The sequence below is a fragment of the Actinomycetospora sp. ABD4_176 genome (genome assembly GCF_056311855.1).
The window spans coordinates 3665155-3777973 of record NZ_CM149974.1 but is presented as its reverse complement, the minus strand read 5'-3'; the positions used below and the strand labels follow the sequence as shown (position 1 = coordinate 3777973).

General features: G+C 75.5%; 108 protein-coding genes, 5 tRNA genes, 1 other RNA gene and 1 riboswitch (1 of these 115 cut by a window edge). Of the genes, 54 read left to right on the top strand and 60 right to left on the bottom strand.

From position 1 onward, the window contains the following. A protein-coding gene (locus ACYX4T_RS18380; protein ID WP_476010729.1) for a hypothetical protein crosses the window boundary here: on the top strand, positions 1 to 455 show its 3' portion. It extends 256 nt beyond the left edge of the window; only the last 455 of its 711 coding nucleotides appear in the window; its start codon lies off the left edge, out of view; its stop codon occupies positions 453 to 455. 4 nt (positions 456 to 459) lie between these two features. Here ACYX4T_RS18380 and ACYX4T_RS18375 read toward each other — a convergent pair whose 3' ends face one another. Next, positions 460 to 1881 (bottom strand): MFS transporter, encoded by a 1422-nt coding sequence (locus ACYX4T_RS18375; protein ID WP_476010728.1) that lies wholly within the window; start codon positions 1879 to 1881, stop codon positions 460 to 462. A 346-nt stretch (positions 1882 to 2227) separates the two neighbouring features. Here ACYX4T_RS18375 and ACYX4T_RS18370 point away from each other — a divergent pair, with 346 nt between their 5' ends. From ACYX4T_RS18370 to mscL, 3 genes are all read left to right on the top strand, one after another. After that, positions 2228 to 2536 carry a hypothetical protein gene (locus tag ACYX4T_RS18370; protein WP_476010727.1) on the top strand — a complete coding sequence of 103 codons (309 nt, stop codon included), beginning with the start codon at positions 2228 to 2230 and terminating at the stop codon, positions 2534 to 2536. Positions 2537 to 2651: 115 nt separating this feature from the next. Then, the gene (locus ACYX4T_RS18365; RefSeq protein WP_476010726.1) at positions 2652 to 2972 is read left to right on the top strand and encodes a hypothetical protein; all 321 of its coding nucleotides are present in this window, start codon (positions 2652 to 2654) and stop codon (positions 2970 to 2972) included. A gap of 352 nt (positions 2973 to 3324) precedes the next feature. Continuing rightward, complete coding sequence (mscL, locus tag ACYX4T_RS18360; protein WP_476010725.1) at positions 3325 to 3756, top strand: large conductance mechanosensitive channel protein MscL; 432 nt, start codon at positions 3325 to 3327, stop codon at positions 3754 to 3756. A 26-nt stretch (positions 3757 to 3782) separates the two neighbouring features. Here the strand turns inward: mscL and ACYX4T_RS18355 are convergent, their stop codons facing one another. Continuing rightward, positions 3783 to 4337, bottom strand: coding sequence for a GNAT family N-acetyltransferase (locus ACYX4T_RS18355; protein WP_476010724.1), 555 nt, complete (start codon positions 4335 to 4337; stop codon positions 3783 to 3785). A 346-nt stretch (positions 4338 to 4683) separates the two neighbouring features. On the opposite strand from ACYX4T_RS18355, the gene ACYX4T_RS18350 reads away from it, so the two are divergent. Then, positions 4684 to 6258, top strand: coding sequence for an acyltransferase family protein (locus ACYX4T_RS18350; protein WP_476010723.1), 1575 nt, complete (start codon positions 4684 to 4686; stop codon positions 6256 to 6258). A gap of 19 nt (positions 6259 to 6277) precedes the next feature. Here ACYX4T_RS18350 and ACYX4T_RS18345 read toward each other — a convergent pair whose 3' ends face one another. The 6 genes from ACYX4T_RS18345 to ACYX4T_RS18320 all read right to left on the bottom strand — a co-directional run bounded on the left by ACYX4T_RS18345 (position 6278) and on the right by ACYX4T_RS18320 (position 16247). Then, positions 6278 to 7486: an RNA polymerase sigma factor gene (locus ACYX4T_RS18345; protein ID WP_476010722.1), complete on the bottom strand. Its 1209-nt coding sequence runs from the start codon at positions 7484 to 7486 to the stop codon at positions 6278 to 6280. Further along, positions 7486 to 7842, bottom strand: a complete 357-nt coding sequence (locus tag ACYX4T_RS18340; protein ID WP_476010721.1) for a YciI family protein — start codon at positions 7840 to 7842, stop codon at positions 7486 to 7488. The genes ACYX4T_RS18345 and ACYX4T_RS18340 overlap by 1 nt, the downstream gene beginning before the upstream one ends. Before the next feature lie 84 nt (positions 7843 to 7926). Beyond that, complete coding sequence (locus tag ACYX4T_RS18335; protein WP_476010720.1) at positions 7927 to 8682, bottom strand: decaprenylphospho-beta-D-erythro-pentofuranosid-2-ulose 2-reductase; 756 nt, start codon at positions 8680 to 8682, stop codon at positions 7927 to 7929. Between the two features lie 8 nt (positions 8683 to 8690). Continuing rightward, positions 8691 to 10061, bottom strand: coding sequence for an FAD-binding protein (locus ACYX4T_RS18330; RefSeq protein ID WP_476010719.1), 1371 nt, complete (start codon positions 10059 to 10061; stop codon positions 8691 to 8693). Between the two features lie 11 nt (positions 10062 to 10072). Then, positions 10073 to 13105, bottom strand: coding sequence for an arabinosyltransferase domain-containing protein (locus tag ACYX4T_RS18325; protein WP_476010718.1), 3033 nt, complete (start codon positions 13103 to 13105; stop codon positions 10073 to 10075). Further along, positions 13089 to 16247, bottom strand: coding sequence for an arabinosyltransferase domain-containing protein (locus ACYX4T_RS18320; RefSeq protein WP_476010717.1), 3159 nt, complete (start codon positions 16245 to 16247; stop codon positions 13089 to 13091). Before ACYX4T_RS18320 ends, ACYX4T_RS18325 begins: the two co-directional genes overlap by 17 nt. A 74-nt stretch (positions 16248 to 16321) precedes the next feature. Between ACYX4T_RS18320 and ACYX4T_RS18315 the strand changes: the two genes are divergently transcribed. Then, a complete protein-coding gene (locus tag ACYX4T_RS18315; protein WP_476010716.1) occupies positions 16322 to 16762 on the top strand; it encodes a GtrA family protein in 441 nt (146 codons plus the stop codon). A 158-nt stretch (positions 16763 to 16920) separates the two neighbouring features. On the opposite strand, the gene ACYX4T_RS18310 is transcribed toward ACYX4T_RS18315, so the two are convergent. The 5 genes from ACYX4T_RS18310 to ACYX4T_RS18290 form a co-directional block, all read right to left on the bottom strand. Further along, a complete protein-coding gene (locus tag ACYX4T_RS18310) occupies positions 16921 to 20490 on the bottom strand; it encodes an arabinosyltransferase domain-containing protein (protein ID WP_476010715.1) in 3570 nt (1189 codons plus the stop codon). Positions 20491 to 20579: 89 nt separating this feature from the next. Beyond that, positions 20580 to 21485: a galactofuranosyltransferase GlfT1 gene (glfT1, locus tag ACYX4T_RS18305; RefSeq protein ID WP_476010714.1), complete on the bottom strand. Its 906-nt coding sequence runs from the start codon at positions 21483 to 21485 to the stop codon at positions 20580 to 20582. After that, complete coding sequence (wzt, locus tag ACYX4T_RS18300) at positions 21482 to 22279, bottom strand: galactan export ABC transporter ATP-binding subunit Wzt/RfbE (RefSeq protein ID WP_476010713.1); 798 nt, start codon at positions 22277 to 22279, stop codon at positions 21482 to 21484. Before wzt ends, glfT1 begins: the two co-directional genes overlap by 4 nt. 5 nt (positions 22280 to 22284) lie before the next feature. Continuing rightward, positions 22285 to 23238: a galactan export ABC transporter permease subunit Wzm/RfbD gene (gene wzm / locus ACYX4T_RS18295; RefSeq protein ID WP_476010712.1), complete on the bottom strand. Its 954-nt coding sequence runs from the start codon at positions 23236 to 23238 to the stop codon at positions 22285 to 22287. A 104-nt stretch (positions 23239 to 23342) separates the two neighbouring features. Further along, on the bottom strand, positions 23343 to 23945 hold the full coding sequence (locus tag ACYX4T_RS18290; protein ID WP_476010711.1) for a bacterial proteasome activator family protein: 603 nt from the start codon (positions 23943 to 23945) through the stop codon (positions 23343 to 23345). 163 nt (positions 23946 to 24108) lie between these two features. Between ACYX4T_RS18290 and ACYX4T_RS18285 the strand changes: the two genes are divergently transcribed. Further along, positions 24109 to 25326 carry a cysteine desulfurase-like protein gene (locus ACYX4T_RS18285; RefSeq protein ID WP_476010710.1) on the top strand — a complete coding sequence of 406 codons (1218 nt, stop codon included), beginning with the start codon at positions 24109 to 24111 and terminating at the stop codon, positions 25324 to 25326. 23 nt (positions 25327 to 25349) lie between these two features. Here the strand turns inward: ACYX4T_RS18285 and ACYX4T_RS18280 are convergent, their stop codons facing one another. Next, positions 25350 to 26360: an NAD(P)H-quinone oxidoreductase gene (locus ACYX4T_RS18280; protein ID WP_476010709.1), complete on the bottom strand. Its 1011-nt coding sequence runs from the start codon at positions 26358 to 26360 to the stop codon at positions 25350 to 25352. An 88-nt stretch (positions 26361 to 26448) separates the two neighbouring features. Here ACYX4T_RS18280 and ACYX4T_RS18275 point away from each other — a divergent pair, with 88 nt between their 5' ends. Together ACYX4T_RS18275 and ACYX4T_RS18270 are read left to right on the top strand one after the other, a co-directional pair. Further along, complete coding sequence (locus tag ACYX4T_RS18275; RefSeq protein ID WP_476010708.1) at positions 26449 to 26916, top strand: MarR family winged helix-turn-helix transcriptional regulator; 468 nt, start codon at positions 26449 to 26451, stop codon at positions 26914 to 26916. 21 nt (positions 26917 to 26937) lie between these two features. Then, a tRNA-Ser gene (locus ACYX4T_RS18270) sits at positions 26938 to 27025 on the top strand. A gap of 94 nt (positions 27026 to 27119) precedes the next feature. On the opposite strand, the gene ACYX4T_RS18265 is transcribed toward ACYX4T_RS18270, so the two are convergent. From ACYX4T_RS18265 to ACYX4T_RS18255, 3 genes are all read right to left on the bottom strand, one after another. After that, a complete protein-coding gene (locus tag ACYX4T_RS18265) occupies positions 27120 to 28241 on the bottom strand; it encodes an epoxide hydrolase family protein (RefSeq protein WP_476010707.1) in 1122 nt (373 codons plus the stop codon). A gap of 346 nt (positions 28242 to 28587) precedes the next feature. Beyond that, positions 28588 to 28809, bottom strand: a complete 222-nt coding sequence (locus tag ACYX4T_RS18260; protein WP_476010706.1) for a hypothetical protein — start codon at positions 28807 to 28809, stop codon at positions 28588 to 28590. A 93-nt stretch (positions 28810 to 28902) separates the two neighbouring features. Further along, positions 28903 to 29580: a DUF1990 family protein gene (locus tag ACYX4T_RS18255; RefSeq protein WP_476010705.1), complete on the bottom strand. Its 678-nt coding sequence runs from the start codon at positions 29578 to 29580 to the stop codon at positions 28903 to 28905. A gap of 97 nt (positions 29581 to 29677) precedes the next feature. Between ACYX4T_RS18255 and ACYX4T_RS18250 the strand changes: the two genes are divergently transcribed. Next, positions 29678 to 30394, top strand: a complete 717-nt coding sequence (locus ACYX4T_RS18250) for a DUF1990 family protein (RefSeq protein ID WP_476010704.1) — start codon at positions 29678 to 29680, stop codon at positions 30392 to 30394. A 2-nt stretch (positions 30395 to 30396) separates the two neighbouring features. Here ACYX4T_RS18250 and hisC read toward each other — a convergent pair whose 3' ends face one another. Then, complete coding sequence (gene hisC / locus ACYX4T_RS18245; protein ID WP_476010703.1) at positions 30397 to 31449, bottom strand: histidinol-phosphate transaminase; 1053 nt, start codon at positions 31447 to 31449, stop codon at positions 30397 to 30399. 98 nt (positions 31450 to 31547) lie between these two features. Between hisC and ACYX4T_RS18240 the strand changes: the two genes are divergently transcribed. Next, positions 31548 to 32300, top strand: coding sequence for a dienelactone hydrolase family protein (locus ACYX4T_RS18240; protein WP_476010702.1), 753 nt, complete (start codon positions 31548 to 31550; stop codon positions 32298 to 32300). A gap of 43 nt (positions 32301 to 32343) precedes the next feature. Next, entirely contained in the window at positions 32344 to 34095 is a 1752-nt protein-coding gene (locus ACYX4T_RS18235; RefSeq protein WP_476010701.1) for a phosphatidylglycerol lysyltransferase domain-containing protein, read from the top strand. A gap of 172 nt (positions 34096 to 34267) precedes the next feature. Here ACYX4T_RS18235 and ACYX4T_RS18230 read toward each other — a convergent pair whose 3' ends face one another. After that, the gene (locus tag ACYX4T_RS18230) at positions 34268 to 35299 is read right to left on the bottom strand and encodes a zinc-dependent alcohol dehydrogenase family protein (protein ID WP_476010700.1); all 1032 of its coding nucleotides are present in this window, start codon (positions 35297 to 35299) and stop codon (positions 34268 to 34270) included. Positions 35300 to 35455: 156 nt separating this feature from the next. Between ACYX4T_RS18230 and ACYX4T_RS18225 the strand changes: the two genes are divergently transcribed. Together ACYX4T_RS18225 and ACYX4T_RS18220 are read left to right on the top strand one after the other, a co-directional pair. Then, positions 35456 to 35545 (top strand) — tRNA-Ser (locus ACYX4T_RS18225). A 44-nt stretch (positions 35546 to 35589) separates the two neighbouring features. Beyond that, a tRNA-Arg gene (locus ACYX4T_RS18220) sits at positions 35590 to 35662 on the top strand. 192 nt (positions 35663 to 35854) lie between these two features. Here the strand turns inward: ACYX4T_RS18220 and ACYX4T_RS18215 are convergent. Then, on the bottom strand, positions 35855 to 36217 hold the full coding sequence (locus ACYX4T_RS18215; protein ID WP_476010699.1) for a nuclear transport factor 2 family protein: 363 nt from the start codon (positions 36215 to 36217) through the stop codon (positions 35855 to 35857). 77 nt (positions 36218 to 36294) lie between these two features. Between ACYX4T_RS18215 and ACYX4T_RS18210 the strand changes: the two genes are divergently transcribed. Together ACYX4T_RS18210 and ACYX4T_RS18205 are read left to right on the top strand one after the other, a co-directional pair. Beyond that, entirely contained in the window at positions 36295 to 37089 is a 795-nt protein-coding gene (locus tag ACYX4T_RS18210; RefSeq protein WP_476010698.1) for a MerR family transcriptional regulator, read from the top strand. A gap of 164 nt (positions 37090 to 37253) precedes the next feature. Continuing rightward, a complete protein-coding gene (locus tag ACYX4T_RS18205) occupies positions 37254 to 37598 on the top strand; it encodes a VOC family protein (protein ID WP_476010697.1) in 345 nt (114 codons plus the stop codon). Positions 37599 to 37606: 8 nt separating this feature from the next. On the opposite strand, the gene ACYX4T_RS18200 is transcribed toward ACYX4T_RS18205, so the two are convergent. Both ACYX4T_RS18200 and ACYX4T_RS18195 read right to left on the bottom strand, forming a co-directional pair. Then, on the bottom strand, positions 37607 to 38398 hold the full coding sequence (locus tag ACYX4T_RS18200) for a thermonuclease family protein (RefSeq protein WP_476010696.1): 792 nt from the start codon (positions 38396 to 38398) through the stop codon (positions 37607 to 37609). A 67-nt stretch (positions 38399 to 38465) separates the two neighbouring features. Continuing rightward, a complete protein-coding gene (locus ACYX4T_RS18195; protein WP_476010695.1) occupies positions 38466 to 38801 on the bottom strand; it encodes a hypothetical protein in 336 nt (111 codons plus the stop codon). A gap of 294 nt (positions 38802 to 39095) precedes the next feature. Between ACYX4T_RS18195 and ACYX4T_RS18190 the strand changes: the two genes are divergently transcribed. After that, a complete protein-coding gene (locus ACYX4T_RS18190) occupies positions 39096 to 39341 on the top strand; it encodes a hypothetical protein (RefSeq protein ID WP_476010694.1) in 246 nt (81 codons plus the stop codon). Between the two features lie 90 nt (positions 39342 to 39431). Here the strand turns inward: ACYX4T_RS18190 and ACYX4T_RS18185 are convergent, their stop codons facing one another. After that, positions 39432 to 39605 carry a CsbD family protein gene (locus ACYX4T_RS18185; protein ID WP_476010693.1) on the bottom strand — a complete coding sequence of 58 codons (174 nt, stop codon included), beginning with the start codon at positions 39603 to 39605 and terminating at the stop codon, positions 39432 to 39434. A 30-nt stretch (positions 39606 to 39635) separates the two neighbouring features. Then, the gene (locus ACYX4T_RS18180) at positions 39636 to 40586 is read right to left on the bottom strand and encodes a DUF3048 domain-containing protein (protein WP_476010692.1); all 951 of its coding nucleotides are present in this window, start codon (positions 40584 to 40586) and stop codon (positions 39636 to 39638) included. A gap of 63 nt (positions 40587 to 40649) precedes the next feature. Here ACYX4T_RS18180 and ACYX4T_RS18175 point away from each other — a divergent pair, with 63 nt between their 5' ends. The 5 genes from ACYX4T_RS18175 (at position 40650) to ACYX4T_RS18155 (ending at position 45506) form a co-directional block, all read left to right on the top strand. Then, positions 40650 to 41300, top strand: a complete 651-nt coding sequence (locus ACYX4T_RS18175; RefSeq protein ID WP_476010691.1) for a DUF1707 SHOCT-like domain-containing protein — start codon at positions 40650 to 40652, stop codon at positions 41298 to 41300. A gap of 83 nt (positions 41301 to 41383) precedes the next feature. After that, complete coding sequence (locus tag ACYX4T_RS18170; RefSeq protein ID WP_476010690.1) at positions 41384 to 43171, top strand: serine/threonine-protein kinase; 1788 nt, start codon at positions 41384 to 41386, stop codon at positions 43169 to 43171. Between the two features lie 122 nt (positions 43172 to 43293). Continuing rightward, positions 43294 to 43683, top strand: coding sequence for a hypothetical protein (locus ACYX4T_RS18165; protein WP_476010689.1), 390 nt, complete (start codon positions 43294 to 43296; stop codon positions 43681 to 43683). Between the two features lie 10 nt (positions 43684 to 43693). Further along, positions 43694 to 44704, top strand: coding sequence for an acetamidase/formamidase family protein (locus ACYX4T_RS18160; protein ID WP_476010688.1), 1011 nt, complete (start codon positions 43694 to 43696; stop codon positions 44702 to 44704). 43 nt (positions 44705 to 44747) lie between these two features. Further along, positions 44748 to 45506, top strand: a complete 759-nt coding sequence (locus ACYX4T_RS18155) for an SDR family NAD(P)-dependent oxidoreductase (protein WP_476010687.1) — start codon at positions 44748 to 44750, stop codon at positions 45504 to 45506. Between the two features lie 9 nt (positions 45507 to 45515). Here the strand turns inward: ACYX4T_RS18155 and ACYX4T_RS18150 are convergent, their stop codons facing one another. Beyond that, positions 45516 to 45833, bottom strand: coding sequence for a hypothetical protein (locus ACYX4T_RS18150; RefSeq protein WP_476010686.1), 318 nt, complete (start codon positions 45831 to 45833; stop codon positions 45516 to 45518). Positions 45834 to 46189: 356 nt separating this feature from the next. On the opposite strand from ACYX4T_RS18150, the gene ACYX4T_RS18145 reads away from it, so the two are divergent. After that, the gene (locus ACYX4T_RS18145; protein WP_476010685.1) at positions 46190 to 50086 is read left to right on the top strand and encodes a transglycosylase domain-containing protein; all 3897 of its coding nucleotides are present in this window, start codon (positions 46190 to 46192) and stop codon (positions 50084 to 50086) included. Here the strand turns inward: ACYX4T_RS18145 and ACYX4T_RS18140 are convergent. Genes ACYX4T_RS18140 through mobA form a run of 3 tightly spaced genes read right to left on the bottom strand, consistent with a single transcriptional unit; the run spans position 50083 to position 51606 of the window. Further along, positions 50083 to 50526, bottom strand: coding sequence for a cupin domain-containing protein (locus ACYX4T_RS18140; RefSeq protein WP_476010684.1), 444 nt, complete (start codon positions 50524 to 50526; stop codon positions 50083 to 50085). The two genes, ACYX4T_RS18145 and ACYX4T_RS18140, sit on opposite strands and share 4 nt — an antisense overlap. Beyond that, positions 50523 to 50948 carry a PPOX class F420-dependent oxidoreductase gene (locus tag ACYX4T_RS18135; protein ID WP_476010683.1) on the bottom strand — a complete coding sequence of 142 codons (426 nt, stop codon included), beginning with the start codon at positions 50946 to 50948 and terminating at the stop codon, positions 50523 to 50525. Before ACYX4T_RS18135 ends, ACYX4T_RS18140 begins: the two co-directional genes overlap by 4 nt. Positions 50949 to 50967: 19 nt before the next feature. After that, positions 50968 to 51606, bottom strand: coding sequence for a molybdenum cofactor guanylyltransferase (gene mobA, locus ACYX4T_RS18130; protein WP_476010682.1), 639 nt, complete (start codon positions 51604 to 51606; stop codon positions 50968 to 50970). A gap of 95 nt (positions 51607 to 51701) precedes the next feature. Between mobA and ACYX4T_RS18125 the strand changes: the two genes are divergently transcribed. Next, entirely contained in the window at positions 51702 to 51935 is a 234-nt protein-coding gene (locus tag ACYX4T_RS18125) for a hypothetical protein (RefSeq protein WP_476010681.1), read from the top strand. A gap of 5 nt (positions 51936 to 51940) precedes the next feature. Here ACYX4T_RS18125 and ACYX4T_RS18120 read toward each other — a convergent pair whose 3' ends face one another. Together ACYX4T_RS18120 and ACYX4T_RS18115 are read right to left on the bottom strand one after the other, a co-directional pair. Beyond that, entirely contained in the window at positions 51941 to 52888 is a 948-nt protein-coding gene (locus ACYX4T_RS18120) for an AEC family transporter (protein ID WP_476010680.1), read from the bottom strand. 26 nt (positions 52889 to 52914) lie between these two features. Then, the gene (locus ACYX4T_RS18115) at positions 52915 to 53718 is read right to left on the bottom strand and encodes a cutinase family protein (protein WP_476010679.1); all 804 of its coding nucleotides are present in this window, start codon (positions 53716 to 53718) and stop codon (positions 52915 to 52917) included. A gap of 226 nt (positions 53719 to 53944) precedes the next feature. Here ACYX4T_RS18115 and ACYX4T_RS18110 point away from each other — a divergent pair, with 226 nt between their 5' ends. The 8 genes from ACYX4T_RS18110 to cobA all read left to right on the top strand — a co-directional run bounded on the left by ACYX4T_RS18110 (position 53945) and on the right by cobA (position 62508). Next, positions 53945 to 55642: a formate--tetrahydrofolate ligase gene (locus tag ACYX4T_RS18110; protein WP_476010678.1), complete on the top strand. Its 1698-nt coding sequence runs from the start codon at positions 53945 to 53947 to the stop codon at positions 55640 to 55642. A gap of 15 nt (positions 55643 to 55657) precedes the next feature. After that, the gene (locus ACYX4T_RS18105; protein ID WP_476010677.1) at positions 55658 to 56212 is read left to right on the top strand and encodes a cyclodeaminase/cyclohydrolase family protein; all 555 of its coding nucleotides are present in this window, start codon (positions 55658 to 55660) and stop codon (positions 56210 to 56212) included. Between the two features lie 13 nt (positions 56213 to 56225). Continuing rightward, on the top strand, positions 56226 to 57170 hold the full coding sequence (locus tag ACYX4T_RS18100; protein ID WP_476010676.1) for an asparaginase: 945 nt from the start codon (positions 56226 to 56228) through the stop codon (positions 57168 to 57170). A 30-nt stretch (positions 57171 to 57200) separates the two neighbouring features. Next, the gene (locus ACYX4T_RS18095) at positions 57201 to 57872 is read left to right on the top strand and encodes a helix-turn-helix transcriptional regulator (protein ID WP_476010675.1); all 672 of its coding nucleotides are present in this window, start codon (positions 57201 to 57203) and stop codon (positions 57870 to 57872) included. Positions 57873 to 58008: 136 nt separating this feature from the next. After that, positions 58009 to 58133, top strand: a riboswitch (cobalamin riboswitch). A 109-nt stretch (positions 58134 to 58242) separates the two neighbouring features. Further along, entirely contained in the window at positions 58243 to 58524 is a 282-nt protein-coding gene (locus ACYX4T_RS18090) for a hypothetical protein (RefSeq protein ID WP_476010674.1), read from the top strand. Then, positions 58521 to 59567, top strand: coding sequence for an Rv2231c family pyridoxal phosphate-dependent protein CobC (gene cobC, locus ACYX4T_RS18085; RefSeq protein ID WP_476010673.1), 1047 nt, complete (start codon positions 58521 to 58523; stop codon positions 59565 to 59567). The genes ACYX4T_RS18090 and cobC overlap by 4 nt, the downstream gene beginning before the upstream one ends. Then, positions 59564 to 61294, top strand: a complete 1731-nt coding sequence (gene cobT, locus ACYX4T_RS18080) for a nicotinate-nucleotide--dimethylbenzimidazole phosphoribosyltransferase (RefSeq protein ID WP_476010672.1) — start codon at positions 59564 to 59566, stop codon at positions 61292 to 61294. The genes cobC and cobT overlap by 4 nt, the downstream gene beginning before the upstream one ends. Beyond that, positions 61291 to 62508, top strand: coding sequence for a uroporphyrinogen-III C-methyltransferase (cobA, locus tag ACYX4T_RS18075; protein ID WP_476010671.1), 1218 nt, complete (start codon positions 61291 to 61293; stop codon positions 62506 to 62508). The genes cobT and cobA overlap by 4 nt, the downstream gene beginning before the upstream one ends. On the opposite strand, the gene ACYX4T_RS18070 is transcribed toward cobA, so the two are convergent. The 7 genes from ACYX4T_RS18070 to ACYX4T_RS18040 all read right to left on the bottom strand — a co-directional run bounded on the left by ACYX4T_RS18070 (position 62505) and on the right by ACYX4T_RS18040 (position 69605). Further along, positions 62505 to 63278: an endonuclease/exonuclease/phosphatase family protein gene (locus tag ACYX4T_RS18070; protein WP_476010670.1), complete on the bottom strand. Its 774-nt coding sequence runs from the start codon at positions 63276 to 63278 to the stop codon at positions 62505 to 62507. The genes cobA and ACYX4T_RS18070 overlap by 4 nt on opposite strands. A 7-nt stretch (positions 63279 to 63285) precedes the next feature. Beyond that, on the bottom strand, positions 63286 to 63732 hold the full coding sequence (locus tag ACYX4T_RS18065; protein WP_476010669.1) for a nitroreductase family deazaflavin-dependent oxidoreductase: 447 nt from the start codon (positions 63730 to 63732) through the stop codon (positions 63286 to 63288). Positions 63733 to 63792: 60 nt separating this feature from the next. Then, a complete protein-coding gene (locus ACYX4T_RS18060; protein ID WP_476010668.1) occupies positions 63793 to 64629 on the bottom strand; it encodes a DNA-formamidopyrimidine glycosylase family protein in 837 nt (278 codons plus the stop codon). A 24-nt stretch (positions 64630 to 64653) separates the two neighbouring features. Continuing rightward, on the bottom strand, positions 64654 to 65799 hold the full coding sequence (locus ACYX4T_RS18055; protein WP_476010667.1) for an Hsp70 family protein: 1146 nt from the start codon (positions 65797 to 65799) through the stop codon (positions 64654 to 64656). Between the two features lie 31 nt (positions 65800 to 65830). After that, positions 65831 to 67039 (bottom strand): cytochrome P450 family protein, encoded by a 1209-nt coding sequence (locus ACYX4T_RS18050; protein WP_476010666.1) that lies wholly within the window; start codon positions 67037 to 67039, stop codon positions 65831 to 65833. 74 nt (positions 67040 to 67113) lie between these two features. Further along, on the bottom strand, positions 67114 to 68019 hold the full coding sequence (locus ACYX4T_RS18045) for an SDR family oxidoreductase (protein WP_476010665.1): 906 nt from the start codon (positions 68017 to 68019) through the stop codon (positions 67114 to 67116). Positions 68020 to 68045: 26 nt separating this feature from the next. Continuing rightward, positions 68046 to 69605 carry a flavin-containing monooxygenase gene (locus ACYX4T_RS18040; protein ID WP_476010664.1) on the bottom strand — a complete coding sequence of 520 codons (1560 nt, stop codon included), beginning with the start codon at positions 69603 to 69605 and terminating at the stop codon, positions 68046 to 68048. A gap of 171 nt (positions 69606 to 69776) precedes the next feature. Here ACYX4T_RS18040 and ACYX4T_RS18035 point away from each other — a divergent pair, with 171 nt between their 5' ends. Together ACYX4T_RS18035 and ACYX4T_RS18030 are read left to right on the top strand one after the other, a co-directional pair. Then, on the top strand, positions 69777 to 70403 hold the full coding sequence (locus ACYX4T_RS18035; protein ID WP_476015305.1) for a TetR/AcrR family transcriptional regulator: 627 nt from the start codon (positions 69777 to 69779) through the stop codon (positions 70401 to 70403). A 450-nt stretch (positions 70404 to 70853) separates the two neighbouring features. Further along, entirely contained in the window at positions 70854 to 72059 is a 1206-nt protein-coding gene (locus ACYX4T_RS18030) for an LCP family protein (RefSeq protein WP_476010663.1), read from the top strand. A 76-nt stretch (positions 72060 to 72135) separates the two neighbouring features. Here the strand turns inward: ACYX4T_RS18030 and ACYX4T_RS18025 are convergent, their stop codons facing one another. After that, a complete protein-coding gene (locus ACYX4T_RS18025; RefSeq protein WP_476010662.1) occupies positions 72136 to 72726 on the bottom strand; it encodes a type 1 glutamine amidotransferase domain-containing protein in 591 nt (196 codons plus the stop codon). Positions 72727 to 72850: 124 nt separating this feature from the next. On the opposite strand from ACYX4T_RS18025, the gene ACYX4T_RS18020 reads away from it, so the two are divergent. Then, positions 72851 to 73075, top strand: a complete 225-nt coding sequence (locus tag ACYX4T_RS18020; protein WP_476010661.1) for a copper ion binding protein — start codon at positions 72851 to 72853, stop codon at positions 73073 to 73075. A gap of 64 nt (positions 73076 to 73139) precedes the next feature. Here ACYX4T_RS18020 and ku read toward each other — a convergent pair whose 3' ends face one another. Continuing rightward, the gene (ku, locus tag ACYX4T_RS18015; RefSeq protein WP_476010660.1) at positions 73140 to 74201 is read right to left on the bottom strand and encodes a non-homologous end joining protein Ku; all 1062 of its coding nucleotides are present in this window, start codon (positions 74199 to 74201) and stop codon (positions 73140 to 73142) included. Positions 74202 to 74380: 179 nt separating this feature from the next. On the opposite strand from ku, the gene ACYX4T_RS18010 reads away from it, so the two are divergent. Further along, complete coding sequence (locus tag ACYX4T_RS18010; RefSeq protein WP_476010659.1) at positions 74381 to 75088, top strand: ATP-dependent DNA ligase; 708 nt, start codon at positions 74381 to 74383, stop codon at positions 75086 to 75088. 22 nt (positions 75089 to 75110) lie between these two features. On the opposite strand, the gene ACYX4T_RS18005 is transcribed toward ACYX4T_RS18010, so the two are convergent. The 3 genes from ACYX4T_RS18005 to ACYX4T_RS17995 all read right to left on the bottom strand — a co-directional run bounded on the left by ACYX4T_RS18005 (position 75111) and on the right by ACYX4T_RS17995 (position 79370). Continuing rightward, positions 75111 to 76910 (bottom strand): HNH endonuclease signature motif containing protein, encoded by a 1800-nt coding sequence (locus ACYX4T_RS18005; protein WP_476010658.1) that lies wholly within the window; start codon positions 76908 to 76910, stop codon positions 75111 to 75113. Between the two features lie 69 nt (positions 76911 to 76979). Continuing rightward, the gene (locus tag ACYX4T_RS18000) at positions 76980 to 77960 is read right to left on the bottom strand and encodes a prephenate dehydrogenase (protein WP_476015304.1); all 981 of its coding nucleotides are present in this window, start codon (positions 77958 to 77960) and stop codon (positions 76980 to 76982) included. A gap of 156 nt (positions 77961 to 78116) precedes the next feature. After that, on the bottom strand, positions 78117 to 79370 hold the full coding sequence (locus tag ACYX4T_RS17995; protein WP_476010657.1) for a M20 metallopeptidase family protein: 1254 nt from the start codon (positions 79368 to 79370) through the stop codon (positions 78117 to 78119). Between the two features lie 165 nt (positions 79371 to 79535). Here ACYX4T_RS17995 and ACYX4T_RS17990 point away from each other — a divergent pair, with 165 nt between their 5' ends. The 5 genes from ACYX4T_RS17990 (at position 79536) to ACYX4T_RS17970 (ending at position 82798) form a co-directional block, all read left to right on the top strand. After that, on the top strand, positions 79536 to 80075 hold the full coding sequence (locus tag ACYX4T_RS17990) for a tRNA adenosine deaminase-associated protein (RefSeq protein ID WP_274233103.1): 540 nt from the start codon (positions 79536 to 79538) through the stop codon (positions 80073 to 80075). A 7-nt stretch (positions 80076 to 80082) separates the two neighbouring features. Then, complete coding sequence (locus ACYX4T_RS17985; RefSeq protein WP_476010656.1) at positions 80083 to 80529, top strand: nucleoside deaminase; 447 nt, start codon at positions 80083 to 80085, stop codon at positions 80527 to 80529. Between the two features lie 10 nt (positions 80530 to 80539). Then, positions 80540 to 80628, top strand: a tRNA-Ser gene (locus ACYX4T_RS17980). A 63-nt stretch (positions 80629 to 80691) separates the two neighbouring features. Next, a complete protein-coding gene (locus tag ACYX4T_RS17975) occupies positions 80692 to 82095 on the top strand; it encodes a TrkH family potassium uptake protein (protein WP_476010655.1) in 1404 nt (467 codons plus the stop codon). A gap of 10 nt (positions 82096 to 82105) precedes the next feature. Then, on the top strand, positions 82106 to 82798 hold the full coding sequence (locus tag ACYX4T_RS17970; protein WP_476010654.1) for a potassium channel family protein: 693 nt from the start codon (positions 82106 to 82108) through the stop codon (positions 82796 to 82798). On the opposite strand, the gene mftD is transcribed toward ACYX4T_RS17970, so the two are convergent. Together mftD and ACYX4T_RS17960 are read right to left on the bottom strand one after the other, a co-directional pair. After that, entirely contained in the window at positions 82795 to 83973 is a 1179-nt protein-coding gene (gene mftD / locus ACYX4T_RS17965) for a pre-mycofactocin synthase MftD (protein WP_476010653.1), read from the bottom strand. The genes ACYX4T_RS17970 and mftD overlap by 4 nt on opposite strands. Before the next feature lie 127 nt (positions 83974 to 84100). Then, the gene (locus tag ACYX4T_RS17960; protein WP_476010652.1) at positions 84101 to 85171 is read right to left on the bottom strand and encodes a LacI family DNA-binding transcriptional regulator; all 1071 of its coding nucleotides are present in this window, start codon (positions 85169 to 85171) and stop codon (positions 84101 to 84103) included. A gap of 146 nt (positions 85172 to 85317) precedes the next feature. Here ACYX4T_RS17960 and ACYX4T_RS17955 point away from each other — a divergent pair, with 146 nt between their 5' ends. Continuing rightward, positions 85318 to 85560 carry a hypothetical protein gene (locus ACYX4T_RS17955; protein ID WP_476010651.1) on the top strand — a complete coding sequence of 81 codons (243 nt, stop codon included), beginning with the start codon at positions 85318 to 85320 and terminating at the stop codon, positions 85558 to 85560. Positions 85561 to 85564: 4 nt separating this feature from the next. Here ACYX4T_RS17955 and ACYX4T_RS17950 read toward each other — a convergent pair whose 3' ends face one another. Then, positions 85565 to 86182, bottom strand: a complete 618-nt coding sequence (locus ACYX4T_RS17950; protein WP_476010650.1) for a hypothetical protein — start codon at positions 86180 to 86182, stop codon at positions 85565 to 85567. Between the two features lie 107 nt (positions 86183 to 86289). On the opposite strand from ACYX4T_RS17950, the gene ACYX4T_RS17945 reads away from it, so the two are divergent. The 3 genes from ACYX4T_RS17945 (at position 86290) to ACYX4T_RS17935 (ending at position 89826) form a co-directional block, all read left to right on the top strand. Then, positions 86290 to 87051: an RNA polymerase sigma factor gene (locus ACYX4T_RS17945; RefSeq protein ID WP_476010649.1), complete on the top strand. Its 762-nt coding sequence runs from the start codon at positions 86290 to 86292 to the stop codon at positions 87049 to 87051. Next, complete coding sequence (locus tag ACYX4T_RS17940) at positions 87048 to 87893, top strand: hypothetical protein (RefSeq protein ID WP_476010648.1); 846 nt, start codon at positions 87048 to 87050, stop codon at positions 87891 to 87893. Before ACYX4T_RS17945 ends, ACYX4T_RS17940 begins: the two co-directional genes overlap by 4 nt. A 196-nt stretch (positions 87894 to 88089) precedes the next feature. Then, entirely contained in the window at positions 88090 to 89826 is a 1737-nt protein-coding gene (locus ACYX4T_RS17935) for an ATP-dependent DNA ligase (protein WP_476010647.1), read from the top strand. Between the two features lie 97 nt (positions 89827 to 89923). Here the strand turns inward: ACYX4T_RS17935 and ACYX4T_RS17930 are convergent, their stop codons facing one another. After that, entirely contained in the window at positions 89924 to 90190 is a 267-nt protein-coding gene (locus ACYX4T_RS17930) for a hypothetical protein (protein WP_476010646.1), read from the bottom strand. A 229-nt stretch (positions 90191 to 90419) separates the two neighbouring features. On the opposite strand from ACYX4T_RS17930, the gene ACYX4T_RS17925 reads away from it, so the two are divergent. Continuing rightward, positions 90420 to 91199: a hypothetical protein gene (locus ACYX4T_RS17925; RefSeq protein ID WP_476010645.1), complete on the top strand. Its 780-nt coding sequence runs from the start codon at positions 90420 to 90422 to the stop codon at positions 91197 to 91199. Positions 91200 to 91201: 2 nt separating this feature from the next. On the opposite strand, the gene tatB is transcribed toward ACYX4T_RS17925, so the two are convergent. The 5 genes from tatB to ACYX4T_RS17900 form a co-directional block, all read right to left on the bottom strand. Further along, entirely contained in the window at positions 91202 to 91510 is a 309-nt protein-coding gene (tatB, locus tag ACYX4T_RS17920) for a Sec-independent protein translocase protein TatB (protein ID WP_476010644.1), read from the bottom strand. Further along, positions 91507 to 92409, bottom strand: coding sequence for a twin-arginine translocase subunit TatC (tatC, locus tag ACYX4T_RS17915; RefSeq protein ID WP_476010643.1), 903 nt, complete (start codon positions 92407 to 92409; stop codon positions 91507 to 91509). The genes tatB and tatC overlap by 4 nt, the downstream gene beginning before the upstream one ends. 4 nt (positions 92410 to 92413) lie before the next feature. After that, positions 92414 to 92689 (bottom strand): Sec-independent protein translocase subunit TatA, encoded by a 276-nt coding sequence (tatA, locus tag ACYX4T_RS17910; protein ID WP_476010642.1) that lies wholly within the window; start codon positions 92687 to 92689, stop codon positions 92414 to 92416. Positions 92690 to 92759: 70 nt separating this feature from the next. Next, positions 92760 to 93236, bottom strand: coding sequence for a (2Fe-2S)-binding protein (locus ACYX4T_RS17905; RefSeq protein ID WP_476010641.1), 477 nt, complete (start codon positions 93234 to 93236; stop codon positions 92760 to 92762). 10 nt (positions 93237 to 93246) lie between these two features. Then, positions 93247 to 95682, bottom strand: coding sequence for a molybdopterin cofactor-binding domain-containing protein (locus ACYX4T_RS17900; RefSeq protein ID WP_476010640.1), 2436 nt, complete (start codon positions 95680 to 95682; stop codon positions 93247 to 93249). Positions 95683 to 96006: 324 nt separating this feature from the next. On the opposite strand from ACYX4T_RS17900, the gene ACYX4T_RS17895 reads away from it, so the two are divergent. Then, complete coding sequence (locus tag ACYX4T_RS17895) at positions 96007 to 97347, top strand: Gfo/Idh/MocA family protein (protein WP_476010639.1); 1341 nt, start codon at positions 96007 to 96009, stop codon at positions 97345 to 97347. Then, positions 97344 to 98240: a TIGR03619 family F420-dependent LLM class oxidoreductase gene (locus ACYX4T_RS17890; RefSeq protein ID WP_476010638.1), complete on the top strand. Its 897-nt coding sequence runs from the start codon at positions 97344 to 97346 to the stop codon at positions 98238 to 98240. The genes ACYX4T_RS17895 and ACYX4T_RS17890 overlap by 4 nt, the downstream gene beginning before the upstream one ends. A 28-nt stretch (positions 98241 to 98268) precedes the next feature. On the opposite strand, the gene ACYX4T_RS17885 is transcribed toward ACYX4T_RS17890, so the two are convergent. From ACYX4T_RS17885 to ACYX4T_RS17870, 4 genes are all read right to left on the bottom strand, one after another. Next, the gene (locus ACYX4T_RS17885; protein ID WP_476010637.1) at positions 98269 to 99468 is read right to left on the bottom strand and encodes an ROK family transcriptional regulator; all 1200 of its coding nucleotides are present in this window, start codon (positions 99466 to 99468) and stop codon (positions 98269 to 98271) included. Positions 99469 to 99511: 43 nt separating this feature from the next. Beyond that, positions 99512 to 100525, bottom strand: coding sequence for a Gfo/Idh/MocA family protein (locus ACYX4T_RS17880; RefSeq protein WP_476010636.1), 1014 nt, complete (start codon positions 100523 to 100525; stop codon positions 99512 to 99514). A gap of 26 nt (positions 100526 to 100551) precedes the next feature. Then, entirely contained in the window at positions 100552 to 101364 is an 813-nt protein-coding gene (locus tag ACYX4T_RS17875; RefSeq protein ID WP_476010635.1) for an LmeA family phospholipid-binding protein, read from the bottom strand. Positions 101365 to 101475: 111 nt separating this feature from the next. Continuing rightward, positions 101476 to 101564: transfer RNA gene (locus tag ACYX4T_RS17870), tRNA-Ser, on the bottom strand. An 86-nt stretch (positions 101565 to 101650) separates the two neighbouring features. On the opposite strand from ACYX4T_RS17870, the gene ffs reads away from it, so the two are divergent. Both ffs and ACYX4T_RS17860 read left to right on the top strand, forming a co-directional pair. Continuing rightward, an RNA gene (ffs, locus tag ACYX4T_RS17865) (signal recognition particle sRNA small type) lies at positions 101651 to 101745 on the top strand. Between the two features lie 50 nt (positions 101746 to 101795). Further along, entirely contained in the window at positions 101796 to 104051 is a 2256-nt protein-coding gene (locus tag ACYX4T_RS17860; protein WP_476010634.1) for a DNA polymerase III subunit gamma and tau, read from the top strand. A gap of 7 nt (positions 104052 to 104058) precedes the next feature. Here the strand turns inward: ACYX4T_RS17860 and ACYX4T_RS17855 are convergent, their stop codons facing one another. The 3 genes from ACYX4T_RS17855 to ACYX4T_RS17845 all read right to left on the bottom strand — a co-directional run bounded on the left by ACYX4T_RS17855 (position 104059) and on the right by ACYX4T_RS17845 (position 107970). Continuing rightward, positions 104059 to 104925: a DMT family protein gene (locus tag ACYX4T_RS17855; protein ID WP_476010633.1), complete on the bottom strand. Its 867-nt coding sequence runs from the start codon at positions 104923 to 104925 to the stop codon at positions 104059 to 104061. Between the two features lie 4 nt (positions 104926 to 104929). Then, positions 104930 to 106036: a glycosyltransferase gene (locus ACYX4T_RS17850; protein WP_476010632.1), complete on the bottom strand. Its 1107-nt coding sequence runs from the start codon at positions 106034 to 106036 to the stop codon at positions 104930 to 104932. 95 nt (positions 106037 to 106131) lie between these two features. Further along, a complete protein-coding gene (locus ACYX4T_RS17845) occupies positions 106132 to 107970 on the bottom strand; it encodes a S9 family peptidase (protein ID WP_476010631.1) in 1839 nt (612 codons plus the stop codon). 51 nt (positions 107971 to 108021) lie between these two features. On the opposite strand from ACYX4T_RS17845, the gene ACYX4T_RS17840 reads away from it, so the two are divergent. Then, the gene (locus ACYX4T_RS17840) at positions 108022 to 108375 is read left to right on the top strand and encodes a YbaB/EbfC family nucleoid-associated protein (RefSeq protein WP_476010630.1); all 354 of its coding nucleotides are present in this window, start codon (positions 108022 to 108024) and stop codon (positions 108373 to 108375) included. Positions 108376 to 108379: 4 nt separating this feature from the next. Next, positions 108380 to 108988, top strand: coding sequence for a recombination mediator RecR (gene recR, locus ACYX4T_RS17835; RefSeq protein WP_476010629.1), 609 nt, complete (start codon positions 108380 to 108382; stop codon positions 108986 to 108988). A 20-nt stretch (positions 108989 to 109008) separates the two neighbouring features. Here the strand turns inward: recR and ACYX4T_RS17830 are convergent, their stop codons facing one another. Further along, a complete protein-coding gene (locus ACYX4T_RS17830) occupies positions 109009 to 109197 on the bottom strand; it encodes a hypothetical protein (protein WP_476010628.1) in 189 nt (62 codons plus the stop codon). A gap of 270 nt (positions 109198 to 109467) precedes the next feature. Between ACYX4T_RS17830 and ACYX4T_RS17825 the strand changes: the two genes are divergently transcribed. Further along, positions 109468 to 110337: a helix-turn-helix domain-containing protein gene (locus ACYX4T_RS17825; RefSeq protein WP_476010627.1), complete on the top strand. Its 870-nt coding sequence runs from the start codon at positions 109468 to 109470 to the stop codon at positions 110335 to 110337. A gap of 85 nt (positions 110338 to 110422) precedes the next feature. Next, a complete protein-coding gene (locus tag ACYX4T_RS17820) occupies positions 110423 to 110587 on the top strand; it encodes a DUF397 domain-containing protein (protein WP_476010626.1) in 165 nt (54 codons plus the stop codon). Between the two features lie 125 nt (positions 110588 to 110712). On the opposite strand, the gene leuA is transcribed toward ACYX4T_RS17820, so the two are convergent. Continuing rightward, positions 110713 to 112524 (bottom strand): 2-isopropylmalate synthase, encoded by a 1812-nt coding sequence (leuA, locus tag ACYX4T_RS17815; RefSeq protein ID WP_476010625.1) that lies wholly within the window; start codon positions 112522 to 112524, stop codon positions 110713 to 110715. Positions 112525 to 112819: the final 295 nt, after the last annotated feature.

Sequence of the window (112819 nt, the reverse complement as noted above, 5' to 3'; positions counted from 1 at the left end):
ACGATGCCTCGCACGAGGCCTCGCACGAGGCCTCGCACCAGGCCTCGGACGGTCCCGCCCCGTCGGAGGCGCCGACGACGCAGACCCGGACGCCGGTGCGGGAGGACGACGAACCACGGGGGCGTTCCCAGCGCACGCCGGTCAACGTCGGCGAGGTCGCGTGGAAGGTCACGAACGTCCTGGCGACCGTGGTCCGCATCGTCGGGTTCGCCCTCGCCGCGGCGCTCGTCGTCTTCCTCGTCCTGACGTTCGTGGGCGTGAACCCGGCCAACGGCTTCGCCCAGTTCGTCGCGACCGTCGCGGACCGCGCGGTGCTGGCGTTCCGGGACCTGTTCCTGCTCGCGGACCCGACCTACGCGGTGGTCATCAACTTCGGGATGGCCGCGATCTTCTGGGTGCTGGTCGCGGAGTTCGGGTCGCGCATCATCCGGTGGCTGGGCGCGCGGCTGTCCTGACTCCTCAGGTGCGGACCGCGGCCTGCCCGGCCGCGGCCGCGCCGGGCACGGCGCGGATGGGGACGAGCGTCGCGAGCCCGATCAGCAGCACGATCCCGATGCCGAGGATGCCCCAGCGCTGGGCGCCGAACAGGGCGATGGACAGCGCGAACAGGGCGGGCGCGAGGAAGCTGACCGCGCGGCCGGTCGTCGCGTAGAGGCCGAAGAGCTCGCCCTCGCGCCCCGGCGGCACGATGCGCGCGAGGTAGCTGCGCGAGCAGGCCTGCGCCGGGCCGACGAACAGTGCGAGGAACGTGCCGCCGATCCAGAACGCGGTGGCGCCGGTCGCGAACAGCATCCCCGCCGCCACGAGCACCAGCGCGGCGAGGCAGACGATGATGACGATCTTCGGGCCGACCCGGTCGTCGAGCCACCCGCCGAGCAGGGCGCCGAGCGCGGACACGACGTTGGCGACGATCGCAAAGATGATCACGTCGCCGGGGGAGAGCCCGAACGTGCCCGACGCCAGCACGCCGCCGAAGGTGAACACCGCGGTGAGGCCGTCGCGGTAGATCGCGCTGGAGACGAGGAAACCGAGCAGGTGGCGGTCGTCGCGCCAGAGCCCGGCCAGGCGTCGGAACAGCAGGCGGTACGACCCGAGCACGCCGACGCGCGCGGCGTCCGCGTCGCCGGGTGGCGGCGGGTAGGGGAAGCCCGTGAACAGCACGGGCAGTGCGAAGACCAGGAGCCAGCCCGCGCAGATCAGCGCGATCACCCGGACCGACATGCCGGGCTCGGCGAACGAGAAGACCGGGCTGTCGGCGAGGAAGAGCACGAAGCACGCGAGCAGCAGCACGATCCCGCCGACGTAGCCCGCGGCCCAGCCGAACCCGGAGACCCAGCCGGTGCGCCCGGAGGGCGCGAGGCGATAGATCAGCGCGTTGTACTCGACCTGGGCGAGCTCGTAGGCGATGGTGCCGACGGCCAGCAGCACCAGGCCGAGCAGGAGCGAGGACGGCTCGGGGGTCACGAGAGCCATGAGGGTCGTCGCGACGACGGTGACCGCGGTGAGCGCACCGAGGCGGCGCTGGCGCCCGTGCTCGCGGCCGGCGGCGTCGCTGCGCTGGCCCCAGACGGGGGCCACGAGCGCGACGAGCAGCCCGGCGACGGCGATGGTGGTCGCGAGGGCCGACGAGCCGCCGGCCTCGTCCGCGGCCACGGTGCCGGTCAGGTAGACGGTGAAGACGAAGGTCGTGATGACCGCCTGGAACGACGCGACCCCCCAGTCCCACGAGGCCCAGGCGAGCAGGGGACCGCGCACGGAGACCGTCGGCGGGGTGGACGGCGCGGTCGAGGACGACACGCGCGAACGGTAGCGAGCCCGGCGTCCCGGTGCGCGCCCCCGGACGGGCGGGTGGCCGGTCCGGCCGGGTGGTGCGGGCGCCACGGCGCGCCACCCGGCGCCGCGATCGGACCGTTCAGCGTTCGCCCACTTGGAGCAGTGGACCGCGGGGGATCACGGTCCGTCGCCCCGCGTGCCACTCGGTCGTCGGTGACCGGACGGTCGGTTGCCACGGGGCGTCGAGATCTTCCGCCGAGCCCGCTCCATGATCACCTACTCGAGGGCATCGTGGATTTACCCGAGGGGGTGATCATGGCTCTGACGTGCGGCTTCGTGGCCGTCCGAACGCTGAGCAACCAGTCGCTACTGTCCGTCGCGCGGCATCTCGGTGCCGCTGGGAAGGCTCCCCGCTGCGCCCGGCACGGGGAGAACCGTGCGAAAGGACAGCACTGTGGGATTCCTCCGTAAGTCGATCATGGCGACGACGCTCATCGGCGCGGGCCTGGCCAGCACGACCGGCGCGGCCTTCGCTCACGAGGGCGACAGCCAGGTCGGGCTCGGCAACGTGGACGACACCCAGACGATCGTCCCCGTCAACGCCTGCAACAACAACGTCCCGGTGAACGTGCTCGGCGTGCAGGTCCCGATCCAGGACGTCGCCGGCACCATCCCGGTCCTCAGCCCGGCCGAGCACGGCAGCGAGCAGGCCGCGGGCATCTCGAAGAACTGCGGCAACGAGGTCGCCGCCGACAACGACTGATTTCTCCGGTCCGGTGACGGGTGGGCAGTTCGGACGCTGCTCGCCGCGACCGGTCCGCTCCCCACGATCGCGTCGAGCCGTCGGGTCGACCATCTCTCACACGAGGAGAACTGCTGTGAACCTACTGCGACGGTCCCTGACCGCGACCGCACTGATCGGCACCGGCCTGGCCTGCACCACGGGTGCGGCCTTCGCCGGTGAGGGCCACCACGGTGAGCGCACCGAGCAGACCGGTCTGGTCAACGTCAGCGACACCCAGACGATCATCCCCGTCAACGCCTGCGGCAACAACGTGCCGGTGAACGTGCTCGGCGTGCAGGTGCCGGTGCAGGACGTCGCTGGCACCGTGCCGATCCTCAGCTCGGTCGAGAAGGGCAGCGAGCAGGGCGCGGGCATCAGCGAGAGCTGCGCCAACGCTGTCGAGGCCGACAACTAGACCCCGGCCGGACCGGGCTCGTCGACCCCGAATCGACGAGCCCTCCGTCCTGTCGCGCGAGCCGGCCTCGCCGGTGGCGGTACGCACCGAGCTGCCGTCGCCGGGGCGAGGCGCTCGTACCCGCGACGGGTGGACGCCGGACCCCGGTGCGAGGCCCGCCGTCGGGGAGGGACTCGCACCGGGACGGGCCGCCCGCGTCGATGCCGACCGGCGGGCCATCGCCGGTCGGCATCGGCACACGGGCCCCGGTCCTCCCCGAGAGGGCCGGGGCCCGCGTGTGTGCCCGGGCGATCCTCGTCGGTGCCCCTATCCTCGGCGCCGCACCGAGACGGAGAGCCGGAGGACAACGAACGTGCTCAAGGGCTTCAAGGACTTCCTGCTGCGCGGGAACGTCGTCGACCTCGCGGTCGCGGTCGTCATCGGCGCCGCGTTCACCGCGGTCGTCACGGCGTTCACGAACGCGTTCCTGAAGCCGCTGATCCAGCTCTTCTCGGGCGGCGGCGAGTTCGCCGGCTCCTTCGTCGTGCGCGGCGTCGTGTTCGACTACGCGAGCTTCGTCAACGCGGTCATCACGTTCCTCATCACCGCCGCGGTGATCTACTTCCTCGTCGTCACGCCGCTCAAGGTCGTCGAGGAGCGCCGACGGCGTGGCGAGGAGGAGGGCCCGGCCGAGCCCACCGACGTCGAGCTCCTCACCGAGATCCGCGACCTCCTGCGCGAGCAGTCCTCCGGCTCCGGCGGCCCGACCGGCCCCACCGGCCGCATCCCCCAGCAGGACCGCTAGCGAGCAGCACGCTCGCGGCGACGACCTCAGCCGGGCAGGCCCGCGGGGTCGAGCTCGAAGTGCACGGTCGACCAGGGGTCGGGGCGCGCGTCGTGCACGAGCACCGCGCCGGGGAAGTCCGTCCAGAACGCCAGCGCGCCGGGCACCGACGCGTTGGTGTGCAGGCAGACCGTCTCGTACCCCGCGCCGAACGCCCAGCGCCCGGCCTCGGCCGCGAGCCGGCGCCCGACGCCGAGGCGCCGCTGCGCCGGGTCGACCCACACCCGGCACACCTGGCCGACGCGCCGCCCGTCGTAGCGCTCGGTGAGCCAGGCCGGCACGAAGCGCGGCTTCGGCCCGCCCGCGCGCACCGAGGCGGTGCCGGCGAGCACCGGGCCGTCGGGTCCCTCGACGGTGGCCACGAACAGCCGCGTCCCCGCCGGACCGAGGTAGGTGCCGGCGAGGTCGTCGATGTCGGCGTGCAGCCGCGGGTCGTAGCCCCCGAGCTCGCGCTCGAGCATCCCGCGCATGTGCACCGCGACGGCCGGCAGGTCCTCGCGACGCGCGGCACGGACGACGGGCGGCGCGATCGCGAGGGTCATGGCCGGCACTGTTGCACAACACTGGCAACGGAGAAACACCTGGTACCGCCAGACTGTCCGATCGGGCAGGTCCTGGCGGCAGCACGACCCGAGCCCGCCGGAGAGGACGGGTGCCCGCGGCCCCCGCCGCGCCGACCCTCGACCCGGTGTCACCGCCACTCGCCGGTGACTGCTCCGATCGGGCAGTCGTGACGCAGAGCGACCGCACGGGGCGTGGCCACCCCCGCATCGAAGTGCCCGCCACCCCAATCCACCGATCGGAGTATCAGGGAACGGCCACTCGGCGCCGTTGACCGGATCGAGGGTTGGCACCGGCCATCCCGGTCTCGGACGTCGGGGAGGCGCGGTGCGGACGGTGGTGGGGCAGGGCCACGGCGGGTGGGGCGAGCACGACGACCGCGGCGAGGCCGCCACGTCGGACACCCGCATCCCGGCCCCGCGCTTCACCGTCCTCACGCCCCGCACGGACGCCCGCGACGCCGCGGTCGTCGGCCCCCTGGCGTACGCGGTCCCGGCCCCGGTGGCGAGCCCGCTGTCCGCCCCGACGCCGCGGCAGGTCCCGGCCGAGCAGGCCCCGGAGCCCGCTCCGGAGCCCGCCCCTACGGCGGTCGCCCCCTCGACCCCGGCCCGCCCCGCCCCGCGCCCGGCGACCGTGGAGATCTCCGCGCTCACCGGCCTGCGGGCCGTGGCGGCGGTGTGGGTGCTGCTGCACCACCTGAGCTTCCTGCCCGTGAGCGGCTACGCCGGGTGGTTCGAGCCGATCGCCCCGCTCATCGCGGCGGGGCCCCTGGGCGTCGACCTGTTCTTCGTCCTGTCCGGTTTCCTGCTGGCCCGCTCCTACCTCGACCGGTGGCGGGGAGCCCCCGGTCCGCGGCAGGCGCTGGGCTTCGTGTGGGCCCGCGTGGCCCGCGTCTGGCCGCTCTACGCGGTCGTCGTGGTCCTGGCCGGGCTGTGGTGCGCCGCGCGCGCCGTCCTGGGGAGCGACGGCGTGATCACGTGGCAGGGCGCCCAGCCCGGCCTGGACCCCGTGAGCTGGCTCCGGCAGCTCACGATGACGCAGATGTGGGACACGGGCGGCATCGACGGCGTCTCGTTCGTCCTGCCGGCGTGGTCGATCAGCGCCGAGTGGGCCGCCTACCTCGCGTTCCCGCTGCTCGCCGGCGGGGCCTGGTTCCTGCGGGGCCGCCCCCGTCCGGTGCTGGCGGTCCTCGCGGTGCTGGCGGCCAGCCCGACCGCCGGGGTCGCGGTGCTCAACGCCGTCGAGGGCTCGTGGGGCGGCTTCTGGGCCGTGCGCCTGGCCGCCGGCTTCACCGCCGGGGTGCTGACGTGGCTGGTGGTGCGCCGGGTGCCGCGGACCCGCGCCGTCTCGCGCCGGGCCCACCACCTGCTGCTGCTCGCGCTCGCCGAGGTCGGCGTCGTCGTCTACTGGGCCGCCACCGCCCCGGCGACCGCCACGCTGAGCGCCGACGCCCGGGTGTTCCTCGCCGCGCCCCTGATGCCGGTGGTGATCGGGGCGCTGGCGCTGACCGACGGGCCGGTGGCCCGCGTCCTCGGGACGCGCCCCCTGCGCCACGGCGGGCGCATCTCCTTCGCGCTCTACCTCGTGCACTTCCTGCTCATCGAGATGGCGCTCGTCGCCATGACCCGCATCCCGGCCCTCGCACCGGACACGGCGGCGGCCGCGCTCCTCGTGCCGCAGCTCGTCGTCGCCTCGATCGCGCTCGCGCACCTGGCGTACCGCTTCGTCGAGGAGCCCGCGCAGGCCTGGATGCGGGACAAGGACCCGTCGCGGCGCCGGGGTAGCGCGCGCCGCGACGTCGTGGTGACCCGGCGAGCGGAGGCCACCCCGCCCTCCGGTCGCCGGGCGGTCGGGCGGCGTGGGGGCAGCCACGCCGCCCGACCGGCAGCCGCCGCGGCCTGAGCCACGCGGGCGCCGCCGGTCAGCGGCCGAGCTCGGCCTGCCGGCGCGCCAGGTACCGCCGCTCGACGGGGTTCGTCGTCAGCGCCAGCGCCGCCCCGTAGGCCGCCGCCGCCTCGTCGGCGCGGCCGAGCCGGGCGAGGACGTCCGCCCGCGCGGCCGGGAGGTACGGGTAGCCGGGCAGGTCCCGGGCGAGCGCGTCGATCTCGGCCAGGACCGCGACCAGGTCCGCGCCGGCCACCTGGCTGCGCGCCGCCGCACGGTTGAGCGCGACGACGGGCGACGGCCAGCTCGCGAGCAGGGCGTCGTAGGTGGTGACGACCTGCGGCCAGTCGGTCTCCGCCCAGCTCGGGGCCACCGCGTGCAGCCCGGCGACGGCCGCCTGCCACGCGAAGCGCCCACGCCGCGGGTGCCGCACGGCGGTCGTCGCCCGGGCCAGGCCCTCCCGGACGAGCGCGCGGTCCCACCGCGACCGGTCCTGGTCGGCGAGGAGCACCAGGTCGCCGTCGGGGTCGGTCCGCGTCGGCCCGCGGGCCTCGGTGAGCAGGACGAGCGCGAGCAGCGCCTGCGGTTCCGGCTCGTCGGGCAGGAGCCGCACGAGCAGGCGGGCGAGGTCGCGCGCCCGGGCCGTGAGCCCCGCGTCGCAGAGCGGTCCCCGGTGGGCCACGTGCCCGGCGGTGTAGGCGAGGTGGACGACGGTGAGCACGGCGTCCAGCCGAGCGGGCAGCTCCTCGTCGGGCGGCACCCGGAACGGGATGCGCGCCGTCGCGATCTTCTGCTTCGCGCGCGTGATCCGGCGGGCGACGGCGGCCTCGCCGGTGAGGAGGACCGCGGCGATCGCCGCGACGTCCACCCCGCACACCAGGCGCAGCGTCAGCGCCACCTGCGACGCGCGGGCCAGCGCCGGGTGCGCGCACGTGAAGACCAGGCGCAGCGGATCGGCAGCCGGACGAGCCGCCGGATCGCCGTCGTCGCCCGGCGGCTCCACCAGCAGCGGGAGCCGCCGCCGCAGGACCGCGTCGCGGCGCAGGCGGTCGAGCGCGATCCGGCGGGCGGTCGTGGTCAGCCACCCGATGCCGTTCTCCGGTGGGGTGGCCGGCCACGTCCGCAGCGCCCGCTCGACCGCCTCCTGCGTGCAGTCCTCGGCGAGGTCGAGGTCCCTGGTCAGCCGGGCCGTGGCGGCGACCACCACGGGCCAGGCGCGGCGGAAGACCTCGTCGACCGCGGTCATCAGCCGCCCTCGGGCATCTCCATCACCGGCCGCACCTCGACGTTGCCGGACGGGCACGCCCGCGCGAGGCGCAGCGCGACGTCGAGGTCGGGCGCCTCGATGACGTAGAAGCCGCCGAGGGCCTCCTTGGTGTCGGCGAAGGGGCCGTCGGTCACCAGGGGCTCGTCGCCGCCGTCGCGCACGGTCGTCGCGGCCGAGGAGCGCTCGAGCGCCTCGCCGCCGACCACCTCGGCGCCGGCGGCGCGCACCGCGGAGACGAACTCCCCGTGGAGCGCGAACTCGTCGGCGACGTCCTGCTCGTCGACGGTGTCGTACCAGTCCTCGCTGTCGTACAGCAGGAACACGTAGCGGGCCACGGCCGCGCTCCTCCCAGTCGTCGGGGTGTCGTCACCACCATGACGAACGGGGTCGTTCGGATCGGACACCCGACGCGGGGAATCTCAGAGCGGCAGGCGACGGAAGATCGGGCGCGGGACGTGGCGCAGCGCCGACATGACGTAGCGCAGCGGCGCGGGCGCCCAGGCCTGCTCGCGGCCGCTCGACACCGACGAGACGATGACGTCGGCGACGGCCTCGGGCGTCGTCGAGAGCGGCGCGGGGGACATCCCCTCGGTCATCTTCGTGTGCACGAAGCCGGGGCGGACGACGGTGACGCCGATGCCGTCACCGCGCAGGGCCTCGGTGAGCCCGGTGTAGAACGCGTCGAGCCCCGCCTTCGTCGAGCCGTAGACGAAGTTGGAGCGCCGGGCCCGCTCGGCGGCGACCGACGACAGCGCGACGAGGTGCCCGTGGCCCTGGCGGCGGAACTCCGTGGCCAGCGCGACGCCGACCGAGACGGCCGCGACGTAGTTGACCTCGGCGAGCTCGACGGCGGCGTCGATGTCCTGCCAGGCCTTCTCCTGGTCGCCGAGCACGCCGAACGCCACGAGCGCGACGTCGATGTCCCCGCCGGCGAACGCCTTGCGGACGGCCTCGGTGTGAACGGCGGCGTCGCGGGCGTCGAACTCGACTGTCTCGACGGTCGCGCCCGCGCGGGTGAGCCGGGCGGCGGCGTCGGCGAGGCGCGGGGACTGGCGCCCGGCCAGCACGACCCGCACGGGGCCGCCCGCGAGGTAGCGCTCGGCGGTCGCGAGACCGATCTCGGACGTCCCGCCGAGCAGCAGCAGCGACGTCGGGTGGCCGACGGCGTCGATCATGGTTCTCCTCAGGGGGTGAGGCGGAGGCGGCGCGACATGTCCGACGCGAACACCCCGTCGGGGTCGGCGGCGTCGCGGACCTTGCGCCACTCGTCGAGCCGCGGGTACATGGCGGCGAACGTCGCGGGGTCGGTGCGCGAGTCCTTGGCGGTGTAGAGGCGCCCGCCCATGGCCAGCACGCGCTCGTCGAGCGAGCGGCAGAAGACCCCGAGACCGTCGACGATCGGGAAGTCGACGCAGATGTTCCAGCCCGGCATCGGGAACGACAGCGGGGCGCGGTTGCCCTCGCCGAACTTCTTGAAGACGTTCAGGAACGACACGTGCCCGGACTCCGCGATATCGCGGATGATCGCCCGGAACTCGGCCTCGGCGTCGAGCGGGACGATGAACTGGTACTGCAGGAAGCCCTTCGAGCCGTAGGCCCGGTTCCAGTCCCCGAACAGGTCGAGAGGGTGGTAGAAGGCGGTCAGGTTCTGGATCTGACCGCGCTTGTTCTTGGTCTTGCGGTAGTACAGCTCGCCGATCGCCGAGAACGTCAGCTTGTTGGCCAGGCCGTTGGGGAAGACGTCGGGCAGGTTCGCGAGCGTCGGGGCGTCGAACTTCAGCGGGTCGGTGCGGAGCTTCGCGGGCAGCTCGTCGAGCCGGGCGAGCGAGCCCCGCCCGAGCGCGGCCCGGCCCAGCTTCGCGCCCGTCGAGATCGAGTCGAACCAGGCCGACGAGTAGTCGTAGGCCTCGTCGGAGCCGTCGGAGAACCGCTCGATGGTCTCGTCGAGGTCCGCGGTGCGCTCGGTGTCGGCGACGAAGTAGGCCGTCTCGGTGGGCGTCATCCGGATCGTCGCGCGCAGGATGATGCCGGTCAGGCCGATGCCGCCGACCGTCGCCCAGAACAGCTCCGACTCCGGGCCGTCGGGCTCGAGTCGGCGGACCTCGCCCGAGGCGAGCAGCAGGTCCATCGAGACGACGTGATCGCCGAAGCTGCCGTTCGAGTGGTGGTTCTTGCCGTGGATGTCGTTGGCGATCGCGCCGCCGATGGTGACCTGGCGCGTCCCCGGCAGCACCGGCACCCACAGACCGAACGGCAGGGCGACGCGCATGAGGCGGTCGAGCGACACGCCGGCGTCGAGGTCGACGAGGCCCGTCGACGCGTCGATCGCGTGGACGCGGTCGCGCGCGGTCATGTCGACGACCAGCCCGCCCGCGTTCTGCGCCGTGTCGCCGTAGGAGCGCCCGAGGCCGCGGGCGATGACGCCGCGCTCGCCGGCGGTCGCGACCGCCTCGCTCAGCACCTCGGTCGAGGCGACGTCGTCGCCGGTGAGCACGGTGGCCCGACTCGGGGCGGTACGGGCCCACCCGGCGAGCGTCTTCTGGGAGCGCGGCATCCCGGGCGAGTCTAGGGGGTGTCCAGGACGGGGACGCCTGCGCGTCCCGCCCGCGTCCAGCCGGCCACCGTCTCCTCGCCGACCTGCGGAGTCAGCGTCCCCAGCGGCAGGCGCGGCACCCACCGTGCCAGGCCGACGGCGTCGCGGGTCGGGTCGCCGTCGAGATAGACGGGCAGGCGCAGCTCGTCGACGAGCAGGCGCGGGGTGAGGAACGGGCCGCCGGTGGTCGGCGACACCGCGATCTCGCCGGCGTCGGAGAGCCCGGGCGGGGTGACGCGCCAGGGCGGGATGCCGGCGGTGCCGCTCGTCAGCGGGGGCGGGCGGAGGCAGGGGAGGACGAACGCGACGGGCCAGTCGACGAGCGCGGTGCTGCCGGGCGGGACGAGGCCGTCGAACGGGACGGTCCGCGGGACCCGGGGCTCGCTGACGGCGAGCGGGAGGTCGGGCGACTGGCCCGCCGGGGTGGCCGTGCGGGCGTCGTCGGCGTCGCGGGCGGCGCTCGTGGCGCGGACCCGGACGAGCGTGGCGCCCTCGGGGGCGAGCGCGCGCAGGTCTCGGGGCGCGGTGCCGGCGCGCGGCCCCGCCGGTGACCGAGCGATCGGCGCGTCGGCCGGGGACGTCGCGAACTCGAGGGTGACGTCGCCCCGGGCGAGCGACCCGCTCGCGGCCACCACCACCGGCGCCCGCTGCTCGCGCGCCTCCGCCGGCAGCGCGTACCAGTCGGAGACCAGCTGCGCGGGCCCGCGGTCCACCCCGGCCGGCGCGGCCCACCCCGGCAGCTCGACCCCGCCCACCGTCAACGGCACTGCCGGCGGCGCGCCGGGCACGAACCGCGGTACCAGCGATGCGGCATCGCTGGCGTCAGACGCCAGGATCTCCGCATCCTCGACCGGCAGCAGCCCCGCCCGCGGGTCGGGCTCCACCGCCAGGTCCGAGGCCAGCCCGCACGGGTCCCCGCGCAGCGCCGCGAGGGAGTCGGAGCCGTAGCTGAAGGTCCCCAGACGGTCGGCGGTGACCTTGAGGAACGACCCGCCCTGCAGCGCCACCACGGCGACCACGAGCACCAGCGCGAGCGCGCCCGGCGCCAGCACCCGCGCGAGCCGTCGCGGCGCCTCCCCGCGCACGGCCACCAGCACCGCGAGCACCAGCGTCCCGACGATCGTCACCGGCAGCGCCACGTCCCCGAGCGGTACCCGCAAGACCTGCGGCGGGATGTCGTTCCAGAACACGCCCCACGCCGAGGCGTAGGCCCACTGGTTGTAGCCGATCAGCACGAGCGTCGTGACCAGCCCGAACCCGCCGAGCACGGCGACGAGCGCCGGCCCCCGCAGCCGCCGGGACGCCGCCACGACCCGCGGCGACCACAGGAGCACGAACAGCGTCAGCACGGCCGTCCCGACGCCCGCGAGCTCGCCGAAGTGCAGTGTCCACTTCGTCGGGCTGACGATGAGCAGCACCGGCGCGAGCGCCACCACGGCGAGCAGCCGCCGCGCGGGCGCCGGGGCCACCCCGCGACGGCCGGCCCGCACCAGCGCCCACGCCACGGCGGGCACCGCCAGCAGCGTCAGCAGCACCGCCAGCCGCGCCCCGATGCCGCCCTGGACCGACCCCGGCGTCACCAGCTCCGTGTAGCGCGCGAGCTCCTGCCACCACGGCTGCCCGCCGCCGATGAGCTGCCGCACCCGCGTGGCCTCGAGGATGCCCGCCAGCGACTGGTCGGCGGCCATCGGCAGCACCGCCACCGCGAGCCCCGCGACGACGACCAGCACCCGGGTCCAGCCGTCCCGGGGACGCGCCCGCGCCAGCGCCGGCAGCGCCACCAGCAGCGGCGCCAGCCCGAGCAGCGCGCCGGGCGTCAGCGCGACCGTGAACCCGGCGAGCACCGCGCCCCCGAGCAGCGGCAGCAGCGCGCGGGTCGCGATCGCCCGCTCCGCGCACACCCACACCGCGAGCACGCCCAGCGCCAGCCACGGCTCGGGACGCAGCGAGAGGCCGAACGGTGCCCACCAGGCGAGGAAGGCCGCCGCCGCCACCCAGGTCGCCCCGCGGCCACGCAGCGCCGGCCCGAGGCGGGGCAGGGCGTGGCGGCGCAGGAGCACCCAGAGCAGGACGCCCAGCACGGTCGCGGGCACGCGCAGCCACAGCACCGACGCCGCCGGCCCGGGCGCCAGCGACGCCCACGCGCGGGTGACCTCGTAGAACCAGCTGAACGGCGCCTCGGGGGCGTTGAGCCAGCGGTAGACGTTGCCGGTGAAGCCGCTCTCGCCGCGCGAGCGCAGGATCCCGGCGATGTAGCCGTCGTCGACGGTCGCGGGCCCGACCGCCGCCCAGCCGACCAGCGCCAGGGTCACCAGCGCGTCGACCGGCCGGGGCCGCCCGCCCCGCGGCCGCCGGAACGCCCGCCCGTCCCGCCGCCACACCGCGACGACCATCCCCGCGAGCCCCAGCAGCACCCCGACCCCGAGCAGCGTCTTCACCACGCTCGGCGTCGTCTGGAACCGCGTGTCGGTCTGCAGGCGCAGCGACAGGCCCTCGGCGCCCGGCGCGCCGGTGATGATCGCGGCGACCACCGGCCGCACGTCGCCCTCCCGGACCGCGACGACCCGCCCGTCGAGGGCCACCGTCGTGCGCTCGGGGGTCGACGCGACGGCGAGCGTGCACGGCCCGCCGGCCAGGGGCACCAGCGCGAGCGTCGCACCGTCGCTCGTCACCAGTGCGCCGCGGGGCACCGGGCGCACCGTGAGCCCCCCGACCGGGGCGGGCGGCGTACCCGGCGGGGTCGTCGCGAGCGTCGCCTGCCCGGGCGGCGTGGCGGCCAGCGACGCGCAGCTCACCGACGCGTCCAGGGCCACCGGCTCGTAGGGCATGAGCGGCAGTGCCACGGGGTCGGCGGCGGCGCCCGGCCCCTGCGGCCAGGTGAAGGTGACGACGGGCGCGACCACCGGCGCGAGCGGGAAGGCGATCGCGCACAGCAGCGTCAGGACCGCGGAGGCCAGCAGCAGGGTGGGGCGCGGCGGTCGGTCCGGCTCAGCCGAGGTACTCACGCCCGGAGTACGCCTCCGACGCCAGCGTCGCGAACCGGTCCAGCCCGCCGCGGGTCACCTGGTCGACACGCAGGTCGTAGCCGTCGGTGGGGTGGTCGTAGACGATCCGGTCGACCGTCCCCCACGCCAGCGCGGGCACGCCGCCGTCGGGCAGGGCCGAGAACGGCCGGACGGTGGCCCAGGTCCGCTCCGACTGCACCATCGTGCCGCCCCACGACTCGTAGGTCGGGTTGGTCAGGATGAACTCCGGGGTGTTCTCGGCCGCGTTGAGCCGCAGCGTCGGGGTGGGCGCGATCCCCTGCTTGACCGCCACCTGGTCGACGCACGGCCACAGCACCGCCGAGAGCTGGTCGGCGAAGGCCCCGCCGGCGAGCTGCTCGGGCGGGCGGTCCTCGGCGGACGCGAGGGCCATGACCGGCTGCATCCGCGCGAGGTGCGGCGCGGCCACGGCGAGCGAGCTGTCCGGTCCCGCGACGCGGTCCTCGACGACCAGGCGTACCGCGGTCGGCCGGCTGCCCGGCAGCTGCACCGGGATCTCCTGCCACTGGCGCGCGGTGAAGCCGCCCGCGGGCGTCACGGCGACCGACTCGGCCTCGACCGGCGCGGCCGCGTCGCCCGCGCCGAACTGCACCACGATCCGCTGGCGGTCCGGCTCGTTGCCGGCGACGGGCACGGTGAGGTGGGTCGGCGCCCCGGGGTCGGCCGGGTCGATGGCCGGCAGGGGGTACCAGCCGGTGGTCAGCGACCCGAGGCCGGTGATGCCCCGGGGCGAGGTCGTCGGGTCGGCGCCCGGCGGGAGCTCGACCTCGTCGTGCCACACCGCGCCCGGTCCCGGCGGCGGCACGGGGGCCGGGTCGTCGGCGGCCAGGGCGAAGTCGCCGGTCGCGGCGTCGGGTGTGGTCGGCGCCCCGAGGTCCTGCCGGGTGCGGGCCATGACCGTCGCCGCCTCCCCGAGACCGCAGCCACGCCCGGCCAGGGCCTGGACCTGGCTCCCCGCGACCGTCCACCCGCTGCCCTGGTTGAGCGGCGCCGCGACCATCACGCCGATCATCAGCAGGACGAGCGTCGTCGTCGCCGTCACGAGGACCGCGCGCTCGGGGGTCACGCCGAACGTGCGGCGCCCCGCGCGCCGGCGCCACGCCACCCACAGGGCGGCGAGCCCGGCGAGGATCAGCCACCACCACACGTCGCGCAGGTAGAAGTCGCCCCAGTGCGGCGCGAAGCTCTCGAGGTCGAGCATGGAGATCTCGGTGTCGAGGTGGTCCCCGAACGGCATCCCGCGGTCGCTGTAGGGCTTCCAGGTGTTGGGCCCGGCGAAGCCGAGCACGGCCGCGCCGCTGATCAGGGCCACCGACGCGCCGGTCACCAGCGCGCCGGAGCGACGCGGCAGGGGCGAGTGCAGCAGGGTCAGCGCGAGCAGCACGGTCGCCGGGGCCGCGATCGCGCCGAAGTGGTTGACCCACTTCGTCGGGCCCAGCGCGAGCAGCCCGAGCGCGACGGCGGTGGTGACGGCCATGCCGAGCGTCGCGTCGCGCAACCGGCCGCCGACCGGGCCGCGCCGCCCGCTGCCGATCGACACGACGACCAGCACCACCACCGTGAGCAGCACCGGCAGGCGGCGTCCCCACGTCCCGGTCTCGATGAGCGTCCGGTAGTGCGCCCACTCCTCGTACCAGGGGAAGGTCAGGTAGTACCAGCTGTGGACCTCGGTGGCCTCGATGACGTCGCCCAGGGTCGCGTCGCCGAAGCCGACGGGGATGGCGACGGTGCCGGCCGCGATCACCGCCCCGGCCGCGCCGAGCCGCGAGCGCCAGCCGCGCGCCCCGAGCCAGCGCCACAGCCACGGCAGGGCGACGACGACGGGCGCGGCGGCGACGAGCCCGGACGGGGAGACGCTGACCGCCAGCGCGGCGAGTGCGGTCGCCGGCACGAGCGGACCCACGGCCTCCCGGCGCCGCGCGATCTCCGCCAGCACGAGGACCCCGGCCGCCAGCGGGACGATGACCACCTCGGGCCGCAGCGCCATCCCGTACGGCAGCCACCAGGCGAGGTGGCCGAGGAGCAGGGCCCACGCCACCCCGGGCAGGCGCCCGCTGCGCCCGAGGATCGTCGCGAGCAGTACCCGCAGCAGCACCCACGTCACGAGCCCCAGCAGCAGCGGGAGCAGGCGCATCCACAGCAGACCCCAGCCGGGCAGGCCGATCGCCTCGCCCAGGTGCCCCCACACGGCCATGAGGTACTGCGACAGCACGAACGGGTTCTCCGTCGTGTTGAACATGTAGATCTGGTTGCCGATGTAGCCGGTGGGTCCGGCGTTGCGGGCCATCAGCAGGTACCACGAGTCGTCGTTCTGCAGCGGCCCGAGCACCACCCAGGCCGCGGAGACGACCAGGACGACGGCGTCGGCGGGGTGGAACCGCGGCCACTCCAGTCCCGGCCCGCGGCCCCGCCAGCGCCGCATCGCCATCCAGATCGTCGCGGCCAGCGCGAGCGCGTGGAGCACCAGCAGCGTGGTCTTCAGCCCGCTCGGCACCGACGAGTAGCGGTCGTCGGTGTGCACGGTCGCTCCGAGCCCCGGCGTGCCCGGCGCGTCGGTGGCGAGCTCGGCGACCTGCGGGACCAGCGCCCCCGGCCGGTCCACGAGCACCTGGCCGTCGCGCTCCACCCGCGTGCCCTGCTGGTCGGCGACGACGCGGTAGGTGCAGTCGCCGAGGGGCAGCAGCTCGTCGACCAGGGTGTCGCCCGAGCTGGTGACGAGGACCCGGCCGCCGCTCGTGGTCAGCGTGAGGCCGCGACCGGGCGTGCCCGCCGACGGCGGCTGGGTGCGCAGGGCGTCGCCCCCGGGGCGCAGGGCCGCGCACGGCACGTCGGCGGTGAGCGCGAGCGGGCGGTACGGGGTCAGCGGCAGGCTCGTCGACGTCGCCGGCGCGCCCGCCTTCGGCCAGGTGACGACGGGGTCGTCGGCGAGGACCGGGGCCAGCGGGATCGCGATCCCGAGCAGCACGGTGACCGCGGCGAGGGCGGCGAGCCACCACCCGGCGGCCCGGCTGCCGCCACGCCACGGCGGCCCGACCGACTCGTCGCGGGGGTCCGCACCGGGAGCCGGGTCGGCCCGGCCCTCCTGCGCTGCCACCACGGCCATGGGTGTCGACGATATCGACGCGCCCGCGCGACACCCCGACGAGGTCGGGGTGCGCGGGCTCGTACCCTCGACCCATGACCGTGACCGGCCCCGACACCGGCGAGCGACCCGCGCCGCTCGGGCTCAAGGCCCAGATCGTGCGCTTCGTCGCGATCGGCGGCGTCGCCGCGGCCGTCGACCTCGGCGTCTACGCCGGGCTCCTCGCGCTGAGCACCTGGGCGCCGCTGGCCAAGGCGGTGTCGTTCATCCTCGGCACCACCACGGCCTACCTGCTCAACCGCCGCTTCACCTTCGCCTCCTCCGCGGGCGGCGCGGGACGGTTCGTGGGCTTCGTGGTGCTCTACGGCTCGACCTTCGCGGTCAACGTCGGCGTCGCCGCGCTCGTCCTGCACGTCATGGACGCGCCGTCGATCGACCCCGGCCCCCTCGCCGGCTTCCTGTCCTGGTTCATCGCCCAGGCCTGCGCCACGACGATCAACTTCGTCGTCATGCGGACGGTCATCTTCCGCGACTGAGCGATCCCTGCCCCTGACGCAGCGAACGGGCGGTTCGTTGCTTCTACGCGCTGGAAGTCCCCGTTCGCTCGCCGCATCGCGCCGCCCCGAGAGGCGCGAACGGGGAGTTCGCGCGCCTAGAAGCCGCGAACAGCGCGTTCGCTGCACACCCCCGCCCCCTACCGGGACGGCGAGGGCGTGCCGGGCGGCGGGTCGCCGATGGGCCCGGGGGTGTAGGTCCCCCACACCTCGCGCTGGCCGCGGGTGACGGTCGGCGCGACGGCGTTCGGGGTGTACGGGTCGAGGCGCTCGACGATGCCCCAGTCGCGCTGGGGCTGGCCCTCCAGGTAGGTCGGCAGCTCGGTGCGGCGGGCGAGGACCTCGATCCACCCCAGCGGCCCGCCGGCGTTGGCCGACGACCAGTTCACGCCACCCGGCCGCAGCTGGCTGGCGTCGGCGACGAGGCGGTAGCGCGCGACCTCGGCGATGCCGTCGCGCACGTCGAACGGCCGCAGGCACGGGCTGGCGAACTGCACGGGCCACTCGAGGTAGCCCGGGTTCTCCGGGCCGAGGATCTCGGTCAGCGGCACGAGCTGGGGTCCGCGCATCGGGGCGATCGCGAGCCAGCCGTCCGGGCCCAGCGCCCGGTCCTGTGCGATGAGGCGCACCTCGTCGGCCTGCGCACCCACGCCGGCGGCCAGGTTGAGCCGGATCTCGCGCCACCCCGGCTCGCCGAACCGACCGTCGTCGATCGGGTCCTGGCCGAGGATGCGGACGCGGCCGTCGGGCAGGCGGTCGGCGTACTGCAGCGTCAGGAAGTTGCCGCCGTTGAGCCGCCCGGCGACGGTCAGGACGAGCGGGGTGGTGCCCGCGCGCAGCTCGTCGTCGAGCGAGTACCAGTCGGTGCGCAGCACGCCGGTGCCGGTGCCGGCCTCGTCGTAGGACCCGAGCGCCTCGTCGGCGAGCCCGTTGCGCAGCGAGTACTCGTAGCCCGACACGCCCGTGCCGCCGCCGACCGGCGGGGTCGCGCCGGCGAGGGAGAAGCCGGAGTTCGCGGGGCCCGGTTCGACGAGCTGGGCCTCGGGCGCCGACGCCGGCACCGTGTTGGCCGGCAGCGGCGCCGGGGTGGGTGTGGCGGAGCCGGTGGCCCCGGGCGTGGTGGACGTCGAGGGCGGCGTGGTGGTCGTCGTGCCGCCGCCGTCGGTGCCGGTGGTCGTGCCGCTCCCCGCCGAGCCCGCCGAGCCGGACGAGCCGGTCGCGGGCGCCGTCGTCGGGGTGGGCGGGGCGACGGTGGGCAGCACGCCGGGGTCCGAGGGGGCGAGTCCGGTGGGTGCGGGCGCGGCGGGCAGGACGCCGGCGAGCGTCGAGCCCTCGACGCGGACCCGGTCGGCGAGCCCGCAGCTGTCGCCGAAGGGGTGCTCGAGGACGTCGCCGCCGAGGGAGAAGCTGCCGGCCTGGGCCTCGATGCCGTCGGTCATCGACACCATCTCGAACGCGAGCAGCGCGGCGCAGACCAGCGCGATCGGCGCCGAGCCCACCCGCAGCGCCCGGGCCCGGCGTTCCACGGTCGAGCCGCCGCGCGTGCGGCGCAGCTTGCCGAGCGCCTCGCGCGGCGGGGCCAGCACCGCGCCCACCGCGGACGCCGCCGCCGACGGCTTGCCCGGCTCCTCGGGCTGCGCCGGCGGGTCGGGTCGCGGCACGCCGCGGATGTGCTCGATCCCCGCGATGATCAGCAGGATCACCGAGACGCCGAGGCACAGGGTGTAGACCGGCCAGGGCTCGGTGAGGCCGGAGCCGAAGGGCCAGCCGTCCCAGACCGGCGGCCCGTCGGCGAACGGGACGCCCCAGTTGTTCGTGTACCACCAGGTGTTCGGGCCGGTGAACGCGAGCGCCAGCACGGCGAACAGGGCGGCGAGGAACAGCATGCGGTTGCGCCGGGAGCGCAGCACGTCCGACGAGGTGGCCAGGGCCGTCAGCGCGGCCATGCCGGCGCCGAGGGCGGCGAACGCGCCGAAGTGGTGGGTCCACTTCGTCGGGGTCAGGGCGAGGACGACGAACGCGATGACCGACGACCCGATGAGGCGCTGCGACGGCCCGAGCGCCGCGCCTGCGATCTTGTCGCGGCGCAGCAGCACGACCACGCACACGGCGATGGCGAGCATCAGCAGCAGCACGGGGAAGCGGCGCGCGAGCGAGCCGTCGGCCGCCGTGCCGAACAGCGACTGGTAGCGCACGACCTCCTGGAACCAGCTCCAGTTCGGCCCCAGCAGCGTGCGCAGGCGCGTGGCCTCCCACACCGCGGACCAGGTCTGGTCGGCGTAGATCGCGACGAGCACGAGCAGCCCGGACGCCGTCACGGGCGCGAGGACGGGCAGCCAGCCGCCGAAGCGCACCCGCTCGACGACGAGCTTCCACAGCGGCCGCGCGGCGGCGAGGAAGGGCGCGACGGCGATGAAGCCCGTGGGCGTCGCGGCGACCGCGAACGCCGCCGCGAGCAGGCCGAGCGCGACGGGGGCGAGGCGGCGCGTCGCGACCCCGCGCTCCACCGCGCAGAACGCGAGCAGCGCGGAGATGACGACGACCGGCTCGGGGCGCAGCCCGTTGTTGTAGGGCAGCCAGAACGCGAGGAACACCATGGCCGCGGCCCAGGCCGCCGCCTTCGACCGGCGGACCTGCTGGCCCAGGCGCGGCAGCATCTCGCGGCTGATGAGGATCCAGGACACGATCCCCATCGCCACCGACGGCACGCGCAGCCACAGCACCGAGTCGTCGATGCGGATCCACTGCGCGTAGAGCTCGTAGAACCAGCCGAACGGCGCTTCGGGGACGTTGAACCAGCGGTAGTAGTTGCCGATGTAGCCCGCCGACTCGCGGGCGCGCGCGATCCCGAGGATGTAGCCGTCATCCGAGGTCTGGCTCCCGATGACGGCCCAGACGCCGAGCACCGCCGTGACGACCACGTCGCGTCCGGTCGGCCACCACCAGCCCTTCGGCGCCAGGCGTGGCGCGCGCCGCCCGGCGCGCACGTCGAGGGCGTGCAGCGCCCACACCCCGCCCGCGACGGCGAGCACGGCGAGGACGCCGGCGAGCACCTTCAGCGTGGTCGGCGACGTCTCGAACCGCGTGTCCGGCGTGATCGACACGGAGACGCCGGCGACGTCGTCCTGCGCCTCGTCGAGGTCGGAGTAGATGCCGACGACCTGCGGGCGGGCGTCGAACGGCAGCCGGATCTCCTGCCCGATGCCGAGGTCGATGAGGGTGGAGCCGGCGTCGGAGACGATCCGCACCGTGCAGTCGCCGGGCGGCACCGCGGCGTTGGCCATCTGCTGGCCGCGGTCGTTGAGGACGAGCTGGCCGTCCTCGACGGTCAGCCGCATGCCGACCTGCGCGCCCGGGTCGGACAGCGGGGGATAGGTGGAGACGACCGTCGCCGTCCCGTTCACCCGCGCGTCGAGCTCCTGGACCGCGCGACACGGCACGGTGATGCTCATGGTCTCGGGCCGGTAGGCCACCAACGGGGCATCGACCGGACGGGTGCCGGTGGTCGCGCTGGGCCACGTGATCGTCGCGGTGTCCTGGACCACCGGAAGGAACGGGAACAGCAGCGCCAGGCCGGTGCCGAGCAGGCCCAACCCGACCGCGAGCAGGCGCAACCACCACGGGCCCCGGGTCGCACGCCCCCCGTCCGGGGTCTCGGACACATCCGCGCCCGGGCGCCCCGGGCTGACGGTCTGTTCCGAGGTCAGCACGCCGCGAGGCTAGTCCGGGGGTCGGTGGGTCCCGTGAGGCGGACCTCCCCGTAGGGCACCTGTGAGTGGTGCGTGAGGTGCGTGCGACCTCAGCGGCGCAGGAAACGCTCGCGCCGGCCGAGGCGGACCAGCCCGAGCCATTCTCGCAGCGCGGCCGGGTCGCGCCGCGAGACGAGGAAGTACCAGGCGAAGCGCAGGTGCTCGATCGCGCCGAACTTCCGCAGTCCGGGCTGGGCGAGCAGGTAGCCGCGGTTGCGGTAGGTGTAGTACCGCTTCGTGGCGTCGCCCGGGTCCTGGGCGTGCAGCCGCCCGCCGAGCATCGGCTTGAACTCCGCCGACCCGTCGGGGTGCACGTACGCCGTGGTCAGGCACGTCCCGTACGACAGGCCGGAGCGCGACAGCCGCCGGTGGACCTCGACCTCGTCGCCCCGGACGAACAACCGCAGGTCGGGGACGCCGACGACGTCGAGGGTCGACGCGCGGAAGAGGGCGCCGTTGAACAGGTGGGCGATCCCGGGCACGATCTCGTCGTCCCCGTAGGCGGCGAGCTCGCTGCGGCGCCGCATCCAGCGCAGGCCCTGGCGCAGGGGGAACGCGAGGCGGTCGGGGTCGGCGATGTCGGCGATCACCGGCGAGACCTCCGCGAGCCCCCGCCGCCGGGCGACGTCGAGCAGCGTCGCGAGGACGTGCTCGTCGACCGGTCGGCCGTCGTCGTCGGCGAGCCAGAGCCAGTCGGTGCCGCGGGCGAGCGCGGTGAGCATGCCCAGCGCGTAGCCGCCCGCGCCGCCGAGGTTGTGGTGCGACGGCAGGTAGGTGACGGGCAGCCCGCAGCTCTCGACGACCGCGCGGGTCTCCTCGTCGGGGCCGTTGTCGACGACGACGAGGTGGTCGGGCCGGCGGGTCTGCTTCGCGATCACCCCGAGGCCGTCGACCAGCAGGTCCGCCCGCTGCCGGGTGACGACGACGGCGGTGACGGTCTCGGTGTCGGTGCTCACCCGGAGGTGCCCGCCCGCTCGAGGCGCTCGAGGGTCTCCGCGCTGAGGTTCTCGAAGACGTCGCGGCCCTTGTAGTGGCTGACGACGTCGCGCAGCGGGCCCTGCTCGCGGATGACGCCGCCGTCCATCCAGATCGCGGTGTCGCAGAGCTCGACGAGGAACTCGTCGGAGTGCGAGGCGAACACGAGCATCCCGGAGCGCCCGACGAGGTCGCGCAGCCGGTCGCGGGCCTTCTCCAGGAACGCGGCGTCCACCGCGCCGATACCCTCGTCGAGGATGAGGATCTCGGGGTCGATCGAGGTGACGACGCCCAGCGCGAGCCGCACGCGCATGCCGGTGGAGTAGGTGCGCAGGGGCATGTTCAGGTAGTCGCCGAGCTCGGTGAAGTCGGCGATCTCGTCGACGCGGCGCTCCATCTCGCGGCGGGTCATGCCGAGGAACAGGCCGCGGATGAGGATGTTCTCGAGGCCGGAGATCTCGGGGTCCATGCCGACGGCGAGGTCGAAGACCGGGGCCACGCGCCCGCGGATGCTCGCCCGCCCGCGGGTCGGCTCGTAGATGCCGGCGAGCAGGCGCAGCAGCGTCGACTTGCCCGCGCCGTTGTGGCCGACGAGCCCGACGCGGTCGCCCTGCCCGAGGGTCAGGTCGACGTCGCGCAGCGCCTCGACCACCGGCACCTTCTGCGCGCTGATCCGCCCGCCCGCGCGGCCGAGCACGGACTTCTTGAGCGACCGGTTCTTGGCGTCGAAGATCGGGAACTCGACGCAGGCCCCGCGGACCTCGATGCTGACCATGTTCGTCACACCCAGTACGCGACGCGGGAGCGGTAGTTGCGCAGCGCGATCAGCGCGAGCGTCCAGCCGACGACGGTGATCCCGCCGGCGACGGCCCAGTGGGTCCAGCTCTGCATCTGGCCCACGAGCGGCGCCCGGAAGATCTCGATGAAGTGGTAGAAGGGGTTCAGCCTCGCGAGCTGCTCGATGATCGCCTTGATGCTGCCCGGCTCGCCGCCGCGCAGCAGGTCGGTGGTCCAGATGATCGGCGTCATCGTGAAGAACAGCTGCATGAAGCTGCCGACCACCGGCGGGATGTCGCGGAAGCGCGCCGAGATGATGCCGAACAGCAGCGTCACCCACATGCCGTTGATGACGATCAGCACGAACGCCGGGATCGCCAACAGCGCCCACCAGCTCAGGCCCGGGTGCAGGACGCCGGGCAGGTCCGCGGTGCCCGGCACGATGTTGACCATGCGGTAGGGCTCGTCGAGCTGCTGGAAGAAGATCGCGAGCACGATGACGTACACGACGACGTTGTGCGCGAAGAAGAGGATCTGGCGCCACACCGTGCGGAAGACGTAGATCATCAGAGGTGCCGGCAGGAACCGGATGAGGCCCTCGTTGGCGATGAAGGTCTCGGTCCCCTCCAGCACGCAGGCGCTGATGAAGTACCAGATCATGAACCCGACGGTCACGTACGGCATGAAGGTGCCGATGGGCTGGCCGAACAGCTGCGAGTAGAGCCCGCCGAGCGCGGCGGCGGTGACCGCCATGCTGATCGTGATCCACAGCGGGCCGATCACCGAGCGGCGGTAGCGCTGCTTGATGTCCTGCCAGCCGAGGTGGCCCCACAGCTCGCGCTGGGCGATCGCGGCCCGGATGTCGGCGAACGCGCGTCCCCAGCTGCGCGGGGACGGCGCGTGCTCCGGGGGCGCCGAGTCGTCGGCGTCCTGGCGCGCGAGTGCGGGGACGGCCACGAGGCGTGAGCGTACCTGCGCGGGGGCATGGTTCCGGTGGACCGGCCCGTGCCGTGGCCCGCCTCTCGCCCTGCCTCTCGTCCTGCCCCTCGCCCCGTCGCCCGTCAGAGGTACTGGCCGGTGGCCTGGCCGCCGCCCGCGGACGCCCCGGACCCCGCCGGCAGCCCGCGGCGCATCTGCTCGAGCTGCACCTTCGCCGCCATCTGCTGGGCGACGAGCGCGGTCTGGATGCCGTGGAACAGGCCCTCCAGCCAGCCGACGAGCTGGGCCTGGGCGATGCGCAGCTCACCCGCCGTCGGCGCCTCCTCGGCGGAGAACGGCTCGATGAGGCGGCCGAGCTCCTCGCGCAGCTCGGGGGCCAGCGCGGACTCGAGCTCGCGCAGCGACGACGCGTGGATCTCGCGCAGGCGACCGCGGCTCGCGTCGTCCAGGTCGGTGTCGCGGACCTCCTCGAGCAGCTGCTTGATCATCATGCCGATGCGCATGACCTTGGCGGGCTCCTCGACGGCCTCGGAGAGGTCCTCGCGGCGCTCGGCCGGGGCCTGGGCGCCGTCCGCGCCGTCCGCACCGTCCGCGCCGTCCGCGCCGGGCTCCTGGCCGCCGTCGGGGACCCGCACGGTGCCGACCGGCTGCCCGTCCGGACCGACGATCATGACCTGGTCGCCGGGGGTGGGCGCGGAGGGACGGTTCCCGGGTGCCTCGCTCATGCCTCCATCCTCCACGCGACGGCGCTGTGCGCTCCTCCGGCGCCCGTCCACCGCCCGCCCACCGCCCGCCCACTGCCCGTCCACCGCCCGTCCACCGCCTGCTGCCGTCACCTGAGCTGACCGCCGTCGTCGGCCCGAGTGGCGCTCCGTACCCTCCGATGGCATGACGTTCGACGTCGCTCGGGTCCGTGGGCTGGTGCCCGCGCTGGGTGACGGATGGGTGCACCTCGACGGCCCGACGGGCATGCAGGTCCCCGAACAGGTGGCGACGGCCGTCTCCTCGGCACTCCGCGCACCCGTCTCCCGGCCCGGCGGCGTGTTCCCCGCCTCGCAGCGCGGCGGCGCCATCATCGAGGCCGCCCGGCGCGCGGTCGCGGACCTCGTGGGCGCCGACCCGAAGGGCGTCGTGCTCGGGCCCGGGCCCGCCCCGCTGCTCGAGCGGCTCGCCGACGCCCTGGGCGCCGACTGGGACCTCGGCGACGAGGTCGTCGTCTCCCGCCTCGACGACACCGCGAACGTCGCGCCGTGGGAGCGGGCGGCGCAGCGTTCCGGCGGGCGCCTGCGCACCGCCGAGATCGACGTCGAGACCTGCGAGCTGCCGAGCTGGCAGTTCGACGAGCTCCTGGGCGAGCGGACCCGGGTCGTGGCCATCACCGCGGCCGACCCCGCGATCGGCACGCGCACCGAGGTCGCGGCCATCGCGCGCAAGGTCCACGCCCTGCCCCACCGGAGCACCGGGGTCGAGCCGCTGATGGTCGTCGACGCGACCGCGGCCGCACCGTTCCTGCCGCTCGACCTCGACACCATGGGCGCCGACGTCATGGTGCTCTCGGCGGCGGCGTGGGGCGGGCCGCCGGTCGGCGCGCTGGTGTTCCGCACCCCCGACCTGCTCGACCGCCTGCCCGCGGCCTCCCTCGACGCCTCGGCGAAGGGACCCGAGCGCCTCGAGGTCGGCGACGCCCCCTACGCCCTGCTCGCCGGGCTCGTCGCGTCGATCGACTACCTCGCCGACCTCGACGATGACGCCGCCGGCCCCCGCCGCGACCGCGTGCTGACGTCCATGAGCTCGGTGCGCAGCCACCAGGACGAGCTGACCGCCTACCTCGTCTCCGAGCTGCGCTTCCTGCCCGGCGTCATGGTCATCGGCGAGCCCCCGCGCCGCATCCCGGTCGTCGCCTTCACCGTCGCCGGGCGCACGGCCCGCGAGGTCGCCGAGCGCGTCGCCGAGCACGGCGTCTGCGTGCTCACCGACACCGGCGACGCGGGCGCGCTCGAGGTGCTGGGCGGGGCCGAGGTCGGCGGCGTCGTCCGTGTCGGCCTCGCGCACTACACCACCCGCGCCGAGATCGACACGCTCGTGAGCGCCCTCGCCCGCCTCTGAGGTCCCACCGGCGGGGCCGGGACTCAGCCGCCCAGCACCCCGTCCTCGTCCCGCACGACGAGCACGAGCTTGCCGACGACCCCGCCCGCGTCGAGCGCCTCGTGCGCCCGGGACGCCTCGGCGGCGGGGAGGTACTCGTGGATCACCGGGCGGACGCGGCCCTGCCCCACGAGCGGCCACAGGTCGTCGCGGGTGGCGGCGACGATGCTCCCCTTGCCATTGGGGCCCTCGACGGGCCGGCCGCGCAGGGTGGTGGTGCTGATCGAGAGCCGCCGGCCGAGCATCGAGCCGAGGTTGATCTCCGTCTTCGCGCCGCCCATGAGTCCGATGATCACCAGCCGCCCGCCGGTGGCCAGCGACGCGAGGTTGGCCTTGAGCATCGAGGCGCCCATGTTGTCGAGGATGACGTCGACGCCGCGGTCGTCGGTGGCCTTCGCGATCTCGTCGGGCAGCTCGTCGTGGTAGTCGATCGCGAGGTCGGCGCCGAGGTCCAGGCAGGTCTGCAGGCGCTCCGGCGAGCCCGCGGTGGCGATCACCCGCGCGCCGAGGGCCTTGCCGACCTGGATCGCGTGGGTGCCGATGCCCCCCGACCCGCCGTGCACGAGGAGCGTCTCGCCCTCGCGCAGGTGCCCGGTCATGGCGAGGTTCGACCACACCGTGCACGCGACCTCGGGGAGCCCGCCGGCGTCGGTCAGCGACACGCCGTCGGGCACCGGGAGCAGCTGGACCGCCGGGACCGCGACCTTCTCGGCGTAGCCCCCGCCGGCCAGCAGCGCGCAGACCTCGTCGCCGACCGACCACCCCGTCACCCCGGCGCCCAGGGCCGCGATCCGTCCCGAGCACTCCAGGCCCGGGATGTCCGACGCGCCGGGCGGCGGGGGGTAGTTGCCCTGGCGCTGCATGACGTCGGCGCGGTTGACCGCCGAGGCGACGACGTCGACGACGACCTCGCCCTCGCCGGGTTCCGGGTCGGGGTGCTCGACCCACTCGAGGACCTCGGGACCGCCGGGCTCGCGGATGCTGATCGCGTACACGGGTCGCGACGCTAGCGGCGACGGGCGGGCGCCGCCGGTCCCGCCGCGTCCCGTACCGCGAGTAGGTGTCTCGCACTATCCTGCGGGGATGCCCGAGCAGGAGCCGCGCTGGCTCGACCCCGTCGAGTGGCACGCGTGGCGGAACTACATCATGGGCCAGGCCCTCCTCGCGGGCCGGCTCAACCGCGAGCTGTCGGACGCGCACGGGCTCTCCCTGGCCGACTACGAGATCCTGGTGCGGCTCTCCGAGCAGCAGGACCACCGCATGCGGATGAGCCTGCTCGCCGAGGAGGTCGTCGCGTCCAAGTCGCGGCTGTCCCACCAGGTGTCCCGGCTCGAGGCCGACGACCTGGTGCGCCGCGAGCTCTGCCCCTCCGACGGCCGCGGGGTCTTCGCCGTCCTCACCGAGCACGGCTTCGACGTGCTGCGCCGTGCGGCGCCCGACCACCTCGAGGGCGTGCGCGCCCACTTCGTCGACCTGCTCGACGACCACGAGCGCAAGGTCATCGGCGACGTCTTCGAGCGCATCGTGACCAAGCTGCGCGCCGACTCCTGACCGGCCCTTACCCTGGCCCGCGGAAGCGTGGCAGAGCGGCCGATTGCATCCGCCTTGAAAGCGGACGTCCCGCGAGGGACCGGGGGTTCGAATCCCCCCGCTTCCGCCAGCCTGGCCAGGGGTTTCGCTGGTCGGTCGTTCGCTCCCCCGAGATCAACACGAACCGACGATCCCGATCCTCGCGGGTCCTCCACCGTCGAGGGTCATCGGACGAGGCGGAGGAAGCCCCGGATTTGCTCGACGAGCGAGGCCGGCTGCTCGAGGGCGGCGAAGTGCCCGCCACGGGGCAGCTCGGCGAACCAGCGCAGGTCGGTGAACCGCTGCTCGGCCTCGCGCCGCGACGGACGGACGAGGTCGCGCGGGTAGACCGCCAGCCCGGACGGGACGGTGACCGGCACGCGGACGTCGGCGAAGCTCTCCCAGTACAGGCGCGCCGACGACGTGGCCGCAACGGTGAACCAGTAGACGGAGATCTCGTCGAGGATCGTCCGGCGCGGGATGACGCTCTCGTGGTCGCCGTCGTGGTCGGTCCAGGCCCGGTACTTCTCGGCGATCCAGGTGGCCTGGCCGGCGGGGGAGTCGGTGAGGCCGTAGCCGAGGGTCTGCGGCCGGGTCATCTGGATCGCGGAGTAGCCGCGTCCGGTGCGGGCGAACTCCCGGTCGGCCTCGGCGGCGGCGTGTTCGGCGGGGGTCGGGTCGGCGAAGGTGCCGAGCGGGACCCTCCCCATGTTCAGGTGCACGCCTGCGACCCGCTCGGGCGCGACCTCGCCGAGGGTGGCGGTCACCTCCGAGCCCCAGTCGCCGCCCTGCGCGCCGTAGCGGTGGTAGCCCAGCGAGACCATCAGCGTGTCCCAGGCGCGGGCGATGCGGGGAACGCCCCAGCCCGTCGTCGTGGGCTTGTCGCTCCAGCCGTACCCGGGCAGGGACGGGGCCACGACGTGGAAGGCGTCCGCCGGGTCCCCGCCGTGGGAGCGGGGGTCGGTCAGCGGGCCGAGGACGTCGAGGAACTCGAGCACCGAGCCTGGCCACCCGTGGGTGAGCACCAGCGGGAACGCGTCCGGCTCGGGGGACCGGACGTGCACGAAGTGGATCCCCAGCCCGTCGACGGTGTCGCGGTACTGCGGGAAGGCGTTGACCCGCTCGGCGAACCCGAAGTCGTAGTCCTCGGCCCAGCTGCGGCACAGCTCCCGGGCGTAGGCCAGCGGCACCCCCTGCGACCAGTCGTCCACCGTCTCCGGCTCCGGCCACCGGGTCCGACGGAGCCGGTCGCGCAGGTCCGCGATCTCGGCGTCGGTCACGGTGACCTCGAACGCTTCGCCGCTCATCACGGCACCTCTCCTCGAGTCGACGACGGGCTCCGTGCCGTGTCGCCGGCTCAGACCCAGGAGGAGACCGGCGAGCGGACCTGCCGCCAGCGCGGCGAGGGCCGGCGGCACCGACGCGAGACCGGACAGCTGCGACGATCGCCGGTCCGACCGCCCCGCCGGAGAAGATCGTAAAGTTCAGCGGGCCCTGGTCTGCAAGATCGATCTACGACATCTCGGGACGTACGTCGGTGTCGCGCCGGGTTGCCGCAGCCACGTCGAGGCCGTGAGCGAACCCCACCGGACGCCCGGTCCTGCAGCTCGAAAGCGGGCGTCCCGCCAGGGACCGGGGGCCCAAGTCCGGAGCCTAGGGACGCTCCTCGCCCGGGTTCTCGTCGCGCAGCTTGTCCAGGATCTCCTGGATCTCGTGGCGGTCCCGCGGCGGCTGCACACGTCTGTTCTCGAAGGCGTTGCGCTGGAACTGGGGGGCGAGGGCCCGCCAGACCTCCTTCTTCATGGCGTCGTCGACGGCGTGCGCCAGTTCGCCGTCGGTCTCGGCAGGAGGGGTCTCGTCCTCGTCGCCACTCATCGATCACCTCGGCACGTCGCGGGTGGGGAGAGGGTGCCCCGCCGGACCGGTCGCGTACCGCCGACTTCGGGTCACGTCCCGGTGTCGACCCGGTCAGCCCGTCGGCGCCACCACGACGTCGCCGGGCCCTATCCGGTGGGGCTCCGGGCGGGGCGCGCCCGCGTACACCTCGGCGACGAGCCGGGCGAGGCGGGTGGTGGCGGCGCGGTAGAAGCGGGTCTGCGTCCAGCGCCCGAACATCCCGAAGCCCAGGGCGACGAGCGGGTTGGGGATGCGCGCGCGGCTGGAGACCCCGGTGATGACGAACTCGACGCGGCCGGTGTCCAGGTTCTTGATCACTTCGTACACCAGCCGGCCCCGCTCCAGGTGGTGCTCGAGCGTCCGGTAGCTCCAGCCCCAGGAGCGCTCGCGGGTGCCGTCGGCGCGGTCGCGCACCTCGTCCACCTCGGCGTCGACCCGCACCCCCATGGGGAAGCGCAGCACGGCGAAGCGACCCTCGAGCAGCATGTCCCGCCCGACGAGCGGGGCGTCGGCGTGGAAGTAGGCACGCATGATCTTCGGGTCCGCGAACTCGTAGTCGTGCACCAGGCGGCAGGCCAGCCGGAACGGCCCGCCGGCCACCGGCTCGCCGGGCACCTCGTCCCCGAGCAGGTGCCGGACGCGGTCGTGGTGCCAGCTGCGCCCCTCCGTGTCGGACGGGTCGTAGTTCAGCCCGTACTCGGCGATCTCGCGCAGCCCGCGCGCCGGATCGGGGTGGGCCGTGAACCTCACGCGGTGGTCTCCCTCGCTGGGCAGGAACCTGACGGGCCGGAGCCGGACGGCCCCGGGCATGCTGTCATCGCCGGTCGGCTACCCACGGAGGATGGTCATGCGACGCCTCTTCTCGAGCCGCCCCCCGCTCGGTCGTCTCCGGCGCGGCTGGGGCGCCCTGATCATGGCCAGCCGGCACCTGCGGGCCCTGCGGATCACCGAGCGCGAGCGCACCGGGGGCGGCGCCACCGACCTGCCCTCGCCCTGGCCCCTCGCGCTGCTCGACGGGCGGAGCAAGACGATCGCGCACGGGCACGGGCCGCTGTTCCACCGGACGTTCTCGGTCCGCGCGGTCGACGCCCGCCACGACGCCGCCGAGCTGATCGAGACCCTGTCCCGCGACCTCGACAAGGGCGCGCCGCCGCACGTCGTGACGTTCGCCCGCGAGCGGGGCGAGCCCGGCCGGATGCTCGTCGGCGACGAGTACCGGGTGTACATGCCCGCGCCGTGGGACGGGCCCGTGCGCGTGCTCCTGCGCACCGAGCGGTCGTTCCGCTTCGGCACCCTCGAGGGCCACCTCGAGGCCGGGCAGATCGAGTTCCGGGCGTCCGACGTCGAGCCGGGGGTCGTGGACTTCGAGATCGAGGTCTGGTCCCGGGCCGGCGACCGCGCCGCGGAGCTCGTCTACCGCCGGCTGGTCGTCGGCCGGGAGGTCCAGGCGGGCCTGTGGGTGCAGTTCTGCCTGGGCGCGGTGCGCCTGCTCGAGGGGCGCCGGGCGGGGAAGGTGGGGGAGGTCACCCGCCGTGTCCCGGCGCAGGATCTCGACGCGCGCTGACCTCAGCCCGAGAAGGAGCCCGCGGCGGCGAGGAACAGGTCGACCTCCTCGGTCGTCCCCGCGCTGACCCGCACGCCGTACCCGTCGAAGGCCCGCACGACGACCTTGTTCTCCAGCGCGTGCTCGGCGAACGCCGGGGCGCGGTCGCGCAGCGGTAGCCAGACGAAGTTGGCCTGCGACGGCGGCACCTCGTACCCCTGCGAGCGCAGCACCTCGGTCATCCGCGCGACCTCGGCGACGGGCCCCGCGCAGTCGGCGAGCAGCTCGTCGAGGTGGTCCAGGGCGGCGAGCGCCGCGGCCTGCGCGGGCGCGGACACGGCGAAGGGCACCGAGACCCCCCGCAGCGCGGCCGCGAGCTCGGCGGGGCCGATCGCGTAGCCGACGCGCAGGCCGGCGAGGCGGTGGGCCTTGGAGAAGGTCCGCAGCACGCACACGTTGTCGTGCTCGGCGGCGAGCGCGAGGCCGTCGGGGACCGCCGGGTCGGTGACGAACTCGCGGTAGGCCTCGTCGAGCACCACGAGCACGTCGGACGGCACGCGGTCGAGGAAGGCCCGCAGCGCGGTCTCGTCGACGGCCGTGCCGGTCGGGTTGTTCGGGTTGCAGACGAACACGATGCGCGTGCGCGGGGTGATCGCGTCGGCCATCGCGTCGAGGTCGTGGACGTGGCCGTCTTTGAGCGGCACCGTCACCGCCTGCGCGTGCCCGGCCAGGGCGACGATCGGGTAGGCCTCGAACGACCGCCACGCGAACACGACCTCGTCGCCCGGCGCGCACATCGCCGCGACGAGCTGGCCGCACAGCGCCACCGACCCGCAGCCGACCGCGACCCGGGCCGGGTCGACGCCGTGGTGCTCGGCCAGGCGCGCGGTCAGGGTCGTGACGGCGATGTCGGGGTAGCGGTTGCCGGCCTCGGCGGCGCGCTCGATCGCCGCGCGCACCGCGGGCAGCGGCGGCAGCGGCATCTCGTTGCTCGCGAGCTTGACCGCGCCCGGCACGGTGCGACCGGCGACGTAGGTGGGCAGGGCGGCGAGGTCGTCGCGGAGGCGCACGGGCACGGTCACCACGGTAAACGCCGGTGGGCGTCGTCCGTCCGGCCCGCGGTGATCGACCGGGCGCCCGGGCCGCCGGACCGCCGACGTGGAAGGCTGAACGCATGACGGGCTTGCACACCGAGACCATCCCGCTGGTCGACGAGACCCAGCTGCGGGTGACGATCGGGGAGCCGGACGGTGCGGTGCGCGGCGGTGTCGTCGTCCTGCACGAGTCGCGGGGCGTCACGTCGCGCACGCAGGCCATCGTCGAGGCGCTCGCGGGGGAGGGCTGGCTCGCCGTCGCCCCGCACCTCTACCACCGCGACGACCCCGGCATCGACGAGCAGACCGGCGACGCCGAGGCCGTCGACCGCGCCGCCGCCGCGATCTCGGGCGAGTCGGTGCTCGCCGACTCCGACGCCGCCTTCGGCATGCTCGCCGACCGCGGCGTCCCCTCCGACCGGATGGCCGTCCTGGGCTTCGACCTCGGTGCCACGGCCGCGCTGGTCGTCGCCGCGCAGCGCTCCCTGGGCGCGGTGATCACGGTGTCCGCGGCGGGCGTCGCCGAGCCCCTGTCGGCGGGGCTGCCGGCGCTGCTCGACGTCGTCGGCGAGCTGACCTGCCCGTGGCTCGGGCTCTACGGCGAGCGCGGCGACCCGGTCGACCCCGCCGAGGTCGACCGCCTGCGCGAGGCCGCCCACGCCTCGGGGCGCGTCGTCGACGTCGTCGTCTACCCCTCGCGCGAGCACCGCTTCGACGCCGACGAGCAGGCCGCCGTGCAGCCGGATCCCCTGGACGAGGGGAACTCGGAGGAGGCGACCAAGATGGAGGCGCGCAGCCGCGTCCTCAACTGGTTGGATGCGCACCTGCGCTAGCGCGCCGGTGGGCGGGGTACCGCTCACCCCGACCGGAGGGCACATGACGTCGGGTGTGCGGGCCGATCGCCCCACGACGGCCGCCGTCGAGGGCCGCTTCGCCCGGTTCCGCGGGCGTCGCGTCGCGCGGGTGGTCACCTGGGCCGCCCGCGTCGCCGGCCTGCTCACGGTTCTGTCGCTCCTGACGCCCCTGCTGCGCAAGCGCCTGCAGCCGGCGACCTGGTTCGGGCTCCCGCCGGAGGCGACGCTGGTCGGCACCGTCGTCGTCGCGACCCTCGGCGTCGGGCTGATGATGCTGGCCACGGGCCTGCGGCGGCGCAAGCGTCGCGCGTGGCAGCTCGCCGTGGTGGCGTGCGTGCTGCTCATCGCGTCGCACGTCGTCGGACGGCACGCGGTCGTGCCGACGGTCGTGGTCGCGCTGCTGCTCGCCGGACTGCTGCTGACCCGACGCGAGTTCACCGCCCTGCCCGACCCCGTCGGCCCGCTCGCCGCGGTGCGGGTCGTGGTGCAGATGCTCGTCGGCGGCTTCGCGACGGTCCTGCTGCTGCTCCTGGTCCGCCCGTCGCTGCTGGTCGGGCCGCCCAGCCTGGAGGACCGGCTCGCGCACGCGGCGCTCTCGCTCGTCGGGGTGAGCGGGCCGGTGCGGTTCGCGGCGGGGTGGTTCGACGACCTCACCGCCGTGCTCGGGCTGACGTTCGGCATCGCGGCGGTCGTGCTCGGCGGTTACTTCCTGCTGCGCTCCGCCGAGCCGCGCCCGGCGCTCACCGAGGACGACGGCGCCCGGATCCGCGAGCTGCTCGCCCGCCACGGCCGCGCCGACTCGCTGGGCTACTTCGCGCTGCGCCGGGACAAGGCGGTGGTGTTCTCGCCGTCGGGGAAAGCGGCCGTCGCGTACCGGGTGGTGGCCGGGGTGGCGCTGGCCTCGGGCGACCCCCTCGGCGACCTCGAGGCCTGGCCCGGCGCGATCACCGAGTTCCTCGCGACGTGCCGGCGCTACGGCTGGGTGCCCGCGGTGCTCGGCTGCTCGGAGGCCGGGGCGCGGGTGTGGCTGCGCGAGGGCGGCCTCGACGCGCTGGAACTCGGCGACGAGGCCGTCGTCGACGTCGCCACCTTCTCGCTGCAGGGGCGGTCGATGCGCACCGTGCGTCAGGCCGTGTCCCGGATCCGGCGCGCCGGCTACGGGACGACCGTGCGCCGCCTGCGCGACGTGCCCGCGGACGAGCTGGCCACGCTGCGCGACCTCGTCGCCCGCTGGCGGGGCGGGCCGGCCGAGCGCGGCTTCTCGATGGCCCTGTCGCGGGTGGCCGACGGCGACGCCGACCCCGAGGCCGTGCTCGTCGTCGCGACCGCCGAGGGCGAGGTGCGCGGCGTGCTGCAGTTCGTGCCCTGGGGGAGCGAGGGGCTCTCGCTCGACATCATGATCCGCGACCCGGCGGTGCCCGACAACGGGCTCAACGAGCTGCTCATCGCCGACCTCCTCGGCGCCTGCCGGGGGCTCGGCGTCGACCGGGTGTCGCTGAACTTCGCCGTCTTCCGCTCGGCGCTCGAGCGTGGCGAGAGGATCGGCGCCGGACCGGTGGCACGCCTGTGGGCGCGGCTGCTGCGCACCGCGTCGCGGTGGTGGCAGATCGAGACGCTCTACCGCTTCAACGCCCGCTTCGGGCCCGCCTGGGTGCCGCGGTACCTCGTCTTCGACGCCGTGCGCGACCTGCCCCGCATCGCCGTCGCCGCCTTCGAGGCCGAGGGCTACGGCGGACGCCCACCGGCGTTGCTCCGTCTGCTGCGCCGTACCTGACGCTTCGTGGCAGCGGGGTCCGTGAGTAGCAGCGAACGCGCTGTTCGCGGCTTCTATGCGCGCGAAGTCCCCGCTCGCGCTTGGAACCCGGCCCACGTCGCCTGAGCCTGAGCCCGGGCGAGGGACGCCGTCGCTGCGTGGGGGGCAGCGAGGGCGTCCCTCGGTGCGGGCGTCAGGGCCGCACGAGCACCTTGAGGGCCTCGCGGTCGTTCATCGCCCGGTAGCCGTCCGGGGTCTCGTCGAGCGGGATCGTGCGGTCGAAGACCTTGCCCGGCTCGATCTGCCCGTCGAGGACGTCGGGCAGCAGCTCGTACATGTTCGCCTGGGTCGGGGCGATGCCGCCGGCGACGGTCACGTTCTTCATGAACTTCTGCGCCAGGTTCGGCAGCTCGCCGCTCTGCGGGACGCCCACGATGCCGACGTGCCCGCCGGGCTTGGTGAGGTTGATCGCCGAGGTGAGCGACTGCTCGTAGCCCACGGCCTCGATCGCCGAGTGCACGCCGTCGGTGCCGAGGATGTCGCGGACCTTCTGCTCGCCCTCCTCGCCGCGCTCGGCGACGACGTCGGTCGCACCGAACTCGCGGCCGAGGTCGGTGCGGTCCTTGTGCCGGCCCATGAGGACGATCCGCTCGGCGCCGAGGCGCCGGGCAGCCAGGACGGCGAGCAGGCCGACGGCCCCGTCGCCGATCACCGCGACGTCCTTGCCGGGCTCCACCTTCGCCGACACCGCGGCGTGGTGACCCGTGCCGAAGACGTCGGAGAGCGTCAGCAGGCTGGGCATGAGCGACGAGTCGTGCGGCACGGTCAGCTTCATCAGCGACGCGTCGGCGAAGGGCACGCGGGCCGCCTCGCCCTGCCCGCCGTCGGTCTCGGCGCCCCAGGCGCTGCCGTTCGGGCAGGCGCTGGTCAGGCCGGCCCGGCAGTACTCGCAGGTGCCGTCGGCGTAGAAGAACGGCGCGACGACCAGGTCGCCCTCCCGGATGCGCCCCACGTCCGAGCCGGTCTCCTCGACCACGCCGATGAACTCGTGGCCGATGCGGTCGCCCTGCTCGGTCTGCTCGCGGCTCTTGTAGGGCCACAGGTCACTGCCGCAGATGCACGCGTGGGTGATGCGCACGATCGCGTCGGTGGGGTCCTGCAGCGTCGGGTCCGGCACCTCCTCGACGCGGATGTCGCCGGCTCCGTAGATCAGGGTCGCCTTCACGGCGGGTGTCCTCCTCGTGTGGGCTCCGTCGTGGCTACCCGGGGCGGGGGGACGCATGCGGCGACGTGCACACGTCACGTGCGGGCGGGGGGTGGCGGGCAACGCCGTGGACGGCGGTGTGTACTGTTTCCCGACGGAGGCCCCAGGGGGTCCTCGGGAGGCTTCGCCTAGTCTGGTCTATGGCGCCGCACTGCTAATGCGGTTGGGAGTTCGGCTCCCTCCCGGGTTCAAATCCCGGAGCCTCCGCGGCCGCGGTCCGGGCAGGATCGAGGCTTCACAACCACAGACATGCGCCCGTAGCTCAACGGATAGAGCATCTGACTACGGATCAGAAGGTTAGGGGTTCGAATCCCTTCGGGCGCGCGCCGGTCGAGGCAGCTCAGCGGGGGCATCGCGCAAGCGGTGCCCCCGCTGTCTTCGTTCGTGTAGCAGCTCCGTACAGCAACGAGGCTCGGTCCGAGACCACCTCCGACGACGGGCACCGGGACGTCGAGTGCGCCGGCGTCGGTGCCGGCGACCGTCGAGGCGATCGCGATCCGTGCTCTCCCCCGACGATCAGGCCTCGTGGTTGGCGATGACGAGCTCGGCGACGAGGCCGTCCCGCAGCGCGAACCGGTAGTCGAGCTCGGCGACGCCGCCCGGGAAGGTGCCCTCGAGCCGCAGGGTGGCCACCGCGTGGTCGTCGTCGATGCGGCGCGCGCCGATCTGCTCGGTCGTGTACTCGAACCGGGACCCGGCGTCCCGCAGGAAGGCGTGGGCCTGCTCCCGGCCGCGGATGGTCTCGCCCTGGTCGACGAGCACGGCGTCCTCGGTGAGGAACGACGAGGCGGTGTCGGCGTCGTGGACGACGTGGGCGGCGAGGAAGTCGCGCACGGTGGCCGGGAGCGTGTCGGACGGGCGGTCGGTGTGCTGTGTCATGGAGCCACCGTGTGACCTCGCGGCGCGGGAGGGTCAAGCCGTGGACCCTCCCCGGGGGGAGGGTCCACGATGCTCCCGTGTTGACCATCGGCGAGTTCTCGCGGCTGAGCCAACTGAGCGTGCGGACCCTGCGGCGGTACCACGAGGCGGCCCTGCTGGAACCCGCCGTCGTGGACGGGACCACCGGATACCGTTACTACGGCGTCGACCAGATCCCGACCGCGCAGGTCATCCACCGGCTCCGCGAGCTCGACGTCCCCCTGGGCGAGGTGCAGCGGATCCTGCGGACCCCCGACCCCGGTGTCCGCGCGAGCCTGGTCGCGGACCACCTGCAACGCCTCGAGGACCAGCTCGACCGCACCCGGGCCGCGGTCGTGTCGCTGCGTCGCCTGCTCCGGCCCGACCCCGCGCCGATCGACGTCGAGCTGCGCGCGGAGCCCGCCCGGACGGTCGCGGCGGTCGAGGCCGACGTCGGGCACGGCGACGTCGAGGCATGGTTCGCCGGCGCGATGGCCGAGCTCGAGGCGGCCGTCGGCGACGCCGTCGCCGGGCCGCCGGGCGGCAGCTACGACAACGCCCTCTTCGAGCAGGAGCGAGGCCACGCGCTCGTCTACCTGCCGACGGCTGCACCACCCCGCACCGGGCGCGTGCACCCGGTGACCCTGCCGGCCGCGGAACTGGCCGTCACCACCCACGTCGGCCGGCACGACGGCGTCGAGGTCACCTACGGCAGGCTCGGGACCTGGGTGGTGGAGAACGCGATGTCGGTGGCCGGGCCGGTCCGGGAGGTCTACGTCGTCGGCCCTCGCGACACCGGCGATCCCTCCGCGTGGCGCACCGAGATCGGCTGGCCGGTGTTCCGCGTGGCCTGATCCGCCGCCCACGCGAGCTCGCTCCCTCCGCCGTGACCGCCTGCGCCGCCCGTCCTCGGGCTGGACACGTCGACACGGCGTTGCGATCCTGGATCAGGACCAATGAGTAGGGCGGAGCAACTGATGATGGAGGTCGTCCTCGACCACGACGCCGGGAGCGCGGCGTGACCGGCCCCGACCTCTTCGCGGGCCTCTTCGCCCGTGACCACGAGACCTCGCGGTGCTGGTACGAGCGGCTGCTCGGGCGCGAGCCGTCGTTCCTCCCGTCGGACACCGAGGCGGTGTGGGAGCTCGGCGAGCACCGGTGGCTCTACGTCAAGGAGCACGCGGAGCACGCCGGCCACGGCGAGGTGACGATCTTCCCCGAGGACCTCGACGCCGCCGTCACCGGCGCCGCGGACCGGGGCCTCGCACCGGACCGGCAGGAGGACTACCCCGGCGGCGTGCGCAAGGTCGTGTTCCGCGACCCCGACGGCAACGAGGTCGGCCTGGGTGGGGGCGGGGGCTAGGGAAGGCCTCAGCTCTCGCCGCAGAGCCCGTCGCCGTCGCCGTCCCGCTCCCCCGGGCGGCAGGGGTGGCCGTCCCCGGAGCCGCCGCTCGAACCGCCGGCCGAACCGCTGCCCGAACCGCCGGCCGAACCGCTGCCCGAACCGCTGCCGGAGCCCGTCCGGCGGCTCCCTCCGTCGCTGTCGTCGTCGCTCGTGCCCGTGCCGGGCCGGTAGCGACGGTCCGCGTCGCCGTCGTCGGTCGCCGTCTCCGTGCTCGTGGTGGTGGTGGTGGTCGTCGAGCTGGCCGGGGCGGCCCGGCACGCCCGGGCGACGGGTGGGGTGCTCGCCGACATCTGCGTGTCGAGGGAGCGCAGCTCGCTGACGTAGGTCGCGGCCGCGACCCCGCCGACGGGGACGGTGCCGGTGTGCTCGTAGGGCACCGCGCGCCGGCCCCAGTCGACGCCGGCGACCTCCACGTGGCGCAGCAGCATCCCGTCCGGGGCCCGGTCGACGTCCGGCTCCGCGCGCAGCACCACCGGCTGCGCCCCGACCCAGGCCGACGCCTCGTCGCGGGCGGTGTCGCCGGCGACGGTGCCGAGCTCGCAGGCGTCGATCCCGAGGACGCGGACCGTGCGCCCGTCGCCGGTGAGGACGGTGTCGCCGTCGACGACACGGCTGACCTGCACCTGCTCCGTCACGGCGGGGACGGGGGCCGGGGCAGCGCTCGGCTCCGGGCCACCGGCCGGCTGGCACCCGGCGACGAGGGCGAGGCCGATCAGACCGGGGGCGAGGACGCGCACGCAGGGCGAGGAGGCGGTCACGACGGGTCAACGAGCCCGACCCACCACCGACACGGGAAACCGGGGGATCGGTCGGTTCCGGTTCCCCTCAGCCCGCCCGGCGCACCGGCACCATGCGCGAGAGGCGCAGGCGGGTCGCGGCGTCCTCGGCGAGCAGGGAGTTGCGGCGCCGCACGATGGCCGTCGCGAGCTCGCGGGCCGCGGCGGCGACGCCGTCGGGGTCCTCCTCGGCCAGCGACCGGGCCGTGCAGCCGTCGACGATCTCGCCGATGGCCGTGACGGCGCGGGCGAGCTCGTCGAGGGAGTCGCTGCACCGGTCGAAGCGGTCGGCGTCGGCAGGGTGGGCACGCGTGTGCTCGAGCATCTCGGCGAGCGCGTCCGACGCCTGCCGCGCGAGCCTCGCCGCCGCCTCGTCCTTGTGCACGTCCGCTCTCATCATCGCTCGGGTTCCCGGCGAGGATGTCCGCTGCGGTGCCGCCCCAATCCCCGGACGGCCCGCGGCGGACGTGACACCGGGCTCGCCCGACGGGGTGGAGGGGGACCCGGCCGGCGGGGGGACACCGACCGGGTCCGTGCCGATCACGGGGGGCATGACCGGCGGCGATCATCCTTGCATGTGCAAGTACAGCTGCAAAGGGCGGGCCCGGACGATCGGTCCGCGCGGCGGTGGCGTGCCACCATGTCGCGGGTCAGCCGATCACGACGAGGGGAGGGTCGGGTGCGCATCCGACTCGCCGACGGTCCCTGCCGGGGCGACCACGACCTGACGATCGCCGAGGGCGCGGCGCTGCCCGAGGAGTTCCTGGTGCTCGTCGAGGAGGGCCCGCGCCAGAAGGTGAGCGACATCTTCGGCGGCTCGATCCCCGGCATCAACGTCTTCGCGGTGCACCGCCTCGCGCAGCGGGACCGGGACGGGACGCCGGTGTACGCGTTCGCCGGCCGCCGCGAGTCGCGCGGCTACTGACCCGGTCCCTGATCCGGCCCCTGACCCGGCTCCTGACGCACGACGGCCCCGGGGACCGCGGTCTCCGGGGCCGTCGGCGCGATCGGGACGCTACTTCTTGAAGGCGTCCTTGATCTTCTCGCCGGCCTGCTTGATGTCGCCCTTGGTCTGGTCGGCCTTGCCCTCGTGGCGGAGCTCCTCATCGCCCTGGGCGGTGCCGGCAGCCTCCTTGACCTTGCCCTTGAGCTTGTCGGTCTTGTTGTCGATCTTGTCGTCGGCAGCCATGTCCCGGGTGTACCCGATCCGCCCCGACCGTCAACCGCGCGGGACGAGCAGGACCCAGACCGGGCCGGGGGCGAAGGCGACGGGCCGGCCGTCGGGGCCGAGGACGACGGTGGGGTCGGTCGGCGAGGGCCGGGACCAGCGGGCGGGGAAGGCGCGCCCGTCGCGGAGCACCTCGGCGTCGCCCTCGCCGGTGGTCACCGCGTAGGGGGAGACGGCGCCGGCCGCGTCCCGGATCGCCGAGGGGCGCGTCGTCACCTGTTGGACGAGGACGGTGGCCGCGCCGATGGGCTCGCCGCCGGTCGCGGGGACGGCGGGGTCGCCGCCGCCGGGCTCGACGAGCCAGCGGCCGCGGACCGCGTCCCACGTCAGAGCGAGGACGGCGGAGCCGAAGGTGACCTCGCGCTGCCGCACGACCTCGCCGCCGGCGGGCAGCGCGCCGAAGCGGAAGCCGACGTCGCGCGGGGGTGAGGCGTCGCCGGCGGTGGAGAGCAGCGCGGCCGGGTCGGCGTAGAGGTTGACCGGCGCGCTCCGCTCGCCGTCGCGGCGGAAGGCGTCACCCGCGGTGGCGGGGGTCAGCGGCAGGAGCGAGGCGCCGGCGAGGGTGCCGGCGAGCTCGGGCGCCGACCCGGAGAAGGCGAGGGCCGGGCGTCCGTAGGCGGCGAGCACGGTCACGTCGGACTCGCGCGCGCTGCGCACCGGCCCGACCGACGCCGGCATCCGCGAGGAGAACACGGCGAGCAGGCGCGTCGTGCCCCCCTCGACCGGCTCGACGTACACGACGTCGGCGTCCTCGACACCGGTCCAGGGCCGCCCGGCCGGCGAGTTGTCGACCTTCACCGCCAGCACCGGCGCGCCCGCGGGCGCCGACACGCCGGTCAGCGGGGACGGCCGTCCACCGGCGCCCGAGCACCCCGCGACCAGCCCGGCGAGCACGACCACGACGACGCCCACGTCGACGACCACCCGCAGGCCCCGCGGCACCTGCCCACCCCCTGCCCGCTCGCGACCCGGGATCCGTCCCGGGCGGCGCCCTATCATCACGCTGTGACGTCCGCGAACCCGGAGCCGGGGGATCCGGCCGCCCTGCGCGTCTCGGACGTGGAGCGCGAGCAGGTGCAGCAGTTCCTCGCGCGGGCGATGGTGGCAGGGCAGATCACGCCGGGCGAGTACAGCGACCGGGCCGCCGCCGCCCTCGCCGCACGCGTGCGGGGCGACCTCGAGGGCCTGCTCGACGACCTGCCGGGCGCCGAGCTGCGCGCCTCCCGGTCGGTCGACGTCCTGGACCTGCGCGCCGGGGTCGGCGGCGCGATCTCCCGGCGCGGCTACTGGCGGGTCCCACCGCTCGTGCGCGTCCACAGCTGGGTCGGGGGCGTGACGCTGGACTTCACCGGTGCGGAGTTCACGACGCCCGTGGTCGCGGTCGAGCTGGCGACGGGGATGTGCTCGCCGCTGCTCGTCCTGCCCGACCACGCCACCGCGGACGTCGACGACCTGCGGATCTCGGCCGGGAAGGTCCGCGACGACACGCACCACAAGCGCGAGCAGGGCGTCCCGCACGTCGTCGTGCGCGGTCGGCACAGCCTCGGCGACGTCGTGCTGCGCCACCCGCGGAAGCCGCGGTGGCGCCCGGGGCGCAGGAGAACCACCGTGACGCGTGAGGGTGAAGGCGCGCCGGGACGACGCACCGGGGACTGACGGAGTACCCCGGTACGGTCACCAGGAAGGGCGTCGCGGGCGGGAGCCGGCGGGGTCGACGCGACGGACGAGGAGGGCGACAGGTGGGGCTGGCGGAGCTGGGCCCGGGGCTGCCCGTCCTCGTCGTGGTCGTCGCCGGCGTGCTGACGGCCCTGGCGATGGCGCCGCTGCACCGGCGTGCCGCCCGCCAGCGGCGCACCGCGATGCTCGTCGACCGCGTCGTCACCGACCGCGTCGCGCGCCTCTCCGGCGCCGAGCGCCGGCGCGCCCGCCGCCACCTGCACCGCGCCGCCGACCTGCCCCTGCCCCGCGCGCTCGGCCTGACGGTCCTGACGGCCGCGGCGACGGCGGTGGTGGGCGCGCTCGTGGTCTCCCTGGTGGCCGACCAGCTCGCCACCGGCCGGCGCACCGTGGTCCGCGACATCATCGGGCGCCTCGAGGACGCCGGGCTGCCGGCGCCGACGAGCGCCGGTCCGACGATCACCATCACCGGGATCGTCGTGCTCGCGCTGCTGAGCCTCGCCACGGCCGGGCTGTACGTGGGCGGGCTGGACGTCGAGCGCCGGCGGGCGATGCCGGTGACCCGCCCCTGGCCGACCAGCCGGGGGAAGGCCACGCTGCTGCTGGGGCTGCTCCTGGGCCTCGCGCTCGTGCTCGCCGGCGGGTCGCTGGCCGTCCCCGGGGTCGCGCTCGGCGCGGCGCTTTTCCTGCTCAGCCACCAGGTCGTCAGCCGCATCGCACGACCGGCGGCCTGCCGGGAGGCGCCGGTCGTGCCCGAGGCGCTGCGCGCGGCGCGCCTGCCGGCGGTCAAGGAGCGCCGCCTGCTGCGGGCCCGCCGTCCGCGCGGCGAGGACGCTCCCGGGCTGCCCTCGCCGTCGCCCGCCCCGGCCCCGTCGGGACCGCCGCGCTCGATGCCGCCGCGCGTCCCGGCGCCGCCCCCGCCGGTGGTCGGGCCGTCGACGCGCCTGGTCGACCTCGCCGCCCGCGAGCAGCCCCTGACGCCGCACGACCCGCGGGCCGTCGGCGAGTACACGCTGACCGGGCGCCTCGGCTCCGGCGGCATGGGCACGGTCTACCTCGGGCACCGCGCCGGCACGCACGGCAGCGTCGCGATCAAGGTGCTGGCGCCGCACCTGCTCGACGACGTCGACGCCCGCACCCGCTTCCTGCGCGAGGGCCAGACGCTGCAGAAGGTCACCGGCGACTACACGGCGCGCGTCTACAGCGTCGGCTTCGACGGCTCGATGCCCTACATCGTCATGGAGCGCCTCGACGGACCGTCGCTGCACGCGTTCGTGGCGGCCTCCGGCGCCGTGACCGACGGCGAGATGCTCACGCGCACCGCCATCGCCCTCGCCCGTGCCCTCGCCGCCCTGCACGCCGACGGCATCACCCACCGCGACCTCAAGCCGGGCAACGTCCTGCTGACCTCCGCCGGTCCCAAGGTGGTCGACTTCGGCATCGCCCGCGTGGTCGGCCAGACCCACCACACGCCGGCCGGGAACATGGTCGGCACGCCCGGCTACATGGCGCCCGAGCAGGTCACCGGCAACGGCGCGGTGCCCGCCACCGACGTCTGGGCCTGGGCGTGCTGCGTGGTCTTCGCCGCCCGGGGCGACCACCTGTTCGACGGCGACAACATCCTCGACATCGCGCGCCGGATCCTCGACGGGCCGGGCCCCGAGGCGTTCGCCACGGTGCACCGTCTCTCGCCCCGCCTGGTGCCGGTGCTGCGCCGCGCGACGGCCCAGGAGGTCGGCGACCGTCCCCGCGACGGTGCCGCCCTGCTGCGCCTGCTCGACCGCAGCGGGGCCACCGCGACGGTCGGCGCGGCGGGCTGGGACCGCCTGGTCGGCGGAGGGATCCGATGATCGAGCGCGGCGAGCCGGAGCGCCCCCGACGCGCTGCTACGGTGCGATCGCTCCGCCCGGTGCGCCGCCCGGGCCGACCCGACAGCGGGCCGTCCGGCCCCCGTGAGGACGGTGAGTGGTCGGTGGCCTCCTGGGACGACCTGGTGCTCTGGGTCCGGGTGCGCTACGAGGTGATGGCGCAGGACAGGCACAGCCTGACGTTCCGGCTCCCCACGTCCGAGGACCGCACGCAGCTCGTCTACGTGCACCACAAGGGCGTGGTCGACGGCCATGACTGGCTCCAGATCGAGTCGCCGATCGCCCGCCTCGACGAGATCGACGCCCGGCGCCTGCTGGAGCTCGCCGAGGACGCCGTGGTCGGCGGCGCGGCCGCGGTGGGCGGGGTCGCGGTGTTCCGCCACGCCACGCCGCTCGAGGACCTGTCGTTCGCCGAGTTCGACGCGCCGTTCCGGCTCGTGACCCGCATCGCCGACCAGCTCGAGCACGCCCTCACCGGCACCGACCGCTACTAGGCTCCCGGCCGTGGACGTGATCGAGTTCCGGCCGGAGCCGTCGCAGTACGCCTGGACCTTCGGCGGGGCAGCCCCGGTCCGCGAGGTCGAGCCCGGCTCGGTGATGCGGCTGTGGTGCGACGACGCCTTCGGCGGGCGCATCCGGTCGGTCGACGACCTCGCCGCCGCCTCGCTCGACCCCCGCTTCCTCAACCCGCAGACCGGCCCGTTCGCGGTCCGCGGCGCGGAGCCGGGCGACACGCTCGTGCTGCACCTCGTCGACCTCACCCCGGCCCGCGACTGGGGCGCCTCGACGCTCGTGCCGTTCTTCGGCGGCCTCACCGCCACCGACCGCACGGCGCTGCTCCACGAGCCGCTCGAGGAGCGCACCTGGATCTACGAGCTCGACCGGGCACGGCGGACGGTCACGTTCTCGGCGCGCCGCAGCGACCTCGCGATCGACCTCCCCCTCGCCCCGATGCTCGGCACGGTCGGCGTGGCGCCGGCCAACCGCGAGGTCCGGTCGTCGCTGACGCCCGACGCCTTCGGGGGGAACATGGACACCCCGGAGATGCGCGCGGGCGCCACCTGCTACCTGCCGGTCAACGAGCCGGGCGCGATCTTCTCGGTCGGCGACGGGCACTACCGGCAGGGCGAGGGCGAGTCCTGCGGCACCGCGGTCGAGGGCGCCATGGACGTCACGCTGATCGTCGACCTGGTCAAGGCGTCGGCCGCCCCGGCGCCGGCCTGGCCGCGGCTGGAGAACGACGACGAGATCCTCGTCGTCGGGTCGTCGCGGCCGCTCGAGGACGCGTGGCGGATCAGCCAGGTCGAGATGATCTCGTGGCTGAGCGAGCTGCTCGGCCTCGACCGGCTCGACGCCTACCAGCTGCTGACCCAGACGTCGCTGGCGCCGCTGGCCAACGTCGTCGACACCAACTACAGCGCGGTGACGAAGGTGCCCAAGGCGCTCGTGCCCGGGCTGCGCCCGTACGACGGGCTGCACGCCGACCTGCGCTCGCGCGCCACCTCCTCGACCTGACCGTCACGGACCCGACAGTCCTCGACCCACCAGGGAGCTCGCCATGGACCTGCAGCTGACCGGCCGCACCGCGCTCGTCACCGGCGGCAGCCGCGGCATCGGGCGGGCGATCGTGGAGGGCCTGGCCGCCGAGGGCGCCACCGTGGCCTTCTGCGCCCGCGACGCCGACGGCGTCCGTAAGGCCGAGGAGGAGATGCGCGGCGCCGGGCACGACGTGCACGGCACGCCGATCGACATCACCGACGGCGACGCCCTCGCCACCTGGGTGCGGTCGGCGGCCGCCGAGCACGGCGGCATCGACGCGGTGGTCGCGAACGTCTCGGCGCTCGCGATCCCGTCCACCGAGGAGAACTGGGCGGCCAGCTTCGCCACCGACATGCTCGGCACCGTCCGGCTCGTGGACGCCGCGCTGCCCGCGCTCGAGGAGAGCGACGCCGGCGCGATCGTGACGATCTCGAGCGTCTCCGGCCGCGAGATCGACTTCGCGGCGGGGCCGTACGGGACGTTCAAGGGCGCGCTCGTGCACTACACCCAGGGGCTCGCCCACCAGCTCGCCGGCGGCGTGCGCGCCAACACCGTCTCGCCGGGCAACGTCTACTTCGCGGGCGGGGTGTGGGAGTCGATCGAGGACAACGACCCCGACCTGTTCGCGCACGCGCTCGGCCTCAACCCCACCGGGCGGATGGCGCGGCCGGAGGAGGTCGCGCGGGCGGTGGTGTTCCTCGCCAGCCCGGCGGCGACCTTCATCAGCGGCACGAACCTCGTCGTCGACGGAGCGCTGACGCGCGGGGTGCAGCTGTAGGGACCGGCCTCAGCGGGGGGCCGGCGCGGCGGCGATCGCCGCGATCGCGGCACGGACACCGTCGACGGCCGCGTGCCAGGCGCGGGCGGCGGCCCGGGCGACCGAGCGCAGCGCGCCCGGCGCGACCTCGTCGCGCACGACGAGGGCGGTCGAGGGCACCGGCGCGGACTCGGGGGCGGGTCGCTCCACGAGGGCCGCGAGCGGGTCGGGCAGCTGCTCGACGGGCGGGGCCAGGCGCGGCAGCGGGACGGTGGGCACCGACCACCAGTCCTCCTCGCGGTCGCCGTCGCGCGGCGCGGGGACCCACGGGTCCGGAGCGGGGTCCATGCGTCGGGTGTCCTCTCGCCGGTGCGGTGTTCGGTCCCGTCATCGGTCTCGGAGGCCGAGCCGTTAGCGTCGGTGAGGGGGCAGTCGGATGCGCTGGGTGACGAGGACCGCCACTGAGCGCGGTGGTCCGAGGTCAGCGGGCCGTCTCCACGACGGAGTGACATCGGGCCACCACTCACCGCGCCGGGCGGCCCGGTCGTGGACGCCTCCCCGCAGAGCCGCGACGTCGGCGCCCATGGCGCGTTGCCTTCGTGCGGGTCCGGACGTGATGCGCCGGGTCCGACGGCCGCGTCGACGCTCCGGCGCGACCGTGACCACGGGCTGTGATGGCGGGCGACACGGGAGGTGGTTGCTCGGTGGCGGGCACGCACGCTCGCTCGTCGGGACGGCGCCGCGCGGCCGACGTCGACGCCCCTGACGAGGACGACCGCGGCACCCGCGCGCCGGCCGCGGGCCGGGGCGCGCACGCCGGTGCCGACAGCGGCCGGCTCGACCGGCGTCACCTCGACAGCGACTACGGCGACTACGTCAGCGCGCGCATCGCGGCCTCGCCCGCGCCCGCCTCGCCGCCGGTCGGCTTCCCGTCCGCGTTCTCCACCGGGTCCTTCCGCCCGCACCCCTCGAGGGGGTCGACGAGCCTGCGAGAGGCCGGCCGCGCCGGCGCGGCGACCGCCACCGCCGCCCCGCCGCGCGCCGACGCCTCCGCGGCCGACCGTCCCGACCGTCCCGAGTCCCCGCGTCCCGCGGACCGCAGCGACGCGGCACGGCCCGACGCCGGCCGCGGCGAGGGCGCGGCGGCCGCCGGCCCGTCCGCCCCCGACGGCGTGGGCCGTCGTGGTGGTCCCGGCGCGGCCGCTGGGTCCGGTCCCGGCCCCGCCGCTCCTGCCGCGCCGCCCGCCGCCCCTCCCGCCCCTGCCGCGCCGCCCGCCGCCCCTGCCGCGCCGCCCGCCGGTCGGCCCGGCCCCGCGGGGCCGCCGGTCGGGTCCGCGGCGCCGGTCCACCGCGGGGGCGCGACCCCGCCGCTCGCCCGGCCCGCCCGGCGCCCGGCCGGACCGCCCCCGCCCGCGATCTCCGGGCACGCCGCCGGAACTCCCACCGGACACACACCGGTCCCGGCCCGCGGCGCCACCGCGCCGCCGCCCGCGCCCGGGGCGCCGCCGGCGAACGGCGCGCCGGGTGGCCCCGGACAGGCCGGGACGCCGGGTGGACCGGGGGCTGCCGCGGGCCCCGGTGCCCCGCGCCCGCCGGCGGGGCGCCCGACCCCGCCGCCCGCCCCGGCCGGTCGACCGACCCCGCCGCCCGCGGCGCGCCCGACTCCGCCGTCGGGACCCGCGGCACCTCCCGGCACTCCGGCTCGACCCGGAGCCCCCGGTCACCCCGGGCCCGCCGCGCGCCCGACCGGTGCACCCGCGGGACCCGGCGACCCGTCGTCGGCCCCCGGCCGCCCGGGCCCCGCGGCGCCCGGCCCGCGCGGTCGCGGGCCCGCCGGCCCCTCGCGCGGCGCTCCCGCGACCCCCGGCGGCGCCCCGGCGCCGCGGCAGACCGCCGAGCCCGAGCCGGCGACCGGCACACCCGCCGAGCGCGAGGAGGCCGCCGCCTCGGCGCGCCGCTCGCCGAAGGCCACGGCGGCGATGCCCGCCCTCGATGCGCCCGCGCCCCGCGGCCCCGGCTCGGGCCCGCTGCCCCGGAACCGGCGGCGCGCCGATCCCCGGGACCCCGACGAGCCCGACGACCTCGCTGACCGCGACGACCTCGACGACCTCGACGGTCTCGAGGACCCCGATGGCGGGGACGGCGACGACGCCGGCACCACCCGCGCCGCCCGCCCGACGCGGACCGGCACCACCGCCACCGCCACCGGCAGCGCCGCGACCCGCCGGGGCGCCGGCGCGCGCACCACCGCCCGCTCGCTCAGCGGGACCAGCCGACCCAGCGCCCGCAGCACCACCGCCCAACGCTCGCCCGGCCGCACGACCGCCGCGTCCGAGACCCCGCGGGTGCCGCGGGGGCGGGTCGCCGTGGCCGTCGCCGCGGTGCTCGGTGCCCTGGCCGCGCGGATCGTCGGCCTGCCCGGCGGGGAGCGGCTCGTCGCGTTCGGCCGGCAGGTGCGCGCCAAGGTCGTGCTCTACCTGGACGGGCCGCACCCCGAGACCCTGGCCCCGGCCGCGCTGCGCTGGCGACGGATGCGCCGGACCGCCTACGCGGGTGTCGCGGCGATGGTGGCGGCGCCGGTGCTCTCGCTGGTGGTCGGCTGGCTGTTCATCCCGGTGCCCAACGCCGACGACGCCGTCGAGAGCCAGCTCAACACGGTCTCGTTCGCCGACGGCACGGTCCTCGCGCGCATCGCGCCCGGCGAGCAGGGCAACCGGCAGAAGGTCGGCATCGAGCAGGTGCCCCCGCCCGTGCGCTCGGCGGTGCTCTCCGCCGAGGACCGCTCGTTCTACTCGAACAGCGGCTTCGACGTCACCGGCTTCGGTCGCGCCGTGTGGAAGAACCTCACCGGCGGCACGGGCGGCGGCTCGACGATCACGCAGCAGTACGTCAAGAACGCGATGGTGGGTGACGAGTACTCGCTGGTGCGCAAGTACAAGGAGCTCATCATCTCCTTGAAGATCTCGCAGGAGCGGTCGAAGGACGAGATCCTCGCCGACTACCTCAACAGCATCTACTTCGGCCGCGGCTCCTACGGCATCCAGGCCGCGTCGCAGGCGTACTTCGGCCGGCCGGTCGAGACGCTCTCGCCCTCCGAGGGCGCGCTGCTCGCGGGCGTCATCCAGGCCCCGTCGAAGTGGGACCCTGCCCAGAACCCGGACGACGCCCTGCGGCGCTGGAACTACGTCATGGACGGCATGGTGGCCCAGGGCTGGCTGGGCGCGCCGGAGCGCGCCGCGGCGCAGTTCCCCGCGACGATCCCGCCGCGCCGCGTGACCGGCGGCGTCCCCGACGACGACCGCGGCCACATCTACAGCGCGGTCCGCGACGAGCTGCGGGCGCTGGGGATCGACGAGGACGCGCTGGTCACGCAGGGCCTGCAGATCCAGACGACGATCCAGCCGCAGGCCCAGCAGGAGGCCGCCGAGGCCAACCGCCGCCAGATGCAGGGCCAGCCGGAGAACCTGCGGACCGCGACCGTGTCGATCGACCCGCGGACCGGCGGCATCCTCGCCTACTACGGCGGGCCGAACGGGGCGGGCCTGGACTACGCGAAGGTCGAGAAGCAGGCGGGCTCCACGTTCAAGCCGTTCGTGCTGCTCGCGGCGCTGCAGCAGGACCCGCCGATCGGTATCTCGACCGAGTTCGACGGGCGGGCGATCCCTGGCCAGACCGTGCGCAACGTCGACGGCGCCGACTGCGCCAACTGCAGCCTCAAGCGCGCGATGACGCTGTCGAACAACGTCATCTTCACCGCGCTGGGCAACCGGGTGGGGCCGCAGGCCGTGGCCGCCGCCGCCCGGCAGGCCGGCATCACGCAGCCGATGGACGACCCGAACAGCGGGATCGCGCTCGGCAACCAGGAGACGACCGCGATCGACCTGGCCTCGGCCTACGCGACGTTCTCCAACGAGGGCGTCTACCACCGTCCGCACCTCGTCCAGCGCGTGACGACGGCCAGCGGCGAGGTCCTCTACGACGACGCCACCACCGAGGGCGAGCAGCGCATCGACCCGCGGGTGGCGCGCAACGTCACCGAGGCCATGCGCGACGTCCCGGACTACGACGGGGTGTCCCTGCAGGGCGGGCGGCAGTCGGCGGGCAAGACCGGCACGGTCCAGTCGCACGTCGAGAGCCAGAACAACGACGCCTGGTTCGCGGGCTACACGCCGTCGGCGTCGACGGTCGTCTGGGTCGGCACCGACGACAACACCCCGATCAAGACCAGCGACGGCCGCCCGGTCTACGGCCACGGACTGCCCAGCGAGATCTGGAAGACGTTCATGGACGACGCCCTGGAGGACACGCCGAAGCAGACGTTCGGCGCGTTCACCCCGGTCGCGGGCACCGACCCCGGCGACACCGCGGCTGAGACGTCCTCGCCGGCGCCGTCGAGCTCGTCGTCCCCGAGCTCGTCCGCGACGCCCACCTCGACCACCGCGCCGCCCGCCGAGCCCGCGGACCCCGCCGAGGAGCAGCCGGCCGAGGTCCCGCCCGCCGAGGGCCAGCAGCCCGGCGAGGACGCGGCGGCGGCCGAGGCGCCCGCGGGCGGGGACGCCGAGGCGCCGGCCGAGGGCGGCGCCGACCCGGGCGGCGGCTAGCGCAGGAGGGTGAAGTCGGCGTCGTCGAAGCCCGGGCTGACGACGCAGGTCACCAGCACCTCGGACGTCGCACCGGTGGCCGGGGCGGCGCGCTGCCACACCCCGCCGGGCACGAGCGCCTGCGGCGTCTGGCCGTCCTCGACCCGGTCCCCGAGGACGATCGGCGCGGCCGGCACGGGGTGCTCGCCGTCGCCCCCGAGCCACAGCGACAAGGTGGGCCCGCGGTGCCAGCACCACAGCTCGTCGGAGCGCACGCGGTGCCAGCGCGACTCCTCGCCGGGCGCGAGGACGTAGTGGATGGCCGTGGCGCTCGCGCGGGGCCCCGGGTAGCCGTCGGGCGTCACGGTGGGCGCGGCGGTCCAGGTGCGGCGGAACCAGCCGCCCTCGGGGTGCGGCGCGAGATCGAGGGCCCGAGCGAGCGGGGGCGTTCCGTCGCTCACGCGGTCATGTCCAGCGTGGCGACGACCTTCGAGGGGTGCAGGCGCACGACGAGCTCGCCGGGCACGCCGTTGCGGGCGCCGAACTCCTCGGCGCGGTCGGCACCCATGTAGCGCCCGCCGAGCGCGGTGGCGGTACGGAGCAGCTCGTCGGGGTCCTCCGAGAGCGTCACCGAGCCCTGGACCTGCACGAACCCGAACGGCGGCTCCTCGAGGTCGACGCAGAGCACGATGCGGGGGTCGCGGGCGAACGCCCGGCCTTTCGCCGTGTCCGCGCCGGTGGTGAAGACGACCGTGTCGTCCTCGAGGAGGAACCAGACCGGCGCCACGAGCGGTCGGCCGTCCCGGGCGACGTACCCGACCTTGCCCGTGCGGGTGCCCTCGGTGAGGAAGGCGCGGACGGCGGGGTCACGGAGGTCGGTCACGCGCGCGAGGGTAGGCCGGTCAGGGCTCCTCGCGGCGCGAGCGCGCCCACTCCTCGGGGGTGTTGACGCCGCGGGCGCCGCGCAGCCCGGGGTCGCGGGCGGCGAGGCGGGGGTCGGCGAGCAGCGTCGCGGCGTCGAGCTCGCGGACCCGGCTCGCGGCGACGAGCGCGCCGACGCTGCGCTCGCCGCGGTGCAGGAGGTCGTCGGCGCGGTCGGCGAGGTCGGTGGCGTAGGCGGCGAGCAGGTGCTGGGGGTGGCCGTCGAGGACGGGGAGCGCGACCTCGACCGGCGGCACCCGGTGGGCGACCACGACGCGCACGAGGTCGGCGTGCAGGTGCGGGAGGTCGACGGCGGCGACGAACGCGGTGGGGTCGGCGCGGACGGCCCGCAGGCCGGTCGCGAGGCCCTGCAGGGGGCCGCGGTCGGGGACCGGGTCGTGGACGACGGTGGCGCGCGCGGCCACCGCCGGCACCGCGGGCACCGCGGGCACCGTCCGTGGCGTGTCCGCGGCCCCGACCACGACGAGCGGCCCGTCGACGGCCTCGGCGAGCACCGTGAGGACGTGGGCGAGCAGGGTCGTCCCGCCGCTGGTCAGGGCGGCCTTGTCGGTGCCCATGCGCCGCGAGCGGCCCCCCGCGAGCACGACGCCGCCCGTCACCGTGGTGCTCCGAGTGAGCCACGTGACCGGTTCAGTGCGCCGGGACCCGGGAACGCCACCCGTGTCACGACGACGTGCGAACGGAGGGCAGCACCATGATCCGCAGTGAGGGGCAGCGTGGGCGCGTCGAGCCCGAGGACGCCCACCGCGGCTGGGTCGCGCCGACCCCGCGCGACACGGACGAGGCCGCGACCGACCGCGCGATGGCCGCCGCCGAGCGGGCCGTCGCCGACGGGACGGCCGACGAGGGCCAGCGTTCGCGGGTGGAGCGCATGGCGTCGACGCGCACCCACGAGCAGCGTCGGGCCGCGTTCCGCCAGGGCGACTGAGCTCGTCACGGCAGCACCAGCACGACCAGCGGCAGCGTGAGCAGCGAGAGCACCGTGGTGATCACGACCACCGCGGTGCTCTCGCGGTACCACGTGCGGTACTGCGCCGTGAGCACGAACACCGTCGCGGCATCCGGCAGCGCGCACATCAGCACGAGCACCGCGCCCCACGGCGCCGGGACGCCCAGCAGCGTCACCGCCCCGAGCGCGAGCAGCGGCATGACGACGAGCTTGATGACCACCGCCGCGCCGACCGGGACCCACGGTGTCCCCGGCTCCCGCAGCGCCCCGACCGCGCCGCGCAGCAGGATCCCGAGCGCGAACAGGCCGCCCGGGGCCGCGAGGTCGCCGAGCAGGCCGAGCGTCGACGCCACGGGCGCGGGCAGCCGCAGCCCGATCAGCGCGACGGCGGCGCCGGCCGCGATCCCGAGCACGACGGGGTTGCCGAGCACCCGGCGCGCCAGCAGGCCCGGGAGCGCGACCGAGCCCTCCTCGCCGCGCCCCCGCCCGTCGAGCGTCACCGCGACGAGGAACGCCGAGATCGCCAGCGCGGTGTGCACGGTCGAGGTCAGCGAGGCCGCGAAGGCCGTCGCGGGTCCGAGGACGGCGACGGTCAGCGGGATGCCGAGGTAGCCGACGTTGCCCCAGCTCGCGACCAGCCCGACGGCGTGCGCCTCCCGGGGCGCCCGACGGACCGCGCGGGCGACGGCCCAGCCGAGCGCGTAGGCCAGGACCACCACGGCCACCGACGCGAGCAGCGCGGTGCCGGGGACGCCGGCCGACAGGTCGGCCTCGGCCACCGAGGTGAAGATGAGGGCCGGCAGCGCGATCCAGTAGACGAGGTCGTTGAGCACGGCCGCGGTCCGCTCACCGAAACGTTCGGAGCGCCCGGCCGCGGCACCCACCGCGATGACCCCGAAGACCGGCAGGATCCGGCTCAGCAGCTCACCCACCGACCCGACGCCCACTCGAGCGATGCTCAGCCCTGGGCGACCGCGACGGCGACCGGGGAGTGCGTGGCGCGCGCCACGACGGTGTCCACGGCGCGCTCGAGCAGGCCGAACAGCGCGACGCCGGCCGGGCCGACCGGGACCGTCGGGTAGGAGCGGTGCGCGCCGGACGCCCAGCCCTCGCGGAAGGTGCGGATGTCGAGGTTCTCGGTGGCGCAGATCGGGTCGCCGGGCGCGCAGACCTCGTAGACACGGCCGTCGTACACCGCGAGCTCGCGGGTCGGGCGGGGCCCGAGCACGCCGCGGCCGGGGGTGTCGAGGAGGTTCGGCGCCGCCGGGTCGCGCCGCGGGCTGCCGAGCATGATCGCGCCGGCGATGCGGTCGGCGGGCAGCCCGACGGTGCCGTTCGCGGCGCGGTGGACGACGTCGGACACCACGTCGCCACCCTGGCTGAACCCGACGAACATGATCGTCGTCTCCGGGCAGCGGGCGGCCACGTCGCCGGCGTCCCGGGCGAGGCGCTCAGCGCCGCGGGCCTCGCTGACCAGGTAGAACGGCCGGTCGAGCGAGGCGGGGTAGGGGACGTAGCGCACGGAGAGGGCGTCGCCCCAGCGCGCGGCGAGCGGGTCGGTGAGGCGGGCGAGCAGGCCGACCGACCGGTCGGGATCCGCGGCCTCGGAGGTCTCGTTGGTGCCGGGGACGGCGTAGAGCACGACCGGCGGGCAGCCGGCGGGGGCGGCCGCGGCGGTGGGTGCCGTGGACACGGCGGCCAGCAGGGTCCCGAGGAGGAGCGCGACGGCGAACAGCACGCGTCGCCCCACCCGGTCCGCCACGTGACCATCCTCGCCGATCTCGCCCCGGCGCGGGAGATCCCGTCGCGGCGAGCGGGTGGCTTTCCTGCCGTCCGACGTCGGCGTGGACGCCGGGCCGGCGACACCGAGCGTGACAGTTCGGGCTGACAGATCGCCGCGGTTCTGCCAGCGTGCCTGTCTGCGGAGCCCCCGGCGGCGGTGCCGGAGCCGGGGTGGCCAGAGCATCGGCGACACCTGGAGGACTCGCGTGAGCATCCCGTCGGACCTCGAGATCGCGCAGGCCGCGACGCTGCGACCCATGGACGAGGTGGCCCGGCAGATGGACCTGCCGCCCGAGTTCCTGGAGCGCCACGGCACCGACGTCGCGAAGATCGAGCTCGACGCGATCGAGGCGATGGCCGACCGGCCGCGGGCGAAGTACGTCGTCGTGACCGCGATCACGCCGACCCCGCTGGGCGAGGGCAAGACGACGACGACGGTCGGGCTCGGCCAGGCGTTCTCGCACATCGGCAGGCGCGGCGTCGTGGCGATCCGCCAGCCGAGCATGGGGCCGACGTTCGGCATCAAGGGCGGGGCCGCGGGCGGCGGCTACTCGCAGGTGGTGCCGATGGAGAAGTTCAACCTCCACCTCACCGGCGACTTCCACGCCGTCACCAGCGCCCACAACATGCTCTCCGCGGTGCTGGACAACCACCTCTACCAGGGCAACGCCGCCGGGCTGGACCCGTACCGCGTCACCTGGCGCCGCGTGCTCGACGTCAACGACCGGGCACTGCGCAACATCGTCACGGGGCTCGGCGGGCGCATGGACGGCGTGCCGCGGGAGTCGGGCTTCGACATCACCTCGGCGTCCGAGGTGATGGCCGTGCTCGCGCTGTCGAACGACCTCGCCGAGCTGCGCGAGCGTCTCGGGCGCATCGTCGTCGGCTACACGCCCGACGGCGACGCCGTGACCGCCGAGGACATCCAGGCCGCCGGGGCGATGGCCGCGCTCATGCGCGACGCGCTCAAGCCGAACCTCATGCAGACCCTGGAGAACACGCCGGTCCTGGTCCACGCGGGCCCGTTCGGCAACATCGCCACCGGCAACTCGTCGATCGTCGCCGACCGCATCGGCATCCACTGCGGCGACTTCCTCGTCACCGAGGCCGGCTTCGGCGCCGACATGGGCGCCGAGCGCTTCTTCAACATCAAGTGCCGGACCTCGGGGATGGCGCCCGACGCCGCGGTCGTCGTCGCCACCGTTCGCGCCCTCAAGGTGCACTCCGGCAACCACAGGATCGTGGCGGGCAAGGACCTGCCCCCGGCGCTGCTCGAGGAGAACCCCGAGGAGGTGCACGCCGGCGCGGCCAACCTGCGCAAGCAGATCGAGAACATGCGCCTGCACGGCGTCTCGCCCGTGGTCTGCATCAACGCCTTCCCCACCGACCACCCCTCCGAGCACGCCGCGATCCGCGAGATCGCCGAGTCGATGGGCGCCCGGGCCGCGGTCTCGACCCACTTCGCCGACGGCGGCCGCGGCGCCGCCGAGCTGGCCGAGGCCGTCGCCGAGGCCGCGCAGGAGGAGAGCCACTTCCAGCTGCTCTACCCCGACGACGCCACCCTGCGGGAGAAGATCGAGACGATCGCGACCAAGGTCTACGGCGCGGACGGCGTCGACTACGCCCCGGCCGCGAACACCTCGATCGACCTCTACGAGCGCAACGGGTTCGGCGACCTGCCGATCTGCGTCGCCAAGACCCACCTGTCGATCTCGTCGGACCCCAAGCTCCTCGGCGCGCCGACGGGCTGGCGGATGCCGGTGCGCGAGGTCCGCGCGTCGGTCGGGGCCGGGTTCATCTACCCGATCTGCGGCGACATGCGGACCATGCCGGGGCTGGGCAAGAACCCGGCCGCCCACCACATCGACGTCAAGCCCGACGGCACGATCGTGGGGCTGTTCTAGGTGGGCTGCGCCCGGGTGAGCAGGCCGCTGGGCGAGCTCCCGGTGGCGCGGGTGGGGGAGGTGCTCGCGGGCGCCGGGCCGGGGCCCGCGGCCGGGTCCACGGCCGCGATCACCGCCTCCCTGGCCGCGGGTCTCGCCACCAAGGTCGCCAAGGGCGCCGCCGACCGCGAGGCCGTCGCCGAGCTCGACGTCCTGCGCGCGCGGGCGCTGCGGCTCGCCGACGACGACGTCGAGGCCTTCGCCGGCTTCCTCGAGGAGCGCCGCAAGCCCGGCGGCGGGCCCGCGGCGGCCGAGGCGATCGTGCAGGTGCCCGCCGACGTCGTCGGTCTCGCCGTGCGGGTGGCGGAGCTCGCGGCCCTGCTCGCCGAGACGGGACCCGACGCGCTGACCGGCGACGCGGTCACCGCCGCGTTCCTCGCCGCCGCGGCCGCCGAGTCCGCCGCGGCGCTGGTCGGCGCGAACATCGCCGACAGCCAGATGGTCGACGGGGCCGAGCTCGGCGACCCGCGCGTCGAGCACGTCGAGGAGCGGGCCGGGCACGCCCGCACGCTGGCCGAACGGCTCGTCTGAGTCCCTCGCCGACGTGACCCGCGACGCCGCTCCCTGGACCGTCGAGGTCACCCGCGGCCCGGTCGTCGAGTCCGAGCACCGGGTCGCGCTCGTGGTGCTCGAGCCCGACGGCACGGTCGGGTTCGCCGCCGGCGACGTGGAGCTCCCGGTGCTCGCGCGCTCGGCGCTCAAGCCCGCGCAGGCGGCGGCCTGTCTGGAGGCCGGCGCGGAGCTCGACGACCGCGAGCTGGCGCTGGCCGCCGGCTCGCACTCCGGCGAGCCCGGGCACCTCGCGGTCGCGGCCGGGCTGCTCGCACGCCTCGGGCTCGACGCCGAGGACCTGGGCTGCCCGCCCGCGCGCCCCCTGGGCCTCGCCGCCGACCACGCCTGGGGCGCCCGCGACCCCGAGCGCCTCGTCATGAACTGCTCGGGCAAGCACGCGGCGATGCTCGCGGCCTGCGTCGCCCGCGGGTGGGAGCCGTCGAGCTACCTCGCGCCCGAGCACCCCGTCCAGCGTCACGTCCGCGCGGCCGTCTCCCGGCTCGCGGGCCCGGTCCTCGGCGTCACCGTCGACGGCTGCGGCGCGCCGGCCTTCGCCACCGACCTCGTCGCCGTCGCGCGCCTCGGCCGTGCGCTGCACGTCGCCGCCCCCGGGTCCGCCGAGCACCGGGTCGCGGCAGCGATGCGGCGCCACCCCGACCTCGTCGCCGGCACCGACCGTCTCGACACCGTTCTCATGACCCTGCTGCCCGGGTCGCTGTCCAAGGTCGGCGCCGAGGGCGTGCTGCTCGCGGTCCTGCCCGACGGCGCGGCGCTCGCCCTCAAGGTCCTCGACGGCGGGTCGCGGGCGGTCGGCCCCGTGCTGCTGGAGGTGCTCGGACGCCGCGGACTCGACCACCCGAACGAGCTGCGGGCGCTGACCGCGCCACACGTGCGAGGAGGGGGTCACCCGATCGGCGCTCACCGTGTGCGAGTGTGAGAGCACTCATCGGGGTGAGGAGCGCGTGAAATGGGATCGTGTCTGGTGTTCGCCGGAGCGACGCCCGCCAGGGAACGCCTGGTCGGCCATCTCTCGTCGGTCTTCGACGACCTCCCGTGCGTCGACAACGTTCCCGACCTGGTCGTCCGCCTCACCGCGACCACCACAGCGACCACCACCGCGACCGCCACCGCGACCGCCGCCGCCACCGCCGCCCGTGCCGACGGCCGCGCGCCCGACGTCGTGCTCGTCGGGGCCGACGACGGCAGCGCCTGGATGGAGGCCGTGCGCCAGGTCCGGCGGCACACCCCCGAGACGCCGGTGCTGGTCGTGGGCGAGCCGCCCGCCGGCGCCATGGACCCCCTCGGCGACCACCCTGCGCCCGATCCGGCCGGGGTCGCCGAGGACGAGCGGGCGGCCTGGGCCCTGCGCCTCGGCGCCCGCGGCTTCCTGCGCGCCGGCGAGCTCGCCGACCCCTCGGTCCTGCCCGGCGCGCGGCCCCGGACCACCGAGCTCTCCGAGCGCGAGATGGACGTCCTGCTCGGCATGACCGAGGGCCTGTCCAACGCGGAGATCGCCGCCGAGCTCGTCCTCGCCGAGGACACGGTGAAGACCCATGCGCGGCGGCTGTTCCGCAAGCTGGGCGCGGGCGACCGCGCGGACGCCGTCGCGCGCGGCTTCCGCCAGGGCCTGTTGCGCTGAGCCGTTCGGACCACCCCGGGTGTCAGCGGAGTGGCTCTGCGGACGTCCAGTGTCCGTCTCGCCACTCCGTCACGGCGCCCCGAAGCGTTGACGCGCCGATCCCGCGCGTGGTCCCGTTGCCCGTCGACGGACGCGGAGGAAGCCGGTGCGAATCCGGCGCGGTCCCGCCACTGTCACCGGGGAGCAGACCCCACGCGAGGCCACTGTCGGGCACACCGGCGGGAAGGCCGGGGCGAGCGTCGATCCGGGAGCCAGGAGACTCCGGCCGTCGCAGGGCACTTCAGGGAAGACATCGGGCGAGGAACCCGAGGAAGGCCGGCGAACGATCATGCACGCCCCCGTGACCCCGCACGCGCGGACGCACCCCCCGGTGACCCGCACCCGACGCCGCGAGGACCGGGTCCTCGGCGAGCTGCGCCGGGTCCTCGCCGGCGCCGCCGGCGTCCCGCTCGACCTGCTGGGCGACGGCCCGGTCCGCGATCGCGTCGAGGCCGCCGCGCGCGTCGACGCCCTGGCGCGCGAGCTCGTCGACCGCATGCGCGGCGCGGGCTGGGACGAGGGCGCCGCGCCGTCGGCGGTGACCTCGGTGCTCGCCGCGTCCGTCCCCGAGGCCGAGACGGTGCTCCTCCGGGCCGCGCGCGCCCGGCGGTGACGGCGACCGAGCAGGGCGGCCGCACGGACGCCCACGACCTCCACCACCACGGCGACGCGGAGGTCGGCCCCGGTCTCGTCGACCTCGCCGTCAACGTCCGCAGCGGCACCCCGCCGGCGTGGCTCCACGAGCAGCTCGCCGCGAGCCTCGCGGACCTCGCGGCCTACCCGGATCCCCGCGCGGCGACCGCGGCGGTGGCCGCCCGTCACGACCGCCCCGCCGAGGAGGTGGTGCCGACCGCGGGCGGGGCCGAGGCGTTCGTCCTGCTCGCCCGGGCCCTGCGCCCGCGCCACGCCGTCGTCGTGCACCCCCAGTTCACCGAGCCCGAGGCCGCCCTGCGCGCCGCCGGGCACGCGGTGGACCGGGTGGTGCTGCGCGACGACTTCGTCCTCGACCCGGCGGCGGTCCCCGCCGACGCCGACCTCGTCGTCGTCGGCAACCCCACCAACCCCACCTCGGTGCGCCACCCCGCCGTCGTCCTCGCCGCGCTCGCCCGGCCCGGGCGCGTGCTCGTCGTCGACGAGGCGTTCGTCGACACCGCCCCCGGCGAGCCGGACTCGCTGGCCGCGCGCCGCGACCTGCCCGGCCTGGTCGTGCTGCGCAGCCTGACCAAGACCTGGGGCCTCGCCGGCCTGCGCGTCGGCTACACGCTGGCCCCCGCCGGCCTGGCCGCCGGGCTGCGCGCCGCGGCGCCGCCGTGGTCGGTGTCGACGCCCGCGCTCGTGGCGCTCGCGGCGTGCAGCACGCCCGCCGCCCGCACCGAGGCCGACGACGCCGCGCGTGCCCTGGCCGCCGACCGGGAGCACCTGGTGACGGCGCTGGGCCACCTGCCCGGTCTGCAGGTTCGCGGGACGCCGGCGGCCAGCTTCGTGCTCGTCCGCACCCCGGGGCGCACCGACGTCCGCGCGCTCCTGCGCGAGCGCGGGCTGGCGGTCCGGCGCGGCGACACCTTCCCGGGCCTCGACGCCGAGCACGTGCGGATCGCGGTGCGGGACCGCGCGACCACCGATCGTCTCGTGGCCGAGCTCGGGGCCGTCCTGTGAACGCCCTGCACCCCGGCGACCGCGACGCCCTCCACCGCGTCCTGCGCGCCCGCCGCGACGTCCGTACCGGGTTCGTCGACACGCCCGTCGACGACGAGCGTCTGCACCGCGTGCTCGCCGCCGCCCACGCCGCCCCGAGCGTCGGGTTCTCCCAGCCCTGGGACTTCCTCGTGCTGCGCTCGCCGGAGCTGCGCGCCGAGCTCGCGGACCTCGCCCGCCACCAGCGCGAGGAGTTCGCGCGGAGCCTCCCGGGCGCGCGGGCGCGGAGGTTCGCCGGCCTGCGGGTCGAGGCGATCCGCGAGGCGCCGCTGGGCATCGTCGTCACCTGCGACCCGACCCGCGGCGGGCGGCACGTCCTGGGCCGGCACACGCAGCCGCGGATGGCCGCGCACTCGGTGGCCGGCGCGGTGCAGAACCTGTGGCTCGCCGCGCGGGCCGAGGAGCTCGGCGTCGGCTGGGTGAGCTTCTTCGACGAGCGCGAGATGGCCGCGCTGCTGGGGCGCCGGGTCGGGATGCCCCGGCACCTCGAGGTCGTCGCCTACCTGTGCGTCGGGCACGTCGAGGCCTTCGCCGACCGGCCCGAGCTCGCCACCGCCGGCTGGGCCCACCGCCGACCCCTGGCCTGGGCCGTGCACCACGAGACCTGGGGGAGCCACGACATGGACCCGCTGGACGAGACGCTCGCCGCCCTCGCCGACCTGGACGTCGCGCCCGGCGAGGCCGCCGCGCGCGAGCACCTGACCCGCATGACCGTGCCGCCGGGCGCGCTCGGCGGGGTCGCGGAGATCGGGGTGCGCCTGGCGGGGCTCGCCGGGTCCTGCCCGCCACCGGTGCCCGAGCCGGCGGTGGTCGCGGTGTTCGCCGGCGACCACGGCGTGCACGCCCGCGGGGTGACGCCGTGGCCGCAGGAGGTCACCGCGCAGATGGTCGCGAACTTCCTCGCCGGCGGCGCCGCGGTGAACGCGTTCGCGGCGACGGTGGGGGCCGAGGTGCAGGTGGTCGACGTCGGGGTCGCCGCGGACCTCGAGCCCGCCCCGGGCCTGCTGCCGCGCAAGGTCCGCCACGGCACCCGGGACATGACCGCCGAGCCGGCGATGACGCCCGACGAGGTCCGCGCCGCGGTGCGCGCGGGGATCGAGGCCGCGCGCGACCTCGTCACCGCCGGCAACCGCCTGCTCGTCACCGGCGACATGGGCATCGCCAACACCACCGCCTCCGCGGCCCTGGTGGCGGCGTTCACCGGGGCCACCGCGGAGCAGGTCACCGGGCGCGGCACCGGCATCGACGACGCCACCCACGCCCGCAAGACCGCCGTCGTCGCCGAGGCGCTGGCGCGCCACCGGCCCGACCTCGCCGACCCGCTCGCCGCGCTCGGCACCGTCGGCGGCCTGGAGCACGCGGGGCTGGTGGGGTTCCTGCTGGGCGCGGCGGCGCTGCGCACGCCCGTGGTGCTCGACGGTGTGGTGTCCGGCGCGGCGGCGGTCGTGGCGGCCGCGCTGGCCCCGACCGCGTCACACGCCTGGATCGCGGGGCACCGCTCGGTCGAACCGGCCCATACCCTGGCCCTCGAGCACCTGGGCCTCGCGCCCGCGCTGGACCTCGGGCTCCGGGTCGGCGAGGGCACCGGGGCGCTGCTGGCGGTGCCGGTGGTCACGGCGGCCGCCCGCGCCCTCGCCGACGTCGCCACGTTCGACGCCGCGGGAGTCACCGAGAAGGAGCACGAGTGAACGACGGCGAGACCCCGACCCGCGTCTACCCGGTGGGCCTGCACCTGCGGGGCCGGCGCGTCGTCGTGGTCGGCGGCGGGTCGGTGGCGCAGCGCCGGGTGGCCGGGCTGCACGAGGTCGGCGCGGACACGGTCGTCGTGAGCCCGACGCTGACCACAGCCCTGGAGGCGCTCGCCGACTCCCGCGAGATCACGTGGCACGCCCGCCCCTACGCCGACGGCGACCTCGCCGAGGCCTGGTACGCCGTCGCGGCCACCGACGACGCCGAGGTCAACGCCGCCGTCGCCGCGGAGGCCGAGCGCCTGCGCGTGTTCTGCGTGCGCGCCGACACCGCCGAGGCCGGCACCGCCGTGACCCCGGCCGTCGGGCGCTACGACGACATCACCGTCGCCGTCCACGGCGGCGGCGACCCCCGCCGGGCCACCGGTGTCCGCGACGGCGCCGTCGAGGCCCTGCGCAGCGGCACCCTCGTCGACCGCCGCCACCGCGCGGTGCGCCCCGGCGTCACGCTCGTCGGCGGCGGCCCGGGCGACCCGGGGCTCATCACGGTGCGCGGCCGGCAGGCGCTGGCCCAGGCCGACGTCGTCGTCACCGACCGGCTCGCCCCGCAGCCGCTGCTCGACGAGCTGCCCCCGGACGTCACCGTCATCGACGCCTCGAAGCTGCCCCGCGGGCGGTACATGAGCCAGGACACGATCAACCAGGTGCTCGTCGAGGAGGCCCTCGCGGGCCGGCGGGTCGTGCGGCTCAAGGGCGGCGACCCGTTCGTCTTCGGCCGCGGCCTGGAGGAGATCCAGGCGTGCACCGCGGCCGGCGTCGAGGTCGAGGTCGTCCCCGGCATCACGAGCGCGATCGCCGTGCCGGCGCTGGCGGGGGTACCGGTCACCCACCGCGGCGTGACCCACGAGTTCACCGTCGTCTCCGGGCACCTGCCGCCCGGCCACGCCCAGTCGCTCGTCGACTGGGACGCGCTCGGGCGCCTGCGCGGCACGATCGTGCTGCTCATGGCCGTGGAGAACATCGGCGCGATCACCGAGGCGCTCGTGACCGCGGGCCGCGACCCCGAGACCCCGGCCGTCGCCGTGCAGGAGGGCGGGCTGCCGGGCGAGCTCACGACCCGGGCGACGCTCGGCAAGCTGCCCGACGCCATCGCCGACGCCGGTCTGCGCCCGCCGGCCGTCATCGTCGTCGGGCCGGTCGCGGGCCTGGCCTAGTCGGCCACCTCGACCACCAGTGCGCGGTGGTCGGACACCGACGTCTCGACCGCCTGCGCGTCCACCACCGGCGGCCGGTTCCCGGCGCGGGCCAGGACGTGGTCGAACTGGATGCGGGGCCGCTCGGACGGGAACGTCGGCGTCCGGGCCAGGGAGTGCCAGCCGCGCAGCACGGCGCCGGGCACCGGCCAGGGCATGTTGAGGTCGCCGAGGAGCACGACCGGGCCGGGCAGGTCGCGCAGCCCCCGCGCCAGTCGCGCGAGCTGGGCGATGTTGAAGCCGGGGGCGAACGACAGGTGGGTCGCGACGACGGTGCCCACCGGGGCGGGCGGGGCGAGCACCGCGGCCAGGGCGAGGCGCGGCTCGTCGGGGATGAGGGCCAGGCGCCGCGCGTCGACGAGCAGCGGCAGCGTCGCGGGCGTGGTCCCGAGCGGGATGCGGCGCCAGTGCGCGACGGGGAAGCGGCTCACCAGCCCGACGCCGTAGGTGGGTGCGACGCCGAGTGCCTCGTCCGCGGCCGCCGCACGCCAGGACTCGCCCGGCGTCCCGACCACCGCCGGGACGAAGCGCGCGTCGCGGGCCCCGGTGGCCTCGGCGGCGAGCGCGGTCTGGTCGACCAGCCCCGAGCGGGGCTGCGCGTGGTCGACCTCCTGCAGGGCGAGGAGGTCGGCGTCGAGGCCCTTGACGGCGTCGTGGAGCCGTTCGGGGCTGACGACGCCGTCGGCGGGCGAGCGCCCGTGCAGGAGGTTGAAGGTGGCGAGCCGGGTCACGGGCCCGTCAGTCCTCCGGGGTGAGCAGCACGATGGGGATCTCGCGGTCGGTCCTGGCCGCGTAGTCCTCGTACGTCGGGTAGATGGCGACCATCCGCTCCCACAGCGGGCCGCGCTCGTCGGCGGACGCGGTGCGGGCGCGCGCGGTCAGCTTCCGGGTGCCGACGAGCACGCCGGCCTGCGGGTCCGCCTGCAGGTTGCGGTACCACTGCGGGTCCTCCGGGGCGCCGCCCTGGGAGGCGACGACGACCAGGTCGTCGCCGCTCGTGCCGTAGATCAGCGCGGTGCGCCGCGGCTCGCCGGTGCTGCGGCCGGTGGTCGCGAGCACGAGCGTCGGCAGCCCGTGCCACTCGTGGCCCTCGGCCCCGCCCGAGCCGACGTACCGCTGCATGTGCTCGCGGACCCAGTCGGTGCGCGAGTCGGTGGCGCGCTCGATGTCGGCGGCGACGGCCATGGTGCTCCTTCGGTGGTCACGGGGTGGTCGGGAGTGGTCGGGGGTGCTCGGGCTGATCGCTCAGGTGTGTGCCCCGGCCGGCGCCGGCTGACACGACGGGCACCACCACACCTCGCGGGTGTAGGGGGCCCCCGAGCCGGCCGCGGGACGGAAGCGCACGAGGGTGCCGCAGCGCCGGCAGGGCCGGTTCGACCGGCCGGTGACCCAGTGGTTCTCGCCGCGCCGCTTGACGCCGGTGGTCGTCATGCCGGTGCCGTGCTCGAGGCTGTGCCGGATCATCCGCCGGGCCAGGGCGAGCAGGGGCTCCAGGTCGACGTCGCGCACCGGCGTCCACGGCCACAGCCCGCGCAGGAAGCACACCTCGACGGCCCAGAGGTTGCCGAGCCCGGAGACCCCGCGCTGGTCGAGCAGGGCCTCGACGATCGGCCGATCGGGGTCGCGGGCCAGGCGGGCGAGCGCGCTCTCCTCGTCGAAGTCGGCCCGGGTCGCGGTCGGCGCGCCGGCGAGGACGTCGGGGCCGAGGTGCCCGACCACGCGGTGCTCGTCGCGGGTGCGCAGCAGCTCGAGCACCGGGACGTCGACCCCGACGAGCGAGACGCCGGTGTCGAGGGTGAGGACCGCGCGCACGGCGAGGTGCCGGGGCAGCAGGGGGCGGCCGGTCGTGCCGTGCTTGCGCACCACCGTCCAGGAGCCGCTCATGCGCAGGTGGCTGTGCAGCGTCAGGTCGTCCGCGAAGCGGGTGAGCAGGTGCTTGCCGTGGGCCCGCGTCGTGGTGAGCACGCGGCCGGTGAGGTCGACGGTGGCGAGCGAGGGCGTCCGGAAGTCGCTGCGGACGACCGTGGCACCGGACAGGGCGTCGAGGCGGGCGGCGCACCGGTGGACGGCGTCACCCTCCACGGTCCCTCCCTCCGGTGCTCCCCGCTACGGGTGGCCCAGCCCGAGGCGCTCCGCGGCCCAGGCGGCCGCGCCCGAGGCGGGGCCGAACGCCGACACCGCGCCCGGGTCCCCGCCGTGGGCCAGCCCGAACCCGGTCCGCTCGGCGAGCCACTCCCGCACGCGCGGCATCTCGGTGAGCCCGCCGCGCACCAGCATCGCCGGTCGCGGGCCGGTCAGCGTGCCGACGAGCGCGGTGATGCCCTGGGCGATCTCCTCCAGCCCGGGCGCGAGCATCGCGCCGAGGTCGGCGTGCGTGAGCCCGACGGCGCCCGGCACCGGGTTCTCGGGCGGCAGCACCGGCAGCGCCACGTTCACCGACCCGTGCGCGGCGAGCGTCTCCTTGCCCTCGCGGACGCCGGCGCGCAGCCGGTACCAGGCGCGGTGGGCCTCGAGGTCGCCGCCGAAGCGGACGCGCGCGGCGAGCGCGGGCGGCGCGCGGTCGAGCACGAGCTGGGCGAGGGCGTCGTCGAGCACCTCGGCGCCGACGTCGACCGTGCGGACGGCGGCCACCGAGCCGGTCCCGTCGCCCCCGCGGTCGACGACGGCGAGCTCGGTCGCCGCGCCGCCGACGTCGACGACGAGCAGCCGGCCCTGCCCGCCGAGCCGGTGGGCGGCCGCCCGTGGGGAGTCGAGCAGCTCGAGCTGGTCGGGCGACGTGTACGGGATGGCCCCGAGCGCGGTGAGACCCGCGGTGCGCAGGGCCTCGCGCGCGGCCGCCGTCCACCACGCCGGGTGCAGCAGCACGACCGCCGACGGGAGCGTCCCGCGGCGCGCGGCCTCGGCCCGCACCACCTTCGCGACCAGCGCGGTGGCGACGTCCACCGCGGTGGTGGGCCGCGGCCAGCGGGTCAGCAGCTCGGGCGGGCCGCCGGTGCTCGCGGCCAGGTGCGGGCGGGTGCGCAGCAGCGCCGCCGACGGGTCGACCGCGCCGGCCTCGAGCGCGGGGCGCCCGGCGAGCACCGCGCCGTCGGGGCGCGAGAGCACCGCCGACGGCATGCTCGGGAAGCCGTCGACGCTCACCGGACCCACGCGCACCCAGCCGTCACGCGGGTCGACGTCGGCCCAGGCGCCCACCGTCGAGGACGTCCCGTGATCGACCGCGAGGGTCCATCGGGCATCCGGCGTCGTCACGCTCCGCAGGGTGTCACAGACCGGCCCCGGATCAGCCGTCCCCCGGCGCCAGGAGCACGGGCAGGCGCGCCCACGCGTTGACGAGCACGCTGCGCCGGCGCTCCACCGGCAGCTCCGTCCCCGCGACGAGCCCGGGGAACCGGTCGAGCAGCGACCGCAGCGCCACCTCGGCCTCGAGCCGCGCGAGCGAGGCGCCGAGGCAGAAGTGCAGGCCGTGGCCGAAGGCGAGGTGCCCGGTGGTGTCCCGCAGCTCGGCGTAGTCGTCGGGGTGCTCGAAGCGCGCGGGGTCGTGGTTCGCCGCGGCCAGCGACACGGTCACCAGCGCGCCGCGCGGGATGACGACGCCGTCGAAGTCGACGTCCTCGGCGGCGAAGCGCAGGGGCGCCTGGGCGATGGGCGAGCCCCAGCGCAGGAACTCCTCGATCGCCGCGCGCAGCGCCTCGGGCTCGGCGGCCGCGAGGCGGTCGCGCAGGGCGGGGTCGCGCAGCATCGCCTCGACCGCGGTGGTGAGCAGCGTCGCCGTCGTCTCGTGGCCCGCGATCAGCAGGATCATGCCCATGGCGACGATCTCGTCGGTGGACAGGGCGTCGCCCTCGTCCGAGACCTCGATCAGCGCGGAGATCAGCGCGTCGTCGGGCTCGGCGCGCTTGCGCTCGATGAGCTCGCCCAGGTAGGCGGCGAGGCTCGCGCTCGCCTGCTGCTTCCCCTCGTCGGGACCCTCGTCGATCATCGTTCTCGACCAGGCCCCGAACGCGTCGCGGTCGTCGGCCGGGACGCCGAGCAGCTCGCAGATCACGGCCATGGGCAGCGGCACCGCGTAGTCGTCCACGAGGTCGACCGGCGCGTCACCGGGCATGCCCTCGAGCAGCGTCGCCGCGATCGTCTCGATCCGCGGGCGCAGTGCGGCCACCCGGCGCACCGTGAACGCCTTGACGACGAGCTTGCGCAGCCGCGTGTGCACCGGCGGGTCGTTGAGCAGCATCATCAGCCCGCCCGGGGCCGGGATGCCGGGCACGTTCGCGCGCTGGTCCTCGGGCAGCGAGTTGCGGAAGTCCTTGACGAAGCGCGGGTCGGCCATCACCGAGCGGGCGTCCGCGTAGCGGGTGACCAGCCAGGTGCTGCCGCCCTCGGGCAGCTCGACCTCCCGCACCGGCGCGTGCTCGCGGACCTCGGCGAGGACGGCGAACGGCTCGCGCCAGTAGTCGTCGGTGAAGACCGGGCCGGTGGCGAGGTCGGTCACGAGCGGGACCCTCTTTCGGTGAGTGGTGGTTCAGCGACGACGCTACGCGCGCCGCGAGGGTCCCGCCGCGCCGGTCAGCGTCGCTTGCCCATCCCGGCGCTCGTCGCTCCGAAGGTGCGTCCGGTCTTCCGGAACTGCTCCTCCAGGCGGGGCACCATCTGCTTGGCCTGCGCCAGGACGGGCAGGTCGCCGACCGACGAGAACGTCAGCGGGCGCATCGCCGCGACGAGCGCGACGGCCTTCGGCACGAAGACCCGCCGCTTGCGCCTGGCGATCCCCTCGAGGAACGCGTCCGCGCAGTCCTCGACCGACGTCAGGGCGCCCAGCGGGTAGGGCAGCTTCTTCAGCGTCTCGGAGAACGTCGACGAGTCGGCCTTGACGTCGCGGACGAGGTCGGTGTCGATCCAGCCCATGTGCGCGGTGCCGACACCGATGCCGCGGTGGGCGAGCTCGAAGCGCAGCGCGTTGCCGTAGTTCTCGACGCCGGCCTTGGCGCCGCAGTACGCGGCCATGCCGGGCAGCGCGGTGAACGCGGCGAGCGACGACACGAGCAGCATGTAGCCCCGGCGCTTCTCGACCTCGGCGACCGTGGCCGACACGGTCCGCGAGACGCCGATGAGGTTGACCTCCATGACGCGCGCGATGACGTCGGCGGGGCTCGTCGCGACGGTGCCGTGGTTGGCGATGCCGGCGTTGGCGACGACGACGTCGATGCCGCCGAGATCGGCGACCGTCGTCGCGACCGCGGCGTCGAGCGACTCCTGGTCGGTGACGTCGCACTCGGCCCAGGTGTGACGCCCGTTCGTGGTCCGACCGAGCTCGGTGACGAGCTTCTCCAGGCGCTCGGGCTCCATGCCCACCGCGGCGACGTGCGCGCCGAGCGCGGCGGCGCGCCGCGCGGTCTCCTCGCCGATGCCGCGGGCGGCGCCGGTGATGAACAGGACCTTGTCTCTCAGGCTGGCGGCCAGGTCAACGGCCATGACGTCGTCTCCTCGTGGTCTCGGTCTCAGCGGCGGGACGCGGCGATCGGGATGATCGTGTGCTCCTCGGGCCGGAAGCGCCGCACCCGCCGCCGGAACGGCATGGTGAAGGTCGGCCAGAGGGCGGAGTTCTTGCCGTTCTTGTCGAGGTACCAGCTCGAGCAGCCGCCATCGACCCACACGGTGCCCTCGGTCCTGCGCTGCATCTCGGCGACGAACGCCTCCTGCGCGGCGGGCGTGGGCTCGACGGCGCCGATGCCGTGGGTGCGCATGTGGCGCAGGGTGTCCATGACGAGCGCGATCTGGGACTCGATCATGAACACGACCGAGTTGTGGCCCAGGCCGGTGTTCGGCCCCAGCAGCGTGAAGGCGTTCGGGAAGCCCGCGATCATGGTGCCGTTGTGGGCGCACGGCGAGCCGTTCCAGTGGTCGGCCATCGTGCGGCCGTCGCGGCCGTGGACGCGGTGGCTGATCGGGAGGTCGCCGATGGCGAAGCCGGTGCCGGCGATGATCGTGTCGACCTCGTGCTCCGTTCCGTCCGCGGTGACGACGGCGTGGGGCCGGATCTCCACGATCTTCTCGGTGACGACCTCGACGTTCTCGCGGTCCAGCGCGGGCAGGTAGTCGTTGGACAGCAGGATGCGCTTGCAGCCCATCGAGTAGTTCGGCGTGATCTTCTCGCGCAGCTCCGGGTCGCGGACCTGGCGGCGCATGTGCGCCTCGGCGATCTTCGCGGCCTTCGCCATGCGCTTCGGGTCCTTGAACCCGAACACGAACGTCTCCCGCGCCCAGTAGATGGCCTCGCGGACGAGGCGCTGGGTGGCCGGGACGTAGCGGAAGAGCAGCTTCTCGAGCTTCGTGATCGCCCGGTCGCCGCGAGGCATGATCCACGGCGGCGTGCGCTGGAAGACCTTCAGCGTGCCGACCGCCGGCGCGATCTCCGGCACGAACTGGATCGCCGAGGCGCCGGTGCCGATGACGGCGACGCGGCGCCCGGTCAGGTCGAGGTCGTGGCGCCAGGTGGCCGAGTGGAAGACCGGCCCCTCGAAGCTGTCGAGCCCCGGCACGTCGGGGAACGAGGGGTCGGACAGCGCCCCCGAGCCGAGCACGAGCACGTCGGCGGTCCAGACGCCCCGGCTGGTGGTGACGACCCAGTGCTGCGCGCCGGAGTCCCACGACGCGTCGAGCACCTCGTGCCGGTTGCGGGTGAAGCGGTCGATGCCGTACTCGGCGGAGACGCGCTGCAGATAGGCGTGGATCTCCGGCTGGGCGGAGAACGAGCGGCTCCAGTCGGGGTTCGGGGCGAACGAGAACGAGTAGAGGTGGCTCGGGACGTCGCAGGCGCAGCCGGGGTAGGAGTTGTCCCGCCAGGTGCCGCCGACGTCGTCGTGGCGCTCGAAGATCAGGAAGTTGTCCTCGCCGGCCTGGCGCAGCCGGATCGCCGTGCCCAGGCCCGAGAAGCCGTTCCCGACGATGGCCACCGCGAGGTGCGCGACGGGCTCGCCGCCGTGCCCCGGGTCGGCCGGGCGCTCGGTCTGCCTCGTCGGGGTCGTCGTCGGGGTCGTCGTCGGGGGCACTGCGCTCATGGGTCCTCCTCGTGGGGTGGGCCGGTCGCTCACGCGGCAGTTGGTACGCGACCGTACCAGGACGGCGATCAGTGTGGTACGCGGTGGTACCGTTGTCCAGTGTCCGTTCCTGCCGCTGATCACACCGCGAGTCCGCCGAGGTCCGCCCACCGTGATCGTCTCGTGCAGGCGATGATCGCGCTGGTCGCCGACCGGGGATACGCCGCGGTCACCGTCGCCGACGTCGTCGCGGCCGCCCGCGTGTCGAAGCGGACGTTCTACCAGCACTTCTCCGACCGCGAGGACTGCTTCCTCGCCGCCTACGTGGCCGCCGCCGAGGGCCCGCTGACCCGCATCGCCGAGGCCGTCGCGCCCGCGGTGGAGGCGGACCCGGGCACGCCGCCGCCCTCGCTCGCCGACGAGGTGACGGCGGGCACACGCGCCTACCTCACCGCGCTCGCCGAGCAGCCGGCGCTCACCCGCACGCTGCTCACCGAGATCAGCGGCCTGGGGCCACGGGGATGGCAGGTGCGGCGCGAGGTGCTCAACCGGTTCGCCGACCAGCTCTCCGCCCTCGTCGCGCTCGGCGCCGCGCGCTGGGCGTCGACGGGACCCGGTCGTCCGGGGCCGGACGTGCCGGAGCTCGCCGGCGTCCACGGCCTGCCGCGCCCCACCGCCGTCGCCCTCGTGGGCGGCATCAACGAGCTCGTGCTCGACGCCGTCGAGGACGGCCGCGGCGACCGCCTCGGCGAGCTCGCCCCGACCGTCACCGACCTCGTCCTCGCCGTCATCGACCGCGCCGCCCGCCGCGAGGGCTGAGCGGATTTCTCGGCCGTCCGGGTGATGGTCGCCGGCGCTCCTCCCGCCGCACCACGCCGACCGTCCGACCGCCGCGCGGTGCGCGCCCGCCGAGCGGGGGTCGGTCCGCAGTGCCGTGGCCTGCGTATCCTCGGACGATCACGGCGACGGCGGCCACCGTGGCCGGGACCCGAGAGCCGGCCGGACGCCCCACCGGCGCCGGGCCGACGCGAGGCGCGAGGTGAGACGGCGATGAACCGACCCGGCGGACCCCCCGGCCGGGGGCGACCCCCCTCAGGTCCGGGTGGTGGACCGGGCGGTGGTGGGCCGGGCGGTGGTGCAGGCGGTGGTGCGGGCGGTGGCCCCGGTGGCCCGCCACCCGGACCCCGCGGACGCCCGCCCGGCCGTCCCGCCGGACCGCCCCCCGGCCAGCCGCCGCAGGGTCCGCCCCCGCGGCCCGGCGGCTTCGCGATGCCCGGGCGCAACCGCGGGGGACGCGGGGGACGCGGCGGCGCCACGCCCGCGGCCCCGCCCGGCGGCCCGCGCCCGCAGGGCACCCGCGTGGGCGCTCCGGACTGGAGCCGCGACCCGCAGGTCGGCTTCGACCCGGACGTCGCCCGCGCCGCCCGCGAGCGGGAGGCCGAGCAGCGGCCGTCGTGGCGCGAGCGCATGCCCGAGCGCCCGGCCTGGTCCCGCTCGGGCGGGGGCGGCGGCCGGGGCGGTGGCCGGTTCTCGCAGCTGAGCTGGCCGAAGCGGATCGGCGCGGTCCTCGCCGTGCTGCTGCTGCTCGTCGTCGGGTTCGCGATCTACCTCGACGCCCGCATGACCCGGATCGAGGCCCTGCCGGAGTACGAGGGCTCGCCGAGCTCGGGCACCAACTGGTTGATCATCGGCTCGGACAGCCGCGCCGGCCTCGACGACACCGCCGCCCAGCAGCTCTCCACCGGCGAGGTCGACGGCAGCCGGACGGACACGATGATGCTCGTGCACGTCGGCGGCTTCGGCGGCCAGACGTCGCTGACGAGCCTGCCGCGCGACTCGATCCTGTCCATCCCGGGGCACGGCCGCGGCCGGTTGAACTCCGCGTACGGCATCGGCGGGCCGGAGCTGCTCGTGCAGACCGTCGAGGAGAACGCCGACATCGAGATCGACCACTACGCGGAGATCGGGTTCGAGGGCTTCGCCGGCATGGTCGACGCGATCGGGGGCGTCGAGATGTGCCTCGACGACGCCATCGACGACCCCAAGGCGGGCATCGACCTCCCCGCCGGCTGCCAGGAACTGGACGGCCCCAACGCCCTGGGCTTCGTCCGCACCCGCGCGTTCCCCAACGCCGACCTGCAGCGCATCCAGAACCAGCGCGCGTTCCTCTCCGCGCTGATCTCCGAGGCGTCGAGCCCGACGGTGCTGCTCAACCCGTTCCGCATCATCCCGTTCGCGGACTCGGCGATCGGAACGCTAACGGTCGACGAGAGCACCCACGTCTGGAACCTCGCGAGCCTCGGCTTCGCGATGCGCTCGCTCTCCGGCGGCAGCGGGGTGACGACGACCGTGCCGATCGATCTGTCGAGCAGCGTCTCCGGCGGCGTCGTGTGGAACCGGCAGAAGTCCAGGGAGTTCTTCGACGCCATCCGCGAGGACGAGGACATCCCGCAGGACCTCATCACCGGCGGCTGAGCGCCCCCCCGGCACGACGACGCCGACCGGCTTCGGGGGCCGGTCGGCGTCGGGGTCGTGCTCGGGTCGTGCTCGCTCAGGCCTGGTCGGCCGAGAGCGCGTGGGCCGGGGTCGGGGCGTTGGCGAACTCCTCGACCAGCGTGCGGCAGAACGCCGGCAGGTCGTCGGGGTTGCGGCTCGTGACCAGGCCCTCGTCGACGACGACCTCCTCGTCGACCCATTCCGCACCGGCGTTGCGCAGGTCGGTGGCGATGCTCGGGAACGAGGTCATGCGGCGCCCGCGGACGACGTCGGCCTCGATGAGCGTCCAGGGGGCGTGGCAGATCGCGGCCACCGGCTTGCGGTTGGCGAAGAACTGCCCGACGACCTGGACGACGTCCGGGATGGTGCGCAGCAGGTCGGGGTTCGCGACCCCGCCCGGCAGCACCAGGGCGTCGTAGTTCTCGATCTTGACCTGGGTGATGACCGCGTCGACGTCGAAGCGGTCGCCCTGGTCGAGGTGGTTGAAGGCCTGGATGGAGCCCGGCGTCTCCGACACCAGCTGGGGCGTGCCGCCGGCCTCCTCGACCGCCTTCCACGGCTCGGTGAGCTCGACCTGCTCGGTGCCCTCCTTGGCGCAGAGGAACATGACGGTCTTCCCCTGCAGCGGCTTCGACTCATCGGCCATCGCGCGCGGCGCCTCCTCGCGTCGTCGGTACCCTCCGGGGGTATGCACCCGCTCCCCGTGCGGGACGGTGCGCTGGACGCGAGGGGCTCCCCCGGCCCCGCCGCGACGAAACGGAGGCCCGCCGATGACCAGCACCACCCTGTCCGTGCCCGAGATCCACTGCGGGCACTGCAAGCAGGCGATCGAAGGTGCCGTCGGGCCGCTCGAGGGTGTGCAGGCCGTCGAGGTCGACGTCGACGCCCGCAGCGTGCGCGTCGACCACGACGAGGCCGTCACCGTCCGGGCCCTCGTCGACGCCATCGAGGACCAGGGCTACGACGTGCCCGACCAGGACGCGCTCGCGAACTGACGCACCGGGCCGACGCCGGTGCGGCGTCGGCGGTGGATCCGGTGCTGCCCCGGTGTCGGGGCCGTCAGGCGCTCTTGCTGCGACGGCCCTTCGCCGGCGCGGTCTCCTCGTCGCCGTCCTCGGACTTCTTCTTCGCCGACGAGCGCCGGGTCGACTTCTTCGGCGCCTCCTCGGTGGCCTGCTCGGTGGCCTGCTCGGCCTTCTCCTCCGTCTTCTCCCCGGTCTTCTTGGTCCGCGAGCGGGAGCGCTTGGGCTTCTCCTCGGCCGTCTCGTCGGCGGCCTCCCCGGACCCGGACCCGGACCCGGAGTCGGCGCTCGCCGCCGCCGGCTCCTCGGCCGGGGCCTTGCCGCCGGCGGCCTCGACGCTGCGCCGCAGGGCGGTGAGCAGGTCGGTCATGTCGTCGCCCTCGTCGGCCGCCGCCGGCTCGGGGGCGGGACGCCCGCCGCCGTGCTCGCGCTTGTACTCGATGAGGTCGACCATCGCCTGGCGGTAGTCGTCCTCGAACTGGTCGGAGTCGAAGTCGCCCGAGAGGCTCTCCACCAGCGAGGACGCCATCTGCATCTCCTGCGGGCGCAGGTCGACCTCGGTGCGCAGCGTCTCGAACTCGGGCTCGCGCACCTCGTCGGGCCACAGCATCGTCTGCAGCACGATGGCCTCCTCGCGCACGCGCAGGAGCGCCAGCGTCTCCCGCTGCCGCAGCGCCACCTTGACCACGGCCATCCGGTCGGTCTCGCGGAGCGCCTCGCGCAGCAGCGCGTAGGGCTTGACCGCCTTGTTCTCCGGCTCGAGGTAGTAGCTCTTGTCGAGCAGCAGCGCGTCGATCTGGTCGGACGGCACGAACTGCACGACGTCGATCTCGTGACCGCTGGCGACGGGCAGCGTCGCCAGGTCGTCGTCGTCGAGCATGATCAGCTGGCCGTCGTCGGTCTCGTAGCCCTTGGCGATCTCGGAGTACTGCACCTCCTCGCCGCAGACCGAGCACGTGCGCTTCTGGCGGATGCGGCCGCCGTCGCGCTCGTGCACCTGGTGGAAACGGATGTCGTGGTTCGTGGTCGCGGCGTACAGCCGCACCGGCACGTTCACGAGCCCGAACGACACCGCGCCGTTCCAGATCGCGCGCATCATCGGCCCCTCTCGGCGGACAGGCGGGTCGTCGCGGATCGTCGACCGTCACCGTGCGTCGGCCCCAGCATGCCGCAGGAGCACCATCTGTCCCAGTCATCCCTGCTGACGACGCGCCGACCCCGGTCCGCGACGTTGTCGGAGGGCGGGGGCACGATGGTCCGGTGCGTCCGATGCTCCCCGTGCCCGGCGAACTGCCGGTCGACGGTGCGTGGAGCTACGAGGTCGACTGGGCCGGCGTCCGCCTGCTCGCCGACGTCGACCAGGGCGAGCTGACGCTCCGCACCGCCGACGGCGAGGACGTCACCGACCGGTTCCCCGAGTTCGGCGGCCTCGTCGACGCCGTCGCCGACGGCCTGCTCGACGGCGAGGCGGTGATGCTCGACGGCGGCAGCCCGTCCGCCGACGCGCTGGGCGAGCGCCTGCGGGTCGCCGACGCCGGCCGCGCCCGCGCGCTGGCCCGCGAGCGGCCGGCGGTGTTCATGGTCTACGACGTCATGCGCCTCTACGGCGTGCCGCTCGACCCGCGCCCGCTCGAGGAGCGCCGGGCCGTGCTGACGCGCCTCGACCTCTCGCGCACCACCCGCATCCAGATCAGCCCGGCGTACGACGACGGCCCCGCCCTGCTGTCCGGCGTGGTCGCGCAGCGGCTGTCCGGGGTGATCGCCAAGCGTCGCGGCACGCCGTACCGCTCCGGCGAGTCGGGCGGCGACTGGGTGCGGGTGGACCCGACCCTCGCGACCAGCCCCACCCCGGTGCCCACCGCGCCCCAGGTCCCGACCGGCCCGACCGCCGCCCAGCCCGTCGGCCCGCCCGCAGCCCCTCCCGCGTCCCGCCGGCCCCGGCACGCGCGGCGCGAGCGCACGCCGCAGCACGACACGCTCTTCTGACGAGTGCCCCGCGGGGGCGGCGTCACGTCGGCGGATCATCGTCGTGGCCTCCGGTCGGAGCGCGGTGCCCGCGCTCGCGGGGATCGTCCGGCCGGCCCCTGGTGACCGAGGAGCGCGCATCCGCCGTCGCCGGCAGGAGGACCGGGCGGACGGTGCGGTAGCGACGGCCCGTCGGCGTGGTCCAGAGGACCGAGCCGTCCGGGCCTCGCGCTACGGCCCACCCCGGTAGGTGCTTGATCCGGTGGTGGTGCCGGCACTCGGGGCCGAGGTTGTCGGCGGCGGTGCGCCCGTCGCCCTCGTCGGGTCCGTAGGGAACGAGGTGGTCGAGGTCGCACGCCTGCGCCGGCACGCGGCAGCCGGGAAAGGTGCAGGTCAGGTCGCGGTTGCGTACGTGCTCGGCCATCGCCGCCGGTGGTCGGTAGCGCTGGCGACCGACGTCGAGGACAGCCCCCGTCGCCGGGTCGGTGAGGACCCGTCGCCAGGTCGCGTCGCCCGCCGCCGCCAGGGCCCGCGCCGTGTCCGCGGTGATCGGGCCGTAGCCGACCAGCTCGCCGGGACGGTCGTCGAGCCCGAGGAGCGTGTCGGCCGGGACCACGACCCGGATCTGGACGTCGCGTCGGCGGCCGGCCGGGGCGCGGGTCGGTGTCGCCGACCGCGGAGTCTCGGTCGGCCTCGTCGGGCCGGCAGCCGGCCGGTCGCCGGCGGCGGTTGGCCCCACGGGTCCGGCTCCTGAGCGATCGCGAGCGCTGGTCGGTGCGGCGGAGCCGTCGCGACCGGCGGCGGATCCCTCCTCGGGAGCAGCGGCGGTGGCTCCGGCAGCCTCGGCGGCGTCGCCCGCCCGGGCCTCCCCACCGGCCCCGTCGGGATGCTCGTCCTCGTGACCGTCAGGACGGTCGGGGCCCGCGGGCTCCGCGCCGGCGGCCGCGAGGGCGCCCAGGGCCACGAGGTCGCACAGGGCGTCGGCGCGCCGGGCGTCGGGGGTGCGGTCGCCGTCCTCGACGCTCGTGGGCTCGGGGTCGACCGGGTCGGCGCCGCGCGCGTGGGCGTCGAGGGTGCGGTAGAGCAGCAGCGCCTCGGCGGCCGGCAGGTAGGCGGTGACGGTGGCCATGCCGTGGTCCTCCGCACCGAGGTGGACCCCGCGCTCCCGCACCGCGGCGCGCTCGCGGCGGCGGGCGCTGGACGGGTCGAGGCGCACCGCCGCCCGGCGGGCGGACCCCGCCAGCTGGGCGGGCGTGCGGGCGAGGGGCCGACCGACCGACGTGCCCTCCAGCAGGTCGCGGCAGAGGCGCTCGCGCAGCTCGGGGTCGAGGTCGAGCAGGACCCCGCCGACCGCGCGGACGTGGGCGAGCCCCAGGCGCCCGTCGAGCATCGCCTCGACGAACAGCGGCAGGCCGCTGACCAGGCTGACCGCCTCGTCGACCCGCCGGGCGGCGGTGCGCTGGGCGACCTGCCAGACCAGCGCGAGCTCGGCGACCACCGAGTCGACCTCCGCGCCCACGCTGCCCACGGCGTCGTCGAGCAGCGTGCCCGGTGGCCGCTGCTCCGCCCGGTCGACCGCGCGGGACACCAGCGCCTCGATCGAGATCATCTCCTGCGCCTGGACCCACGCGGTCATCCGCGACCAGCCCTCGAGCCGGGCCAGGCCCTCGGCGGACTCGACCTGCCACGCCAGCTCGCCCGCCGGCGAGTGGTCGCCGGCCGCGGCGGTCGGCGCCAGGAGCTCGGCGGCCAGCAGGTGGTCGGCCAGCTCGGTCCCCGGGGCGAGGTCGGCCAGGCCCACCACGCGGGGACCGGCCGTCTCGTCGACGAATCCTTCGAACACGTGTTCGATGCTAGCCGCCGACCCCGACAGCGCGGGCCCGTTTCCGCGAGACGACCCCGGGACGGGGTGCTACCCCTCGATCCCCATCGCCTCGTCGGCGGCGTCGAGGGCCTCGGAGGTCCAGCCGATGACGCGCCCGCCGGTCCGGCCGAGCTCGCGCATCTCCTCGAGGAACTCCGCCGGTGTGCCCTCGAGGTCGATGCGGACCTCGCGGCGGGCGCTCCGCGCGCCGTCGAGCGCGGTCCGCCCGTCGTGGCCCGCCGAGAGCGTCGCCAGCAGGCCCCCGGTCGAGGCCAGCGAGCCCCGCGCCGCCCCGAGGCGGCCCAGGGCGTCGTCGAGCGACGACAGGAGGGCGGAGCGGTTGCCCTCGCACATCGCCGCGGTGAGCTCGGGGCGGGTGGCCGCGACCCGGGTGCCGTCGGTGAACGAGCCGGCGGCCAGGGCCAGGGCGAGCTCGCCGCCGTCGGCCCCGACGGCCGCGAGCACGGCGGCGAACAGGTGCGGCAGGTGGGAGATGCGGGCGACGGCGAGGTCGTGCTCGTCGGCGGCGGCCGGCACGACGACGGCGCCGCACGCGAGCGCGAGGGCGGCGACGTCGACCCACACCTCGAGGTCGGCGTCGTCCTCGGTCGCGACGACCCAGACCTTCTCGTGGAACAGCTGCAACGAGCCGGCGTCCCAGCCGGAGAACTCGGTGCCGGTCATCGGGTGGCCCCCGACGAAGCGGGTCGCGGGCGCGCGGCGGGCGACGGCCTCGGCCACGGGCACCTTCACGCTGGTGACGTCGGTCAGACGGCACCGCGGCGCCTCCCGGGCGACGGTCGCGAGCACGTCGTCGAGCGCCGTCAGCGGCACCGCGAGCACGACCAGCGCGTCCTCGACGGCGGCGCGGGCCAGCGCCTCGTCGACCGACGCGGCGACGTCGTAGCCGTCGGCGGCGGCCTTCTCCGCGGTGGTCGTCGAGGCGGAGGCGCCCCAGGTGCGCCGCCCGGCGTCGGTGGCGGCGCGCAGCAGCGAGCCCCCGATCAGGCCGAGCCCGACGACGCACACCGGACGCTGCTGGGCGGCGGCCAGGGTGGCCCCGGCCGACCCACCGCTCGAGGCCAGGGCGGACTCCACGGCTTCGGTGTCGGCATCCACGCGAGCGAGGGTAGGGCGACCCGGGAGAGTGAGGGAGGTGCGCCCGAACGGGTCGCCGCGTGCAGGTCAGCGCGCCCGCAGGGCGTCCAGGACGTACCCCGAGTACAGGGCCACCCCGGCGACCATGGCGTCCTCGTCGAACACGACACGGTTGGAGTGGTTGGGCGGGGCCTCGGCCGGGTCGACCTCGGGCGGGCAGGCGCCGAGGAACGCCAGCGCGCCGGGCACGCGGCCGAGCACGTAGGAGAAGTCCTCCGAGCCCATGATCGGGTCCGGCATGGGCTCGACGAAGCGCGACCCGAGCACCGAGCGCCCCACGTCGGCGACGCGCTCGGCGACGTCCGGGTCGTTGACGGTCACGGGGTAGCCGGCCTCGATGTGCACGTCGCAGTCGCAGCCGTAGGCCGCGGCGACGCCGGTGCAGACCTGCCGGATCTCCTCCAGCACCCGCGAGCGGGTCTCCTCGGCCAGCGTGCGCACCGTGCCCTCGAGCAGGGCGGTCTCCGGGATGACGTTGGTCGTGGTGCCGGCGCTGATGTGGGCGACGGTGAGCACGGCGGGGTCGAAGGCGCTGACCCGTCGCGTGATCATCGTGTGCAGCGCCCCGACCATTGCCGCGGCCGCGGGTACCGGGTCGAGCGCGTCCTGCGGCGCCGAGGCGTGGCCGCCGCGCCCGGTGACGCGCACGTGCAGGTCGTCGGACGACGCCATGATCGAGTCGGGGCGCGTCTGCAGCGTGCCGGCCGCGAGGCGCGAGGTGACGTGCAGGGCCACCGCCGACTCCGGCACGCCGCCCGGCCCGTCCGCCGAGAGCAGGCCCTCGTCGATCATCGTGCGCGCGCCGTGGGCGCTCTCCTCGCCCGGCTGGAACATGAACACCGCGGTGCCGGCGAGGCGCTCCCGGCGCTCGCTCAGCAGCCGCGCGGCGGAGGCGAGCATCGCGGTGTGCAGGTCGTGGCCGCAGGCGTGCATGGCGCCGTCGGTCTCCGAGGCGAACGGCACCCCGGAGTCCTCGGTCATCGGGAGCGCGTCCATGTCGGCGCGCACGAGCACGGTCGGGCCGGGGCGGGCGCCCCGCAGGACGGCGGTGACGGAGCTGCAGTCACGTCCGGTGTCGATCTCCAGGGGCAGCTCGCGCAGCGCCGAGAGCACCGCCGCCTGGGTGACCGGGAGCGTCAGCCCGACCTCGGGGTTGCGGTGCAGGACCCGGCGCAGCGCGAGCGTGCGGGGCTGCAGTGCGCGGGCCTCGGCGAGGAGTGCCCGCTCGGGCGCGCGGTGAGCCGCCCGGCGACCCCCCGCTCGCCGCTCCGGAGCCGTCACCCGTCCGATCCTGGCACCCCCGTCGTGTCCTCGCGGCGTGCGCGCACCGGCCGTTCACCCGCCGGCGACCCCCCGGATGCCCGGAGGCAGTGCGCCGACGACCGCCCGGCGCCCGTGACCTCGTCGGACTTCCACGCAGACCCCACCCCCACCTACCGTAGTGGCATGGCAGGTCAGGGCCCCGGAGGCTCCGCCGCGACACGCGGGGGCGCCGGCACCGTCGCGCCCCTCGACGGGTGGGCCGTGGCGGTGACGCGCGAGGAGGGCCGCTGGCGCGCCGTCGCGATGGACCGCGACAGCCTGGCCGACCTCGACGCGGCCATCAGCGCCCTGCGCGGCCTGCGCTCCACCGGCGCGGTGCTCGGCCTGCTCGACGTCGACGACGAGTTCTTCGTCCTCGTGCGCCCGACGCCGGGCGGGGTGGCGCTGCTGCTCTCCGACGCCGTCGCGGCGCTCGACTACGACGTCGCCGCCGACGTGCTCGACCTCCTGCGCCTCGAGGTCCCCGACGAGGACGAGGCCGACGACGACCCCTGGCCCGAGGGCGACCTCGGCATGCTCGCCGACCTCGGCGTCCCCGCGGACGAGCTCGCGGTGCTCGTCGAGGAGATCGACCTCTACCCGGACGAGCAGCTCACGGCGATCGCCCGCCGGTGCGGCTTCGCCGACGAACTGGCCAAGGTCGTGGAGACCGCTGGGACCTGAGGCGTGGATGGGCCGGGCGCTCGAGGTCGCCCGGACCGCGGGTGACGACGTGCCCGTCGGCGCGGTCGTGGTCGACGCCGACGGGCGCGAGCTCGCCGCCGCCGCCAACGCCCGCGAGGCCACCGGCGACCCCACCGCACACGCCGAGGTCCTGGCCCTGCGCGCGGCGGCACCGCGTCACGGCGACGGATGGCGCCTGGGCGGCTGCACGCTCGTCGTGACCCTCGAACCCTGCACGATGTGCGCCGGCGCCGCGGTCCTGGCCCGGGTGGACCGGATCGTGTTCGGGGCCTGGGAGCCGCGCACCGGGGCGGTCGGGTCGCTGTGGGACGTGGTGCGCGACCGGCGGCTCAACCACCGTCCCGAGGTCCTCGGCGGTGTGCGGGAGGCCGAGTGCGCAGCACTCATGGTCGAGGGCTGGCCCGGTCGTCAGTGCCGGGGAGCGGTCCCGTAGCCTTGTCGGCGGTAGCGTGTCCGAGCGGCCAAAGGAGCGCGCCTCGAAAGCGCGTGTGGGTTCTGCCCACCGTGGGTTCGAATCCCACCGCTACCGCCACGCCGGCTCCCCCGTCCGCGGGGGATGTCGGCCGTCCGGCCCCGGCCCGGCTACCGTCAGCGGGTGCGGGTGATCGCTCGGCACGGCCCGCTCGGTCGTGCGGTGACGCGGGTCGGCACCGCGCTGCGGTTCACCGTGGGCCACCCGGCGCGGGCGGTGGTCGTCGGCTTCGCCGCCGCGATCGCGATGGGGACCGTGCTGCTGCGCCTGCCGGTCGCGCACGAGGCCGGCGTCGGCACCGACGTCGTCACGGCCCTGTTCACCGCCACCTCCGCCGTGTGCGTCACGGGCCTGGTCGTGGTGGACACGGCCGGGCACTGGTCGGCGTTCGGCGAGGTGACGATCCTCGCGCTGATCCAGGTCGGCGGGATCGGGATCATGACCCTGTCGGCGCTGCTGGCCCTGCTGGTGACGCGCCAGGTCGGGTTGCGGATGCAGCTGCGCACCCAGAGCGAGTCCCACGCCTCGGGGCTCTCCGACGCCCGGTCCGTCGTCCGGCGGGTGGTGCTGGTCAGCCTCGGGATCGAGCTCGTCGTCTCCCTCGCGCTGGCCGCGCGGTTCACCGCCTACACTCCCGACCCCGGCCACGCGCTCTGGCTCGGCGTCTTCCACGGGATCTCCGCGTTCAACAACGCCGGCTTCGGCCTGTACGCGGACAGCCTGGTGCGGTTCGTCGGCGACCCGTTCATCCAGCTGCCGATCGTCCTCGCCGTCGTACTGGGCGGGATCGGGTTCCCCGTGCTCTTCGAGATCGGGCGCCGCCTGCGCGCCGCCCGGCGCCGCGGGCAGCGGCAGGCGAGCCTGCACGTGCGGCTCACGGTGATCACCTACGGCCTGCTGCTGGTGCTCGGCGTCGCCGCGATCACCGCGCTGGAGTGGGGCAACGCCGCCACCCTCGGGCCGCTGCCCGTCGGGGAGAAGCTGCTCGCCGGGCTCACCAGCGGCGTCATGCCGCGGACGGCGGGGTTCAACGTCGTCGACGTCGGCGGGTTCACGCCGGGCACGCTGCTGGTCCACGACGTGCTGATGATCATCGGTGGGGGATCGGCCGGCACGGCGGGCGGCATCAAGGTGACGACCGTGGCGCTGCTGGCCGGTGCGGTGATCGCCGAGGCGCGCGGCGAGCCCACGATCCACCTCCTGGGCCGGCGCGTCCCGGCCGAGGCGGTCCGGCAGGCCCTCGTCGTGAGCGCCCTGGCCGTCACGCTCGTCGTCACCGGCACCCTGACCCTGCTGCTCCAGACCGGGATGACGCTGGACGTGGTGCTCTTCGAGGCCATCTCGGCCATCGGGACGGTGGGCCTGTCCACCGGCATCACCGCGGACATCCCGCCGGGCGGCCTGCTCGTGCTGGTGGCGCTGATGTTCCTGGGCCGGCTCGGGCCCATCACGCTGGCGTCGGCGCTGGCCCTGCGAGACCGGGCGCGGCGCTACGAGCGCCCCGAGGAACGACCGATCATCGGATAGGGGACGGACGATGAGCTGGGGACAGAGGCCGCCGCGGGCCGGGGGCTCGCGCTGGATCGTGGTGCTCGGTCTGGGGCGGTACGGCACCTCGCTGGCCGAGGAGCTCGTGCGCCGCGGCGAGGAGGTGCTCGCCCTCGACCGCGACCCGAACGTCGTGCAGCGCCTGTCCGACGAGCTGACCCACACCGCGACGGTCGACACCACCGACCGCGAGGCGTTGCGGCAGCTCGACGTGCACCACTGCTCGCGCGCGGTCGTCGGGATCGGGTCGGACCTCGAGGCGAGCGTGCTCACCGCGGCGGTCCTGGTCGACTTCGGCATCCCGAACATCTGGGCCAAGGCCACGAGCCGCGCCCACGCGAGCATCCTCGGGCGCATCGGGGTCCACCACGTCGTGCTCCCCGAGTTCGACATGGGCGAGCGCACGGCACACCTGGTGACCGGCCGGATGCTCGACTACATCGAGTTCGACGAGGACTTCGCGATGATCAAGAGCGGGGTGCCGGACGACCTCGCGGGGCGGTCCCTGTCCGAGGCCGCCCTGCGGCGGCGCCACGGCATCACCGTCGTGGCCGTGAAGAAGCCGGGCGGGACGTTCGCCTACACCACCCACGACACGGTCGTGGGCGCCGACGACCTGCTGATCGTCTCGGGGCCCGTCGCGGCGGTGGAGGGGTTCGCCGAGCGCGTCGGCACCACCTAGGAGACGGCCTGGCGGGTGAAGTTCGGCGGGATGATGAGGTCCTCGGGCACGAGGTCGTGCACCGACGACCTGCCGAGCCCCATCAGGCCCGAGCCGATGCCGCCGCGCAGGATCTCGAAGACGTTCTCGACGCCCGGCTGGCCGGCCGCGGCGAGGCCCCAGAGGTACGCGCGGCCGATGGCGACGGCGCGGGCCCCGAGCGCGAGGGCCTTGACGACGTCGCTGCCGCGGCGGATGCCGCCGTCGAGGATGACCTCCACGTCGCGCCCGACGGCGTCGACGATGCCGGGCAGCACGCGGATCGGCGCCGGGGTGGAGTCGAGGTTGTTGCCGCCGTGGTTGGACACCTGGATCGCCGTGGCGCCGGCGTCGACCGCGCGCTTGGCGTCGTCGATGCGGGTGATGCCCTTGACGCAGAACGGCAGGTCCGAGCCCCACTGCTCGCGCAACCACGCGACGTCGGCCCAGGTGGGGGGCGGGGTGAACATCCACTGGCCGTAGGCGCCGAAGAACGTCGGTGCCTGCTCGCCCTGCGTGGGGATGTTCGGGACCGTGAGGTCGGGGATCTTGCCCGAGCGCAGGAACGCGAGGCCCCACTTCGGCCGGGTCGCGCCCTCGGGGATGTACTTGAGGATCGTCTTCCAGTCCATCTTCTCCGGGATGGACGGGCTGCCCCAGTCGCGGCCGTGGGAGAACGACCAGTCGAGGGTGACGATGAGGCCCTTGGCGCCGGCGGACTTCGCCCGCTCGGCGCGGGCGGCGAGGGTCTCGCGGTCGCCCACCCAGTACATCTGGAAGAAGGTCGTCGGGTTGGCCGCGACGACGTCCTCGATCGACCGGCTGGCGAACGACGACAGGCCCATCGCCGTGCCCGCGTTCTTCGCCGCGCGCGCGACCGCGACCTCGCCCTCCGGGTTGACCGCCTGCACCCCGGTGGGGGAGACGATCACCGGCATCGAGATGTCCTGGCCCATGACGGTGGTCGTCAGGTCCTTCTCGAACGGCAGGTCGCACACGTGCGGCAGGAACTGCAGCTCGCGGAAGGCGTTGACGTTGTCCTCGAGCGTCGCGCCGGCCTCGCTGCCGGCGACCAGCGCGCCGTACACCGACTTCGGGAGGCTCTTGCGGGCGCGCCGCTGCGCCTCGGCCACGGACTCGAACCACTGACCAGCCATGAGGACCCTTCTCCGCGCGTGACTCGCTCCCCGAGCACCGTACCGGCGCGTGGCGCGGCGCACGGTGTCTGCGCGGACGGTCCGGGGCTGCCCGAACGGAGGGGGCCGGACCTGCGCTCGGACCTGCTCAGGAGCGGGGCGGCGGGCCGGTGGAGGCGCGCACGACGAGCTCGACGGGCAGGCGGTGCTCGTCGTCGACGGTGCCCGGGCGCAGCAGCAGGGCCGCCGCGCGCCGGCCCTTCTCGCGGTGCGGCTGGCGCACCGTCGTCAGGGCCGGGTGGGCGTCGGCGGCGGCCGGGACGTCGTCGAAGCCGACGATCGACACGTCGCCCGGCACCGACAGCCCGGCGTCCTCCGCGGCGGCCATGGCGCCGAGGGCCAGCTCGTCGCTCATCGCCAGCAGCGCGGTGGGGCGGGGCCGGCGGGCGAGCAGCGCGGCCGCCGCGCGGCGGCCCGCGTCGCGCCCGTACGGCGAGCGCTCCTCCACGGGCACGTCGGTCCAGGTCAGGTCGGCCGCCTCGGCGGCCTCCCGGTATCCGACGAGGCGTTCGCGCGCGGCGCGGTAATGGGCACGGGCCTGGCGGTCGAGGTCGGCGGCGCCCTCCCACTCGTCGTCGACGATCGGCAGGGCGACGACACCGAGGCGGGTGTGGCCGAGGTCGAGCAGGTGGCGGGCGGCGGACGCGGCGCCCCGGCGGTCGTCGATCCCGACGTGCCCCGCGCCGGGCAGCCGCGGCCCGTCGACGACCACGAAGGGCAGGCCGCGGTCGACGATCGCCGCGAGCTTGCCCTCGATCGGCACGTCGCAGTAGCAGATGACGGCGTCGACCAGCGCCACGCGCGCGACCGCGCCGGCCGGCCCGCCGCTGATGAGCACGAGCGCGAGGTCCTCGTTCTCGCAGACCTCGCTGACCCCCTGCAGGAACAGCACCGCCGCCGGGTCGCTGAACGCGAACGACATCGGGTCGTCGTAGACGAGGCCCAGGGCGTTGACCCGCCCGCGCGACAGCGTCGCGGCCAGCGGGTGCGGGCCGGCGTAGCCCAGCGCGCGGGCGGTGTCGAGGACCCGGTCGCGCAGCCGGGGGCTCAGCCGCTCGGGGTGGTTGTAGGCGTTGGACACGGTCGCCCGCGAGACGCCCAGGGCGTCGGCGACGGTCGCGAGGGTGACCCGCCCACCCCGGCGTCCGTCGGTCTGCACGCCCCGATTCTCCCGTGTCCCGCGGGGTGGCCGGGAGCCGACGAGGAGATGAACCGGTTCAACCACATCCCGATCGACGTCCCGGCACCCCTTGCGCGTCCGCGCTTTGAACCGGTTTAGTAGCCGTGACGACAGGAGGAGGGGACATGCGACTCCCACGGAGCTGGCGGGACCTGGCCGACCGCGACACCTGGCGCAGCGCCGCCGCGCGGGAGGTGGCGCGCGAGGCCGAGCGGGTCGTCGCCCGGGCCGCGGCCCGCGAACGGCTCCGCGCCGTCGAGGCCGAGATCGCCGCCCTGCTCGCCGACGAGCACGTGCCCGCCCGGGGCCGGCGGCTGCGCGCCCTCGAGCACGCCCGGGACGACCTGCAGGCCGCGCTCGTCGCCTGAGCGCCTACATGAAGTTACGCGTGTGCAGGGCCGAGAGCTCGGCGGCCTCGTCGGGCGGGAAGCCCAGCCGCGCCAGCCGCCCGCGGCGGCCCTCGTCCATGGCGCGGTGCAGCTCCTGGACGCGGTCGTACCCGCGCGCGATCGCCGCCGGCGCCCACGACCCGGCGGCGAGCAGGACCAGGGCGTCGAACACGTCCGCGTTGAGGCCGGCGGTGTCGACCAGCGCGTCGTGCCGCCGCTCGATCGCCGTGCGCAGCGCGCCGCGCAGCGACGGGTCGAGCGTGCTCTGGTGCTCGAGGTGCGCGACGCCGAACGCCACGTGCCGCGCCTCGTCCACGCGGGCGAGGTGGGTGATCCGGGCGGTGACCGGGTCGGGGGCGTGCTCGACGAGGTAGGTCATCACCTGCACCACGGCGGCCTCGACGTCGTCGGGCACCGGTTCGGCGGGAGCGGCGTCCCAGCCGACCGCGGTCGCCGGGTCCCACTGCGCGGCGGCCGCGTGGGCGTAGAGCCGCGGGGCGAGGTCGGCCCACACCACCTCGCGGCGGTCGATGTCCAACCCCGTCGCCGGCCCGCCCGGCTCCACCAGCGCACCCCGGTGGGCGCCGCTGCGGCCGGACAAGGGGTCCCCGGTGCCGGCCGCGGTGCGCCCGAGCAGTTCCTCCCATCGGCCGAACCGTCGACGACCCGCGGGCGAACGATGCCCGGAACCGACGAGGAGGTGGACGCGTGGCCCTGCCCGTGATGCCGGCGGACACCGCCGCAGTGGAGGCGGAGGTGCAGGTGGAGACCGACACCGGGATCGATGCCGGCAGCGCTGCCGGGACCGCCGCGGGGACCGACGCCGGGACCGACGCCGGGACCGCCGCCGGGACCGCCGCCGAGACCGAGGCCGACGCCCCGGCCAGCGTCGATGCCGCCGTGGTCGCCCGCCTGGCCGGGCGCGAGCAGGCGGCGCTCGACGAGCTCTACCAGCGCTACGGGCGCCCGGCGTACTCGCTCGCGCGGCGGATCTGCGGTGACGACGGGCTCGCGGAGGACGTCGTCCAGGAGGTGTTCCTCGTCCTGTGGCGCGACCCCGCCCGCTTCGACCCGTCGCGCGGCACGGTCGCGGGCTGGCTGATGACGCTCGTGCACCACAAGGCCGTCGACGCCGTGCGCCGCGAGGCCACACGGCGCCGTCACCATCCGACCACCGGTGAGCCCGACGAGGGGGTCCCGGCGGGCGGGCCGTCGGCGGCACGGCAGGCGCTGGGCGCGGTGATCGGCGAGCAGGTGCGCGCCGCCCTGCACCGCCTGCCGACCGAGCAGCGCACCGCCCTGGGCCTCGCCTACTACGGCGGCTACTCGCAGCGCGAGGTCGCGAGCCTCACCGGTGTCCCGATCGGCACCGTCAAGTCCCGCATGTTCGCCGGCGTCGCACGGCTGCGCGTGCTGCTCGGTCCGGTGCTGGGCACGTCGGCGGCCGACGCGCTCGGGGACCTGCCGTGAGCACCTGCGACCTGCGCGCCGACGCCCTCGGCGCCGCGTTCTCGGCGCTCGAGCCCGAGGAGGACCTCGCGTTCCGGGCCCACCTCGCGCACTGCGCGGCGTGCCGCCGGACCCTGGCCGAGGCGACGGAGGTCGTCGCCGCCCTCGGCGCCGCGGTGCCGCAGTCCGACCCGCCGCCCGCGCTGCGCGACCGGCTCCTCGACACCGCCCGGGACGAGCGCGGGCCGGAGCCGCTCCCGGCACCCGCCGCGCACCCGACCACCGCACAGACCACCTCACAGACCACCCCGCCGCCCACCGCGCCGCCCACCCGCCGCCGACCGGTCCTCGCCACGGCGGGCGCGCTCGTCGCCGCCGTCGTGCTGGGGCTGGTCCTGGTCGTCGCCGGCGGCGTGCTGCCCACGCGCTCGCCGACGCCCGAGACGCCGGCCACCGCGACGGAGGACCGGGCCGACCGCGTGGTCGCCGACGCCCGCGTCGCCGACCCGGGTGTGCGCGCCACCGTCCTGCGCGGCGAGACCGGCGCGCCGGTCGCCGTCCTGCTCGACCCCGGCGACCCCGCCGCCGGCGTCCGTCTCGTCGCGCTCGACCTCCCGCCGACCGGGAACGCCCGCGACTACGTCGTGTGGGCCACCGGTCTGCCCGGCAACGCGCCGGAGGCGGTGGCGGTCATGGATCCGGACGACGGCGTGACACGCCCGCTCGGCGCGGCGGGCGAGGGGGCGCCGGGGCCTGCTCCCGGGGCGCCCGCGCCGCGCGGCTGGGCGGTGTCCGTCGAGGCCAGCGGGCCGGTGCCGGCCCGGCCGTCGACGGTCGTCGCCGTCGGTCTGGTGGCGGGCTGAGACCCTCCCCGGGCGGGGTGTGACCCGCTCGCCACGCGCCGTTCCACCGTTCGTCGCCGCTCGGTGGTCCCCGGTCGCAGTCCGCGCGCGCCGCGTCGGCGACGACGGTGTCAGCGTCGCGGTGCGCGTCTACCGTGGACCGTGCCGGCGATCACCTCGCCGGTACGGCAGCGCGACGGGTCGGGGAGGGGCGCCGATGACGGACGTGGCGACCCTCGTCTCCGGCCTGGCGGGTGCCGCCGGGGGCGTGGGGGAGGCCTCGCCCGGGCGCCCGATGCTCGCGAGCGCGGGCGACGTCCCGCGCGGCGCCGGGTGGGCGTTCGAGTTCGCGTGGGACGGGCTGCGCTGCCTCGCGCGCACGGGTCCCGACGGGCTGCGCCTCGTCACCGACGCGGGCCGCGACGTCACGTCCCACTTCCCGGAGCTCGGCGTCACCGCGCCGTGGACCAACACCGCGGGCCTCGTGCTCGACGGGGTCGTGGTCGCGCTCGACGGGGTCGGCCGGCCGAGCGCGGGCAAGCTGCGCCGCCGCCACCGCGTCGCGCACCCCTCGGAGGTGCTCCAGGCGCAGGTTCCGGTGTCCTTCTACGTCTTCGACGTCCTCGAGGTGGCCGGCGCCTCGACGCGCCGGCTGCCCTACCGCCAGCGCCGCGAGCTCCTCGCCGAGCTCGATCTCTCCGGGAGCAGGGTCGTGATCCCGCCGTTCTTCACCGGCGTCGCCGCCGACGCCGTCGTCGACACCGCCCGGCGCTACGGGCTCGACGGCGTCGTCGCCAAGCGCCTGGAGTCGACCTACCAGGTCGGTCGCCGCTCGCGGAGCTGGATCGAGACGCCCGTGCGGCGCACCCAGGACGTCGTCGTCGGCGGCTGGGTGCCCGCGCGCGGGCGTCCGGACGCGGTGGGAGCGCTGCTCGTCGGCGTGCCGGGCGAGGCGGGGCTGGGCTACTCGGGGCGGGTCGTCACCGGGGTCACCGCCGCCGCGCGCCGCGAGCTCGACGGGCTGCTGGGCGGGCTGGAGCGCCCGGTGAGCCCGTTCGCCACCCCGCTGCCCGAGGACGCGGGCGGCACGGTGCACTGGCTGGCGCCGCGGCTGGTCGGGCAGGTCGAGCACCGCCGCTGGACCGCGACCGGCCTGCTCGAGCGCCCGGTCTGGCAGGGCCTGCGCTCGGCGCACCCCGCCACCGTCGCCGCGCCGGTGCTCTCCGCGCCCGTGGTCGACACCGACCTGGAGCTCGACGACCTCGAGGTCGCCGATGCCCGCCCCGCCGCCCGGGTCGCCGACGTCGTCGCGACCCCGTCGAGCGAGGACGTGGAGTCGGCGCTGCGCTCGCGGTTCTCGGCGCACTTCGTGCACAACACGCTGACCGCGATCGCGGCCTACGTCCGCACCGACCCGGGACGAGCCCGGGAGCTCCTCACCGAGTTCGCCGACTTCACCCGCTACTCGTTCCGCTCGGGCGGCGAGCTCACCACGGTCGGCGACGAGCTCCTCAACGCCGAGCGCTACCTCACCCTCGAGCAGGCGCGCTTCGGGCAGCGGCTGCGCGCCGAGGTCGCGGTGGCGCCGGAGGTCCGCGGCGTGCTGGTGCCGCCATTCGTCGTGGCGCCGCTGGTGGAGAACGCGGTGCGCCACGGCATCGAGCCGGTGCCGGGCGGGGGCTCGGTGAGCGTCTTCGCCTCGGGCTCGGGTGCCGACTGCGTGATCACGGTGTCCGACGACGGCGCCGGCATGGGACCGGAGGCCACCCGCGCGGCGTCCCAGGTGGATCGCCGGCACGGCGGCATCGCCGAGGTCTCGCGGCGGCTGCACGGGACGTTCGGCTCGCAGTGCGACGTGCACGTCGACACCCGGCCCGGGGTGGGCACGGCGGTGCGGCTGCGGCTCCCCGCGGTGACCGCGGCGGAGGCGCCGAGCCGGGTCCTTGTCGGCTGACCCGCCCCGGAGCACGGGAGGCGGGGGCACAGGAGGCGGGGACCGGGCGCCGGACGGCTCTCCGGCCGCCCGGAGCCCGGGCTCGCGCTCGTCCCGGTCAGTCGTCCTCGGCGCCGTCCACGATCGCGCAGGACGCGTCGGGCGCGGCGTCCTCGGGCTGGAGCAGGTCGGAGAGGATGGGGATGCTCGCGTCCACCCCGCAGGCCTGCACGGGCAGCACGGTCAGGTCGTCGAGCAGGCTGATCCCCGTCGTGTCGTCGTCGGTGGTGACGGGGTCGGCCGCGGCCAGCGGGGCGGCGGCGAGCAGCCCGGCAGCGGTGAGGGCGACCGCCGCCGAGGCGGTGGCGGCAGTGCGTCGGAACATGAGGTCTCCTCGCGAACGCGGGAACGAAGAAGACCGTTCGTCGCATCTGCAGCTGCGGTGAACGGCCGGGCTGGACTCAACCCGGTCGGGGGAGGTCCGGCAATCGGTGCGACGAAGGGCCACCGGAAAGCGTGGTGGCGGGTACGGCGGGACCAGCGGCGGGTACGACGCGACGAGCGGCCGGTGGGCCAGGGTGAGCGGCACCGCCGCGCGAGCGTGGAGGAGGGCTGTGGAGGCCATCGCGGTCGACTGGTCGGGCGACGCGCGGGCGGCCCACCGGCGCATCCGGGTCGCGACCGCGGAGCCCGGCCGGCTCCTCGCGGTCCGTGGCGGCCTCGACCGGGACGGCGTCGCGGACCTCCTGCGCGAGCGCGCCGCGGACGGCCCGCTGGTGGCGGGGCTCGACTTCTCGTTCGCCCTGCCCGCCTGGTTCGCGCGCGAGCACGGCTGCGCCGACGTCACCGCGCTCTGGGACCTCGTCGCGCGCGAGGGCGAGCGGTGGCTGCGCGCGTGCCGCCCGCCGTTCTGGGGTCGCGGGGCGACGCCGCGGCCGCCGCTCGACCCGGCGCGGCCGGGGTTCCGCGTCACCGAGGAGGCGGCGCGCGCCGACGGCCTCGACCCGCGCTCGACCTTCCAGGTCGGCGGCGCCGGTGCGGTCGGCACGGGTTCGCTGCGCGGGATGCCGCACCTCGCGCGGCTGCGCGCGGCGGGGTTCGCGGTGTGGCCGTTCGACGACGCGGGCCGCGCGACGCTCGTGGAGATCTACCCGCGCGCGCACACCGGGCCGGTGGTGAAGCGCTCGGCGACCGCCCGGCGGGAGGTGGCGGGCGCCGACCCGCGCATCCCGGAGGCCCTGCTCGACGACGTCGTGGCCACCGAGGACGCGTTCGACGCCGCCCTCTCGGCGCTCGCGCTGGCCGAGCACCGCGACGAGCTGGGCGCCCTGCGCGCGGCGCCGGCGGGGAGCCCCGAGGCGCTCGAGGGCGCGCTGTGGCGCCCCCGAGCGTGACCTCAGGTGCGCGTGCGCGTCCGGGGCGCCGGCTGCGGGACGTCCCGGAACGCCTCCCGCACCGCCCGGCGCGGATCCGCCGAGCGGATCTCGGCCAGCGGCTCCCGCAGCTCGTCGAGCTGCCGGCGCACCTCGGCGAGGTCCGCGGCCGTGTCGACCTGCTCCCGGAGCGACGATGCGTACCCCTTGGCCTGCGTCGCGATGCGGGCCAGGGACCGGATGGCGCCGGGCAGGCGCTCCGGCCCGATGACGAAGAACCCGATGAGGGCGAGCAGCACCAGCTCACCCATGCCGAGACCGAGCACGGTCACCTCCCGTCCGCGAGCGGGGCGGAGTCGGGGCAGGGCGAGGCCTCGTCGTCGGCGAGGTCCGCCCAGCCGGGGTCGCGCCGCGCGCGGCGGCGGTCGTGCAGGCGGCAGACCTGGACGGCCAGCTCGAGCAGCACGCAGAGCGCGGCGCCGAGCACCGCCATGGAGATCGGGTCGCCGCCAGGGGTCGCGATCCCCGCGAAGAGGAAGGCACCGAAGATCATCCCGCGCCGCCAGCTCGCCAGCCGCTGGTAGGAGACGACGCCGACCCGGTTGAGCATGACCACGACCAGCGGGGTCAGGAAGCCGACGCCGAACACCACCATCAGCGAGAGCACCAGCGAGTAGTACTCGTCGCCGCGCAGCGCCGTCGTCTGCACCGAGTTGCCGATGCCGAGCAGGAAGTGGAGCGCCTGGGCCACGACGAGGTAGGCCACGACCGCCCCGCCCGCGAACAGCAGCGAGGCCGTGCCGGTGAACACCACGGCGCCGCGCCGCTCCTCACGACGGAGCCCGGGCGTCACGAACGCCCACAGCTGCCCGAGCCAGCCCGGGGCGGACAGCACCACCCCGGCCGTCGCCGCGACCTTGACCCGCAGCAGGAACTGGTCGAACGGGCCCGTGGCGAGCAGGCGGCAGTCGGTGCCGTTCAGCCCGGCCCGCGCGGACGGGGGCAGCGAGCAGTAGGGCTCGATGAGCAGGCTGCCGAGGCTCGGCACGCCCAGCACCCCGTGCTCGTACCAGACGAACCCGGCCACGGTCCCGACCGCGAGCGCGACCAGCGCCCACGCCAGCCGCCGCCGCAGCTCGAGGAGGTGGTCGAGGACCGACATCGTCGCCTCGGGGTCCCGGCGCCGCCGGCCGGGCCACCACCGCGCGAGGCGGTGCGTCAGGGTGGTCACGCGCTCAGACCGTCGTGCCGTTCGTGGTGCGCACGGGTGTCCCGTTCACCGGGGCGGGCTCCGCGACCGCCGGCTCGACGGCCTTCGGGGCGGTGCCCTTCTCGCCCTTGTCGCCCTTCTCAGCCTTGTCGTCCTCCGCCAGTGCGGAGGTCTCGGCCTTGAAGATGCGCAGCGAGCGGCCGATGCCGCGGGCGGCGTCGGGCAGGCGCTTGGCGCCGAACAGCAGGAGCAGGACGACGAGGATGATCAGCCAGTGGGACGGGCTCAGCGCTCCGGTCATGACGGGTCCTTCCGGTGGGGAGTCGGGTGGGGAGACGGGCAGGGAGACAGGCAGGGGAGGTGAGCCGGGCTCACATGTTCTCGGCGCCCTGCTTGATGGCCTCGCGGATGCGGGCGTAGGTGCCGCAGGCGCACATGTTGCGGATCTCGTCGATGTCGTCGTCGGTGATCGACCCGCCGTCGGCCTGGACCTTCTTGACGAGGTCGACCGCGGCCATGATCTGGCCGGGCTGGCAGTAGCCGCACTGGGGCACGTCCCGGTCGATCCACGCCTCCTGCATGGGGTGCAGGTCCGCGCCGACGGTGTCGGGCAGGCCCTCGATCGTCGTGATCTCGTCGGTGGGCGCGATGCGGCTGACCGGGACCGAGCAGGGGTTGAACGCGCGGCCGTTGATGTGGCTGGTGCAGGCCTTGCAGACGTTGATGCCGCAGCCGTACTTGGGCCCGGTGATGCCGAGGACGTCGCGCAGCACCCAGAGCAGGCGGACGTCGTCCTCGATGTCGACCGTGACCTGGCGGCCGTTGACGGAGAGGGTGCGGGGAGGCATGGGGAGCTCCTCAGCTCGCGGGGTTGAACGCCGGGCCGGCCGCGGACGGCGCGGGGTACGCCTCCAGACCGTCCGTGGGCGAGGGGGGCAGCGGCGGGACGAAGTCCTTGACCTCGAACGGGACGTCCTTGGTGTGGCCGATGGGGAAGCTGGTGGGCATCTCGCCGACGGCGGCCGCGTAGGCGCAGGCCACGGCGGCCGTCGCCGCGCCCACGGCCAGCTCGCCGGCGCCGCCGGGGCGGTCGCCGCTCGGTGGCATGACGATCACCTCGATCTCCGGCGGCGCGTTCCAGTGCCGGGTGTAGCGGTAGTCGTCCCAGCTGCCCTCGAGGAAGTTGCCGTCGCGCAGGTGCAGGCTGCCGGTGAAGACGTGGGAGATGCCGGTCATCACCCCGCCCTCCATCTGCGCCTTGAGCCCGAGCGGGTTGATGGGCAGGCCGACGTCGACCGCGACGGTGACCTTGCGGACCCGCGGCCCGGTCGTCGCGCCCGGGATCTCCCGCTCGGCCGTGGCGGGCCGGGTGTCGACCTCGGCGAGGATGGCGACCGTGCCCTTGTACTCGTTGTGCACCACGACGCCCTGCGCCACGCCCTCGGGCAGGTCCTCGCCCCAGCCGCCCTCGTCGCGGACGGCCTCGAGCGCGGCCTTCGCGCGCTCGTCCTCGACGCGGTCGAGCCGGAACTCGAGGCGGTCCTCGCCGAGCCGCGCGGCGAGCTGGTCGACGACGAGCTCCTGGGCGGGCCGGAAGTCCTGGTTGTTGAGGTTGCGGACGCTGCCGGTGGCGAAGCGGTCGAAGTCGAAGATCTCGTTGTAGCCCAGCGCGATGGCCCCGAGGTCGTAGGGGACGCTCGCGGTCAGCAGGAAGACCGTCTGCGAGAGCGTGAGCTCGTTGGCGAACGGGAGCTTCGCGGCCTGGGACGTGATCATGTCGCCGAAGGACTCGGTGTAGTCGGTGGCGACGCTCGTCTGCCGCTGCTCGAAGGCGACCACCTCGCCGGCGGTGGGGCTGTAGGTCGCCCGCACCCGGGAGATGCACATCGGGTGGACGCGCCCGGCCCGGCACTCGTCGGCCCGGTGCCACATGAGGCGCACCGGCTTGCCGATCTCCTTCGACACCCGCGCGGCGTCGAGGGCGGCGTCGCTGAACAGGCGGCGACCGAAGGCCCCGCCGCCGCGCGGCACGTGCACGGTGACCTGGCTCTGGGGCAGGTCGAGCACCTGGGCGAGCTGGGTCTGGGTGACGATCGGGATCTGGCTGGGCGTCCAGATCTCCGCCTCGCCGTCGCGGACGTCCGCGATCGCGACGTTGGGCTCCATGGCGGCGTTGCTGCGCCAGTAGAAGACGAACTCCTGGTCGATCGTCTCCACCGCCCCGACGCCGTCGAGGACGTCGCCCACGGGCTCGGTGACGAGCGGGAGCTGCCCGCCGACCTCGTCCAGCGGCCCGGGCGAGGGCAGGTTGGCGGGGGCGTCGGCCGCCCGCAGCTGCTCGAGGATCGAGGCGTCGGACTCGCCGTCGACGTTGCCGCGGCCCCAGGTGATGTCCAGGGCGTTGACGGCGTCGATGCACTGCCCGAAGGTGCGCGCCCGGACCGCCACCGCGGACGACGTGGTCCCGCGACCGGGCTCGGCGTCGGTGGAGATCTCGACGACGTCGGTCACCCCGGGCATGCCCTTGACCTGGGCGAGGTTGTTGACCGACTCGACCGTGCCCTTGATCGTCGGCGGCCGGGCGATCATCGTCGGCAGCGCGTCGGGGACGTCGAGGTCCATCGTGTAGTTCTTGCGCCCGGTGACCGCGGCGACGACGTCGTCGCGGCGCTGCCCCTTGCCGATGATCTCGAACTCGTCGACGGCCTTGAGCTCGGTGACCGCCTCGCGGGTCACCTCGTTCGCCGCGGCCGCGGCCAGCTCGGCGAACGGGATGCCCGAGCCGGCGGTGGAGAGCACGCGGCCCCCGGTGGTGCGGAGGTTCTCGGCCTCGTCGCCGAGGATCGTCGCCGCCGCCTCGACCAGCCGACCGCGGGCGAGCGCGGCGGCGACCCGGACCGGCGTGTAGATCGAGATGACCGACGCCGAGCCCTGGGTCTGCTGGTTGAACAGCAGCTCCGGTCGCGCGTCGGCGAGGTCGACGGTGACGTCGGAGACGTCGATGCCCATCTCCTCGGCGATGAGCATCGCCGCCGTCGTCGTGATGCCCTGCCCGCTCTCGGCCCGCGGGATGGTGAACGAGACGGTGCCGTCCTCGTTGACCACGATGGTGATCAGGTTCGCGGTCGGGCGGGTCGAGTCGAGCAGGAGGTCGGACAGGTCGTAGACCTCCGACACCTCGGGCGCGGGCGAGGGCAGGGCCTCGGCGGAGAGGACCGAGTCGCCGGCCAGCTTCGCGCCGACCGCGAGGGTCGGGGCGGCGATGAGGTAGCCGAGGAACCGGCGGCGCTGCATGCCGCTCGGGGGACCCGTCGACGCGGATCTCTTGTTCGCGATCGGACGACGTGGCGGCCGGGGCGCGGTGTGGTGCTTGCCAGGCATGGAGTGGGTCCCTTCGGGCGAGTCGGAAGAGACCGTTCGCCGCAGTGGTGGGGAGCTAGGAGGACCAACCTTCTGTCTCGGCAACGTAACGGATGGACAAATCGGACCTGAAACGTGGTGTTGCTCCCACCGGTGGGCGGGCGCGTGGTTGCGGTCACCGGCTGTCTCGTCTGGGCCGTCCGGGGGCAGGATGTGGGGCCGGGGGGACCACTGGTCGGTCCGGCGGGAGGAGCGAGCGTGAGCCTCGGGGCGGGTCCGGTCCGGGTCGGCATCGTCGGTGCCGGCAGCCGGGGCCGTCTGCACGCCCGGCACGTCCGCCGCGCCGGCGGCCGGCTCGCGGCGGTCGCGGAGCCGCACGCGGGACGGCGCGACCGCCTCGCCGACGCGCACGACGTCCCCGCCGCGGCCCGGTACGAGGACTGGGCCGACCTCGCCGAGCGCGGCGCCGACCGGCTCGACGTCGTCGTCGTCGCGACCCAGGACCACGACCACGTCGAGCCCGCCGTCGCGTTCGCGCAGCGCGGGGTGCACCTGATCTGCGAGAAGCCGGTCGCGACCGACGAGCCGGGGGCGCGGCGCGTCGCCGAGGCGGTCCGGCGGGCGGGCGTGCAGTTCACGGTCTGCCACCCGCTGCGCTACGCCCCCTCGACCCGGGCGCTCGTGGCCGCGCTGCGCGCCGGGCGCATCGGCGACGTCGTGTCGGTCCAGCACCTCGAGCCCGTCGGCGCCTGGCACTTCGCCCACTCCTACGTCCGCGGTCCCTGGCGCCGCGAGGACACCGCGTCGTCGCTGCTGCTCGCCAAGTGCTCGCACGACGTCGACCTGCTCACCCACCTCGTCGACGACCGTCCCGCCCGCCTGTCCTCCTTCGGGCGCCTCCGCCACTTCCGCCCCGAGCACCGGCCGGCGGGTGCCGCCGCGCGCTGCCTGGACTGCGGGGTCGAGCCGACCTGCCCGTTCTCCGCGCCGCGGCTCTACCGCTCGTGCCTGGGTGACCCCGAGTGGGAGGAGCAGCTGCTCAGCGCGGTCACCGAGGTCCCGACGCCCGCGGCCCTCGACGCCGCGCTGCGCGACGGGCCCTACGGGCGCTGCGTCTACGCCGGCGACAACGACGTCGTCGACCACCAGGTCGTCGCGTTCGAGTTCGCGAACGGGGTCAGCGCCACGCACACCGTCACCGCGTTCACCGAGCCCGCCCCGCGCCAGACCCGGGTCTTCGGCACGCACGGCTCGGTCGAGGTCGACGGCGCCGTCCTGCGCTTCCACGACTTCCGCGCCCACCCCCGGCCGTCGGTGGAGACGCTGACCACCGGCGACGGGCGGGCCCCGCACCAGGAGGGCGACGAGGAGCTCGTCCGGGCGTTCCTGCACGCCGTCGCGCACGACGACCCGGACGCCAACCTCACCGGCCTCGACGAGGCGCTCGCGAGCCACCGCATCGTCTGGGCCGCCGAGCGGTCGCGGCGCTCCGGCGAGACGGTGCGGATGAGGTGGGACGCGGACGGCACGGACGGCACGGACGGCACGGACGGCGTGGACGCCGGGGTGCCGGTCGCCCCGGTGCGGGCCTGCGGATGAGGATCGGGATCACCGTCCCCAACTTCGGGCCCGCCGCGACCGCGGACTCGCTGCGGGCGTGGGCCGCGGTCGTCGAGGACGCCGGGTTCGACTTCCTCATGGTCGGCGACCACGTCGCCGCGACCCCGGACGTCACCGCCGCCTACCCCGGCCCGTTCTGGGAGCCGCTGACGCTGCTCGGCTACCTCGCGGGCGTCACGCGCCGCGTGGAGCTGGGGACGACCGTGCTCGTCGTCCCCTACCGCGAGCCGCTGCTCGCCGCGCGCAGCCTCGCGGGCCTCGACCAGCTCAGCGACGGGCGGCTGATCGTCGGCGTCGGCGTCGGCTGGGCCGCCGACGAGTTCGCCGCGCTCGGCGTCGACCCGCGGCGGCGCGGCGAGATCACCGACGAGTACCTGCGCGCGCTGCTCGCGCTGTGGTCCGACGACGTCGTGAGCTTCCACGGCCGCCACGTCGGCTTCACCGACGTCGACAGCCGCCCGCGGCCCCGGCGCCGGCCGCACCCGCCGCTGTGGGTCGGGGGCAACGGCGCGGCCGCGCGTCGCCGGGCGGTGGCGGTCGGGCAGGCCTGGCACCCGCTGCGGGTGCCGGTCGGCTGGCTGCACACCACCGGGCTGCCGGGGCTGCGGGCGGCCGCCGAGGAGGCCGGGCGCCCGCTGCCCGCGCTCGCCCCGCGCATCGTCCTGCACCCCACGGTCGAGCGGCGCCCCGACGAGGGCCGCCTGCTCGGGGAGGGCCGCCCCGACCAGATCCGCGCGGACCTCGACGAGCTGCGCGCGCTCGGCGCCAGCCACGTCCTGCTCGACACCCACCGCGACGCCGTCACGGCCGCCCGCGACGACCACGCCGCCCAGCGGGCCCTCGTCGAGGACGCGGCGGGGTGGCTCGCGTGAGGGCGCCCCGCCGTCGTCACCGCCGTCCCTACCGCCGACCGGACAGCAGGCCCTCCCACGCGCGGTGCCGGGCCTCGGCCAGCGCGCCCCACAGCGGCGCGGTCTCCCCGAGCGCGCCCGCGACCACCGGCACCGGTCGCGGCGCCAGCTCGGCGACCGTCGCCTCGACGTGCGGCCGCAGCCCGGGGGTGAGGCCGACCGGGCCGCCGAGGACGAGCAGGGCCGGGTCGACCGTTGCGCACACCGCCACCGCGGCCTCGCCGAGCGTGCGGCCGGCGTCGGCGAGGGCGGCGGTGTCGGTCGCGGTGTCGGTGTCGGTGGCGGTGTCGGTGGCGGTGTCGGTCGCCGTGGCGGGCGGGGTGTCGGGCGCCGTGCGGGTCGCCTCCGCCGGCGGGGTGAGCCCGTGCGCCGCCATCGCCTCGCCGAACCGGAAGCGCCCGGTGCCCTCGCCGAGCGGGAGGTAGCCGATCTCGCCGGCGAGCCCGTGGGCGCCGCGGATCAGCACCCCGTCGAGCACGAGGCCCAGGCCGACGCTGTGCCGCTCGCCGACGTAGAGGTAGGCGAAGGTCGCGGTGCCGACGGCGGCGCCGTGGTCGCGCTCGGCGAGCGCCGCGAAGTTCACGTCGTTGTCGAGCACCACCATCGACGGGTCGACCCCGCGCACGTCCCCGATCCCGACGACGCCGGCGGGGAACGCCGACTCGCGCAGCTCGACGACCCGGCCGGTGGCGGGGTCGACGGGGTTCGCGATCGACACAGCCACCGACCGCACCGGGCGCCCCTCGGAGCCCCAGCGTTCGCCGACCGTGACGAGGACGTCGTCGAGGCGCGGCGCGACGAGGCCGTCGTCGGGTGGCTCGTGGTCGAGGTGCTCGAGGCGGCGGCCGGCGAGGTCGGCGACCGCGGTGCGCACCACGCGGCGGTTGATCTCGACGGCGACGACCACGCCGGCGCCGGGCGCGAGGTCGTAGAGCGTGGCGACCGCCCCCGGCACCCCGGACCGAGGGCCGACGGGCACGAGCACCCCGTCGGCCTCCAGACGCCGCACCGCCTCGCTGATCGCGGGCGGCGAGATGCCGGTGCGCCGGGACAGCTCGGCGCGGGTCAGCGGGCCGAACTCGGCGGCGATCTCGTCGAGGATCGCGCGTTCGGTGGTCGCGCGGCGCAGTCCGCTGTGCGGCGAGGTGCTCCGCGCACCCGCCGCCGTGCCGCGCTCACCGTCCGTCATACCGCCTCCCACCATCCGGGAGAGAAGGGTAGGGGGGAGCGCATCACACGGCGGTGTCGTCCTCCCGGAACACGAGGCCGATCTGGTCGGCGGCCTCCGCGAGCACGCCCTGGACGGCGAGGGTGTCGTCGAGGGGCATGACCGTGCTCTCGGTGGCCCCGGAGCGCAGACACTCCGTGACCTCGACCAGCTCGTGGTAGTACCCGGCCCCGGTCGCGGGCAGCTCGATCCGCTCGCCGGGGCCGTTCGTGTCGTGGTGGAGCACGATCGTGCTCGGGTGGTGGAAGCGCGGGAGGACGTCGATCCAGCCCGTCGTCCCGAACACCCGCGCCTGGCCCGGCGAGGGGCTGTGGAACGACGTGTGCAGCGTCGCGTACCGGCCGTCCTGAAACGCCAGCAGCATCGCCCCGTCGGCGTCGACGCCGGTGGTCTCCCGCGAGGCGACGGCGGTGACGCGGTCCGGCGCCCCGAGCACCATCTGCGCGAACGACACCGGGTAGACGCCGAGGTCGAGCAGGGCGCCGCCGCCGAGCTCGGGGGCGAAGAGCCGGTCGGTCGGGTCGACGTCGCGGACGGTGCCGAGGTCGGCCTGCACCGAGCGCGGCTCGCCGATGGCGCCCTCGGCGATCAGCTCGCGCAGGCGCACGACGGCGGGCTGGAAGCGCGTCCACATCGCTTCCATCGCGAACACCCCGCGGGTGCGCGCGGTGTCGACGACCCGCCACGCCCCGGCGAGCGTCGCGGTGAACGCCTTCTCGACGAGCACCGACTTGCCGGCCTCGAGGCAGGCGACCGCGAAGGCGGCGTGCTGCGGGTGGGGGGTCGCGACGTAGACGACGTCGACGTCCGGGTCGTCCACCAGTGCGCGGTAGCTGCCGTGGGCGCGCACCCGGGCGCCGCCGTTCGCGTCGGCGAAGGCCCGCGCCCGCTCCTCCGAGCGCGACCCCACGGCCACGAGCGTGGCCCCCTCAACGAGGGCGAGGTCCTCGGCGACCTTCGCGGCGATGCGGCCGGGGCCGGCGATGCCCCATCGGATGGCGGCCCCGTTGTCTGGCATGGCGCTCACTGTGTCAGCGCGCCGCGTCACGACCCCGGGCGGGCCAGCAGGTCGACGTCACTCGCCGTCCCCGACACCACGAGCTCGCCGCCCTCGGCGCGCAGCTCGGTCGCGGTGATCGCGAACGGCAGCTCGCCGGGGTCGACGCTCGTCGAGAACCCGGCGAGCTGACGGCGCAGCGCGGCCGCCGCGACCTGCCCGGCGGCCCCCTCGCCGCCCTCGGCGCGGATGTCGCGGGCCTGCAGCGTGATGCGGCCGCCGGAGAGGCGGAAGGTCGCCACGACCGAGACCTGGACCTGCTCGCCGCCGATCGTCCGGGTCGAGTCCAGCCGCACCGCCTGCGCGGGGTCGACGTCGGCCAGAGCGCTGCTGCTGCCCGACGCGCCGGAGTCGTCGGCCTCGGCGTCGGCGCGCAGCGCCTCGAGGTCGGCCTCGGTGAGCGGCTCGATCGTCAGGTCACCGACGTCGAGCAGGCGGGCGAGGTCGGTCGGGTTGACCCGCGCCGAGGCGACGACCTGCTCGGCCGGGATCTCGCGGACCTGCCCGTCCAGCAGGTTCTCCACCGGCACCGAGACGCCCGTGAGGTCCGCGGTCAACGTGATGTCGCGCAGCTCGCCGTAGGGGATGTGCGGCGCCGAGAGCCCGACGTCCTCGAACTGCCCGGACAGGGCCTGGGTGAGGAACGGGAAGCCGCGCACGTCGACGTCCGGCTCGGCGGGCAGCGACAGGGAGTCCTGCAGCGCCGCGGCGACCCGGTCCTCGGCGAGCCAGCGGGCGCCGACGTCGACGCCCACCACCACCGCGACGAGCACGAGCAGGGTGATCAGGCATCCACGCACGGGGGACACCGTGTCACCTCCCCGCCGGGGTGCTCGCCGCCGGGCGGCGGCCCGACACACGGATGCCGGCCGGTCCTCGACGGGATCGGCCGGCATCGGTGCTGCTCAGCGTGGCGGAGGATACGGGATTCGAACCCGTGAGGGGTGTTGCCCCAACACGATTTCCAATCGTGCGCCTTAGGCCGCTCGGCCAATCCTCCGCGGGAGACGATACAGCTCCCGCCGGGGTGTCCCGGGGGTCGGGGCGGGGCGCACGGAGGGGCTGGGCGTCTTCGTTACACTGGCGCACGGACCCCGCGCGGCGTCCATCCTGTGAACTCCCCCAGGGCCGGAAGGCAGCAAGGGTCAGCGGGCTCTGGCGGGTGCGCGGGGTCCCCTTTCATCTCCGGGACGGTCATCCGGTCGTCGGGCCCTCCGCGTAGCCTCGCCGTGTGGCTCTGGCGCTCTACCGCAGGTACCGGCCGGCGACGTTCGCCGAGCTCGTCGGGCAGGACCACGTCACCGAGCCCTTGCGCACGGCGCTGGCGGCGGGACGCATCAACCACGCGTACCTCTTCTCCGGGCCCCGTGGCTGCGGCAAGACGTCGAGCGCGCGCATCCTCGCCCGCTCGCTGAACTGCGAGCAGGGCCCGACGCCCGACCCGTGCGGGGTCTGCGAGTCGTGCGTCGCGCTCGCCCCCAACGGGCCCGGCTCGCTCGACGTCACCGAGATGGACGCGGCCAGCCACAACGGCGTCGACGACGCCCGCGAGCTGCGCGACCGCGCCCACTTCGCGCCGGTCGGCTCCCGCTACCGCGTCTTCATCATCGACGAGGCGCACATGGTGACGACGGCGGCGTTCAACGCGCTGCTCAAGGTCGTCGAGGAGCCGCCCGACCACCTCATCTTCATCTTCGCCACCACCGAGCCGGACAAGGTGCTCACCACCATCCGCTCGCGCACCCACCACTACCCCTTCCGTCTCCTGCCGCCGAGCACGCTGCGCGGCCTGCTCGAGCGCATCTGCACCGAGGAGGGCGTCACCGTCGAGCCGGCGGTCTACCCGCTCGTGGTCCGCGCGGGCGGCGGCTCGGCGCGCGACTCGCTCTCGGTGCTCGACCAGCTGCTCGCGGGCGCGGACGACGCCGGGGTCACCTACCCGCACGCCGTCGGGCTGCTCGGGGTCACCGACGTCGCGATCCTCGACGACGTCGTCGACGCGCTCGGCGCCCAGGACGGGCCCGCGGTGTTCGGGGCGGTCGACCGTCTCGTCGAGGCCGGGCACGACCCCCGGCGCTTCGCCGCCGACCTCCTGCAGCGCCTGCGCGACCTCATCCTCGTCCAGGCCGTGCCCGACGCCGGCGAGCGCGGGCTGGTCGACGTGCCCGCCGACGAGATGGAGCGGATGGTCGACCAGGCCCAGCGCCTCGGTCCCGCCGCCCTCGCGCGGTACGCGGAGCTCGTGCACACCGCGCTGACCGAGATGCGCGGCGCGACGGCCCCGCGCCTGCTGCTCGAGCTGGTCTGCGCCCGGATGCTGCTGCCCGCGGCGTCGTCCGAGGACGCGGCGATGGTCCAGCGCCTCGAGGGCGTCGAGCGGCGCCTGGCGCTGGGCGCGACGGGGGGGCCGGCCGCCGCGGGGTCGGGTGACGACGCCCCCGCGCGCTTCAGCCGTCCGTCCCGGCGCGGGGAGTCGGGCGACGGCGAGGCACCGCCCCGACCCGAGCGAGCTCCCGAGCGCGCCCCCGACCGCGCCGACGAACTCGACGCCACCGTCGCCCCGCCCACCGACCGCCCGACGGCCACCGTCGCCAGCACCGACGACCCCCCGCGCGACGTGGCCCGCCCCGAGCCGCAGCGCCCCGAGCCGCAGCGCCCCGAGCCGCAGCGCCCCGAGCCGCTGCGCCAGGAGCAGCAGCGCCAGGAGCAGCAGCGCCAGGAGCAGCGCCCCCAGCAGCGCCCCGAGCCCGCGCGGCCGGAGCCGCCGCGGCAGGAGCCCACGCCGGCACCCCCCGCGCCTGCCGCCGGCGCCGTCGACGCCGCGGCGCTGCGGCGGGTGTGGCCGGAGGTCATGAACCAGGTCCGCGAGCGCAACAAGCCCACCCACGCGCTGCTGCAGAACGCCACGGTCACGGCCGTGGAGGGCACGACGGTCACGCTCGGCATGCCGACGCCGCCGCTCGCGCGCCAGCTCTCCCAGCCCAACCGCGCCGACCAAGTCGCCGCAGCGCTCGGGGTGGTGCTGTCCGGTCAGTGGACCGTGCAGGCGGTGCACGGCACCGGGGGCGGCGACGGCGGAGGGGGCGGCGGGGGAGGCGCGCGTCCCGAGCCCGCGCGCCGCCGCCCCGACCCGCCCCAGCGCCCGGAGCGCCCGCGCCGCGAGGACTCGGCGCCCGACCCCGCCCGCGAGCAGGGCCGGGAGCAGGGTCGCGAGCAGGGGCGGGAGCAGAGCCGGGAGCAGGGGCGCGAGCAGAGCCGGGGTGCCGGGCCCCGCGAAATCCGCCGGCCGAGCCGCCCCGAGCCCGCCGACGTCCCGCCCCCGCCGGAGCCCCCGCCCGAGGACGGCGAGGTCACCGAGGAGGACATGTACAACGAGGCCGTCGCCGACCCGGGCGGCGCGGCCGGCGGCACGCGGGTCGACCCGGAGGAGGCGGCGATGGAGCTGCTGACCTCGCAGCTCGGCGCCCGCCGGGTGGACGGCCGCTAGCGGGATCTCAGCGACGCCCGGCCGTGGTCCGCTCGCCCTCCGGCGCCGGGTCCAGCAACCGGACCCCGAGCACGGCGAGGCCCGCGGCCAGCACGATCCCGGCGGTCGTCGGGGCGTCGAGGGGCACGCGCTCGCCGAACCACACCGTCCCGAGGACCGTCGCGGTCAGGGGGTCGGCGAGCAGGATGACCGTCACCACCGGCCCCGCCCGCCGCGCCCGGGCGAGCGCGCGCTGGCTCGCGACGAACGCGGCCGGGCCGGCGAGCAGCAGCAGGAGCCCGGCGAGGACGAGCCGCGGGTCGGTGAGCGCGGCGCCCGGGTCGCGCGCGAGGTTCCGGGCGAGGACCGCCAGCAGCGAGGCGCCGAGGCCATAGCCCACCCCGCACGCCAGGGCGAGCCCGAGCGCCCCGGGCGGTCCGGGTCGCCGCCTCGCCCACCCCAGGCCACCGGCCGCGACGGCCCCGATGCCCAGCACGCTCAGCGCGGCGGGGAGGCCGGCGAGGTCGACCGGCACGCTCGCCGCCGCCTCGACCGGGCCGAGCAGCACGACGACGAGCAGCGGGCCGAGCACCGCGAGCAGGACCCCGAGCACCGCTCCGCGCCTCGGCAGCCGGCGGGCCAGCAGCGACTCGCCGACCGTCGTCCACGCGACCGCCGTCGCCAGCAGCGCCTGCACCACGACCACCGCGCCCGACGCCAGCGCGACCGCCTGCAGCAGGCTCGCGACCACCGAGGCGCCCGTGCCCGCGAGCCACCACGGCCGGCGCAGGAGCCGGGCGTCCGCCCCGCCGAGCTCGTGGGCCGCCCGCTGCTGGGCGACCACCGCCGACCCGGCCGCCACGGCCGACCCGACGGCGAGCACCTCGGCGAGCACGGGCCTACCCCGCCGCGACCAGGCCCGGTGCGCCGAGCACGTGGCGGGCGACGGCCGCCGAGGCGTCGCGCTCCTCGGTCCACCAGGGCAGGGGCGGGCGGCGGCGCCGGGGCCGCGCGCCGACCCGGTCGACGGCGTCGACGAGCTCGTCGGGACCCCGCAGCCACGGCGCGACCCCGGCGTCGTCGAGCACCGCCGCGTTGGCGCGCCCGTGCCCGGGGATCGGGCGGTAGGTGATCGCCGGCAGGCCCGCGACCAGCGCCTCGGTGCACGACAGCCCGCCCGCGTTGTGCACGAGGACGTCGGCGGCGGCCATGAGCTCGGGGAGGTCGTCACGCCACCCGAGCGCCACCACCCGCTCGCGGCCCGCGAGCCGCGCCCGCAGCTTCCGGTTGCGCCCGCAGGCGACGATCGTCCACGCGCGCGGGTGCCGTCCCAGCGCGTCGACCGCGTGCTCGACGTCGCCCATCCCCAGCGATCCGCCCACCAGCAGGGCGACGGGCACGTCGTCGGGCACCCCCAGCTCGGCACGCACCCGCCCGCGCGTCGCGACCGGCATCGGCCGCGAGAAGCGCGGCGCGCACAGCGGCCCGACGCTGCGCAGGCCGACGCCGTAGCGCGCGCCGTCGAGAGCGGTGGCGTCGCTGACCGTGAGGTGGTCGTCGAGACCCGGGTGGCACCACAGGCGGTGCGCGGCGGGGTCGGTGAGGAACGTCAGCGCCGGCACGTCGAGGCGGCCGTCGAGCCGCAGCCGCCCGAGCGTCTGCCCGGCGAGCGGATAGGTCGCGACGGCGGCGTCGACGTCCGCGGCCGCGGCCAGGACCGGCTCCTCGGCGAGCGTGATCAGCCGCCGCGTGACGACGCTCGCCGGGCGCCGCGGGTGCTCGAGGTCGGTGAAGATGCGGTCGAACAGCGCCGGCGCGTGGTGCACCGACGGCGCGTAGAGGTCGCGCAGGAGCCGGCGGCCCCACACGGGGAGCAGGTCGGTCCAGTCGACGACGTGGGCGTCGAGGCCGCGACGGTCGAGCCGCCGCACGAGCTCGCGGGCCGCGCCGTCGTGGCCCTGGCCGATCGCGGCACTGAGCACCAGCACTCGGGGTCGCTGCAACACGCCGCCACCCCAACCCACCGACCGGGGCAGGGGATGAACGCGCGGTGAGCGCCGGTGATGGATCGCGTGGCGGCTCGTGCCGTGTCACCCGAGGGTCACCCGAGCAGGGTGCGCCCCAGGAACGCGACGGCCCGCGGGTAGGCGTCGAGCCGGTTGACCCGCTTCGCCAGCCCGTGGCCCTCGTCGTCGTAGACGACCATCTCGACCTCGACCCCGTTCGCGCGCACCGCCGCGGCCACCTGCTCGGCCTCCGACAGCGGCACCCGCGGGTCGTTCGCGCCGTGGATGACGAACAGCGGCGCGCGGACGTCGCCGATGCGGTTCAGCGGCGAGGCCCGCTCGAGGAACTCCCGGTCGCGCTCGAGCGACCCGTACTCCCGCTCGCGGTGGGCGCGACGGTAGGCCGAGGTGTTCTCGAGGAAGGTCACCAGCGACGAGATGCCGACGATGTCGACGCCCGCGGCCCACAGCTCGGGCTGGAACGCGAGGCCCGCGAGCACCATATAGCCGCCGTACGAGCCGCCCCACAGCGCCGCGCGGGCGGGGTCGAGGCCGAGGCGGGGCAGGTAGGCGTGCAGGGCGGCGAGGTCGGCGACCGAGTCGAGGCGGCGCTCGACGTCGTCGAGGGAGTACCAGCGCTTCCCGTAGCCCACCGAGCCGCGCACGTTGGGCACGAGCACCGTGTGCCCGTCGCCGACCAGGGCCTGCACGATCGCCGAGAACGAGCGCACCGACTGCCCCTCCGGCCCGCCGTGCACGATCACCACGCTCGACCCGGACGGCTCTGCGGGCGCGTAGACGAAGCACGGCACGGTCTCGCCGTCGGGGGTGGGGACGCCGTGGCTGGTGGGGTCGACGGAGGCCCAGCCCGGGGGGAGGGACGCCGCGAGCTGCTCCCGCGACGACGCCAGCACCCCCGCGCGCCCGCGGCCGGCGTCGACGAGCAGGACGTCCGCGGGCGTGCCCGGGTCGGTCCAGGTGATCGTCAGGCCGGTCGAGTCCGGGGACCAGCGCGGCACGGCGAGGAAGTCGGCGACGCCGCCGCGCAGCTCGGGCGGCAGGGCGATCGCGCGCAGGAAGGTGCCGTCGACGTCGTGCACGGCGAGGCGGCTCGCCCCGTCGTCGTCGGTGACCGCGAGCAGGAGGCGGCCGTCGGGGGACAGCCGACCGGTGACGTCATGGGCGTCGTCGGTGATGAGGTAGGTGACCGCGCCGGTGGTGACGTCGAGCCGCGCGACGCCGAGGTGGTCGCGCCCGACGTCGGTGGTGACGACCGCCGCGGTGCCGTCGGGCAGCCACTCGGGGGCGAGGTGGCGGGCGTGCTCGTCGGCGTCGGTGAGCTCGGTGACGGTGTCGCCGGCGAGGAGCAGGACCTGCGAGCTCAGCGCCGGGCGCGCGGGCCGCGTCATCAGCGCACGCGTGCGGTCGGGGGCGATCGCGGCGTTGCCGACCATCCCGCCGCCGTCGTAGAGCACGGTCTCGGTCCCGGCGTCGACGTCGCGGACGACGAGGTCGAAGTCGACACCGTTGCGGCGGTTGGTGGCGTAGACGACGGTGCCGCCCGGCAGGACCTCGACCAGACCGTGGAGGTGGTCGGGGTCGTGCACGAGCGGGGTCAGGCCGTCCTCGCCGACCGGCTCGCCCTCCTTCGCGACGGCGTCCGGGTCGAGCAGCGAGAGCTGCGCGCGCTCGTTGCCTCCGACGTCGTGGGACACGACGACCTGCCGTCGCCCCGGGAGGTAGCGCCCGCTGACCGCGCCCGGCAGCGCCGTCAGCGGCACCCGCGTCCCGTCGGGATGCAGCTCCACGAGCTGGACGGACCCCGAGGCGTCGTGGCCCGCGAGGATGCGGCCCTCGGCGTCGACGTCGAAGGAGCGCCAGGTGGTGGCGTCGAGGAGGCGGTGCAGCAGGGTGCTGGCGTCGGTGGCGTCCATCGGGCCCAGCGTGCCCGGTCGGCCGCGCGACGGCGCGGTTAGTGTGGGCACATGCAACCCGGCCAGAACCCCGAAGGCATGGACATGGGCGCCCTGCTGCAGCAGGCGCAGGCCATGCAGGAGCAGCTGATGAGCGCCCAGGCGGAGCTGGCCGAGGCCGAGGTCACCGGCCAGGCGGGCAACGGCCTGGTCACGGTCACGCAGACCGCCACCGGCGAGATCCGCTCGGTCACGATCGACCCCAAGGTCGTCGACCCGCAGGACGTCGAGACGCTGCAGGACCTGATCGTCGGCGCGATCTCCGACGCGGCCCAGGCGGCGGCGGACCTGCAGGCGGAGAAGATGGGCCCGCTCGCCGGCGGGCTCGGGGACATGGGCGGCGGGCTGGGCCTGCCCGGCCAGTAGGCCCGTGTTCGAGGGGCCGGTCCAGGACCTCATCGACGAGCTGGGCCGCCTGCCCGGCATCGGGCCGAAGAGCGCCCAGCGCATCGCGTTCCACCTCCTCGCCACCGAGGAGGCGGACGTGACGCGCCTGCAGGAGGCCCTGCAGAAGGTCAAGATCGGGGTCGTGTTCTGCGAGGTCTGCGGCAACGTCTCCGAGCAGCCCCGCTGCCGCATCTGCAGTGACGCCCGCCGCGACGCCACGCTCGTTTGCGTGGTCGAGGAGCCCAAGGACGTCGTGGCGGTCGAGCGCACCCGCGAGTTCCGCGGGCGCTACCACGTGCTCGGCGGGGCGCTCGACCCGCTCTCGGGCGTCGGGCCCGACCAGCTGCGCGTTCGCGAGCTCCTCCAGCGCATCGGCGGCGCGGGCGACGAGCCCGAGATCACCGAGGTCATCCTCGCCATGGACCCGAACACCGAGGGCGAGGCCACGGCCACCTACCTCGTGCGGCTCCTGCGCGACTTCCCGGGCCTGACCGTCACCAAGCTGGCCTCGGGCCTGCCCATGGGCGGCGACCTCGAGTTCGCCGACGAGCTCACGCTCGGCCGCGCCCTCGCCGGTCGCCGCGCCCTCTAGCCGGCCGGACGTCCGGCAGATCAGACGCGGAAGTCCCGCCCTCGCACGGGCGTGCGGCCGGCGATGATCGTGTCCTGGTCGAGCGCCATCTCGGCGCGGTGCAGGCGGGCGCTGCGACGTCGCGTCGCCTCGCGGTGCACCGAGATGCCCACGAGGACCCCCACCACGAACAGGGTCCAGAAGACGACCACCGCGACGATGATCGTCATGGCGGTCATCGTCGGCCGCCCTTCGTTGCCTTCATGATCAGTGCCTCCCGTCGAGTCGTGCGGTCCGTTGTGCGGTCCACGGCTCCGGCGAAACAGCTCCGGTCCTCAAGAGAGTGCTGTGTGGCAGCCCACTGCACAAGCGAATTCTGCAATTGCACGCAACGATTGCGTGACGGCATGGCGCATCGCGGTCTACCGTGTACGGACAGCCGCCGGCCGGGGGGAGCCGGCGCCGCCACCCGTCGTTCGCCCGACCCAGGAGGCGTACGGATGTCCCAGTCACCCGGCCCCGTGGTGACCCGTCGCCGGCTCGGCGGCGAGCTCAAGCGACTCCGTGAGGGCCTGGGCCTCAAGCTGGAGGATGTCGCGCGCAGCCTGGAGTGCTCGCCCTCGAAGATCAGCCGGCTGGAGAACGGCAAGGGCGTGCCCCGCTGGCGCGACGTGCGGGACATGCTCGAGGTCTACCGCGTGCCGGAGGGGGACCACCGGGCGCGCCTGCTCGCCTGGGCGCAGAGCGGCCGCGCGCCGATGTGGTGGTCGAAGTACGCCGACGTGCTCCCGCCCGGCTTCGACACGTACGTCGAGCTCGAATGGGACGCGACAGAGATCTACGCGTACGAGTCGCACGTCGTGCACGGCCTGCTGCAGACCCCGGACTACGCGCGTGGTGTGCTGACGGCGGCTTGGCGATCCCGGTACTCCGCCGCACAGATCGAGCGCATGGTCGAGGTGCGCCTGAAGCGGCAGGAGGCGCTCGAACCCTCGCACGGGCTGATGTTCCACTGCGTCCTGGACGAGTCAGCGCTCTACCGCGTCTCCGGCACTCCGGAGATCCTCCGTGGTCAGCTCGAGCACCTGATCGTCATGGCCGAGGCCGATCACGTCGACGTGCGCGTCCTCCCGTTCACCGCGGGCCTCGTGGCCACGAGCCTGAGCTCCTTCGCGAAACTGGAGTTCTCGGCCGGCATCGAGCACGGCATGGTGTACGTCGAGCGCCCGGACGGAGCCGAGCTGGTGGGTGACCGGGCGGAGATCGCCCACCACGAGGGCCGTCTGGCCACGGTGCTCGAGGCCGCTCTCCACGAGGAGGAGTCGATCCCCCTCCTGCGGCGCGCAGCGAAGAGGATCGCGGAGGAGTGATGGTCCCACCCGCCGTCGTGGTCTCCGAACGGTTGCGCTTGAATCACGACTCGTGACCCGTGATCACGCAGTGAGCCCGTACATCGTGAGCACGTTCTGCTCCGAGGGAGGCTGCGTCGGCGTGGCGCTCACGCCCGATGAGGTCCGCGTCGTCGACACGAAGTCGTCGGCGGCCCTGCGCTTCACGCCCGCCGAGTGGGCCGCATTCGTCGCCGGCGTCAAGGCCGGGGAGTTCGACCTCCCGTCCTGACCCCGAGATCGCGATCTCGGTGACGAACTCCCGCAGATCTGCGGGCCTCCGTCACCGAGACCGCGATCAAGGACGACCTCGGTGACGAAATCCCGCGTCCAGCGCGGGATCCGCCACCGAAGTCGTCAGCGCATGGCGCGGTTCACCGCCGACACGACGGCCTTGAGCGAGGCGGTGAGGATCGAGCCGTCGATCCCGATGCCCCAGACCTCGACGTCGCCGACCGCGGCCTCGACGTAGGCGGCGGCGCGGGCGTCGTCGCCGGCGGACATGGCGTGCTCGGCGTAGTCGAGGACCCGCACGTCGTAGCCCACCGTCGCCAGGGCGTCGACGAAGGCGGCGATGGGGCCGTTGCCGACGCCGGTGACCTCGTGCAGGTCGCCCTCGACCTTCAGCGTCGCCGACAGCTCGGCCTTGCCGTCGTCGTGGGTCTGCACCCGCGAGCTGACGAGCTCCAGCGGCACGCGGCGCTGGAGGTACTCCTCGGTGAAGATGTCGTACATCTCCTTGGCCGAGACCTCGCCGCCCTCGGTGTCCGTGACCTCCTGGACCCGCCGCGAGAACTCGATCTGCAGGCGCCGGGGCAGCTCGAGCTGGTGCTCGACCTTCATCAGGTACGCGACGCCGCCCTTGCCCGACTGCGAGTTGACGCGGATGACGGCCTCGTAGGTGCGGCCGACGTCCTTCGGGTCGATGGGCAGGTACGGGACCTCCCACGGGTGGTCGTCGACGTCGTGTCCGGCCTCCGCGGCCTCGGCGTTCATCGCCTGCAGGCCCTTGTTGATCGCGTCCTGGTGCGAGCCCGAGAACGCGGTGAACACGAGGTCGCCGCCCCAGGGGTGGCGCTCGCCGACGGGCAGCTGGTTGCAGAACTCGACGGTGCGGCGGACCTCGTCGATGTCCGAGAAGTCGATCTGCGGGTCGATGCCCTGGCTGAACAGGTTCATGCCCAGGGTCACCAGGCAGACGTTGCCGGTGCGCTCCCCGTTGCCGAACAGGCAGCCCTCGACGCGGTCGGCGCCGGCCTGGACGCCCAGCTCGGCGGCGGCCACGCCCGTGCCGCGGTCGTTGTGCGGGTGCAGCGACAGGATGATCGCGTCGCGCCGGGCGAGGTTGCGGTGCATCCACTCGATGGAGTCGGCGTAGACGTTCGGCGTCGCCATCTCCACCGTGGCCGGCAGGTTCACGATCATGGGGCGCTCGGGCGTCGGCTCCCAGACGTCGCCGACGGCGTCGACGATCTCCTTGGCGTACGACAGCTCCGTACCGGTGTACGACTCCGGCGAGTACTGGAAGCGCCAGTCGGTGCCGGGGCGCTTCTCGGCCTCCTCGCGGACCAGCTGCGCCCCGTCCGTCGCGATCTTCGTGATGCCGTCGCGGTCGGACCGGAAGACGACGCGGCGCTGCAGGATCGAGGTCGAGTTGTAGAGGTGGACCACCGCCGAGTGGACGCCCTCGAGCGACGCGAACGTGCGCGTGATCAGCTCGGGGCGCGCTTGCGTCAGCACCTGGATCCGCACGTCGGCGGGGATCGCGCCCTGCTCGATGATCTCGCGGACGAAGTCGAAGTCGGTCTGCGACGCGGCCGGGAAGCCGACCTCGATCTCCTTGTAGCCCATGCGCACGAGCAGGTCGAACATGCGCCGCTTGCGGGCCGGCGACATCGGGTCGATCAGCGCCTGGTTGCCGTCGCGCAGGTCGACCGCACCCCAGAGCGGGGCCTTGTCGATCACCGTGTCCGGCCACGTGCGGTCCGGCAGCGAGATCTTCTCGACGAGGTCGGCGAAGGGCTTGTAGCGGTGGACCGGCATGCGGCTCGGCCGCTGGGTGTTCCACGTGGCCTGGTCGGCCGGGATGTCGCCGTCGGGATGGACGACGGTCGAGCGGATGTCGGCGATCGGCGCGTCGTGGCCGGGTACGCCGGGGGTGATGCTCATGGGGTGTCGCGCTCCTGCCTGCAGCACTGCGGGGGACGGCGACCGGCAGCGCGCATCACCCGCGACAGGGGGCCGGTCGGTTCAGACCCCGCCGCGGCGGCGAAGGAGCAGCCCGAGGGCTGCGAGCGCGAGGGACATCGCCCGCCACGGTAGCCCCGCGACGCGCCGACCCGGTACCCCGGGTCGGCGACGACGGGCGTGCCGGAGGCCGGACACCGCCGCTGAACTGCGACGACCGACCGCTGGTGACACAGGTCGCATCCCTGGCTACCGACGGGTCAAGTCGCGTGCCATG

Bases quoted from the DNA above. Each gene is read 5' to 3' on its own strand.
- ACYX4T_RS17990 (WP_274233103.1), top strand. From the start codon at position 79,536: ATGGCAGGTCAGGGCCCCGGAGGCTCCGCCGCGACACGCGGGGGCGCC.
- ACYX4T_RS17935 (WP_476010647.1), top strand. From the start codon at position 88,090: ATGACGGACGTGGCGACCCTCGTCTCCGGCCTGGCGGGTGCCGCCGGG.
- ACYX4T_RS17830 (WP_476010628.1), bottom strand. From the start codon at position 109,197: ATGACGATCATCGTCGCGGTGGTCGTCTTCTGGACCCTGTTCGTGGTG.
- ACYX4T_RS18330 (WP_476010719.1), bottom strand. From the start codon at position 10,061: ATGCCGCGCTCCCAGAAGACGCTCGCCGGGTGGGCCCGTACCGCCCCG.
- ACYX4T_RS18235 (WP_476010701.1), top strand. From the start codon at position 32,344: ATGACGTCGGGTGTGCGGGCCGATCGCCCCACGACGGCCGCCGTCGAG.
- ACYX4T_RS18030 (WP_476010663.1), top strand. From the start codon at position 70,854: ATGCCCGGGCGCAACCGCGGGGGACGCGGGGGACGCGGCGGCGCCACG.
- ACYX4T_RS18315 (WP_476010716.1), top strand. From the start codon at position 16,322: ATGACCGTGACCGGCCCCGACACCGGCGAGCGACCCGCGCCGCTCGGG.
- ACYX4T_RS18250 (WP_476010704.1), top strand. From the start codon at position 29,678: ATGCGACGCCTCTTCTCGAGCCGCCCCCCGCTCGGTCGTCTCCGGCGC.
- ACYX4T_RS17825 (WP_476010627.1), top strand. From the start codon at position 109,468: ATGTCCCAGTCACCCGGCCCCGTGGTGACCCGTCGCCGGCTCGGCGGC.
- ACYX4T_RS18150 (WP_476010686.1), bottom strand. From the start codon at position 45,833: ATGGACCCCGCTCCGGACCCGTGGGTCCCCGCGCCGCGCGACGGCGAC.
- ACYX4T_RS18045 (WP_476010665.1), bottom strand. From the start codon at position 68,019: ATGGCCGTTGACCTGGCCGCCAGCCTGAGAGACAAGGTCCTGTTCATC.
- ACYX4T_RS18335 (WP_476010720.1), bottom strand. From the start codon at position 8,682: ATGATCGACGCCGTCGGCCACCCGACGTCGCTGCTGCTGCTCGGCGGG.
- ACYX4T_RS18065 (WP_476010669.1), bottom strand. From the start codon at position 63,732: ATGGCCGTCGCCGCCGACATCGAGCGCGCCACCGACTCGCGCACCGAC.
- ACYX4T_RS18290 (WP_476010711.1), bottom strand. From the start codon at position 23,945: ATGAGCGAGGCACCCGGGAACCGTCCCTCCGCGCCCACCCCCGGCGAC.
- ACYX4T_RS17930 (WP_476010646.1), bottom strand. From the start codon at position 90,190: ATGTTCCGACGCACTGCCGCCACCGCCTCGGCGGCGGTCGCCCTCACC.
- ACYX4T_RS17955 (WP_476010651.1), top strand. From the start codon at position 85,318: ATGCGACTCCCACGGAGCTGGCGGGACCTGGCCGACCGCGACACCTGG.
- ACYX4T_RS17845 (WP_476010631.1), bottom strand. From the start codon at position 107,970: ATGGACGCCACCGACGCCAGCACCCTGCTGCACCGCCTCCTCGACGCC.
- tatA (WP_476010642.1), bottom strand. From the start codon at position 92,689: ATGACCGGAGCGCTGAGCCCGTCCCACTGGCTGATCATCCTCGTCGTC.
- ACYX4T_RS18345 (WP_476010722.1), bottom strand. From the start codon at position 7,486: ATGACCGCGGTCGACGAGGTCTTCCGCCGCGCCTGGCCCGTGGTGGTC.
- ku (WP_476010660.1), bottom strand. From the start codon at position 74,201: ATGATGCGCGCGATCTGGAACGGCGCGGTGTCGTTCGGGCTCGTGAAC.
- ACYX4T_RS18025 (WP_476010662.1), bottom strand. From the start codon at position 72,726: ATGGCCGATGAGTCGAAGCCGCTGCAGGGGAAGACCGTCATGTTCCTC.
- ACYX4T_RS18020 (WP_476010661.1), top strand. From the start codon at position 72,851: ATGACCAGCACCACCCTGTCCGTGCCCGAGATCCACTGCGGGCACTGC.
- ACYX4T_RS18185 (WP_476010693.1), bottom strand. From the start codon at position 39,605: ATGGCTGCCGACGACAAGATCGACAACAAGACCGACAAGCTCAAGGGC.
- wzt (WP_476010713.1), bottom strand. From the start codon at position 22,279: ATGGTCAGCATCGAGGTCCGCGGGGCCTGCGTCGAGTTCCCGATCTTC.
- ACYX4T_RS18040 (WP_476010664.1), bottom strand. From the start codon at position 69,605: ATGAGCGCAGTGCCCCCGACGACGACCCCGACGACGACCCCGACGAGG.
- leuA (WP_476010625.1), bottom strand. From the start codon at position 112,524: ATGAGCATCACCCCCGGCGTACCCGGCCACGACGCGCCGATCGCCGAC.
- ACYX4T_RS18285 (WP_476010710.1), top strand. From the start codon at position 24,109: ATGACGTTCGACGTCGCTCGGGTCCGTGGGCTGGTGCCCGCGCTGGGT.
- ACYX4T_RS18265 (WP_476010707.1), bottom strand. From the start codon at position 28,241: ATGAGCGGCGAAGCGTTCGAGGTCACCGTGACCGACGCCGAGATCGCG.
- ACYX4T_RS18215 (WP_476010699.1), bottom strand. From the start codon at position 36,217: ATGACACAGCACACCGACCGCCCGTCCGACACGCTCCCGGCCACCGTG.
- ACYX4T_RS18320 (WP_476010717.1), bottom strand. From the start codon at position 16,247: ATGGCCGTGGTGGCAGCGCAGGAGGGCCGGGCCGACCCGGCTCCCGGT.
- ACYX4T_RS17985 (WP_476010656.1), top strand. From the start codon at position 80,083: ATGGGCCGGGCGCTCGAGGTCGCCCGGACCGCGGGTGACGACGTGCCC.
- ACYX4T_RS17880 (WP_476010636.1), bottom strand. From the start codon at position 100,525: ATGCCAGACAACGGGGCCGCCATCCGATGGGGCATCGCCGGCCCCGGC.
- ACYX4T_RS17840 (WP_476010630.1), top strand. From the start codon at position 108,022: ATGCAACCCGGCCAGAACCCCGAAGGCATGGACATGGGCGCCCTGCTG.
- ACYX4T_RS18355 (WP_476010724.1), bottom strand. From the start codon at position 4,337: ATGACCCTCGCGATCGCGCCGCCCGTCGTCCGTGCCGCGCGTCGCGAG.
- ACYX4T_RS17885 (WP_476010637.1), bottom strand. From the start codon at position 99,468: ATGACGGACGGTGAGCGCGGCACGGCGGCGGGTGCGCGGAGCACCTCG.
- ACYX4T_RS18275 (WP_476010708.1), top strand. From the start codon at position 26,449: ATGCCCGAGCAGGAGCCGCGCTGGCTCGACCCCGTCGAGTGGCACGCG.
- mftD (WP_476010653.1), bottom strand. From the start codon at position 83,973: ATGGCTGGTCAGTGGTTCGAGTCCGTGGCCGAGGCGCAGCGGCGCGCC.
- ACYX4T_RS18095 (WP_476010675.1), top strand. From the start codon at position 57,201: ATGGGATCGTGTCTGGTGTTCGCCGGAGCGACGCCCGCCAGGGAACGC.
- ACYX4T_RS18155 (WP_476010687.1), top strand. From the start codon at position 44,748: ATGGACCTGCAGCTGACCGGCCGCACCGCGCTCGTCACCGGCGGCAGC.
- ACYX4T_RS18240 (WP_476010702.1), top strand. From the start codon at position 31,548: ATGACGGGCTTGCACACCGAGACCATCCCGCTGGTCGACGAGACCCAG.
- ACYX4T_RS17890 (WP_476010638.1), top strand. From the start codon at position 97,344: ATGAGGATCGGGATCACCGTCCCCAACTTCGGGCCCGCCGCGACCGCG.
- ACYX4T_RS17970 (WP_476010654.1), top strand. From the start codon at position 82,106: ATGAGCTGGGGACAGAGGCCGCCGCGGGCCGGGGGCTCGCGCTGGATC.
- ACYX4T_RS18125 (WP_476010681.1), top strand. From the start codon at position 51,702: ATGATCCGCAGTGAGGGGCAGCGTGGGCGCGTCGAGCCCGAGGACGCC.
- ACYX4T_RS18260 (WP_476010706.1), bottom strand. From the start codon at position 28,809: ATGAGTGGCGACGAGGACGAGACCCCTCCTGCCGAGACCGACGGCGAA.
- ACYX4T_RS17900 (WP_476010640.1), bottom strand. From the start codon at position 95,682: ATGCAGCGCCGCCGGTTCCTCGGCTACCTCATCGCCGCCCCGACCCTC.
- ACYX4T_RS17905 (WP_476010641.1), bottom strand. From the start codon at position 93,236: ATGCCTCCCCGCACCCTCTCCGTCAACGGCCGCCAGGTCACGGTCGAC.
- ACYX4T_RS18035 (WP_476015305.1), top strand. From the start codon at position 69,777: ATGATCGCGCTGGTCGCCGACCGGGGATACGCCGCGGTCACCGTCGCC.